This is a genomic window from Rahnella sp. GSA61A, assembly GCF_019969905.1.
Lineage (GTDB): Bacteria > Pseudomonadota > Gammaproteobacteria > Enterobacterales > Enterobacteriaceae > Rahnella > Rahnella aceris.
Genome location: NZ_JAHXYO010000003.1, coordinates 342,670 through 458,012, shown reverse-complemented (window position 1 = coordinate 458,012; position 115,343 = coordinate 342,670). Strand labels below are relative to the sequence as shown.

Genomic DNA, 115,343 nt, shown 5'->3' with positions numbered 1-115,343 from the left:
TTGGGAATGGTGATGAGCCATCGCTTCGAAGAGCGCCTCTTTGGTGGGGAAATACAGATAGATTGTGCCCTTACTGATACCCAGTCGTCTGGCTATATCATCAAGTCTGGCAGCGGCATAGCCCTTAATTGCGAACTCTTCGAAAGCAGCCTCCATAATTTCTTGAGGGCGTTGCGCTTTTTGTTCAGCCCGTGTCATCTTATTTATCATGTTGAGAACTCCATAAATTACCTTGTCCGGGCCTCGATTTTATCCTGGTAGGATCATGTCACAGTTCTGCATCTCCGCAAATACCCTTAGTGTCCTGTCACTGATTTCAAAACCATTCAACCCAGTCTGTCTACTGTCGCACAGGTGATTTTCAGAAGTTAACCATTAAATTGACTGACTGGTCAGTCAGTGATAAATATAGCGTCTATTTTTCGTGGTTTCAATGATGGGGATCCCATGCAACGGGTTTCGATAATCGCATGCAGTTTGGTATGCATAGCTCTGACAGGGTGTGACGGACAAAAACAAGCATCTGCCCCACTACAGGCGGTGCGTGCCATCCAGGTGCAACGGGTTCGATATCATAACGTGGCACATATATCGGGTGAGGTTGCTGCCCGGTTCCAGGCCGATCTGGCGTTCAGGACAGAAGGTCGGGTGATCGCGCGGCTGGTTGATGTGGGGAGCCGGGTGCATAAAGGAGACGTGCTGGCCCGGCTCGACGACGTAGAAAAAAAAGCAGACGTGGAGGTTGCGCAGGCCACACTTAACGGCGCACGCGCAACGCTCAAGTTAAAACTAAGCACCTTCAGTCGCGATCAGAAGTTGCTCGCAACCCATGCGATTTCACAGGCTGAATGGGATCAGGCGCGCGAAGACCTCAGCAGTGCACAGGCGGGGTTGGTCAGCGCGCAGTCATCACTTAATACGGCAAACGATGCGTTAACCTACACCGAACTCAGAGCGGATGCGGATGGGGTGATCGTTTCGCGACAGCTGGAGGTCGGCCAGGTAGTTGCCTCGGCCCAGACCGTTTTCACACTCGCTCATGATGGCTTACGCGATGCCGTGTTTGAGGTACCGGAGGCCCTGTTAGTCAACGAGCAGCCGGGAGATCACATTGAAGTCGGACTGCTTTCAATGGCTTCTTCTCCTTTAACTGCCAGGGTGCGGGAAGTGGCACCGTTGCTGGATGAGTCACGCGGCACCGTCAGAGTGAAAGCTACGCTACCGGCACCGGTACAGTGGTCACTCGGCGCACCGATTGTCGGCGACTTCGAGGCGAAAGAAGAGCAGGGCATTTTACTCCCACCCGGTGCGCTGACCTCAATTCAGGGTAAACCCGCCGTATGGGTGATAGATAAGCAAAAAGACGTCGTTTCGCTGCAGGCTATTAAGGTTTCACGTTACCGCGCCCATGACGTGGTTGTGGCCGCTGGGTTAACGTCAGGGAGCTGGGTAGTCACTGAAGGCGGAAAGTTTCTGATAGCTGGTCAGCGCGTTTCTCCGGAGCAAAAATAGATGAACAGAAATTCATGGTTTTTTTTATGCCCACTGACCCTGCTGCTGGCAACTGTCTCTGGTTGCGATGATAAAACTACAGCACCTCCGGCCCCGCGTTACGTCCTTTCCGCAGCAGCCCTCGCCGAGTCCGCCGCTGGTATGCATCTCGCCGGCACAGTGCAACCCCGCATCACGTCCCCGCTTTCCTTCCAGACTCCGGGGCGGGTGGTGTCACGTCATGTCGTCGTAGGCGATGAAGTCAATGCCGGTGATGTGCTTGCTGAATTGGACCCTCTCTCTCTGGAGTTTTCGGAACAAAGCGCGAGGGCGAGTCTGCAGGATGCGCAGGCCAAACTTCAAAATGCCATGGTCAGTGCCAAACGGCAACGTAGCCTTGCCACAGCACGAGTTACGAGCGTTGAAGAACTGGAAGAGGCCGAACAGAATCTGACTGCCGCTCAGGCAGCGGTAGGAGAGGCCCAGGCGAGGCTGCGTAAAGCCGGCGAACAACTGAGTTATGCCCGGTTGAAATCGAATTATAACGGCGTAATCACATCGGTATCTGTCGAAGCCGGACAAACCGTTGCCGCAGGTCAAACCGTTTTTCAGGTGGCCAGCCTGGAGGGGCGTGACGTCGTGGTTGATGTGCCTGAAGAAGAGTTAAGAAATGTAACGCTTGGGCATAAATTTGAAATGACATTACAAATAGATCCCTCCATCAAATGGACTGGCGTACTAAGAGAAGTTGCGCCGGCAGCGGATGCGGCTACGCGTCTGCGGAGGGTCAAGATCGCCATAAATGATGCCCCGCCGGCATTTCGATTAGGCACTGTGGTCACTGTTTATCCCCTGATATCAAACAACTCAGGTACGTCCGTGATCATTCCTGAAACCGCCGTCTTTGAGCGTCAGCAGACGCACTTTGTCTGGGTGATTAACCCAGCTTCCCTGACCGTCGAACAGAGAAAGGTCCAACTCATACCATTTAATCAGGCAAATTCGGTTCGTGTACTAAGCGGACTGAAAGAAGGGGAGCAGATTGTTACGGCCGGTGTGAACAGCTTACTACCGGGGCAAAAAATTCGCATTGAGAGGACGTCAACGCTGTGAACAAATTTAACCTTTCGGACTGGGCGCTCGAACATCGCTCTCTGGTCTGGTACTTCATTATTATTTCGGCAGTGATTGGCTTCTTCTCTTATCAGGAACTGGGAAGAGAAGAAGACCCGGCTTTTACGATCAAAACGATGGTCATACAGGCGCAGTGGCCTGGGGCGACTGCGGAAGAAATGACAAACCAGGTAACAGATCGTATTGAGAAGAAGCTGCAGGAAATTGATACGTTAGACCACACCCGCAGTCAGACAACGGCGGGGCAAACCATCATTTTTGTGGATTTGAAGGAAGAAACGCCATCTAAGGACGTTCGCGCCGTCTGGCAGCGGATCCGAAATATGATGGCGGACATTCAGGGAGATTTTCCCGCCGGCATACAGGGGCCTTTTTTAAACGATCGTTTCGATGATGTGTTTGGCAATATTTATGCCTTTACCAGCGACGGTATAAGCCAGCGTCAACTGCGTGATTATGTTAATGAGGCACAAAAGAAAGTGCTGACTATTCCCAACGTCGGCAAAGTTGAGATCCTGGGAGCTCAGGATGAAGTCATTTATCTGGAGTTCAATCCACGTAAAAGTGCCGAACTGGGCGTGAGCCGCAGTCAAGTTATCGCCGCGCTGCAGGCGCAGAACGCCGTCACCGCTAGCGGGTTTATCGAAGCCGGTTCGGACCGGATCGCACTGCGGGTCGATGGGGGGTTTGCGTCTGAGCAAAGCCTGCGGCAAATCAACCTGCGTATTAATAACCGGTTCTTCCCTCTCACCGATGTGGTCAATATTACGCGCGGTTATGTTGATCCGCCGACCTCGCTGTTTCGCTACAACGGTAAACCTGCCATCGCACTGGCGGTGGGCATTAAATCAGGCAGCAATTTGCTGGTGTTTGGGCGCGCGCTGGACCAGATGGTTGACAATATTGTGCACGACCTGCCTGCCGGCGTGTTTGTTTCAAAAGTCTCCGACCAGCCTGCCATTGTGGATGAGGCCGTCTCCGGATTTACCCGCGCGTTATTTGAGGCCGTCGTCATAGTACTGGCGATCAGTTTTATCAGCTTGGGTGTCCGGGCCGGTTTGGTGGTCGCCATTTCAATTCCGCTGGTACTGGCCATTACTTTCCTGGTGATGTATTACGCGGGTATTTCGTTGCAACGCATCTCGCTGGGCGCATTGATCATTGCGTTAGGATTGTTAGTCGACGATGCGATGATTGCCACTGAAATGATGGTGGCGCGCCTGGAAATGGGCGACAGCCTCAGAAAGGCGGCCACGCATGTTTATACCTCCACTGCGTTTCCGATGTTGACGGGAACGCTGGTCACCGTAGCCAGTTTTATTCCTGTAGGATTTAACGCCAGCAATGCGGGCGAGTTCCTCTTTACGCTGTTTGTTGTCATTGCCGTATCGCTGATTGTCTCATGGGTCGTGGCAGTATTGATTGCGCCACTGCTGGGCGTGGCACTGCTGCCAAAAACGATTAAAAAGAAAGCGGAACATAAGAGCCGTACCGATAAAACCTTTTCCCGTATGTTGCACTGGTGTCTCCGCCACCGGTGGCTGACGATTGGTAGCGCCTGTGCGGCATTTATTCTCTCTGTTCTGGGCATGTCGCTGGTTCAGCATCAGTTTTTCCCCAGTTCAGACCGCCCTGAACTGATTATTGACTGGAACCTGCCGCAGAACAGTTCTATCGATGAAACCAGCCGGCAAATGGCGCAGTTTGAGCGGGAAGAGCTGCAAAACAGCCCTGACGTGGATCACTGGTCGAGCTATGTGGGCACCGGTGCTCCAAGATTTATCTTATCGTTTGACGTTCAGCCCTCGTCGTTGTCATTTGGCCAGACTGTCATTGTGGCAAAAGACATCAAAACGCGGGACCGTTTGCAGATAAAGTTCCGCACCTACTTAGCCCACACCTTCCCCGGCACCGACGCCTACGTCAAATTGCTGGATATCGGCCCGCCGGTTGGTAAGCCGGTACAGTACAGGGTAGCAGGACCGGATATTCAACAGGTGCGCAGCGAAGCACACAAACTGGCCGCCATTCTGGGACAGGATCCTGCGCTGAACAATCTTGCCTTTGACTGGAATGAGCCTGCCCGGGTGGTCAGGGTCAACGTCCTGCAGGATAAGGCCCGCCAGATGGGAGTCTCATCGCAGGCAATCGCTCAGGCGATGAATGGTCTGGCTGGGGGGGAAGCGATCACACAGGTCCGGGACGATATCTATCTGATAAACGTATTATGGCGTGGTCAGGCAAAAGACCGCGGCTCAGTCGATGCATTGAGAGACCTCCAGCTTGATGGTGCTAATGGTCAGCAGATACCGTTATCTTCTGTCGCCACTTTCAGCTATCAGCTTGAGCAACCGACCATCTGGCGGCGTGACCGTGCGGCCACCATTACGCTCAAAGCGGGCGTGACCGGAGATATTCAACCGGCCACCATTGTGCAACGCCTTGAGCCAAAAGTAGAGGCGTTCCGGCAAAGCCTGCCTCAGGGATATTCTGTCGAGACGGGCGGGGCGGTTGAGGAGAGCGCGAAGTCACAGGCGCCGATCGTGAAAGTAGTGCCCGCCATGCTGTTTGTCATTGCGACCATTTTGATGATCCAGTTGCAAAGTTTCCATCGTCTTTTTTTGGTCTTTTCCGTCGCACCGCTCGCGTTAATAGGCGTGGTAGCCGCGCTGCTGCTCAGTAACGCACCGCTGGGTTTTGTGGCCATACTGGGCGTGTTAGCGCTGGTCGGCATACTGATCCGCAACTCGGTTATCCTGGTGGTACATATCGACACGTTGCGGGCTGAGGGCGTAGCGCCCTGGCATGCAGTCGTGCAGGCAACCGAACATCGTATGCGTCCTATCATGTTAACGGCCGCAGCCGCAACGCTTGCACTTATCCCTATTGCGCGGGAAATATTCTGGGGGCCTATGGCGTACGCCATGATGGGCGGCATCATTATCGGGACAGTCCTGACGCTGTTATTCCTTCCCGCGCTCTACGTCACGTGGTTCAAAATCCCACAAGAGGAGAAAGCAGAATGATTCGTTTGCTGATGTGTACCGGCTCGAACAAAAGACCCTCTTTTACACTGAATCAGGTAGCAAAGGCATGAGTTATTTTATTGTTTCCCGAATCCTGCGCTTATCCCATCGCGCCCTGACGCCGGTCGCTGCAATGGTGTTCGCCACCTTGTTCACAGGTTGCACGTTAGCGCCCGATTATCATCGTCCCACTGCCCCCATTCCACCTGTGTGGCCAGTAAAGACTAAAACGAGCGTGTCAGACACGTCCGTTGCATCGATAACCTGGCAAACGTTATTCATAGATCCTAAGCTACGGGGGGTCGTTCAGCTAGCCTTGGACAATAATCATGATTTGAGAATCGCGATTCTGAATATAGAGAAGGCCCAGGCGCAGTACCGGATACAGCGCTCAGCGCTGATGCCTCAGGTTGGAATAACGGGAGCAGAACAAGCCCAGCGCACACCTGCGTCGGTATCTTACACGGGGATTGGGGGGGTAAGCCGAGGGTACAGTCTCGATGTCGGTATAAGCGCTTATGAGCTCGATCTTTTCGGGCGCATCCGTAGCCTGAAGGAAGAGGCTCAGCAGGATTACCTGTCGACAGCCTGGTCTCGACAGGCTACGCAGATAAGTCTGATCGCTGAAGTTGCGGGAAGCTATCTATCGCTGGCTGCAGACCAGGACCTGCAGCGTCTGGCACGGGATACATTGCGCAGCCGCCAGGCAGCATATGATTTGCAGCAGAGCCTGACCAGCGTCGGTAAATCCTCCCAACTGCCGTTGCATCAGGCTGAAAGTGAGCTCGAGAGCGCCCGATTCCAGTCCCTTCTTGCCGATAAGCAAGTGATGTCAGATAGTAATGCGCTAGCTTTACTGGTAGGCACACCTTTACCCGCAAACCTGTTGCCTTCAACAGACTCATTAGCGCACATGATCAGTGATAAGACTTTATCTGCGGGCCTCCCCTCTGATTTGCTGCAACAACGCCCTGATATCGTTTCAACAGAACATAATTTATTGGCTGCTAATGCTGACATCGGTGCAGCCCGTGCAGCGTTCTTCCCAAGCATTAGCCTGACAACTTCTGCTGGGCGTGCGAGTAACGCCCTAGGGGAACTTTTTGACGCGGGTGGGCAAAGCTGGAGTTTTGCGCCTCAGGTTAATCTGCCCATTTTCAGTGGCGGACGGCTGATGGCTCAATTAGAGACCTCCAAAGTTGAACGTGACATTGCGGTGGCAGAGTATGAGAAATCTGTTCAAACCGCTTTTCGTGAGGTTTCGGATGCGCTGGCAGAACGCAGCGTGGTTGATGATGAAACCCAGGCGCAGCAAAAGAATGTCCAGGCTGCTCAGGCAGCATTTGACTTCGTTCAGATTCAGTATGCTAACGGTGCGACGGACTACCTGAATGTGCTGGATGCGCAGCGGACATTATTCTCTGCGCAACAGTCTCTGATTCAGAGCAGACTTTCGCAGCAAAACAGTCTAATTACCCTTTACAAGGCCTTGGGAGGAGGGTGGGAGCGTGGAGCTGTAGACTAGCGGACCCTGCCATGTACGGCTGTTTACGTGCAGGCTAAGTATATTGCGCACTTCGCCTGCATGTTCATAAGTTCGGATTAAACGGATTAAACGGATTAAACGGATTAAACGGATTTAATTGATTCTAATCCATTGAAATCTTGTAAAAATTTTTTCAATAATCTTTCCAATTCTATGCGGTCTTCATTTGGCCAGCTATTGAAGACGTCGTTATAAATGAGAGCTCGCGTATGATCGATTTTATCTGTCATCATTTTTCCTTCAGGCGTGACTACTGCTTCGTTAATTCGCTTATCTTTAACATTTTTCTGTCGGTAGGTTAGACCTATTTGCTCGAGTTTAGTTATCTGACGGCTCACCGTCGTGTAATCCCGGCCCACCCGGTCAGCGAGTTCTCCTACGCCTACAGGCCCAAAGCGGCCGATCAGGACCAGCAATGGAAACAATGCTCGATCAATATTAATACCGGAGTTTTTTATCATTGTTTCATCACGTTGCGGCCGATTAAAAGTACCGACAATAGCCAGCAACGTATCATGTAAGTCATCAAAATTATCGTTTTTATGTGTACTTTGCACTCTTTTCATTGACGGCATCTTGGAACGTGGATAATATGTGTATTATACACATCTATTTCTTTAACTAAAGGTTAACTCAATGAAAGCAGCACTTGTTAATGGCAAAGGCGAAACCCCGATTTACGGTGATTTTATGGATCCACAGGAAGATGAGCAGCATTTTGTGGTCAATGTTAAAGCCGCCGCAATCAGTCAACTGGCTAAGGCGCGGGCCGCCGGAATACACTACAGCTCAGTAACTGAATATCCGTTTATACCCGGAATTGATGGTGCAGGTTATCTGACTAACGGTGAGCCGGTCTATTTTTTCTCATTGAGCTCCCCTTTTGGCAGTATGGCTGAGCTGAGCCTGGCAACGCCTAAAAGTATTGTGCCGCTCCCGGCAACACTTGATCTCTCAATGGCAGCCGCTATTGGTAATCCAGGAATGTCATCTTGGGCGGCATTAACGCGCAAAGCACAGTTGCGCGCAGGAGAAACTGTTCTTATAAATGGTGCGACAGGCACCTCAGGAGGGCTGGCTGTGCGTATCGCTCGTCACCTGGGTGCAGGGAAAATCATTGCGACTGGGCGTAATACTGAAGAACTGGCGAAACTTCGTACTCAGGGGGCTGATATCACGCTTACGTTGGATGAGTTACCGCATGAACTCCCGACCCTCATGAAACAGGGTGTTGATGTCGTGTTGGATTATCTCTGGGGGGACAGTGCTCTTGGCATTATGAAATCCGCCTCTGACGGAGGTGCTAGGTTGGTGCGTTTTGTGCAGATCGGCTCATTAAGTGGGCAAGAAATATCATTACATAGCAAATTATTACGCTCATCAGGACTGACCCTGATGGGGAGCGGGCTTGGCAGCGTATCTAATACTGAACTGGTCGCTTCGGTTGGAGAACTATTACAAGCCGCTGCTTTGAGTGATTTCTCAGTCCCGTTTAGTATTCGGCCGTTAAGCGAAGTAAACGACGCCTGGAACAAGGATGACAGTCGTTGTCGTACTGTTTTCAATATCTGATATTAAAAATACGATCTGGTACTTAACAATTCCTAGTAATTTCCACTTCGCTCGTGAATAAATGGAAATTTCTGCTGAGATACTTATTGGCTCATAACAGTTTTTGAGAAGGTGGACCATTATCGTAATAGGCGGATGAGAAATCAGGTAATCAGTTGAAATACCCTTATAAGGAAAAATATGAATATAAAAATCATCACGGGTAGTGTTCGCAAAGGACGCATCGGTCCACAGATTTCTGAGTGGATATGTAAGGCCGTGGGGGAATCACAACTGCCATTACATCCTGAGACTATTGATCTCACTGAATGGAATCTGCCCATGGACGATGAGGCATATTTACCTGCTACGGGTAACTACGAGCAGCCTCATACTCTGTTATGGAGTAAAAAAATCGCTGAAGGTGATATGTTCGTTTTTGTTTTTCCTCAGTATAACTGGGGATATCCTGCAGCACTGAAAAACGCAATTGATCACCTCTACAATGAGTGGAAAGAAAAACCTGCTCTGATTGTCACCTATGCAAACCGTGGAGGCGGGAAAGCGGCTGCTCAGTTGAGGCAGGTAATTGACGGGATCCATATGATTAATCTGAGCTCCGGTTTGGAAATAAAGCTATCTGAAATCACACTGGATCTAGAAGGTCAGATTGAACATCCCGATATGCAACTCAGTAAGTATTTACCCGATCTGATGGCTCTTCTTAATGAAGGGTACAATGAAAAGGAAAAGCTACAACAGAAATATCAAGAATGATAGTCAGGGTGGTACATGTTCACAGCTGACTGGGTCAGACATAAATATTTGATAAAAACCCCGGGCTTTTCCTGCTGGACAGTTGGCGTTCTGGCGCTCCAGTTCCAGCACTATCATTTCCTGGGTAGCTTCGCCAATCGCAGGCTGAAAAAATACGATTTCCTAAGGCCGGCGGTCGCGGATAAGCTCCTGAGCACAGGTCACTAGCAATACCTCCCGAATGTGCATTGGGCAGGCGTAAACTAGTCAACGTTTTTATATCTTGTTTAATGCCACTAAAGTCAAGCCATACCCATGAAAAGTAATAAGTAAAACCTCTTTGAGTAAGCATCCACCTTAACATTATAAAACCACAAATAATCAGTCCTAATCCTGAAATAATGTGCATCCAGGTTATAAATCCTTCAAGACTATGTTCACCAATTGCTTCAGTCTCTGTCAGATTAAAGTTAATAATTTGTGATAATATTAGAAATGCCAAAATGATATGAAGAATACAAAAAAATGAGCATAATCATGTGGTAACAGATTCAAGAGTCGCAATTTCATTAATGAGCCCTTAGTGAATTTATCGATGACCTTAATCATACAAAAGAATCATTAGGATAACCTTAATTCTTAAAATTGCAGCAGGCATTAGTTTACCTTATTATACGGCTACTCGAGGAATGGGAATGGTAACTATTATTACTATGTTTTTACTTGCTGTTCTTATTATGCAGAAAAGTCCCTGCGCACATTAATTTTAAATATAATTTCCTGCGGGGGTTGATATGTTTTTTCTATAGTGCGGTAATCTATTTTTACACCAACCCATGAACTAAATAAGAATCATAAATTAAATGAGGGGTTTAATTAGCTCCCTTAACGCGATGATATTAAATGAAAATTTAAATTTTTATAATTTATTAAACGGTTAGAATGAGACATGGCTAATACGATTTCTTTAGATAATTCTGATAGCACTTTTTCTACTGGGCAGTCTGCAATGTCCGCTGCTCGCTCATAACAGACCTAATCCGTTTCCGTGGATAGTTCTGTATGAGAAGCGGATCTCACACTTTGGATTCACTCAGGACATTTTACCTGAAGATGCTAATAAACGGTTTAGCAATTAGTCCGAATTGAAGCCAGAAAAATGCCGTAACAGTACAGACTGATACGGCTATTTTTGTGGTTTATTTTATCAGAGGGGTTATAACATTGTGCAACTGATTTCCTTCCCACAAATATAAGGCGGCACATACTGTTTCGGGCACATATCCAGATAATCCGACCACCACTGCATCATCGCTTTACGGGCATCGAGATATTCCGCTTTATGGATGTAAGCCGCTCGAACGCTATTGCGTTCCTGATGACTCATCTGCCGTTCAACCGCATCCTGTGCCCATAGGCCAGACTCCATCAGAGCACTACAGGCCATTGCCCGAAACCCGTGGCCGCAGATTTCATCTTTTGTGTCATATCTCATCAGGCGCAACGCCTTGTTGACGGTGTTTTCACACATTGGCTTATACGGATTATGGTCACCGGGGAATATCAGCACGCGATGCCCGGATATTTCCCGTATCTGTTTCAGAATAGCGATGGACTGACGGGAGAGTGGAACGATATGTGGAGTGCGCATTTTTGCACCACGCTCAGAGTAGCGGACACCGGGGATGGCCTCGCGAGTGGCAGGAATGGTCCAGATTCTATTTTTGAAATCGATCTCAGACCAACAGGCGAAACGCAGCTCGCTGGAACGGATGAATAGGTGAAGGGTGAGTAATACGGCCAGGCGGGTTAACTCTCGTCCTTGCTGGTAGTCCTCAATGCGAGCCAACAGTTCCGGTAGTCGTTCCAGCGGAAGGGCGGGGTAGTGACGTTTAACGGGCGGGGCAATAATACCCTCCAGATTTGCTGCCGGATTGTTCTTTATCAAATCCTGATGTATGGCATGACGCATGATGTTGCACATATGCTGCCGGGTACGTGCTGCGACTTCCAGCAGACCTTTTTGCTCAATGCCTTTCAGCAGGTCGATAAAGTGACGAGGTTTCAGTTCAGCTACCGGCAAGTGTCCAATCACAGGGAATATATGATTGTTCATGCTGGCAAGCAGACGGGAGGCGTGGTTCTCTGACCATGTTCGGTTGCTTTTATGCCAGTCCAGTGCCACATACTTGAAAGTTTTTTCTGGCGATGAAGTGGCTCTTTCAGCAGAGCGCTGTTGTGCTGGATTGATATTCTGCGCCAGCAATTTACGGATACCATCACGCTGTTGACGAGCATCAGCCAAAGACACGTCCGGGTAGGCGCCTAAGCCAAGGCGGGATTCTTTGCCATCGATACGATATTTGAGATACCAGAGACGTGAACCGCCTGGATTAACCAACAGGTACAGACCATGGGAATCGGAAATTTTGAAGGGTTTTACGGATGGTTTTAAGTTGCGGATTTTTGAGTCGTTAAGAGACATTTGGGGGTCACTCCGTCATCGAACCAACATGACCCCAAATCTGACCACCAAATTCTCCCGATGCGGAGGGAAAACTAAAAATGCATCGGGAAGATTTTTCGCGCTAACTTATTGAATCTAAATCACATAAGGATTCGCAAAGAGGCATGAAAACAAGAATTTGGCTCCTCTGACTGGACTCGAACCAGTGACATACGGATTAACAGTCCGCCGTTCTACCGACTGAACTACAGAGGAATCGTTGGAACGGGGCGAATAATAGCGACTGCCCCGTGGCATGTCAAAGGGGAAACTGAATAAATGTGTGCGTTTGCTGATACTTTAGCCAAGTTGTTGAGAATAGAGTCAAAAAGGCCCGTTTTCATATTGAAGCAGGCCTTTTTCGGTCTTAACGCAATTCACGACAAGCGCGGGTGATTCGCTCGCAGGCTTCCTGCAACCGGTTGTCATCGATGGCATAAGCAATACGCAAATAACCCGGCGCACCAAAAGCAGAACCCTGAAGCGTGGCGACATGGCCTGATTTCAGCAGATAAGCTGCAAAATCTTCATCTGTTCTGAGAATATCGCCTGAAGGTGTCGTTTTACCTGACATCCCCTGACAATTAGCGAAAACGTAAAATGCGCCCGGCGGCGTTTCGGCACTCAGGCCGTCAATGGCATTCACGCAGTTCATGATCAGGGTGCGACGGTGCGTCAGGATGTCGATCCAGTCCGCGATGAATGCATTGCCCTGTTCCAGAGCGGCAACAGTCGCGGCCTGAGAAATGGAGCTGGGGTTGGAAGTGCTTTGCGACTGCAAAATTTGCATGGCAGAAATCAGCCACGCGGGGCCGCCCGCATAACCCAAACGCCAGCCGGTCATTGAATAGCCTTTAGAAACACCGTTTACGGTCAGGATACGCTCTTTCAGACGAGGTTCGACTTCGGCGAGTGTGGCGAAAATACCGGGCACAAAACAAATTTGTTCGTAGATGTCGTCTGCCATCACCAGCACCTGCGGATGCTCCAGCAGAACGGCGGCCAGTGCGTGGAGTTCGTCAGCTGAATAGACTGCCCCGGTCGGATTGTTCGGGGAGTTGAGGATGACCCAACGTGTTTTCGGGGTGATTGCGGCGGCTAAAACTTCCGGCTGCAATTTCCAGCCATCACTTTCCAGGCAATGAACAATCCGCGGTTCACCTTCCGCCAGTGCCACCATATCCGGATAAGACACCCAGTAAGGGGCCGGGATAATCACCTGATCGCCAGACGAAACGGTGGCCAAAAGTGCGTTGAAAATGAGTTGCTTGGCGCCACTGCCCGCGATGACTTCATCCGGGCGGTAGCTGATCCTATTTTCACGATTAAACTTAGTCATGATGGCGTGTTTAAGCGCGGCGGTACCGGCAACGGCAGTGTATTTTGTGTCACCTTGTACAATCGCGTCGATGCCGGCCTGCTTAATATGTGCGGGAGTATCGAAATCCAGCTCACCTTCGCCCAGGTTGATGACATCAGTACCTGCCGCGCTGAGCGCACGAACCTGGTCGGAGATCGCCGCTGTCGGCGAAGGGCGCACGCGACGCAAACGAGGTGCAAGAAATTCAGCAGACATTGTTTCCCCTGTATGAACAATAACAAAATTGTATTATGTGAATCATTAAAACCAATTTAAACTTACCATTCTTCTTTTTGCTTTGCTCATAATTTCTTCGTGCTGAGCGGTATTTTACTGACGGAAACGGCAGGGCAGCGGGTATGGCTGGCGGTGAGCCTGCGGGCTGTCTGAACTTTTCATTTATAATTCAAGGTTGTCTTATGGCTTTTATTTTTGTTGCACATGACACACCTGAGCCGTCGCTGTACGGTGCGATGGCGGCAATACTGGCGGCACAAAAGGATTTACCGCTGGCGCATCTGCCGGTGAGCTGGGATACCGCACGCTACCCTGATGCCTGCCAGCACGTCGTTGGTGAAGGGCAACGGGTAACCAGCGGGTTGCTTTGGGCAGAACGGCTGATTTTGCAAAGTGCCGGTAAAGTGATGAAGCTGGAAGAATTGCTGAAGACGTATGGCATCGGGGATGTGGTGATCCCCCTCGGGCCAATACAGATCATTCAGTTCACTCAAATTGCACGGCAGGTTCGCGAAAACGCGTTTGACTATGAATTGATTACGGTTGAGCGCGAAAATCAGGGGTATATGTTCAGGCGGCACGGACTGACGGATGAAGCCGCCGGATGCTGGTGGCGTGATCGTTATGGGCGCTGGATAAATCACGATACGCCGCCACAAACCACCACTTCGCTGCGTATCGCGCTGGTCGGTGCGCAGTCCGAGCAGTGCACGACCTATCCGGCCACGCTCGCTGCGCTGGGTGATGCCGCGGATGCTTTATCAGTGTCGCTTGATATGGTGTATGCCGCGCCCCAGGTGCTGGAAGATCATCTGCATGAAGTGATGGAAAACGTCGATGGTATTTTACTGCCGGGCGGATCCGCGATGTGTAATGTTACCGGACAGATTTGTGCCGCACATTACGCCCTGAATCGCCATATTCCCATTCTCGGGTTGTGCCTGGGCATGCAAACCATGACTACGGCCATCGTGCAGAACATGATAGGTTCTGCGAAAGCCAATCTGGCGGAAGCGGATCCTGATGCTGATATTAAAACTTTTGTGCCGCTGACGAATACGCCCACATTTCCGGTTCACCGCCTCGGGGATCATCGGATGCATTCCCGCCCCGGCAGCCGGTTGCATGAGATTCTTGGCGATGAATTTATCGTGCGCTACAACCACCGTTTTCACCTTGCACCTGAACTGAAACCGGATCTGGAAAATCACGGATTGCTGATCAGCGGGACCGATGCCACCGGCAAGATTGCTGACGGAATCGAATTCATACGCCATCCGTTTTACCTCGGCGTGCAGGGCCACCCGGAGTTGTCATCACTGCCCGTGAAACCTCACCCGTTGCTGATAGCTTTTCTGAAAGCGGCGTCAGCTCAGCACGGATAAATTGACGGCACCATGAAAAATCCCCGCCTGCAAAGACGGGGATTTTTGCTTAAAGCGGGTTACTTCAGGGTGACGCCGGAGCGCGGATCGGCGGCCAGACGGCGCAGTTCCTGCTCCACCAGCCCGATCACATCAGCTTGCAGATCAATCAGCGGGGCGCGGACATGGTGGCCGTCAAAACCGCGCAGGTTCATGGCCGCTTTTACCAGTTGCGGCTGACCGAAACGGCGGGCCAGCGCCCGGTACGGATACCACAGACGGTGCAGTTCGCGTGCGGTGCTGGCATCGCCGCTTTCCAGCGCACGATAGGTTGCCAGAATAATTTCCGGCAGAGCGCCGCTGTTGGTGGTGCTGATGCCGTCAAAACCACACATCATCGGCCCTAAAAATGCCAGATCGGAGGCGCAGAACAGACGCAGACGCCCGCCAAGACGGTTGGCAATCTGGTCGATGGCGGTCGGGTTCAGATCACCTTGTTTGATACCCACCACGCCGTCGATGTCGGCCAGTTGCTCCAGCACTACCGGCGGCAACGTAATGCCGATACCCGGTGCGTTATACACCAAAATACCGGTGCGTGATAACGGTGCCATCTGTTTGAAGAAGCTGATAATTTGCGCGTCGGTCACTTCAGAAACAAACGGCGGCGTGACCATCGGCAGGCCACCCAGATCGCCCGCCAGTTGCGTTAAATCACGCACGACACGGACATCTGAACCTGCGCTGCACAACATCACCGGCACGCGGTCACCCACCACTTCCATCACATGGCGGAACAGCGTGGCGCGTTCGTCGGCGGTCATCGCCGGGAATTCACCGTACGTGCCGCCAATCAAAATGCCGTCATAACCGAGGCCGATGACCCGCTCAATGTTGCGGGATAACCCGGCAAAATCAAACTCGCCGCCCGCCGTAAAAGGCGTCACGGTAATATTAAAAATACCTTTCAGGCGCGCCTGACTTTCACTGATGTCTTTCATTTATTCAATTCCCATCATCTGGTTAAAAGCAAAATCAAAGTAAGGTCAGCGGACGATCCACTGTGCCGAGGGCGCGATAGCCGGTTTCGGTCACCACAATGGTTTCACTGACACCGACGGTGAATTCGCCGTAAATGCGCAATGCAGGCGGAATGTGGAAGGTCATTCCCGGCTGTAATTCGGTGGTGATGCCGCTGTAAAGGCTGAGGATCGCGCCTTCGCCCCAGTCCGGTGCGAACGAAATACCAATCGAATAACCGGTGCGTTTTTTGAAGTTATCGGTATAGCCAGCGCGGTCGATAACGGCCTGACAGGCCAGATGCGGCGCTTCGCATGTCGCGCCCGGACGGATGGCATCGAGTGCAGCCTGCAACGCTTCCTGACAGACTTTTTCCATTTCCAGCGCCACGGCTGGCGGTTTGCCGAGCCAGGCGGAGCGCATCAGGGCCGCGTGATAACGGTCGTGAGTGGCGGCCATTTCAAGGAAAATCGGGTCGCCCCCGAGAATTTTACGGCGTCGCCATGTACCGTGCGGCACACCGGTGCGCGGGCCGCTGGAGACCAGCGGTTCCATGCCCATATATTCGGAACCGGCGGCAATCGCTGCCCCCATCATGGCGGAAACCAGATCGTTTTCTGTCGCACCTGCGGCAATCGCCGCGCGGCCTGCCAGCATGCCAGCGTCAACGTAACGGGCGGCGTGCGCCATTTTTTCCAGTTCTGCGGCTGATTTCACGGCGCGCAGTTGCTCGATAACACCAGCCGCATCGTGGATCGTGCCGATTTCAGCCTGTAAGGCTTCGTATATTGCGATCGGCAGAAACCAGCCGCGTTTATCGATACCGATCCGGCTCTTCATCCAGCCACGCGTTTTCAGCACATCGAGCAGGAAATTCACCGGATTATCGCCATCGGTATAAATCGCCGCATCGCGGATAAAGGTGTTGGAGATGAAGTTGAAATACTCAAGCTGGCGGATAACAAACACCGGATCGCCTTCCACCGGCAGTACCAGCGTCTGGAAAGTGTAATAGCCCGGTGTTTGCTGACCTGTCAGGTAAAAGATGTTTTCCGGCCCGGTAATCACCATCACGTCCAGACCGGCTTTCACCAGTAACTGACGCGCCTTCGCCATGCGCTGCCGATATTCTTCTTCGTGAAATGCAGATTCTGCGCCTGGCACGACGCGGCCCGTATCGGGTAATGATGTTGCTGTCATTGTTCAAACTCCTGAATAAATTCTGCCTGGGAAGGGGTGAAGCGGATACCCAGCCCCGCGCCCGGCGGGCTGCTGAGTAACCCCTGATGATAGGAAAGGCCGTGAACCGGGTCGTTACCCAGCCCGTCGGCACCGTAAAGTTCGGCGTAAGCGGGCTGGCAGGCGCGGGCGACGTGCAGGGCGGCGGCGGTAGCGGCACCGCCTTCGTTCATCTGACCAATCATGAAGGGCACGCCCGCGGCCGTAAGACGTCGTGCGGCAGCCATTGTCGGCGCAATGCCGCCCATTTTGACCAGTTTGAGATGCGCCATAATCTTGCCGTTCAGCGCCAAAATGCGTTCTAAATCCGCCTCGCTGCTCATGCTTTCATCGAGCATCAGCGGCACCGGACTGGCTTCGGCCAGCGTCGGATAATAGTGCGCATTAGCGTCAGAAACCGGCTGTTCGAGATAACTCATGTCAAACTTCGCCAGCGAGATTAAATGGCTGCGCGCGGCTTCCGGCTGCCATTGGCCGTTGGCATCTGCGGACAAACTGATTTCGTGCCCGAAACGTCGGCGCAGCGCACTGAGCCGTGCTTCATCTTCTTCGAACGAAGCCACGCCGACGCGCAGTTTAAGCTGTGTAAAACCGCGATCCACATACGCCGTCGCCTGTTGCAGCATCTGCGCCATCGGCGTCCAGAACAGCGTCTGGTTGGTGTGATAACTCACCGTTTCGCTATTATCTGCGCCCGCCAGTTGCGCCACGCTGATGCCTTCCTGACGCGCGATCAGATCATGCAGCGCGATATCCAGCAGCATGCGTGTCGGTGCCAGAAAATCCGCCAGCCGTTGCGGCAGATTGAGCAAAATTGTGCTGGCAGGCTGACTGAGATCCAGTTGCTGCAACGCACGGATCACATCACTCAACACCCGTTCGGCGCTGTAACCATTGAGATACGCCATGTTGATGCGCACTTCGCCCAGCCCGTTGAAGTTTTTGTCTTCAAGCAGCAGATACAAGGTGTCCAGCCCCGGCACACTGCCCGACGAGGCGGTATAAAGTTGCAGATGCGGATACCGCAGGTCGGCGCGATATAATGTCGCTTTCACCGTTTTCCCCTCAGCGTTTGAGCATTTTTAAGGCAACATCGCAGTAAATTTTGCTGCCTGCCACGAATTCATCGATGGGGATAAATTCATCAGGTTTATGCGCGACGGCCAGCGAACCGGGGCCGATGATGATGCCTTTAGTGCCCAGACTGCGAAAATGCACCAGATCGCATCCCCCCTGAAAACCGAACGGGCCGGGTTCTGGATTGCCCTGGGCGGCGCAGGCTTCAACGCCCGCCCGCACAATCGGATCGTCAGAATCGGTTTCGGTCGCACCGCCGGTGGTGGGTTTGTAGGTGATGATTTCGCTGCGCACACCGAATTTTTCCTGCGCCAGTTGCAGTAAATCCTGAATTTCCTGTTTCACGGCGTTTTCGTCTTCGCCCGGCACCATACGCCGGTCGAGCAATAATTCGCAGGCGCCCGGCAGCACGTTATCGGCATGTCCGCCGCTAATGCGCGTGACCGTCAGGCTGGCGTTACCGACCAGCGGATGGCAGCGACAACGCACGGTATGTTCATGCGTTTCTTCCACCAGACCGAGCAGTTGCGCGGCACGGAAAATAGCGTTCTCGCCCAGCTCCGGTGTGCCGGAATGCGCGGTGACGCCATGAACGCGAACCAGCGGACGTAAACTGCCTTTGTGCGCCGAGTATGTGGTGTTGGACGTCGGTTCGCCGATCACCACGTAATCGATATGCGCCGGGGCTTCGCGCACATAAAACTTCGCGCCTTCGCTGGCGACTTCTTCGTCGGCGACAAAAATCGCCATCAGCGTGCCGCGCCAGTCATTGCGGTTGGCCGCGAGCCAGCGCATGGCTTCGATCATGGCGATCAGCGGGCCTTTAGCGTCGCAGGCTCCGCGGCCATACAACCGCCCGTCGCGTTCGGTGAGGGTGAATGGATCCTGCTGCCAGCCTTCACCGGCCGGTACGACGTCGATGTGGGTATTAAAGGCAAAGCACGGGCCGCTGCCGTTTTCCAGCCTGCCAATCACGTTGGTGCGTCCCGGTGCGTACTCGCTGAGCGTCAGGTCGAAGCCGATGTCGCTGAGCATGGCGCTGATAAGCTCTGCGGCCTCGCGTTCACGTCCCGGCGGGTTTTCGGTATTGATCGCCACCAGTGCGGCAAGATCGCGTTTCATTCTGCTGATATCGGGCGATGAAAGACTCATCGGTGTCTCCTGAAAAACAGTTTTGTGGCAAAAGTCAGGCCCCTGGTGAGGGCGCAATAGGTGTTTTGAGAGTGCTGAAAAGGATCAATGTAAGATTTGATCTAAGAAACGTTGCGCCCGCAGGCTGACATCGCCGCCAAAGAATTTTTCGCCGGTCGCGTTTTCGATGATTTCGCCGTTTTCCATAAAGACGATGTGATTGGCTGCACGTTTCGCGAAGCCCATTTCATGCGTGACCACAATGCTGGTCATGCCTTCGGCGCTGAGATCGGCCATCACGTCGAGCACTTCGCGGATCATTTCCGGGTCGAGCGCCGAAGTCGGCTCGTCAAACAGCATCAGTTTGGGTTTCATCGCCAGTGCACGGGCAATGGCGACACGTTGCTGCTGGCCGCCGGAAAGCTCATCCGGGAACGAATCGGCTTTATCAGGAATTCGTACTTTGCCGAGCAGTTCCAGTGCCTGCGCCTCGGCTTCACTGCGGCTGACGCCCAGCACGGTCATCGGCGCGAGCATGATGTTTTCGGCCGCCGTCAGATGGGAAAACAGTTCGTAGTTCTGGAACACCATGCCGATGTCACGGCGTAATTTATGCGGCTCGATACTGGCGTGGGTGATGTCCTGATTGCGAAAGAAGATCGACCCCCCCTGGATCGGCTCCAGCAAATTGATGCAGCGCAGCAGGGTAGATTTGCCTGAACCTGACGGACCAATCAGCACCACGGTTTCGCCCTGAACCACATTCAGTGAACAGTTTTTAAGCACGTGTTGTGCGCCAAAATGTTTATCGACGCCGATGATTTCCAGAACCGGTTTGGATTGACTCACGGACTTCTCCTCAGTTTGGCGTGCTGCTGCGCAGCAGGCGTTCAGTCAGTGACAGCGCGGGTTTCTTGCGCTTTTTCGGATCAAGCGAACGTTCCAGCCAGGCCTGTCCGACCATGAATACGGAAGTCAGCACCAGGTAGTAAATACCTGCGGCGCACAGTGCTTCGAAATATCGGAAGCTGGCGCTGGCGGTCTGATTGGCGATAAGCAGCAGTTCCTGCACGGCAATCACCGACACCAGTGCGCTCGACTTCAGCATGCTGATCATCTGATTGCCCATCGGCGGCAACACGATGCGCGCGGCCTGTGGCAACACAATCTTGCGCATGATCTGGCTCTGAGTCATGCCGAGCGCCATCCCCGCCGTTCGCTGCCCGCTGCGTACGGCCTGTAAGCCGGAGCGTAAAATCTCCGCCATATACGCCCCTTCATTTAAGGACAGCGCCATCACCGCACAGGTGAAAGCGGAGAAGCGCAGGCCGAAGGTTGGCAGGACGTTGTAAACGAAAATAATCTGGAACAGCACCGGTGTGCCGCGAAATAACCAGAGATAGAAGAAGGCCAGAACGGATCCCGCCCGGAAGCGGGATTCCTGCAGCAGGGCCAGCACCAGCCCCGCAATAATGCCAAAGAACAACGAGCACACCGTTAACAACAAGGTCATTAATGCGCCCTGAAAGAACGCCGGTGAGAACAGGTATTGCCAAACAAGATCAAGTGACATGAACTTTCCTCAACGTCAGGGCAACGCTTTACTTAACATCACGGTTTCAGAAAATGGACACCGAAGCCGGGAACTGCCATTTGCTGATGATTTTTTGATAAGTTCCGTCTTTCACCACGTCCTGAAGGCCTTTTTCCAGCAGCGATTTCATTTCGGTATCGCCTTTACGCACGGCAAAACCGATGTGCGTGTCTGCTTCAAACTCAGCGCCGACGGCTTCGAAGGTATCGCCTTTTTCACTCAGCAGCGCCACAGCACCCGGCGTTGACAGGAATTCTGCATCAGCACGTTTTTGTGCCACTGCGACGGCGGAATCCGTGGCAGCCGGGAAGGTCAGCACGGTCAGCGCCGGTTTTTTCGCATCCAGACATTTTTGGTTGTCTGCACGCGCCTGACTTTCTTCAATGCCGCCCAGCGTCACGGCGATGTTTTTGCCGCACAGGGACAAATCTCGACCGGTGATTTTTTCCGGATTGCCTTTCGCCACAATGACGCGGCTGCCGATTTTCAGGTACGGCACAAAATCCACCTGCTCAGAACGGGTCGGGTTGATGTACATCGCTGAGTTGATGATATCGAGACGTTTGCCCTGCAACGCGGGGATCAGTCCTTTGAACTCCATCGACATCGGTTCCGGTGTCAGCGCCAGTTTTTTCGACAGGGCGGTGATGAGATCGATATCGAAACCGGTCAGCTTGCCATCTTTAGTAAATTCAAACGGCATGAACGTGGCGGCGGTGCCATACGTCAGATGACCTTTACTGACCAGAACTGGCGCAGCAGCCTGGCTGAACAACGGGGCACTCAGGCAAATAGCGGCCAGAGAGACGGCGGCATATCGACGCAAAAAAGCTTTTTTTGACATGACAGACTCCAGTTTCCCATGAGCAGGATTGCTCTTTGTGTCTCATTAAATACAATTAAATTTGTGAGTCAAGGCTCTTTTTTGGTGCATTAATTGCACGATTTGGGGGCTTTGTAACCAGACTTCACCATCCTCAAGGCTTGTGATATTGTACAAACCTAAACAACAAATACTTTCAGGTGCTGCTATTCCATGACCCAAACTACGACAGCCAGCGGAAGGCGTCTGGCAAACCAAATCCTTGACCTGATACGTGAAGCAAAATTTGAGCCAGGTCATCATCTCAGGGAGCAACAACTGGCTGATATGCTCGGTGTGTCGCGTACGCCGGTGCGTACTGCCCTGAAATTACTGTGTGAATTAGGCATTATCGAAGCGCGGCGCAATCAGGGTTTTTTCCTGCTGAAAGCCTTCGATGAACTTCAGCGCATCAGCATTGATATCCCCGCCAGTAATGATCAGGATTTATACGAGCAACTGGTGAAAGACCGTATCGCCGGAAAGTTGCCGGATTCCCTGACGCAGACGGAAATCGCCCAGCGCTATGACGTCGATCGTGGCGTGCTGGCGCGCACGTTGCTGCGTCTGGCGGAAGACGGGTTGATCGCCCGCAACAAGGGGCATGGCTGGTCATTCTTACCGACCCTGAATACCGATGTAGCGCTGAGTAACGGCTACGGATTCCGTCTGATGATTGAGCCGGGCGCGCTCATGGCGGCAGGTTTTCACGCCGATAAAAGCGCGCTGCGCCGCCTGCGGATGCAGCATATTTATCTGATTACGCATCCGGATATTCTGGCCGTTGATGGCCGTCAGATTTTCGAAACGGACGCCACCTTTCATGAAATGCTGGCGGAGTTCAGCGGCAATATTTTTGTATTACAGGCAATTCAGCAGCAAAACCGGCTGCGCCGCCTGCTGGAGTTCGGCAGTTACACCAATAAACAGCGTGTGCGCGAATGGTGCGAGGAACATGTCGCCATCATCGACGCCGTGCTGGAAGGGCGGATGGAAGCGGCGGCGGACATGATGCGCAGCCACCTGCAATCGGCTTATCAGATGGTGCTTAACAAAGTCAGCAAAGTGGGGTGATCCGCTGTTTTTGTCTTACATAAACCAGAGGAAAAAGTGATGGATTTTGGTATTCAGGGCCGCGTGGCGCTGGTCAGTGGCGCAGGCGGCGGTTTAGGCCGTGCGATGGCCATTGCCCTGGCAGGCGAAGGCGTTCAGGTGGCGGTTTGCGGGCGAACGCTGAGTGCGTTGCAGGAAACTGTCAGCATGATTGAAAAACAGGGCGGTACCGCGCAGGCGTGGGTGCTGGATCTGACAGCACCGGAAAGCTTTGATGATGTGCTGATGCAAATCCGCCGCACATTCGGACCGGTGGGTATTCTGATAAACAACTCAGGCGGGCCACCGCCGACGAAGGCCGCTGGCGTCGCGCCGGATGCGTGGCAATCTCAGTTCTCCACGATGGTGAGTTCGCTTATTCAACTGACCGATAAAGTGCTGCCGGATATGCACAATGCGGGCTGGGGGCGGATTATTACCAGCACGTCGTCGGGCGTGATCGCGCCAATTGCCAACCTCGGCATGTCGAATACTTTACGCATGGCGCTGGTCGGCTGGTCGAAAACGCTGGCCTCCGAAGTGGCGGGTGACGGCATCACGGTTAACGTGATGGTGCCGGGGCGTATTTCCACGCAGCGTCTGGGTCAGCTCGATGCCGCACGCGCCGGGCGGGAAGGGACATCGGTCGAAGAGGTCGCGGCAAAAAGTGCCGCCAGCATTCCGGCAAAACGCTACGGTAAAACGGAAGAGTATGGCGCTGTGGCGGCGTTTCTTGCCAGCCAGCAGGCGTCATATGTAACCGGTTCGGTGATCCGCGTCGATGGCGGCATGATCCCGTCAATATAAACGCGACGTCAGGACGTGATGCTGCGAATCTGTTTCGTGGCATCGCTGTTATTAACCCTGCTAATTTATAAGGGTGACCTATAAGAATGCATGATATTGGTGCATCCTTCTTTATCAGCGCAGTGAATTCCCTCTGAGATTCCCCGCGCCCTCCGTTTCCCACACGTCACGCGTAATAGTTTTCTCTTATATTTTGCGGTATTAGCCTCTGAAGCAGGCGTTTTTAATCTGCATGCCGGAGATTGGCGTAAATCTTGCTTTTATCAGTCACGCTAATCGTTTGCGTAGATAACTTACCTTCATAACAACAGTCCAGGGTTATCCCTTTTCGCGCAAAATGGAGACAGAGATGAATCTCAGACGTCTGAAATACTTTGTGAAAATCGTCGATATTGGCAGCCTGACACAGGCCGCTGATGTTCTGCATATCGCCCAACCGGCATTAAGCCAGCAACTGGCGACACTGGAAGGGGAATTGCAGCAACAATTGCTGATTCGCACCAAGCGCGGCGTCACTCCTACCGAAGCAGGTAATATTCTTTATTCCCACGCCCAGGCCATTTTGCGCCAGTGCGACCAAATCCACAGTGCCGTGAATAACGCCGGACAATCGCTCAGCGGACAGGTTTCTGTCGGCCTTGCGCCGGGCACTGCCGCCTCCGGGCTGGCGCTGCCGTTGCTACAGGCTGTCCGCAAGCAGCACCCGGGCATTCTGCTGTATCTCAACGAGAATTTCGGCACTGCGCTGGGCGATTTAGTGCTCAACGGGCGTATGGACATGGCGGTCTTTTATGGCACCAGCGTGGCCTCAGGGTTGAGCAGTCAGCCGCTGATGAAAGAAGATTTGTATCTGGTCGGCGCGCATTCTGTGCCGAATCCGGGTAAATATGTCGAACTGGCTGAGGTGGCAAAACTAAACCTGTTCATGCCGCGTTCCCACAATGTCACCCGCCGTCTGGTGGATGATGCGATGGCGTTGCGCCGTTTAAGTGCCAATATCATTGGTGAAATTGAATCTTCCGCCACGCTGACTGCCGCCGTTGCCAGCGGTCTGGGGGCGACTATTTTGCCTGAATCCGCTGCCCGCACCATGACGGGTCCGGCTAAAGCCTGGATGTCATGCATCAGCAGTCCGGCGATTCAGGTTCCGCTTTCGCTGTGTGTTTGTGAAACGCTGGCGTTATCGCAGGAAGCCATGGCGGTGAAGAAGATCCTGCTGTCTCTGGTTTTCGAACAGACGGCTCCGGTGGCAGAGCCGATGTTAGTGGCGAGTTAAGCGGGGCGTTAACGTTCAGCCAACCAGGGCAAGGTAAAAAAATCCCCGGCGTATAGATTTTGCCGGGGAAGAGGTGAATGCGCTTATTTAGACGCCGGACTGTAGTTGTCAACAAAGCCAGCGATTCTCTTACCGATAAGGGTGAGAAGTGGCCCGGCAAATACCCCGCCCAAACCGGCAATGACCAGTAACCGGTCATCGTTGGCATTGCGTGACAGAACGAAAATACTCAACAGCATTCCGCTGAAGCAGGAAACAACAATCTGCAACAGGCATGCCCTGATTTCATCCAGGATGGGTTTCTGCTGCCTGAGCATGATATAGCGAACAATCCCGCCCCACGCCGCCATTCCAATGACGCAAAGTACAATACGGTGATCCATCAGGAGGATGTCCCGGATATGTGTTGCCTCGATCATAGTGATGCCCTCAGAAGTAAAAATGAATTCTCAATAAAACTAATGCGGCTAAATTATCACCAGATACGAGGGGGCTAAAATCACAAGACAACACATTTCAGTGTGAGGTTTTCAGGCTGACATCACCGGGCAATTAAAAAATATAAAAGGCTTTGCATTTCAGGTGGTGTGACGACACCTTCCCCTGTGTGAAGAGGAAGGTGTAAAACACGACATCGTGACTGAGCCGGAGGGGTCACTCTGATGTCAGCACGGACATTTTCCCATTTTCCCGCCTTCGCTCGGGAACCTCGCTTCAAGGCATCGCCGGTGGAATTCGCGTTCGGTCATCGGCGTCATTTCCGGGTGTCTGACCTTCATGTGCCGGACATAATTCTGATAATCCTGCACGCCGACCATCAGGCGAAAACTCTGAGCAGTGCGTTTTATCGCCAGTTTCAGCCAGCCGGTCACATTGTGTGGTTTGGGCTGCACGGTGAACAACGGCTGACAGCGGATGACGTGTAACGCCGCAGGGCGCGCGGTTTTAAATAATGCTCTTGAATCAGACATGGCGGGCCTCGCGACGTTGTACAACAGCCGTTTCATGCACTGTCGGTGTGCTCGATTGCAGCGCGCGACGGATAACGAAGAACGCTGAAATCAGCATGGTGACCGCCACCAGCATAAAGAATCCACACAGGATGGCGTTGATCTGATTGTTCAGCACGATGGTTTGCATGTCCGCCAGCGTTTTGGCCGGTTTAATGATTTCGCCGCTGTCGATCCCGGCAGAGAATTTCTTCGCCTGCGCCAGGAATCCAATCGACGGTTTTTCGTGGAAAATCTTCTGCCAGCCCGCAGTCATCGAGGTGATAAACAGCCAGATAGTCGGCAAAATCGTGACCCATGCGTAGCGCTGTTTCTTCATTTTGAACAGCACCACGGTGCCCAGAATCAACGCCATCGAGGCCAGCATCTGATTACCAATACCAAACAGTGGCCACAGAGTATTAATGCCGCCCAGCGGATCGACGACACCCTGATAAACGAAGAAGCCCCAGCCCGCAACCGCGACGGTGGTACCGGCGAAAGTGCCGATCCACGAACGGTTATTCGCCAGCGAAGGGACGGCGACCCCCACCAGATCCTGCACCATAAAGCGGCAGGCGCGGGTACCGGCATCCACTGCGGTCAGAATAAATAAGGCTTCGAACAGGATAGCGAAGTGATACCAGAAGGCCATCATCGCGCGGCTGTTGAACACATCGGTGATGATGTGTGCCATCCCGACAGCGAAGGTTGGTGCGCCACCGGCGCGGGAAAGGATTGACTGTTCGCCGACATCTTTGGCTATTTGCGTAAGAATGTCTGGCGTGATGACAAAGCCCCAGCCGTTAATCACCTGTGAAGCGCTCTCTGCCGTGGTGCCGATCAGCGCCGCCGGAGAGTTCATCGCAAAATACACCCCCGGGTCGATAACCGACGCACAAATCAGCGCCATGATTGCCACGAACGACTCCATCAGCATCGCGCCGTAGCCGATAAAGCGGATATGGCTTTCGCGCTCAATCAGCTTCGGCGTTGTGCCGCTCGAGACCAGCGCATGGAAACCGGAAATCGACCCGCAGGCGATAGTGATAAACAGGAACGGGAACAGGCTGCCGGAGAATACCGGGCCGCTGCCGTCAATAAAGCGCGAAACCGCTGGCATTTTCATCTCTGGCATAGCAAAGACGATACCGACCGCCAGCCCGACAATGACGCCTATTTTCAGGAACGTTGAGAGATAATCGCGCGGTGCCAGCAGCAGCCAGACCGGCAATACCGAGGCAATAAACCCATAGATCACCAGCACCCAGGTCAGCGTGGTGCCGTGCAGGGTAAAGAACGGTCCCCAGTAAGGATCCGCCGCGACGTTGCCGCCGTAAACGATGGCGAGCATCATCAGCACGAAGCCAATCACCGACACTTCTGCAATTTTCCCCGGACGCAGAAAACGCATATAGATGCCCATAAACAGGGCAATGGGAATGGTCGCGGCAATGGTGAACAGACCCCACGGGCTATCGGCCAGCGCTTTGACGACCACTAACGCCAGCGCGGAAAGAATGATAATCATCACGCCCAGCGCGCCGAGCATGGTGATCACGCCCGCGAAACTGCCCAGTTCCTGCTTTGCCATTTCGCCCAGTGAACGGCCGTCACGACGGGTGGAGATGAACAGGATCAGGAAGTCTTGCACCGCACCGGCGAGCATCACGCCGACCAGGATCCAGATCGTGCCCGGCAGGAAACCCATTTGCGCAGCCAGTATCGGGCCGACCAGCGGACCCGCGCCTGCGATGGCGGCAAAGTGGTGGCCGAACAAAACCCATTTATTGGTCGGCACATAATCCAGCCCGTCGTTACGACGCTCGGCAGGTGTCATGCGTTTGTCATCGAGTTCGAAGACTTTTTCTGCGATAAACAGGCTGTAGAAACGGTAGGCAATGCTGTAACAGGCAACGGCAGCGACCACCAGCCACAGGGCGTTAACATGTTCGCCCCGGCTCAGGGCCAGCATTCCAAAGGCAAAAGCCCCGATTAACGCCACCACCAGCCAGGTTATCCCGGACTTGACGCTTTTCATGATGTACAACTCCTTATGAGTGGTCCGGTGATAGCCAGCCACTTTTTATGTAGAGAGTGTGATGTAGAGAGGTAAAGGTCGCATGGCCGAATGCGGTTGCGACTTTGTTGAATTACTGTTTAAAAATAATGTGTTTATACAGAAAAGTATGAAGTTAAAGATGAATTTGTGATGGGGCTGACGCTTTGCGCAGAGAAGACTGGTCGGATGACAATAAAGTTGTGGCGGGTAAGTAAAAAAGCAAAAAAAACCGGCCACGGGGGCCGGTTCTCCTGTCTGGTCAGTCAATTATTCAGCGGTTACTGGTTTTTCCTGACCCGGTTTGTGGTCACGCATCTGTTCCATTTTGGCCGCGCGGTTCTGGTAGTTCTCATTGAACTGTTTTTTCTGCTCTGGTGTCAGCAGGTTATACATTTTGTTCTCTGCGCGGGCACGGTCGAGCATACGATCAGACTGTGCTTTGGTAATGGTATCAATCTGCGATTTCACCTTGGCTTCATCGAAGCTGTCGGAAGCCACCAGGTTGTGCATCTGATCCATCTGGGCTTTCATCGCTGCGCGGTCAGGGCGCGCGCCGCTGTCTTTCATGATTTCTTTCATCTGCGTTTTCTGCTGCTCAGTCAGGTTCAGCGCCGCAAACGGGTTCATATGTTGCGGTCCTTTATGATGCAGCATTTTGCCGTGCGTCGCGGTCGCGGCGTCAGTGGCCGGCGTGGCTGCGGTTTCAGCAGCAAATGCGAAAGAAGCAGAGCTCAAAGCCAGAGTTGAAGCCACAATCATTGCGGTAAGTTTACGCATAATTAAATTCCTCATTGGAGATTCAGGCAATTCGCCCGTTTTGTTTCGACGAAAACAAGTCTACGCAATCCAATGAATAGTAATGCGGTGTGGATGTAAAAGAGTGAAAGGCGTGATGTTACTTTTCCAGCGATCGTGGAGAAAGTGTTTAGAAAGCGTAAGGTTGCGCGAACAGGTGTGAAGGGAAGCTCAGATAAATCTGAGTAATGCGATGAATTAACACATTACCATGGCGAATGTTTCGCCGCCATACCTCCCGGGTAAACATTGATTGCTGTTGATGAACAGTTTACTCCGGGGAAAAGCGCAAAATCAGGCATAATAGTTATCATTTGATTAACACTTCCTATAACAGTGCTGATGAATTATGACTCAATCCCGTTATGAAACGCTGGCGCGTACGTTGCGCAGACAAATTGATACGCAGGTCTGGTTGCCGGGCGACCGGCTGCCTTCCTTACGTGATACCTGCAAACAGTCTGGCCTGAGTCTGATGACGGTTTTGCAGGCCTATCAGTTGCTGGAAAGTCAGGGGGTGATTGTCGCGCGTCCGCAGTCCGGTTATTACGTGGCAGCGGGTATACAGCGGCCGGTGCGCCCATCTCCCGACGGGTATTTGCATGCTGCAGAGCAGGTGGACGTCAATGACGCCATTTTCGACATTCTCAAAGCCGGGCAAGATCCCGCCGTGGTGCCACTCGGTTCTGCGTTTCCTGATCCGACACTTTTTCCGCAGCCACGTCTGGCGCGTTCCCTGGCCAGCGCGGTGCGCCGGATGTCCCCGCACAGCGCCATTGCGAATCTGCCACCGGGTAATGAAGAACTGCGCCGCAGCATTGCACAGCGCTATGCACAAAATGGTATTGAAGTCGCGCCCGATGAAATCGTCATTACGTCGGGTGCGATGGAGTCGCTCGGGTTAAGTTTGCAGGTGGTGACAGAGCCGGGTGACTGGGTTGCTATCGAATCGCCAGCTTTTTACGGCGTATTGCAGGCGATTGAACGGCGCAAATTAAAAGCCATCGCCATTCCGACTGACGTGCGTTACGGCATGGATCCCGATGCGCTGGAACAGGCGCTGAAACTTTATCCGATCAAAGCCTGCTGGCTGATGTCGAGTTTTCAGAACCCGCTCGGATGCAGTTTGCCGCCGGAGAAAAAGGCACGGCTGGTGAGTATTTTGCAGGCACATAAAGTGGCTCTGATCGAGGACGACGTATACAGCGAACTGTATTTTGGCAGCGAACGAACGGTGCCGCTGAAGGCGTCAGATTATCGCAGCGACATTCTGCATTGCTCATCGTTTTCGAAATCCCTCGCGCCGGGCTTTCGCGTGGGCTGGGTGGCGGCGGGGGCTTATGCTGAACGTATTCAGCGCCTGCAACTGATGAGCACGTTATCGGCCAGCGTGCCGGTTCAGCTGGCGTTAGCCGATTATCTGCAAAAGGGGGCGCAGCAGGGAGGTTACGATACCCATCTGCGACGCTTACGGCGCGTACTCGAACAACGGCAGATGGCGATGCGTCATGCGATTCTGGCGGAGTTTCCGGCGCAGGTGTCGGTGACGCAACCTGCAGGCGGCTATTTTCTGTGGCTGGATCTGGGTGACAATGTGGATGCGGCGCGGGTCTATCAGCGCGCGCTGACAAAAGGCGTCAGCGTCGCGCCCGGCACCATGTTTTCTGCCGACAAGCGCTTCAGCCATTGCATCCGTATCAATACCTCTTTCGAATGGGGGCCGCACACCGCGCGCGCCATCTCCATTCTGGCGGCGCTGGTGGCGGAAGAGATTAAAGGTTGAGAATGTTGTTCACAGATCCTGCTCTCGCAGCGTCTTGCCCACATTTCCGCCCGGATGCACTTTCAGCAGGCTTTGCTGATCGAAACCGTTGCGCAGCATGATATTGCCGCACAATGCATCGAACACCGCCAGCACCAGCACGACAGACGTGGTGGCCAGCATATTGAGCGGGTCGATTTCCCGCCGGATATGCGTTTTCACCACCAGCGTGGCGGCGCGGGCAATCGCCGAATCCAGATTCTCCGTCACACTGATGATTGCCACACCTTTGGCTTTCAGCGTCGGTAACAGGCGCGTCAGCTCTTCAGAATTGCCGCCGCGGGAAATCAGGATCATCAGGTCGTTGCTGCGCATAAATCCCAGGTCACCGTGGGCGGCATCGGTGGCGCTCAGATACACCGCCGGTTGCTCGACGCACGCCAGCATGTGGGCTATTTTCCGCGCGGCAATGCCCGACGTGCCGACGCCGGTGACGGCAATTTTGCCCGTACAGCCGGTGACCAGCGTCAGTAACTGCTGCCATATATCAGCATCGAGATGATGCTGTAACGCCAGTAATTCCTGACTGTAGGTCTGCCAGCCCTGACACGCCAGGGTAAATTCTTCATCCGCATTCATTGGGTTTCCCCCTGCATCAGGCGGCGGTATTTCATGCTGTCGTGGTACATCTCATGAAATACGCGGTATTTACGGTCGTAATACTCTTTAATTTTGTTGGTTTGCGGTGTCACGGTTTTGCCGATGCGGCTCATGGCGGCCATCGCTTCTGGCAAAGAGTCGTAGGCGCCCGCCGCGACGGTGCCCATCATGGCACTGCCGAGCAGCATCGCTTCGCTTTCTTCCGGCAATAACATCGCGCAGCCTGTGGCGTTGGAATGCTCCTGAACAAACACCGGATTTTTGGTGCCGCCGCCGCTTGCCATCATGGTATCAATGCGATATCCGCTCTGATTCATGGTCTCGATAATGTGGCGGGTGCCCAGCGCCAGCGCCTGAATGGTGGCCAGATAATGCAGCGCCATGTCTTCCGGCGTACGCGAGAGTTTCAGGCCGGTCAGCGTACCGGTCAGCGTCGGGTTAGCGCGCGGTGAACGGTTGCCGTGGAAATAGGGCAGCATATGAATGTCTTTGGTCAGGAAGGCAATATTCTCCGGTTCACCGGCCATTTTTCGCAAAATGCCGTTGAGCACTTCATAGATGGTTTTGCCGCTGTCTTTGCCCTGTTTCAGTAAATCCTGATAACACGGATGCGACTGAATCACATGGTCAATCAGCGCCCCGGTAGTGGATTGTCCACCTTCGTTCAGCCAGTAATCAGGCAGAATGGCCGAATAGTATGGCCCCCAGATACCGCCGATATAGCGTGCGCTGCGGGACATCGCCATATGTGCCGTGGACGTGCCACCAATCAGCGCAATGCGGTTGTCGAAATCGGCCGATTCACCGGAGGCGCCGCTGGCACCGAGAATACCGAGGCTGCCTGCGTGGGCATCGATAATGGAAACGCTGACGGCGGTACCGGCCATCAGCCCCATTTCTGCAGCGGCACGCTGGGTCAGACCGTGTCCGAGCGGTTCACCCATGGTTTTCACTTCGCTGCCGATTTTCGCCGCGTTGTTTTCCAGTAAATCTTCCAGTCCGATCTGACGGAAATAGCTGGGATCCCAGCGGTCTTCATGGCCGATATACGTCCATTTACAGACGGTAGAACACAGCGAACGGGTGGTGTCCTGCGTGGCGCGCCAGGTCAGAAAATCCGGCAGGTCGAACAGGTGGCCGACGTTGTTCCAGGTGGTGGGCATATGCTGTTTCAGCCACAGCAATTTTGGCGTCTGCATTTCCGGCGAAATAATCCCGCCGACGAATTCCAGCACGCGGTGACCTGTGGCGTTGATGCGCTCGGCCTGAGTAATGGCGCGGTGATCCATCCAGACAATAATGTTTTGCTCGCTGCGCCCGGACGGGCTGACGGTCAGCGGCTTGCCTTCTTTATCCAGCACTACCAGCGAACAGGTGGCGTCGAAACCGATACCTTTCACCTGAATCGGGTTGATGTCCGCCTGATTGACCGCGTCTTTCACGGCATTGCAAACGGACTGCCAGATCTCATCAGAAGATTGCTCAACGAAATCGGCTTTCGGGCGGTACAACGTAATCTCACGGCTGGCCTGGCCGACCATGCGGCCGGTCATGTCGAAGACGCCCGCGCGGGCGCTGCCGGTTCCTACGTCTACTCCAATAAAATAACTCGCCATGTTCTTTCCCTTCGGTAAAAAGCTTTCGCTTAAGATTTTCTGTTTTGCAGAGCGATAAACAGGATCAGGACGCCGCCCCACAGAGCCATTGTCAGGTAACTGCTGACGCCCATCAGGTTCAGGCCGCTTTCCAGCATTTGCAGGACGATCAGCGCCAGTACCAGTCCGATGACCCGCCCGAAGCCGCCGTCGGGGTTAATTCCGCCGAGCACGGAGGCCAGAATGGTTACCAGCAAATACGAGTCACCGTAGCCTGCTTTTGCCGAGTTAAATTTGGACATCATCAGCAGTGCCGCGCCCCAGCCGAGCAGGGCGGAAAGCACATACACTGCGATGGTCACTTTGTGCGTATTGACGCCACTGAAGCGCGTGGCCTGTTCGTTGGAACCCATCAGATACAAACTGCGGCCAAGCGTGGTGTGTTCGAGTAAAACCCACAACAACAGCGCCACCAGCAGGAAAAGCAGCAGGGCGACGGGAATGCCCAGCAGACTGCCATTGCTCAGATACTGTATCGCCGCCGGGAAGCCGGAAATCACCGCGCCGTTGGTCAGCAGAATATTCAGCCCGGCGATAAGTGTCATGGTGCCGAGCGTTGCCAGAATCGGTGAGACACCGATATACGCAATCAGCGCGCCGTTAAGTACGCCAATGACAACCGCAACAGCCAGACCGGCGAGCATCGCCAGCACGAAATATTGCGGCTGATCCGGATGTGCCACCAGAATGGCCGCCATGACCAGCGAACAGGCATTGGCACCGGCAATGACCGAAAGGTTGATACCGCCGGTGAGCATGGTGATGCCCATCCCCAGCGCCAGCATGCCCAGAATCGGCAACTGCGAAGAGATCGACTGGAAATTACCGACGCTGTAGAAACTGCCGCCCAGCGTGAATGAGAACAACACGGCAACGGCGACGATGATCAGCAACTGCAAACGGATGATGCGGTCGCCGGGGAAGAATCGGTTTAAGGTTGTCATGTCACATCCCCTTTGCCAGTTTGCGTTTTTCATTCCACGCGGTGCTGCTGATGCTGACCAGAATGATCACGCCGCTGAAAACCTGATGCCAGTAAGACGAAATGCTCAGCAAGGTCAGGCCGTTTTGCAGGAAGGCCAGCAGCATCACACCGAGAATGGTGCCGGTGAGCGAGCCGCGTCCGCCGGTCATGCTGGTGCCGCCTAAGACCACCGCCGCCAGTACCGTCAGCTCATAACCGAGCAGTGAGTTAGGTGCCACCGACTGCGTAATTTGTGCCTGCACCACGGCGGCGATACCCGCCAGCAATCCCATAAAACCGTAGACGTAAAAATGTAGCCGCAGGATGTTCAGACCGAGACGCGACGCGGCGTCACGGTTGCTGCCCATCGCGTAAATCTGACGTCCCACGCGGGTGCGGTTCATCAGCACGCCGGTGGCGATAATCACGCCCAGCAGGCTGAGCAGCGGCAGCGTCAGGCCATAGTCATAGCCATCGGCAGCGGTAAAAGAGAACCAGTTAATGCCGTTCATAAACCAGTCAGGGAAACCGTACAGCCAGGTGCCGTTGGTCAGATACACCAGCAAACCGTAGAACAGGTTCAGCGTGGCAATGGTGATAATAATGGCCGGAACGCGCAGCCAGTAAACCAGAAAACCGTTCACCAGCCCGAGTAACAAACCGGTACCCATCGACATGGCAAACGCCAGCGGAAAGCTGCCGCCATGATGAATGATGTAACTCGCCATCACGTACTGACCGATGGAGGTGACGGCCGGGAAGGAGATGTCGATGCCACCGGCGATCAGCACCACAAACAGGCCACAGGCCAGAATACCGAGAATGGCGTAACTGGTGGCGACATCGGTCAGGTTGCCGAGCGTCATAAATTCACTGGTGCTGACACTCAGGCCAATCACCAGCAGCAGAACCAGTAATCCCAGCCAGAATTCGTGCTGAGAAAACAGTTTCGAGAGAGATTTATTATCCATTGATCGCCTCCGCAATTTGCGCTTCGCTGCTCTGGTGTGGGGCGAATTCCGCCACCAGTTCGCCTTTGCGCATCACCAGCACGCGGTGACTGTTGTAATAAGCTTCCGGGATTTCATCGCAAATCATCAGCACCGCCATGCCGGACTCCGCCAGATCACGTGCGATGCGATAAATCCCTTCTTTGTTGGCGATATCGACACCCACCGTGGGGGAGTCGAGGATCAGGATATGTGGTTGCGTCGCCACCCATTTGGCGATAGCGATACGCTGCGCATTGCCGCCGGACAGGGTTTTCACTGGCAGGCCGCTGTCCGACACTTTAATGTTCAGATCACGGATCAGGTCTTTCACCACTGACGCCGCTTTGCGGTGATCCATCAGCCCTGCGCGGGTGTGCAACTTGTCGAAAATCGACACCAGCGTGTTGTCGTAAATGGATTGCTCCATGATCAACCCTTGTGTCAGACGGTCTTCCGACACATAAGCAATACCGTGGCGGATAGCATCGCGGTTGCTGCGGAATTTTACCGCATTGCCGTTAACGCGGATTTCCCCGCTGTCCGGCTGGCTCATGCCAAACAGGCTCAGACACAGCTCCGTTCGCCCTGAACCGAGCAGACCGATAATCGAGGTGATCTCGCCCTGACGCAGCGACAGCGAAATATCCTGATACTGACCTTTGCGGCTCAGGCGGCGGACTTCCAGCAGCGGCGTCACGTCTGCGGGCGCACGGTGCGGCAGATGACTGTAGGTAAAACGCTGTCCGGTCATCAGGAAGGCCAGCTCATTGCTGTCGAGTTCGCTGGCCGGATAGGTGCCGACCAGTTTGCCGTCACGCATCACGCTGATACGGTCAGCGACTTCCATCACTTCATCAAGACGGTGGCTGACAAATACCACGCAAATACCGGCGGCTTTCAGCTCATTCACCACCCGCAGCAGACCGTTTACTTCGGTGCGGGTCAGTGAGGCGGTTGGTTCATCCATGATAACCAGACTGGCGTCAGCGGCGATTGCGCGGCATATTGCCACTAACTGACGGTCTGCGATCGACAGCTTTTCGACTTTACGATCCGGATCCAGAGAGACGCCGACGCGTTGCATCGCCGCGACCGCTTTTTTGCGCATTGCCTCGCGATGTACCCAGAAATCGCCGCCCGGTAAATAACGGTGAATAGCGATATTTTCAGCCACCGATAAATTCGGGAATAAAGATAAATCCTGATAAATAACCTGAATGCCGTAATAAGAAGAAAGTTGTGGCGTCAGGGTATGAAATAATTTCCCGTCGAGGGTAATCGCCGCCCCTTTTTCCGGCTGATAGACCCCGGAAATGACTTTAATAATGGTGCTCTTGCCGCAGCCATTCTGACCCGCGAGGCAATGCACTTCGCCTTTATTCAGCGTCAGGCTGACATTATCCAGCGCTAATACGCCGGGGAATTTTTTACTGATTTTTTCGAGGCTGATAAAGGCCTCAGCAGGGGCAGGGGACGTGCGCGAACTGGACGACGGAGTGAGAGTATTCATCACATTATCCTTACAACATACCCTTCATACTTCGCGCTGTGGATGCGTTGACTGCACTCGCTCACCCGAATCACTTACTTATGTAAGCTCATCGGGATTCACTCATTTGCCGCCTTCCCACAACTCGAATTATTTAGGGTATAAGTTTTCAATGTCTGATTAGAAATTCAGATACGGCACAGCAAACATCGCCGTATCTGTTTCTATTTGCCTGGTGTGGCGCTGGAGATAAATTTATCTCCGGTAAATATCCGGTAAATAAAAGCATTAAAAAGTTAAATCAGAAGCCAAGTGATTTCGCATTCTCTGGTGTGACTTCCAGAATTTTATTAAAGCGGATCACATGCTTATCCATATCCACATCAGCTTTGCCCAGCCCGTCAATGCTCAGATCTTTAGTCACTTCTTTACCCTGCAACATCTGGTCAGCAACGGTGACTAAGGCGTAACCGGCATCTTTCGGATCCCACAACAGCACTTTCTTAATATCGCCACGCATCAGATAGGGCGCGGCCTGAGCTGGCATAGCGATACCGACAACGGCAATTTTATTTTTCGCACGTTTCTGCTGAACGGCCTGACCGGCACCGATCGGGCCGAGCGAACCGAAACCGATAATCCCTTTCAGGTCAGGGTAGGTTTTCATTAAATCGAGCGTCGTGGAGTAAGACTTATCGATGTTTTCTGCGACCGGCAGGCGTGAAGTGACTTCATGCATGTCCGGGTATTTTTCTTTCTGATATTTAATGGCGGCATCAGCCCATGCGTTATGCAATGGCACGGTCAGGGAACCGACATAAATCGCATAACCGCCTTTGCCGCCCATATCTTTCGCCAGCTCGTCCATATTGGCTTCGGCATATTTCTGGCTGTCGATGGTTTCGATATCCCACTGACCAATCTGCTGATCGGGAGATTCATGCGTTAACACCACGATGCCCTGATCACGGGCTTTTTTCAGCACCGGCTCCAGCACTTTGGCGTCGTTCGGTACCACGATAATGGCGTCGACTTTTTTGGCGATCAAATCTTCAATCACTTTGACCTGCTGTGCCGGATCCGGCGTGGATGCGCCTACCTGATAGGCGTTGACATCCAGCTTCTGCGCGGCTTCTTTTACGCCGACTTCCATGCGGGTGAACCAGGGAATACCGGTGACTTTAGCGACGACGGCAATGTCATAGGGTTTGGCGGCGAACGACGGTGTTGTGAATAACATGCATGCTGAAACCACACATGCACTGACTAATGCGAGGTTAAATTTCATGTCTGTACCTTTCTTATGAGGTTCTGTTTTGGTGTAGGGAACGGGTGGTGGTTATTTATTCCACATTCAGAGATTAACTTAAGGGGAAAGCTGTTTTCGCGTGGTCGTGAACGGAATGTGATCAAAGCCCTAAAATGTTAAATTAAGTGGTTTTATATGTAAAAATTAAGTTAATTAAAAATATAAAAACCATCATAGCCTGGGATTTGATAAATGTTACCGATAACAATTAAACAAAAAAATACCTAATATTTAACAATTAAGAAACATTAGAAAGTAATAACGGTCTTTTTCCTGAAAGAAAGACCGCGTGGTTTTTTTTATTTGCACAGACTGTGAGCAGCGTCACGGGACGCGGGTGCGCCAAAATCGTGCGCTGTTGCACCTTTATCTGGCATTGCTCTGCATTGAAGCGCGGGTGATCCGCGCCGGATCACAATCCTGCATAAAACATTCCACCCGAAATCAAAATATTTCCCTGCATACTCATTCTTGTGCCCTCGTTGCTGCAAAAGGGGATTTTTTCTTTTATTCATTTTTTATGCAATTAAAGTGAATAACAGGCGATATTAAGTGGTTGTTTTTTCTCGATGTCATTTTTTTTATTCACTTTTTTCCTTTGCTGGCATGAAGACTGCAATCTATGATGAGACTGAGTGAAATTATTTGTTAACTTTTAAATAACAAATTAGTAACTGCCATTTCTCGCCAGCGCGATTGCCCGCTAAATGTGCAAAAACATCGGAACCCGGTGCACTTCCTGTCTGTATGGGGGACGGGGGTGTGCACCCTGAAATCAGCGAAAAAGAGGTTTATATGGAACACCAACAGCAACCACAAAACGTCAGCCGCCAGAACTTTGATGACTGGATGGTGCCGGTTTATGCCCCGGCGGCGTTTATTCCTGTGCGTGGCGAAGGATCCTGGCTGTGGGATCAGACGGGTAAAGATTATGTCGATTTCGCAGGCGGAATTGCCGTGAATGCCCTGGGACATGCGCATGCGGAAATTCGTAAAACCCTGCATGAACAGGCGGATAAAGTCTGGCATCTGGGCAACGGTTACACCAACGAACCGGTGCTGCGTCTGGCGAAGCAACTGATCGACGCCACCTTTGCGGACAAAGTGTTTTTCTGTAACTCCGGCGCGGAAGCCAACGAAGCGGCGCTGAAACTGGCCAGGTTGTACGGTAATAAATCCGGCGGCGAAAAGAATGAAATCATCGCCTTCAAAAACGCGTTTCATGGCCGCACGCTGTTTACGGTGACGACCGGCGGTCAGCCGAAATATTCAGAAGATTTTGCGCCTTTACCGCAGGCGATTACCCATCTGCCGTTTAACGATCTGGCCGCCGTTGCCAGCCAGATTTCTTCCCGCACCTGTGCCGTGATTGTCGAACCGATCCAGGGCGAAGGCGGTGTGGTACCGGCAGAGGCCGGTTTCCTGCAAGGTCTGCGTGAGCTGTGTGACAAACATCAGGCTGTGCTGATTTTCGATGAAGTACAGACCGGCGTCGGGCGTACCGGCGAGCTGTATGCGTATCAGCATTACGGCGTGGTGCCGGACATTCTGACCAGCGCCAAAGCGCTGGGCGGCGGTTTCCCGATTGGCGCGATGCTGACCACTGACCGCTATGCTGCGTTATTCCAGCCGGGCACGCACGGCACCACTTACGGCGGTAACCCGCTGGCGACGGCGGTGGCGGGCAAAGTCTTTGAGCTGATTAACACGCCGGAGGTGTTGTCCGGTGTGCAAAAGCGTCATCAGTGGTTTGCCGATGGTCTGAAACGCATCAATGACCGTTATAAGGTGTTCAGCGAAGTGCGCGGGCAGGGGCTGCTGATCGGCGCTGTGATGAGTGAACGGTATAAAGATCAGGCCAAACAGCTGAACACGCTGGCGGCAGAAGAAGGACTGATCGCCCTGATTGCCGGGCCAAATGTACTGCGCTTTGCGCCATCACTGATTATTCCGGGCGCGGATATTGAAGAAGGGCTGAACCGCCTTGAGCGGGCTGTCGCGCGCCTGTGCGTGTGATTCTTTGGGTTAAATGAGGTAGCGCATCATGATGTTGATTCGACCTGTGCGGCCCGGCGATCTCGCCGATATCCTGCAGTTGTCAGGCAAAACCGGCATCGGTTTAACGTCTTTGCCCAAGGATGAAGCGCATTTACGCGGGCGCATTGAGCGCTCAGTGGCGACCTGGGAAGGTCGCCTGGAAAAAGGCGAACAGGGCTATCTGTTCGTGCTCGAAGACACCGAACAGCAGAAAGTGGTGGGCGTCAGCGCCATTGAAGTGGCGGTCGGGCTGAGTGAGCCGTGGTACAACTTCCGCCTCGGCACGCTGGTGCACGCCTCCAAAAGCCTGAATATTTATAAGCCGGTGCCGACGCTGTTTCTGAGTAACGATCACACCGGTTATACCGAACTTTGCACGCTGTTCCTCGATCCGGACTGCCGTCACGGCAAAAACGGGCAGCTGTTGTCGAAGGTCCGTTTCCTGTTTCTGGCGGCATTTCGTGAGTATTTCTCCCGCAAGGTAATTGCGGAGATGCGCGGCATGTCTGACGACAGCGGCCATTCCCCGTTCTGGGACAGTGTCGGGCGTCATTTTTTTGGTATGGAATTCGCCGAAGCTGACCGTCTGACCGGCATGGGACAGAAATCCTTTATTGCCGAACTGATGCCAAAGCATCCTTTATATACCGAATTGCTCAGCCATGAGGCCCGTGAAGTGATCGGCGAAGTGCATCCGCAAACCGCCCCGGCGCGTGCCGTACTTGAAGGTGAAGGGCTGCGTTACGAAGGTTATGTGGATATCTTCGATGCCGGTCCGACGCTCGAAGGTGAAATCGATCAGTTACGCGCCGTCAAAGAAAGCCGTCTGTTGCCGGTGCGGCTGGCGGAACACCGCAGCGGTCGTGATGAGCCGCTGTACCTGGTGGCCAACGAGCAATATCAGCATTTCCGCGCCCTGCTGGTGCCGGGTGGAGATTCAGCAGATTCGCTGACGCTTAATTCCCGCGAGGCTGACATGCTTGGCCTGCGCGAGGGCGATACCCTGCGCGCCGTGGCGCTTTTCCCCGGCGATAAACCGGCTCCTGCAACCCCTATTCTCAAAAAGGAAAGTCTCGCATGATGCAACCTGCACTTTTTATTCAGGGCCAGTGGCGCAGCGGACAAGGCGCGCAACTGAACAAAACCAATCCGGCAGATAATACGTTGTTGTGGTCGGCACTGAGCGCCAATGCGGAAGATGTCGATGCTGCCTGTACAGCCGCCCGCACGGCATTTCCCGCCTGGGCACGTAAAACCGTGGCCGAACGCGCCGAAGTGATTCAACGTTTTGCGGATTTACTGACGGAACATAAAGCACGGCTGGCGGAAATTATCAGTCTGGAAACCAGCAAACCACGCTGGGAGACGCTGACCGAGATTCAGGCGATGATCGGCAAGGTGTCGATTTCACTGGAAGCCAACCAGCAACGCACTGGCGAGAAACACACCGCCATGCCCGACGGTGAAGCCGTGCTGCGCCACCGGCCGCATGGCGTGCTGGCGGTTTTTGGTCCGTATAATTTCCCCGGACATCTGCCGAACGGCCATATCGTTCCGGCCTTGCTGGCGGGCAACACGCTGGTCTTCAAACCGAGCGAACTGACGCCCAAAACTGCCGAGGAAACGGTGAAATTGTGGCAACAGGCCGGGCTGCCGGAAGGTGTGCTGAATCTGGTACAAGGCGGTCGTTCGACCGGTGAGGCGCTGGCGGCCTGCGGCAATATCGACGGTCTGCTATTTACCGGCAGCGCGGGCACCGGCTATCAGTTGCACCGCCAGCTCGCCGGTCAGCCTGAAAAAATTCTGGCGCTGGAAATGGGCGGCAACAACGCGCTGATTGTCGAGCCGGTAGAAGATATTGATGCAGCGGTTAATCTGACTATTCAGTCGGCGTTTATTTCTGCCGGACAGCGTTGTACCTGTGCACGCCGTCTGCTGGTGAAAGAGGGCGCGGCAGGTGATGCATTTATCGCGCGTTTGCTCGATGTCACCATGCAACTGCGCGTGGGCGGCTGGAACGATGATCCGCAGCCGTTTATGGGCGGTGTGATTTCTGACGTGGCGGCACGCAATATGCTCAAAGCACAGGACGAACTGCTGGCGCTGGGCGGTAAACCTCTGCTGTTGCTGACGCGCCCGGATCCGCTCAATACCCTGCTGACGCCGGGGATTATCGATCTGACCGGTGTGGCGGGCATTCCCGATGAAGAATACTTCGGCCCGTTGCTGAGCATTTACCGTTACAGCGATTTCGACAATGCCGTCGCCCTCGCCAATCAGACCCGTTTCGGGCTGGCCACCGGGCTTATCTCTGCTGAGCGCTCTCAGTTTGAGCAGCTATTATTGGAAGCAAGGGCGGGCATTGTGAACTGGAACAAACCGCTGACTGGCGCATCGAGCAACGCGCCTTTTGGTGGCATCGGTGCTTCAGGCAATCACCGTCCAAGTGCTTATTATGCGGCGGATTATTGTGCCTGGCCGATGGCCTCGCTGGAAACAGACAAGCTGGAACTCCCTGCGACGCTGTCGCCTGGTATTGATTTCCGTACAACCTGAGGAGACAGCAATGTCTGGATGTGAAGCAAATTTTGACGGCTTAGTCGGGCCGACGCACCATTACGCGGGGCTGTCGTTTGGCAATGAAGCTTCGACTAAAAACCAGAATGCGGTGGCGAACCCGCGTCTGGCGGCAAAACAGGGCTTGCTGAAAATGAAATCGCTGGCCGATCTCGGTTTTGCACAGGGGATTTTGCCGCCGCATGAACGTCCGCATCTGAGCACATTGCGCAAAATGGGTTTTGGTGGCAGCGATCGCGAAGTGCTGACTAAGGCGCAGGCTTATTCGCCGCGTTTGCTGTCGTCACTGAGTTCGGCGTCTTCCATGTGGGTGGCGAATGCGGCCACGGTGTCGCCTTCGGCAGACAGTGCAGACGGGCGTGTGCATTTCACGGTTGCCAACCTGAATAATAAATTTCACCGGGCCATTGAGGCAGAAACCACATCTGCCATTTTACGCGCGACCTTCCATGCCGATAAATATTTTGCCCATCACGATGCGCTGCCGCAGGTGGCAGCGCTGGGGGATGAGGGCGCGGCGAATCATAACCGGTTATGCGGTGAGTACGATAAACCCGGTGTACAGGTGTTTGTTTACGGACGCGACGGGCTGGCGACCGGCGACAACGAACCGGTGCGTTATCCGGCACGTCAGACCCGTTTAGCCAGTGATGCCGTAGCGCGTTTGCATCAGCTTGATGAAAAGCGCACGGTGTTTATTCAGCAAAATCCGCAAGCCATCGACAGCGGCGTTTTTCATAACGACGTCATTTCTGTCAGCAACGGCAACGTGCTTTTCCATCACGAGCAGGCGTTTGTGAATTCAGGCAAAGCGCTGGAGGAAATTCGTCGCAAAATGGCGGCGCTTGAGCTGGATTTCCACCCGATTGAAGTGCCGCAGTCAAAAGTGTCTCTCGACGATGCGGTCGCGACGTATCTGTTTAACAGCCAGCTTCTGACCAAATCCGACGGCAAAATGATGCTGGTGGTGCCGGAAGAGTCCCGCCAGCACACCGGCGTCTGGACGTATCTTTCAGCACTGAAAGACAGCGGTGGCCCGGTTGATCAGATTGAAGTGTTTGATCTGCGTGAAAGCATGCGCAACGGCGGTGGCCCGGCGTGTTTGCGCCTGCGTGTCGCGCTCAACCGCAACGAACTTAATGCAATCAATGTGGCTTCGCTGATGAGTGACAGCCAGTTCACGCGGCTCAATACCTGGGTGGACACGCATTATCGTGACCGGATGCAGGCCAAAGATCTGGCCGATCCACAGCTTCTGACCGAAGTGCGTACTGCGCTCGACGAACTGACCAATATTCTCGGGCTGGGTGCGATTTATCCGTTCCAGCGCTGAGCCATCACAGGAGTGAATGTATGTTTGATTTACTGGCGACGACGCTTGCCGGTGATGCGGTGAAAGAACCTGCCGGACAAACCGAAACGCTGGACTGGCAATGGCGTGGTGAAGGCATTCTCGAGCTTTCACCGCGTCAGTCCTGTGAGGCGGCGGTGGTGATTTCCGCCGGTATTCACGGTAATGAAACTGCGCCGGTTGAACTGCTCAATCAACTGGTCAGCGAGTTGCTGTCAGGCGAAAGGCTGTTGCGGGTCCGGCTGCTGGTGTTACTGGGCAATCCGCCGTCAATGCGTGTCAATAAGCGGTTTGTGGAGGCTGACATGAACCGCATGTTCGGCGGGCGTCATGCGCGTTATACACCGAATGATGAAACCCGCCGGGCGCAGGAACTCGAACAGGTGATGGCGTTGTTTTACCGCAGTGCCACGGCGGCGGGAACCACGCAGCGATTCCACTATGATTTGCACACGGCGATCCGCGGATCAAAACACGTGCGCTTCGGGCTGCTGCCTTTACAAAGTCGTCCGAAAAGCGAAGCGATGCTCGCCTGGCTCAACGCCGCCGGGCTGGATGCGCTGGTGCATCACCGTTCGCCGGGCGGTACTTTTACGCATTTCAGCAGCGATGTTTTTCAGGCCGACAGTTGCACGCTGGAACTGGGCAAAGCGCTGCCGTTCGGCAGTAACGATCACGCGCAGTTCACCGGTATCCGCCGCGCGCTGCAAACGCTGGTGAGTGGCGAACCGATGCCTGCCCGTGACGCCGCCGCGCCGCTGGTGCATTACCGTGTGGTGCAGGATGTGATCCGGTCACAGGAAGATTTCGAGTTATTTGTCCCGGCAGATGCCCTGAATTTTACAGCGTTCAGGCAGGGGTTTGTCATTGCTAAAGAAAGCGGTAAAACCTACAAGGTTGAAGCAGAGGAAGAAGTCGTGTTATTCCCGAATCCGAATGTGGCGCTGGGGTTAAGGGCAGGGCTGATGCTGATGAAAATCTGATGAGTAAAAGCACCGCAGTAGCTGCAAAACCCCCTCCCAACCTCCCCCTTCGCAGGGGGAGGAGCAGGGCAAAAACCCGCTTACGGTGCGCGCAGAGTAGAACGCGATCAGCTCCCTCCCCTGCGAAGGGGAGGGTCGGGGTGGGGTATTAATGGCATCTCAGCCGCAACTCATTCCCTTTATCGGGATGCGTTGCACCAAAAGAAAAAGGGTCCTGATTTTCATCAGGACCCTTTTTCTTTAATTTGGCGGTGAGAGAGGGGTTCGAACCCTCGATACGATTTCTCGTATACACACTTTCCAGGCGTGCTCCTTCAGCCACTCAGACACCTCACCGTGTTCGTTACAGCGCGCACGTTGCAACGGGGCGCTACTATAGGGAGACCGCCGCGAAGGGTCAAGAAAATTTTCAGCGTTTTGTGTCAGGCGCTCAGAGTCTGTTCGCCGGGAGAATGCCGTGGCTGGCGGATTTTGAAAGCGCCCAAAAACAAAAAAGGCTCTGATTTTCATCAGAACCTTTTTTGTTTAATGTGGTGGAGAGAGAGGGGTTCGAACCCTCGATACGATTGCTCATATACACACTTTCCAGGCGTGCTCCTTCAGCCACTCAGACACCTCTCCAGTCGTCGGCTGCACCGCAGTGCTGCTGACCGGCGCTAATGTAGGGAAAAGTCGCCTCACCGTCAACACTCTTTTGCAGGTTCCATGCCGTTTAGACAAACTTAGAGCAATCTGATTATTTAAAGAGCAAAAAATGCGTTAAGGATGAACAGCCGGTATCTGGTTGCAGGGCGTGATTAAAATTGCTTATCAGAATGCATAAATAAGTAGAATTTTTGCATGAAAGCACAATTATCCCGCAAACACTTTTTGTTACGGCTAAATAGCAAGATATGTTGTGGTAATCATTCAGGGTAGCGGTATAACAATGCACTCTGAAAAAATGCTTCGCATAAGAACTGTACAAGTCATCCTTTGAAGCAGGGTTATTTATCACATAAGGGCAGGGGTTATTCTTGAGTCAGTCAAATAACGCGACCGCGTCGCAACACCGGACGGCAATTCCTGCCGGAGCGGGCACATTATTCTTCGTTCAGACATTCGCAACGCTCGGCTTTGCGGTGCTGTATTCCACGCTGGTCCTGTACGCCACCAAAAAACTCGGTTTCAGTGAAGATAACGCCAACGCCATCATGGGCGTGTTCGGCGCATTCAACTACGGGCTGCATATGTTCGGCGGCTACCTTGGCGGGCGTTATCTCAGCAACCGTAATCTGTTCGTGCTCGGCATGGTGTTGCAGGTCTTTGGCTGTGCGCTGATTGCGCTGGAAGGTGTGACCGGGTTGTACTGGGGATTAGCCATGTTCCTGACCGGCAGCGGACTGAATGTGACCTGTCTGAATATGATGCTGACCCAGCGTTTTGCTCCGGACGATGACCGCCGTGAATCGGCCTTCCTGTGGAATTATGCCGGGATGAACCTGGGCTTCTTTATAGGTTTTGCGGTCGCCGGTTATTTCCAGCTCAGTGAAAACTACCGCGCGCTGTTCCTGTTCGCCACGTTAGGGAATGTCGCGGCGATTGTGGTGACACTTTCCCGCTGGTCGATTCTGGCCGATATCAGCACGCCGCTGAAAGAGGCCAGCCGCAGCCAGTTACTGCGCCGGATGGCGGTCGGTATTGCCATCCTGATTGTACTGGTGCCGGTTATCCGCATGTTGCTGACCCACGCAGAATTCAGCAGTTATTTTGTGGTCGCGCTGGGCATTGTGATTTTCGCATTAATGGCGCTGGTCACTTTTCGCCATCGGGATGCGGATGAACGCCGCCGCATGAAGGCGTATCTGCTGCTGGCGCTGGGTTCGTTAGTTTTCTGGACACTGTATCAGCTGGCACCCATGGGGCTGATGCTGTTCTCTGAAAACAACATCAACCTGAATGTATATGGTATCCGCGTGGCACCGCAGTGGATCCAGAACATTAATACCGTGGTTATCGTGATCGGGGGGCCGCTGATGGCACTGTGGTTCAACCGCCTGCGTCAGCGCGGCTGGAACATCGATATTCCGGCGCAGTTCTCCGCATCCCTGTTCTGTATGGGGCTGGGCATGCTGGTGCTGCCGTTGGGGATTCATCTGGCGGGCGGCGACGGCCTGGTGGCGTTTAAATGGATTGCCCTCAGCTATCTGCTGCAAAGCATCGGCGAACTGCTGATTTCACCGATCGGTTACGCGATGATCGGCAAGCTGGCACCGCCGCGTTATCAGGGTGTGATGATGGGCTGCTGGATGATGGTCACCGGCGTGGCGTCGGTGCTGGCCAGTTACATTTCCGGGCTGATGCCGCAGAACGCGGGCAGTACGCCAGCGCTGACCAATCCGGGCTACAGTCAGGTGTTTAATGCGCTGGGCTGGGGTTCCGTTATCACGGGTGTGGTGCTGTTGGTGCTTATCCCGCTGCTGCGCCGGATGATCCACCGTGAGCCGGTTGCCGCCTGATTTATTCGCAGTCTCCGTCACTCACTTCACAAGCCCCGAATTCCGGGGCTTGTTCTTTTTTACGCCACAGGGTTGCATCCCGATGATATTCAGGGAAATCTATCTGTTCACAGGAGGCTTCCCCGATGAACATTATTTTTTACCACCCTACATCTGATGCAAAACCCTGGATTGACGGAATAACAAAAAGATTACCGCAGGCCAACGTGCGTGCGTGGAAGGCGAATGATCAGGACCCGGCGGATTACGCGCTGGTCTGGCGGCCACCGCATGCCATGCTCGCGCCGCGCACGATGCTGAAAGGTATTTTCGCGCTGGGGGCGGGAGTGGATGCCATCCTGACACAGGAACAGCGTCAGCCGGGCACATTGCCCGCCGGCGTACCGTTGCTGCGCCTGGAAGATACCGGCATGGCGTTGCAGATGCAGGAATATGCGCTGGCGACGGTATTACGTTATTTCCGCCGGATGGATGAATATCAGCTCTTCCAGCAACAAAAACAATGGCGCCCGCTTGTTCCGCATTCACGCAGTGAATTCATTATCGGTATTCTTGGTGCCGGTGTGCTCGGCAGCAGCGTGGCGAAAGCACTGGTGGATATGCAATTCACCGTGCGTAGCTGGAGCCGCAGCGCCAAGTCGCAGGAAGGCGTAGAGAGTTTCTATGGTGACGATCGGTTGGCGGCGTTTGCCAGCGGCTGCAAAGTGCTGATCAATCTGTTACCCAACACGCCGCACACCGCCGGTGTTCTCAATCATAAACTGTTCACAAATCTTTCGCATAATGCGTACCTGATTAACCTTGGTCGTGGCGGACATCTGGTGGAAGGCGATTTGCTGCGTGCGCTCGACAGCGGGCAGATTGCCGCTGCCACGCTCGACGTTTTCGTTGAAGAACCGTTGCCGGGCATGCACCCGTTCTGGTCGCATCCGCGGGTCAGCATCACGCCACACGTCGGTGCGGATACGTTGCCGGAGCAGGCGATGGACAGCATCGTGAGTAACATTCTGGCGATAGAGGCAGGGCGCGAGCCGACGGGACGTGTCGATCCCGGCCGGGGTTACTGATATTCATCTGCTAACATTATAAATGCTGCGGTTATGTTGCCGCAGCGGAATACTTTCAAGGAGAGTACATGCCTTACCCGGTTGATTTACATATGCATACCGTTGCCAGCACCCACGCCTACAGCACGTTACATGATTACATTGATGAAGCCGCCGAAAAGGGCATTAAGCTGTTTGCCATCACTGATCATGGTCCTGATATGGCTGATGCGCCGCACTACTGGCATTTTATGAATATGCGGGTCTGGCCGCGTCTGGTGAATGGCATCGGTATCCTGCGTGGCATCGAGTCGAATATTAAAAACATTCATGGTGATATCGACTGTACCGGCCCGATGCTCAAAGAAATCGACGTGATTATTGCCGGTTTCCATGAGCCGGTGATGCAGCCCGTCGATAAAGAAACCCATACCGCTGCGATGATTGCAGCGATGGCCGGGGGTGAAGTGCATATTATTTCGCACCCGGGCAACCCGAAATACCCGATTGATATTCCTGCTGTGGCGGCGGCTGCCGCGAAATATAACGTCGCGCTGGAGCTGAATAACTCATCGTTTATTCATTCACGTGCGGGCAGCGAGCCAAATTGCCGTGCGATTGCGCTGGCAGTAAAAGAAGCCGGTGGCTGGCTGGCGCTGGGGTCAGATTCGCACATCGCTTATTCACTCGGGGGCTTTGAACATTGCGAACGTATCCTGCGTGAAATTGATTTTCCGCAAGACCGTATTCTTAATGTCAGCCCGCGTCGTTTCCTCGATTTTCTCGAGGCCCGGGGTCGCGCGCCCATTGCTGAATTAAGCGAACTGTGACATTGTCGCGACCAAATTGCGGGGGATTAACCCTTTTCATTGTCTGAGCAGGTTACTGTTATGAATGAATTTTCGATTGTCTGCCGCGTGCTGGGCACGTTGTTTTACCGTCAGCCGCAGGATCCGTTGCTGGTTCCGTTGTTTGGTCTGATTCAGGACGGAAAGCTGCGTGAGCACTGGCCGCTGGAGCAGGATGCGTTGCTGATCCGCTTGCAGGAAAGTGCCAATCCGCAAGCGCTGGCCGCTGAATTTAACCGTCTGTTTGTCGGTTCAGAATGTGCGGTATCGCCGTTCCGCAGTGATTATGTTGACGGCGCAAATGAAATGGATGTGCGCACATTCCTGCAACAGCGCGGTATGCCGCTGGGCGAAACGCCTGCTGATCATTTCGGTGCCATGTTACTGGCCGCCTCCTGGCTGGAAGATCAGTCGCAGGAAGATGAAGTCAGCGCGCAAATTACGCTGTTTGATGACTACCTGTTCCCGTGGTGCGGTAAATTCCTCGGTAAAGTGGAAGCCCATGCCACCAGCGGTTTCTACCGCACGCTGTCTGAAATCAGCCGCGAAGCCTTGCAGGCGATGCGCGACGAACTCGAAGAGCAACTGCCGCCGGATCTGGATGACGCGGAAGAAGACGACCAGTAATCCTGAACACAGCATGTAAAAAGCCCGGCGGTGAGTCATCACGCCGGGCTTTCTTATTATCGGTTTACTCAGACTAATCAGTAAAAGGTATCACCAACTGACCCGGTTTCACTTCAATTCCTTTCGCCAGTTTCTTCGCCATCGCTTCACCTTTGCTGTGATCGCCATTGAGCACATAAGCCGGACGCTGGTTGAAATAGGTGTTCAGCGAATTGTTCAGATAAGGCATCAGGCCTTTCATCACGTTGTCCATTTTCTCAGGCTTGATGGTGTAATCCACCACCTGCATATCCCGCAGGAAAATGGCGCCTTTCTCGCGATCATAAGTTGGATGCGCTTTCAGGGTCAGGCGCATATCGGCTTTCTGCGGGCCGAACAGTGAGGATACATCGACATGGGCGTCGCCGGTCAGCGTCACGATACCGGGTTCAGCCCGGCCAATCTGGCTGCTGAGATTGGTCAGCACCAGTTTGGCATCCACCAGTCCCGGAACGCCCAACTGTTTTTCAAAGTTGTTGTTCTTTTGCAGGTAATCATTCACCTGCTGCTCACTGATGGTGTACTGCGTCAGTTGATTACAGCCTGCCAGTAAGCTGGCACACATCAGTACTGCGGCACCCAGAAATCGCTTTGTCATTCTTCCCTCATTACGTAAAAACTATTTCGTCAGCATGACCGTAAAGCATCATGGCTCCAATCAGACAACGCTGATTAGCCTAAGTGCTGAAGGGAGGGAATAAAAGGGAAAATTGCCGGAAGCGGACTTCCGGCAAAAAGTATAACGGGCTTAGCTTGCGAGACGGGAGAGAAGATTTACCTGAGTCTGTTTCGCCATATTATCGCGGTAGGCCTGAACCCGTGAAGGCCAGTCGATGCCTTGCACAATCGACAGCGAACGCAGCAACGGCCAGAGATTAATGTCATCTTCGGAAAGCTCGCCGTTCACCGCATTCGGCTCGACGATCAGTTTGTCGAGTGCGCGCAAATCCTGACTGATTTTCTTCACCAGACCTTCGGAATGTTGCAGATGCTCCTGAAAACTGCCGCTGGCAGCCTGCTTTTTATCGGCGAAGTATTTACGGGCTTCCGGCGTGGAGAATTCTTCCAGTGGTGCGGTGGCAAAACGCGGCAACAACAGACGTCCGGTATATTCAGAAACCTGACGCAACCACGCGGCAACAGACGCGTTCAGCGGGCCGGTCAGCAGCGGTTTACCGTCACTTTTGTCGATGTAATGCACGATATCCATACTTTCCGGCATGAAGCCGCCATCCTCTTTTTGCAGGACAGGCACCATCTTTTTACCCACCATTGAAATGGGTGTTTTTTCATCGTCGTTGAGCAGCACCTTGATCTCAACCGGGATGTTCTTCAAACCGAAAATCATGCGGGCTTTCACGCAGAAAGGGCAATGTTCGTAAACGTAAAGTCTCATAGTACGTAGCTCCTGTTATCGCCGGCGGTGACCTGTAGGGTGCATGAAAACTGCCGGATGTAGGTTCGGATTTTGTCTAACGCTATGATTCAGTATGGGTATAGATGGATGTGAGATCAAACCGCATTCTCTGGAACGCGGTTTCCATCAGGGTACTGCATAAGAAATTACGGAAGATCAACTGCCGCTGAGCATGGCCGGTTCGATGCGGCGCAGGTTGAACTGCCAGTACAAACCGGTGAGGGTGATGAAGCCAACGACGCCGAGTAATAACCACGGCAATTCAGGCAGTTCGAGCGCACGGCCGGTGTCGTACATCCAGCCGCCACCGGTATAACCGATGACGCCGCCCAGAGCCAGTCCCAGACGGCTGAAGCCCATGTAGCTGCCGCGTGCGCGGGCGTCGGCCAGAGATGCACCCAGGGTTTCACGCGCCGGTTCGGCGATGATCGAACCAATGTAGAAAAAGCCAATCAGCAATAATAACGGATTGATTGAGGTAACCAGCCCGACCGGCAGCAGGCTCAATGTCATGATCAGCAGACCGAACATCAGGCGCTGTTCAAGACGGAAACGTTTTTCGCTCCAGCGGGCAATCGGATACAACAGCGTCAGCGACAGTACGGCTTCAATGGCGTACATCCATTTCACCGCCGACGGGCTGCCCGCGACATCATTGACCGCAATCGGCAACATTAGCATCACCTGCACGGTCAGCATGTAATAGCCAGTCAGCGTCAGCACGTAGGCCAGAAAACGACGGTCGCGCAGCACGCGCATCATGCCTTCGCGCATAGGGGTGCGCAGGGTGGAAATGCGGTAAGCCGGTAACAGCCAGGCGTTGCAGGCCGCGGCCAGACAAAAGATTGCGGCTCCGGTCCAGCAGACGTAATGGAAATCATATTGCAGCAGCCAGCTACCGATCAGTGCGCCAATGACGGCACCCGCGCTGTCTTGCATCATCATCAGGGAGAAGAAGCGGCTGCGCTCGTGCGGACGGGTCAGTTTTATGACCAGCGCGGTACGCGGCGGATCAAACAACGTGCCGCCAAGACCGGAGAGAATACACGAACAGACCAGAATCCACGGTTGATCGGCCATCGCCATCGTGGCAAAGCCCGCCGCGCGCAATAACATGCCGGTGATAATCATGGGTTTCGCCCCAAACCGGTCAGCAATCGCCCCGCCAAAAATGCCCAGTCCCTGTTGCGTAAGCTGACGAACGCCGAGTGCCAGGCCGACGGCCATTGCCGCCCAGCCAAGCTGATCGACAAATCGGATCGAGATCAACGGAAAAACCACGAAAAAGCCTAAAATAACCAGCGCGTTGTCTAATAACAGAAAATACTTACCCAAGCTCCGAGCTTGTGATACCAGAGACATGCTTCACCATGAGCGATTATATGTATCCTGTCCGGCAGATACAGAAAGGAGAAAAGACCGTTCCAGTCTGAACCGGAAACAGGCATTTAGATAGGGCGCTATTGATAATATTTTTTTATCGTCAAGCCGCGCTCTGACTGGCAGAATTAGCGGTGATCTGTCGTTTCCTATAAATTCTATTTATCGACCCATGCGGGATGTGGAGGGAAGGGATGTTTGGCTACAAATCTGCCGTGCCAAAGGTGCGGCTTACCACTGATCGGATGGTCCTGCGCCTGGTTCATGACCGTGATGCGCACCGGCTGGCTGAATACTACGCTGAGAACCGCGCGTTTCTGAAACCGTGGGAGCCGGTCAGGGATGAAAGCCATTGTTATCCCTCAGGATGGCAGGCGCGTCTGGGGCTGATTACCGAGATGCAAAAACAAGGCAGTGCGTATTACTTCATCCTGCTCGACCCCGATGAAAATCGCGTGATGGGCGTGGCGAATTTCAGCAATGTGCTGCGCGGTTCTTTCCATGCCTGTTTCCTCGGGTATTCGCTCGGCCAGGAATGGCAGGGTAAAGGTCTGATGCAGGAAGCGTTGCAGACGCTTATCCGCTATATGCAACGCCAGCAAAAAATGCACCGCATCATGGCCAATTACATGCCGCACAATAAACGCAGCGGCCAGCTTCTCGAACGTCTCGGCTTTGAACGCGAAGGTTACGCCAAAGATTACCTGCTGATTGACGGCAAATGGCAGGATCACGTGCTGACGGCATTAACCTGGCAAGAATGGACACCCCCGTCCCGATAAGGAGAGCAACATGAAACACGAACTCAGCGCCCGGGAGGCCCGTGTTGTGGGCTGTTTACTGGAAAAACAACTCACCACGCCAGAACAGTATCCGATGACCCTTAACGGCCTGACCACGGCCTGCAATCAGAAGACGAACCGCGAGCCGGTGATGGAACTGAGCGAAAGTGACGTTCAGCAAACGCTGGATTTGCTGCTGCGCAAACACATTATCCGCACCCTGAGCGGCTCACGTACCATGAAGTATGAGCACCGTTTCTGTAATTCTGAATTCGGCAATCTCAAATTTTCCCCGCAGGAAGTGGCGGTGGTGACCACGCTGTTGTTGCGCGGCGCACAAACGCCGGGCGAGTTGCGTACCCGCACTAACCGTCTGCATGATTTCTCGGACGTTGCCGAAGTTGAACAAACGCTGACTGAACTGACAAACCGCGAAGACGGCCCGTTCTGCGTGCGTCTGGCCCGTGAACCGGGGAAACGTGAAAGCCGCTATATGCATCTTTTCAGCGGCGAAGTCAGTAATGTGGCCAGTACCCATGAAGAACCGCTGTTCAGCGCCGAGGCACAAAGCGCTGATCTGACTCTGATCGCGCGCGTGGAAACACTGGAAGCTGAAGTGGCGGAGCTGAAACAGCGTCTGGAAAATTTGTTGCAACATCTGGCTGATTAACAGGAGCGGGTTGTGAGTAAATTACGTATTGGTGTTATCGGGCTGGGTGGGATTGCGCAAAAAGCCTATCTGCCGGTGCTGAGTCACGCTGAAAACTGGACGCTGGTCGGCGGGTTTTCCCCGAATCAGCAAAAGGCGCAGGCCATTTGCGACAGTTATCGTATGGCGTGTTTTTCCCGCATGGATGAACTGGCAGGGCAGTGTGACGCGGTTTTTGTGCACAGCAGCACCGCCAGCCATTTTGAAGTGGTCGGGCAATTGCTGGCGCAGGGCTTGCATGTGTATGTCGATAAACCGCTGGCTGCTGAGCTTGAGCAGGCTGAGCAGTTGGTTGAACAGGCGCGCAAGACAGGCAAAACGCTGATGGTCGGCTTCAACCGTCGCTTTGCACCGTTGTATCGTCAGCTCAAAGATAACATGCAGAGCGCTGCATCTTTGCGCATGGACAAACACCGGACCGATAGCGTGGGGCCAAACGATCTGCGATTCACCTTGCTGGACGATTATCTGCACGTGGTCGATACCGCGCTGTGGCTGGCAGGCGGTAATGCCAGTCTGGAAAGCGGTCTGATTCAGATTAACGAAGCGAATCAGATGTTGTACGGCGAACATCATTTCCTCTGTGGCGAAACGCTGGTGACGACATCGATGCATCGCCGGGCAGGGACTTTCCGCGAGAGCGTGCAGGCGGTGACTGAAGGCGCGGTGTATCAGCTGGACAATATGCAAATCTGGCGCGAGGAACAGCAGGATATTCTCACACAACTGCCGGTACCGGGCTGGCAAAGTACCCTGACACAGCGCGGATTTGTCGGTGCCATTGAACACTTTGTGGCCTGCGTGAGTAATCAGACGGCGCCGGAAACCAGCGGCGAGCAGGCGATTTATGCGCAGGCAATGATCGAGAAGATTCTGAATTCTTAACAAAAAAGCCGCGCGGGATGGCGTGGTTAACACTCTATAACAACATAAAACAACTGCCGGTGGCTATTGTATTGCGGATGCGTAGACTAAGCGCATCTTTGAGCCATGCGGCTTCATCTCTCACGCCTGCTGATGCAGGCGTGATGGTTTAACTATTTGATATACATGTAAACCGGTAAACAAGAAAAGTGACATGAATCTACTTAAATCTCTGGCAGCCGTCAGTTCCATGACGATGTTTTCACGTGTATTAGGTTTTGCCCGCGATGCCATTGTGGCACGTGTATTTGGCGCCGGAATGGTCACCGACGCCTTTTTTGTGGCGTTCAAATTGCCCAATTTGTTGCGACGTATTTTTGCCGAAGGTGCATTTTCACAGGCGTTCGTGCCAATTCTTGCCGAGTACAAAACTCAGCAGGGCGAAGAAGCTACGCGCACCTTTATTGCGTATGTCTCCGGGTTGCTGACGCTGGTTCTGGCGATTGTCACCGTGCTGGGCATGCTCGCGGCGCCGTGGGTGATTTATATCACTGCGCCGGGTTTTGTGGATTCACCGGACAAATTTGCGCTCACCAGTTCTCTGCTGCGGATCACCTTCCCGTATATCCTGCTTATTTCTCTGGCCTCGCTGGTCGGAGCGATACTCAACACCTGGAACCGCTTCTCGATACCGGCGTTTGCGCCGACCTTCCTGAACGTCAGCATGATCGGTTTTGCGTTATTTGCCGCGCCGTATTTTCACCCGCCGGTGCTGGCGCTGGCCTGGGCCGTGGTGGCCGGTGGCTTGCTGCAACTCGGTTATCAGCTGCCACACCTGAAGAAAATCGGCATGCTGGTGCTGCCGCGCCTGAACCTGAAAGATGCCGGTGTATGGCGCGTAATGCGCCAGATGGGACCGGCGATTTTGGGTGTTTCCGTCAGCCAGATTTCACTGATCATCAACACGATTTTTGCCTCGTTTCTGGTCTCCGGCTCAGTTTCATGGATGTATTACGCTGACCGCCTGATGGAGTTTCCTTCCGGTGTGCTGGGCGTGGCGCTGGGCACGATTTTGCTGCCTTCGCTGGCGCGAAGCTTTTCCAGCGGAAATCACGGTGAATACAATCGCCTGATGGACTGGGGCTTGCGTCTGTGTTTCCTGCTGGCGTTGCCAAGTTCCGTCGCCCTGGGGATTCTGGCCAAACCGCTTACGGTGGCATTATTCCAGTACGGCAAGTTCAGCGCGTTTGATGCTTCGATGACGCAACGTGCACTGGTGGCCTATTCCGTCGGGCTGATGGGGCTGATCGTGGTGAAAGTGCTGGCTCCGGGCTTTTATTCACGTCAGAACATCAAAACACCGGTGAAAATCGCCATCATTACCTTGCTGATGACGCAGGTGATGAACCTGGCCTTTATCGGCCCACTCAAACACGCGGGGCTTTCCCTGTCGATTGGTCTGGCCGCCTGTCTGAATGCTTCGCTGCTTTACTGGCAACTGCGTAAGCAGGATATCTTCCAGCCTTTGCCGGGCTGGAGAGTGTTCCTGATCAAGCTGATTGTCGCGGTGGTTGCCATGTCAGCAGCATTGCTCGGCATGATGTGGCTGATGCCTGCATGGGATGTGGGGGGAATGGCGTATCGTCTGGCGCGTCTGGCGGCAGTGGTTGCTGTCGGCGTAGTCGCTTACTTTGCCGTGCTTGGCCTGCTGGGCTTCAGGGTGAAAGAATTTGCCCGTAAGCTGGACTGACGCAGATTACAGAAACACAAAAGGGCGCATGAGCGCCCTTTTTTAATATCCACAACCGTGCGTTACATGCGTTCTACGGTTTCGATACCCAGCGTATCCAGACCGGTTTTCAGCGTGCGTTGTGTCAGCAGTGCCAGTTTCAGGCGGCTGTTACGGCTGGTTTCATCTTCTGCATTAAGGATCGGGCAATGCTCGTAGAAGCTGGAGAACAGGCCAGCCACGTCGTACAGATACGCACACATGGTGTGTGGCGTGCCTTCGCGGGCGACAACGGTCAGTACTTCTTCGAACTGCAACAGACGGGTCGCCAGCGCAGCTTCACGTTCCTCGCTCAGTACAACCGGTTGAGTCAGACTGTTCACGTCGATATCTGCACGTTTAAAGATAGAGGCTACGCGGGTATAGGCGTATTGCATATACGGCGCGGTGTTACCTTCAAACGCCAGCATGTTGTCCCAGTCGAAGATGTAATCGGTAGTACGGCTTTTTGACAGATCAGCATACTTGATTGCGCCGATACCCACCGCGTTAACCAGTTTTTCCAGCTCCCCGGCGTCTTTCATTTCCGGATTCTTTTCGGTGATCAGCTTACGTGCGCGATCAATTGCTTCATCCAGCAGATCAGACAGTTTCACTGTGCCACCTGAGCGGGTTTTGAACGGCTTACCGTCTTTGCCCAGCATCATGCCGAACATATGGTGTTCCAGCGCCACAGAATCCGGCACGTAACCGGCTTTACGCGCTATGGTCCATGCCTGCATCAGGTGCTGGTGCTGACGGGAGTCGATATAATACAGCACGCGGTCGGCCCCGAGTGTTTCGTAGCGGTATTTCGCGCAGGCGATATCGGTGGTGGTGTACAGGTAGCCGCCATCTTTTTTACGGATGATGACGCCCATCGGATCGCCTTCTTTATTTTTGTATTCATCAAGATAGACAACAACTGCGCCTTCGCTGTCGACGGCCAGACCTTTGGCCTGCAGGTCGGAAACGATGCCCGGCAGCATGCTGTTGTACAGGCTTTCACCCATCACATCGTCTTCGGTCAGGGTGACGTTCAGACGATTGTAGGTTAGCTGGTTTTGCTTCATGGTCACGTCAACCAGCTTGCGCCACATCTGCAGGCAGTATTCATCGCCGCCTTGCAGTTTCACCACGTAGCCACGCGCCCGCTCGGCGAAGGCTTCGTCTTCGTCGTAGTTTTTCTTCGCCGCGCGGTAGAATTCTTCCAGATCAGCCAGATTCATGTCACCGGCGTTTTCGTTCTGTACTTTTTCCAGATAGGCAATCAGCATGCCGAACTGTGTACCCCAGTCGCCAACGTGGTTAGCGCGGATCACTTTATGGCCGAGGAATTCATTGGTGCGCACAGCCGCGTCGCCGATAATGGTGGAGCGGATGTGGCCAACGTGCATTTCTTTCGCCACGTTTGGCGCAGAATAATCGATGACGATAGTTTGGGGTTCAACCGGTGTGATACCCAGTTTTTCATCGTTAAGGGCGCTGTCTACATGCGCAGCAACAAAAGCAGGATCCAGGAAGATATTGATGAAACCCGGCCCGGCGATTTCGACTTTATTCGCGATGCCGCTCAGGTCTAACAGTTCAACGACTTTCTCTGCCAGTTGTCGCGGTGGCATACCGAGTTTTTTTGCCACGGACATAACACCATTAGCCTGATAGTCGCCAAACTGAGCTTTAGCGGACTGACGGACTTGCGCTTCGCTGTCGGCTGAGGCGCCTGCAGCGATCAGCGCCTGGCTGACTTTTTCTGAAAGAAGTGACTGAATATTCACCGAAGTACCTTTATTTAGGAATGTGGTTGTTTGCTGTTCATCCCATGGTGGACGAACCTAAAATGATGCGTGTTTATATCATATTAGCCTTGCGGCGTCAGTATCACCGCACGTCCGGGCTAAGGAAAACGCGATTGTGCGGCATGTCTCTGGCAACCGGATGAAAGGCTGTGTAAATTACCCGACCCTGAAGATCTGCAAACGAAAACAAGATAGGATGACCGCCATGAATCACGTGCCGGAGTTACAGGATTTAGCTGATGATTTACCGCGCTTTGTCGACGTACTGACGGCGTTCGCTGCAAAATTGCACATTAATCTGGGTGGGTTTCACGCAGATCATATTTCAGTGCGTTGTCATCAGAACACGACGGCGGATCGCTGGAAAACCGGCCTGGAAAAGTGCGGCAGCCTGTTGAATGAGACCCTGATTAACGGCCGGCCAATTTGTCTGTTTTCGCTCAACGAACCTTTGCAGGTCGGGCCGCTGAGTATTGATCTGGTCGAGTTACCATATCCCGGCGATAAACGTTACCCGCACGAAGGCTGGGAACATATTGAGATTGTCCTGCCCGGTGCTGAAGACGAATTATATACACGGGCGCTGGCGCTGATTGCTGATGAAGCGCTAATGACGCCCGGTATTAAGCTGAAACAAAGTGCGCCCAAAGGGGAGAACGAGCGTTTGCCTAACCCGACGCTGGCGATCACTGACGGCTCTGTGACCATCAAATTTCACCCGCACAGCCTGCGGGCGATTGTCGCCAGCGAAAGGGAAGACGGTTAACGTTGCAGCGTCAGTAACGCCGCTTCCATGCGATCCAGCGCTTTTTCCAGTAACGCGCGCTGGCAACCCAGATTGATACGCACATAAGCCGGTGCGCCAAAATCAGCGCCACCTGAGAAACCGACCCCGGCGTCCACGAAGAAATGGTAAGGGTCCTGCACCGGCAGTGCGCTGGCATCAATCCAGCCAAGGTATGTGCCTTCCGGCGCCAGCATGCGCAATCCTGGCATAGCGTTGATTCTGGCTGTCACCCGTTCGCGGTTACCTCGCAGGTATTCGAGCTGTGCGTTAAGCCATTCCTCGCCATCGCGGTAAGCGGCGGTCGCGGCGACATACGCCAAAATATTGACGTGCGGCACAATGCCGTGACTGGCCTCAAGGAATTTCCGGCGTAGTTCCGGGTCAGGAATAATCGCCATCGACGCGCCCAGACCGGCAAGGTTGAAGGTTTTGGACGGTGACATCAGCGTGATCGAACGCTGTTCGGCATCGGCATTGAGTGAGGCGAACGGGATGTGTTTCAGGCCCGGTTCGAGGATCAGGTCACAGTGGATTTCATCCGAACACACCACAAGATCGTGACGTTGCGCGAAGGCCTGCTGTTCGAGTAATTCCTCGCGACGATACACCGTGCCACCGGGGTTATACGGGTTGCAGAGCATCAGCAGCTTTTCGCTGCCATCCAGTAGATTGTCGGCCGTGGAAAAATCGGCCACCCAGCGCTGTTGCTGCTCAGTTACATTAATGGATTTAAACTGACGCCCTTCAGCCTGAGCCGCCTGCATAAACGGCGGATAAATGGGCATGGGCATCAGACTGGAGTTTTGTGGTGCAACAGTGGCGCGAACGGCGACGTTTAATCCGCACACCAGGCCTGGTAACCAGACGATCCATTCGGGCTTAATAGCCCATTCGTAACGATCCGCCAGACGTTTTACCACTAAATCAATGAGTTCCGGCGGTGTGAAACCATACCCAAATACGCCTTCTGCGACACGTTGCTGCAACTCTTTGATAACCTGAGGCGGAGAAGTGAAGTCGGTATCGGCAACCCAAAGCGGTATCACATCCTGATTATTGTATTTATTCCACTTAACGCTATCACTGTGACTGCGGTCTACCCATAAATCAAAATTGAGTGTCATAGTTAGCTTTCCTAAGCAAACAGATTGGGTGGGGATGCTCATCTCAAAGCCTACGCGACATGGCCGGCTGCAGACAAGTGTTGTAGCATAATGCCGTAATCAGGAGAGATCACATGACTAAATTAGAAGTGTGTTGTTACAGCGTGGACTGTGCATTGACAGCAGAACAAGCCGGGGCCGATCGTGTTGAATTGTGCGCCAGTCAGGCTGACGGGGGCATTACGCCGAGTTACGGTACCCTCAAACTGGCAAGGGAAAAAGTGACCATCCCTGTACATCCGATTGTCCGTCCAAGGGGGGGTGACTTTTGCTACAGCCAGAGTGAATTTGAGGTGTTGAAAAGCGACATCGCTTGTATTCGCGATCTCGGCTATCCGGGTCTGGTGGTCGGCATGCTGGATGCGGAAGGGCATATTGATATGGCGAGAATGTGGGAGGTGATGGCGCTGTGCGGCGATATGGCCGTAACATTCCATCGCGCATTCGACATGTGCCTTAACCCGAAGATTGCACTGGAGCAGTTGACTCAGTTAGGGGTGGCGCGCATTCTGACCTCCGGGCAACAACAAAATGCTGAAGTCGGTTTACCGATGCTTCGGGAACTCAATCAGCTGACGCGTGGTCCAATTATTATGGCTGGCGCGGGTGTGCGTCTGACGAATTTGCAGAAGTTTGTGGATATCGGGCTGACGGAGTTACACAGTTCAGCAGGGCGTCAGGTGAAATCCGCCATGCGCTACCGGAAAGCCGGTGTCACTATGAGTTCTGATACTGACTTTGATGAATTCAGTCGTTATTGCGTGGATGGCGATATTGTTGCCGCAATGAAAAGCACATTGCAGTTTGACGATGAAATATCCCGCACGGCGTAATAACTCAAAGATTTAACCGGGTCACACGACCCTTATTGCGTCGCCCTGCGCAAGTACCAGGCCCCGTCATGTTGGCGGGGCTTTTTTTGTGCTCCTGATTCTGCTGTCGTTGCGTAATTGATTCGGATAATCTGTCTGCTCATCAAATTGTTACCGCCGGACAGGGACATGAAAAAGTTAGTGATTACTCTCGCGCTGTTGGGATTTACGCACTCATTATTTGCCGCTGATAAACAACCCAGCAGTGTTCTGGATAATGGTGCTGAGACATTTGCCATTGACTGTGCAGGCAACCCTCAGCAAACGACGCTGGATATGAACGATTGTTATGCGGAAAAAATCGACAAGCTGAATTGGGTGAAACAGACGTACCTTGTGGCGGCCAGAAAACGTATTGAGCAAACGGCTACAGGTCCGAACCCGGATCCTGACGCAGCAGCTGTGCTGAAAGCGTTTGATGAGGAAACTCAGGCGTGGGATGCGTTTGAAGAGAAAGCCACTTTTGCGACGTACACCGACTATCAGGGCGGGACGATCAGAGGCGTGATGTCGCTGTCGCGGAAAATGGAACTCATCGAGTTGCGTGTTAAAGATATCTGGAGCAACTGGCTGCAATATCAGGATTCAACGCCAGCGGTATTACCCGAACCAAAATTTAAAGATGACCATTAATCCGGTTTTCTTGGCCTGAAAAAGCGCCCGGGCGGCGCTTTTTATGACGGGCAACACTTCAGCCCCAGGTCAGCAGCGCCACACCGAACATTCCTGCTTTCACCACCAGGCACATCACGAAAAGGCCTAAAACAATAACAGCCCGATCCATGAGGAATCGAATTCTTCTGCGCATTGATTTCTCCACGAAATACTCGCGTACGGATAAATTGGTTGGCCGAATTTATACACGAAATGCTATGAATCAATCCAATGATATAGCGTCAAAACGTGGAGCTTTACAAAGGGCTGTGGCTGACGCGGAAATTATTACTTCTCGTAAAAGTTTTTTATTCTGATAGCGACGTCAATATTTGCCCAGTGCAATTCGTTTTCCTTGTGCAGACTGCTGCTGCCATCTTCCCAGGAAACGTAATACGACACGATGTCGTGCTCTGATTCAAAAGTATTCATCACGGTACCTTTGATATCGCCAGATCTGTGTTTAACGATGCTGCCTTTAGGGAACTTCATACTTCCTCCCGTAATGCGAACGACGATCTCCGTCATAACAAACCGATAGCCTTCTGAAAGGTTAGACCTTTTTACAGCGTGATGTACAGAGTGACGTGACTGAAAGTGAGGATAAAGTGTGAGCAATGACTTCCGCCAGACAGGAAGATGTCTGGCGGAGGAGGAAGGTCGTTATGGCTTGCGGGCGATGAGCAAGGCGCGGCGAGGAGCCGGATAACCTTCGATAGTTTTGGTCGGATCATTCGGGTCGAGGAATTCAGCCAGTGATTCGCTGGTCATCCAGTCGGTACGGCGCTGTTCTTCAAGTGTCGTGACGCTGACATCCGCAATACGCACATCCACAAAGCCGCATTTGATCAGCCAGTTTTTCAGGGCTTCGGCAGAAGGGATGAAATAAATATTCCCCATCTGCGCGTAACGGTCACCCGGCACCAGGACCTGCTCGCTGTTACCTTCGACAACCAACGTTTCGAGCACCAGTTCCCCTTCGCTGACCAGCTGATTTTTCAGTTGCAGAAGATGATCTAATGGCGAACGGCGGTGATACAGCACGCCCATGGAAAAAACGGTGTCGAAAGCGTTCAGCTCGGGTAATTGTTCGATGCCCAGCGGCAGCAAATGTGCGCGCTGATCGCCCCCCAGTAATTTACGCACGGCCTCGAACTGACACAGGAACAACTGCATCGGATCGATACCCACCGCCAGATGTGCGCCTGCACCAATCATGCGCCACATGTGATAACCGCTGCCGCAGCCGACATCTAAAATCGTGCGGCCAGCAAGGGAAGAAATGTGCGGCAAAACGCGATCCCATTTCCAGTCAGAGCGCCATTCAGTATTGATTTCAACGTCGTACAGCGAGAATGGTCCTTTGCGCCATGGCATCATATTACGCAGCAGGTTTTCAATCCCTTCGCGCTGACCGGCAGGCAAAGGGACTTCCATATTGGCGCTGACGCTGTGCAACAAATCCAGACGTTCCGGCTGCAACAGCGGCAAACGATCCACTGAGTTAAACCACAGTTTGAATTTGCCGTGCAGAGATTCTTTCTGCCACGCGGTCAGTTGCGAAGGCAAAGTATTGAGCCACGGACTTAACGGCCCTTTGGCGATAACGCGATAAAAATCACCGAAATCAATCATTGTGCTTCTCCGGCTTTCAGCGCAATCAGTGAGCCGAAGTTAAAACACTGGAACCAGACTTCCGTGTGCTGGAAACCGGCCTGATGCAGGCGGGCTTTATGCGTTTCGACGGAATCGGTCAGCATAACGTTTTCGAGCATGCTGCGTTTCTGGCTGATTTCCAGCTCGCTGTAGCCGTTCGCACGTTTGAAGTCGTGATGCATATTGAACAACAGTTCGCCGACGTCTTTGTCTTCGAAGCTGAATTTTTCTGACAGCACCAGCGCCGCGCCCGGACGCATGCCCTGATACACCTGATTCAGCAAACGCTGGCGGTCAGCCGGTTCGAGGAATTGCAGGGTAAAGTTGAGCACTACCATCGAGGCATTTTTCAGCTCGATATCGAGAATATCGGATTCGATCACGCTGACCGGTGTATCCGCGCGGAAAGCATCAATGTGACGACGGCAGCGTTCCACCATGGCGGGAGAGTTATCGACAGCAATAATTTCGCAGCCCGGCACCTTAATGTTACGACGCATCGACAGCGTGGCAGCACCCAGCGAACAGCCCAGATCATAGACGTTGGAGTCGGGCTGAACGAAGCGCTCGGCGAGCATGCCAATCATCGAAATAATGTTGGAATAGCCCGGAACAGAGCGTTGGATCATGTCAGGGAAAACTTCCGCGACGCGTTCATCGAACGTCCAGTCGCCAAGCTTATCTATAGGTGCAGAAAACAGCGTATCGTGGTTTGCCATAGCGGTGAGTCAGGCCAAAAAGAATGTGGGTAAAAAGTTGAGGGCAGATTTTAGCAGATACTGGCGCAGGCAGATACCTGCGCGCCTGGGAGTTGTTTCAAAAGGGCATCAAATCTGTCTGGCAAATGTTCCGTGCTCAGTCAAAGTTGAGGAATTGCGACCACGGCAGATAGATAATATTGATCACGACCATCAGCACCAGAGAAATATAGGTGGCAGCCATGCCATTACGGCGCCAGGCAAATTCGCGGTTTTTCAGCCCGTAATAATGGAATAACCGGCCGAGGATCAGTAACAGGCCGCAGGCGTGTACAGTCCATATCGCCGCGCCGTTCATTTCCATATACAACAATAATAAACAGCCAATCGGCAGATATTCTACAGCGTTGCCGTGTACACGTATGGCGGTTTGTAATTCGTAGGATCCGCCGTCGCCGGTGGCGATACGGTATTGCATCCGCAGACGGACAACATCGAAAGAGAGTTTGATCAAAAGTATGGCGGCAAGCACGACATATAACGCGCTAATCATGATGACTTCCTTGGTTATTCCCTGTATCCCGGCGGAACAGCACTGATTTTCCGCTGCGTAGCCATGATAACGGGAAGGCATAAAACTGTCGTCAGAAAAACCTGAATATTCTTAGAACAACGCATCCTGCTCCGGCCAGTCCGGCGCGGGCTGGACCGAAGGAATGTGCTGACGCAGATCCTGCCACAGGTAGCGTGCCTGCTGGGGCGCGTCGGAACAATCGGGCGTATGAATAAACAGATACGGTGACAATCCCTGTGATTGCCAGTCGCTGAGTTTTGCAATCCACTGGCCGAAAAGTGGACGGTTTGCCTCAAGACTGTCGCCGCCGATAAAGCGGACAATCGGGCGGGAGGATGTCGCCAGCGCGTGCAGCGGCAGTATCGGTTTTTTGCGTTTGGCTTCGAGCACCGCTTCGGTGGTGGAGGTTGAGCTGTGAACCGGGCGACTGTCAAGGATCGCACGATTAATGCCGCGCAGATGTAATCCCTGATTCAGCGCCCGTTCTTCCTCACCTTTATTGAAGAAATCCGCATGGCGCACTTCAACGCCGTAATCGAAACCGGCGGGCAGGGCATCAAGAAATTGCCACAGGCGATCAAGATGTACGGGCGCAAATGCGGCAGGAAGTTGCAGCCAGAGCTGGCCGATGCGTTCACCGAGCGGTTCGAGCGTGCGGTAAAACATATCGACGTCTTCCTGACAATTCGCCAGTGCGGCTTTATGGCTGATGATGGAAGGAAATTTAAAACAAAAACGGAAAGACTCAGGCGTCATATCACGCCAGCGCATCACCACTTCCTGTTTGGGCAGGGCGTAAAACGTGGTATTGCCTTCGACGCAATTGAAGTACCGCGCGTAATCGGCCAGATCACGCAAACCCACCTGTGTCCAGGCGCTGTGATGCCATTGCGGTAAACCAATATACATATCGATGCTCCCTTTTCCGGGCCAAATCCCAAATAAAACGCCGCCTCAGCGGGCGGCGTTCAGGCATGAAAATCAGGGTAACGTTACTCTGGCAACGCGGCAAGCACTTCGGCAGTGGAACGGACACGGCTGATACGCGGGAAAATAAACTGCATGCTGGACTGATGATGGTCATTGTTGTGTGCGCTGCACGCATCTTCTGCGATCACCAGTTCATAGCCATGTTCCCAGGCATTACGGGCCGTAGATTCCACGCCGATGTTGGTGGAAATACCGGCAAGCACGATGCTTTTAATGCCGCGGCGGCGCAGTTGTAAATCCAGATCGGTGCCGTAAAACGCGCCCCACTGACGTTTGATCACCAGCAGATCGCTGTCGGTTACGCCCAGTTGTTCCGGGAATTCCCACCAGCTTGCCGGTAAACCGCCTTCCGGCGCAGCCGCAGGGACATCAACCGGTTGTTTCAGCGCTTCGTCAAAAGAGTCAGACCAGCCCACGCGCACCATGACGACCGGCGCACCCAGTTTACGGAAACGGGTTGCCAGTTCAGTGGCATTATCCAGCACCTGCTGTGCGGTGTGCGGGCCGCCTGCGAACGGTAAAATTCCTTTCTGTAAGTCAATCAGTACCAGCGCGGTGTTTTTTGGATCAAGTTTCATGTTTAGCTCCCGGTTTTCAAAATGGGTAATGAGAGAAAGGAATCATTTAGTGCGTGTACAAAGGGGATTGCGTGAGTCTATGCTAGCGCGGGGAGCAAAAAGATATAATTTTGTTAAATTATGTGTAGCCAGCAACACGAGTGAATTTCCGCGCCAGCGTTGACGTGTTCGCACTTATCCTTCGCCGGAAATTCCTTTATAATAGCCGCCTTTTTTCGACCTGAATAAAACCCATTCCGTGCGCTGCTGAGTTTTGCGGCGGGCGACCAGAGTCAATAACCGTTTCTGTGCCTGTGAGCCATGAGGCCGGGTAGTGGGATCAAAAGGATACCGTTATGCGTACTGTATATTGTGGAAAACTGAATGCGTCCAATGTGGGCCAGGAAGTAACATTGTGTGGCTGGGTTAACCGTCGCCGCGATTTGGGTGGTTTGATTTTCATCGATATGCGTGACCGCGAAGGCATCGTTCAGGTTTTCTTCGACCCCGATCAGGCAGAAGCCTACAAGCTGGCGTCTGAACTGCGTAACGAGTTCTGCATCCAGTTAACCGGCACCGTGCGCGCACGCCCGGAAAGCCAGTTCAATAAAGACATGGCGACCGGTGAAGTGGAAGTGTTCGCCAGTAATCTGAACATTATCAACCGTTCAGAATCGCTGCCGCTGGACTCCAACCACGTCAACACTGAAGAAGCGCGTCTGAAATACCGCTATCTGGATTTGCGTCGCCCTGAAATGGCTAACCGCCTGAAAGCGCGTGCAAAAATCACCAGCTTCGTACGCCGTTTCATGGACAGCCATGACTTCCTCGACATCGAAACTCCGATGCTGACCAAAGCTACACCGGAAGGCGCGCGTGACTATCTGGTGCCAAGCCGTGTGCACAAAGGTAAGTTCTACGCCTTGCCGCAGTCTCCTCAGCTGTTCAAACAACTGCTGATGATGTCTGGTTTTGATCGTTATTATCAGATCGTAAAATGCTTCCGTGACGAAGATTTACGTGCTGACCGTCAGCCTGAATTCACCCAGATCGATGTGGAAACCTCTTTCATGAGCGCCGAACAAGTGCGCGAAGTGATGGAGAAACTGGCCCGTGAACTGTGGCAGGAAGTGAAAGGCGTGGATCTGGGCGACTTCCCGATCATGACCTTCGCAGAGGCCATGCGTCGCTACGGTTCTGATAAACCGGACCTGCGCAACCCGATGGAAATGGTGGATGTTGCGGACCTGATGAAAAACATCGAGTTCAAAGTGTTTGCTGATCCGGCCAACGATCCGAAAGGCCGCGTGGCTGCATTGCGCGTTCCGGGCGGTGCCTCCCTGAGCCGTAAACAAATTGACGAATACGCCAAATTCATCGAAATCTACGGTGCGAAAGGCCTGGCTTATATCAAAGTGAATGAAGTGGCGAAAGGCCTGGAAGGTATCCAGAGCCCGGTGGCTAAATTCCTGAATGAAGAACTGCTGGCTGCCTTGATCGCACGCACTGGTGCACAGGATGGCGACATGATCTTCTTCGGCGCAGCCAGCGCGAAGATTGTGACTGACGCGATTGGCGCACTGCGCCTTAAAGTCGGCCGTGACCTGAAAATCACTAAAGAAGACATGTGGGCTCCGCTGTGGGTGATCGACTTCCCGATGTTTGAAGACACTGACGAAGGCGGCCTGAGCGCTATGCACCACCCGTTCACTGCACCAAAAGACATGAGCGCAGAAGAACTGGCAGCGAACCCGGTTTCTGCTATCGCTAACGCCTACGACATGGTGATCAACGGCTACGAAGTGGGCGGCGGTTCTGTGCGTATTCACCGCAGCGAAATGCAGCAGACCGTGTTCAGCATTCTGGGTATTAACGAGCACGAACAGCGCGAGAAATTCGGCTTCCTGCTCGACGCCCTGAAATACGGTACGCCTCCGCACGCCGGTCTGGCATTTGGTCTCGATCGTCTGGTGATGTTGCTGACCGGCACGGATAACATCCGTGACGTGATCGCTTTCCCGAAAACTACCGCTGCGGCGTGTCTGATGACCGAAGCGCCAAGTTTTGCCAACCCTGCGTCGCTGCTGGAACTGGGCATTGCGGTTGTGGCGAAAAAAGAAGTGACACCAGACACAAATACAGAGAATAACTAATGAGCTATAAGCGTCCTGAGTCGATACTGTGCGTCATCTACGCCAGAAACACCGGCAGGGTGCTGATGCTTCAACGAAAGGATGACCCGAATTTCTGGCAGTCGGTGACCGGCAGTCTGGAAGACGGGGAATCCCCAAATCAAACCACGCAGCGTGAAGTCATGGAAGAGGTCGGTATCGACATTGCAGGTGAAAACCTGACTCTGCAGGACTGCCATCGCTGCGAGGACTTTGAAATATTTGCGCATTTGCGCCATCGCTATGCTCCCGGTGTGACCCGCAATAAAGAACATTGGTTCTGTCTGGCGTTACCCGACGAGCGTGATGTGGTTCTCACCGAACATCATGCGTACCGGTGGCTCGATAAACTGGCAGCGGCAGCGCTGACAGTCTCCCCGAGCAACCAGCAGGCGATTGAAGAATTTGTAAACTATTCGGTCTGTTAAGACTTTAGACTTTTTGGAGATATTTATGGCAGGTCACAGTAAGTGGGCCAATACCAAGCACCGCAAAGCGGCGCAAGATTCTAAACGCGGCAAAATTTTTACCAAAATCATTCGTGAGCTGGTTACCGCTGCGCGTCTGGGTGGCGGCGATGCGGGTTCAAACCCACGTCTGCGTGCGGCTATCGATAAAGCGCTGTCCAACAACATGACCCGCGATACCCTCAACCGGGCTATCGCACGTGGCGTGGGCGGTGACGAAGACACCAACATGGAAACCATCATTTATGAAGGTTACGGTCCTGGCGGTTCAGCCATCATGGTTGAATGTCTGAGTGATAACCGCAACCGTACCGTGGCAGAAGTGCGTCATGCCTTCACCAAAACCGGTGGCAATCTGGGTACCGACGGTTCCGTGGCTTATCTGTTCTCCAAAAAAGGCGTGATCACTTTCGCTCCTGGTCTGGATGAAGACGTGCTGATGGAAGCCGCGCTGGAAGCGGGTGCTGAAGACATCATTTCTTACGATGATGGCGCTATCGATGTGTTCACTGCCTGGGAAAATCTGGGCGAAGTGAAAGACGCGCTGGAAGCCGCCGGTTACAAAGCTGATTCCGCTGAAGTCACGATGATCCCATCGACCAAAGCCGACATGGATGCAGAAACTGCACCTAAACTGTTGCGCCTGATCGACATGCTGGAAGATTGTGACGATGTGCAGGAGGTTTACCACAACGGTGAAATCTCCGACGAGATCGCAGAAACCCTGTAATCTCAGTGCCGCCGGTGGCTACCACCGGCTGGCTATCCTGTTGTCCCTCAGCAGTTTATACTCTCCCCAACTTTCCAAAAAAACGACAACACAAGGCGTTGACTGGCTATGGCTATTATTCTGGGGATCGACCCCGGTTCGCGTATTACCGGCTATGGCATTATCCGCCAGACAGGGCGTCAGCTCAGCTATCTCGGCAGCGGCTGTATCCGCACCGTGGTGGACGATATGCCGGGACGTCTGAAACTGATTTACGCCGGTGTGTCGGAAATCATTACGCAATTTCAGCCTGATTTTTTTGCCATCGAATCCGTGTTTATGGCGAAGAACGCCGACTCCGCGTTAAAGCTCGGGCAGGCACGCGGTGCGGCAATTGTCGCTGCTGTCAATCAGGATCTGCCGGTGTTTGAGTATGCGGCGAGGCAGGTCAAACAGACCGTGGTCGGTACCGGTGCGGCAGAAAAAGCGCAGGTTCAGCATATGGTGCGGTCAATCCTGAAATTACCGGCTAACCCGCAGGCCGATGCCGCCGATGCGCTGGCAATTGCCATAACGCATTGTCATATGAGTCAGAATGCTATCCGGCTCAGCAGTGACAAATTACAGATGGCGCGCGGACGGATGCGATAGACGCCGCAAGTCCATTAGGCTGGATATCCATCCAGCCTTTTTTATGATATAAACATCGCTGCTTTTGACCTGATAAGGAAAATGAACGTGATAGGCAGACTACGAGGCATTATTCTGGAAAAACAGCCCCCTTTGGTGCTGCTTGAAACCAACGGCGTGGGCTATGAAGTGCATATGCCGATGACCTGTTTTTATGAATTGCCGGAACTGGGTCAGGAAGCTATCATCTTCACGCAATTTATCGTCCGTGAAGATGCCCAGTTGCTCTACGGATTTAACGATAAACAAGAGCGCGCGCTGTTTCGCGAGCTGATTAAAGTCAACGGCGTTGGGCCGAAGCTGGCGCTGGCGATTCTGTCAGGCATGTCGGCGCAGCAGTTTGTCAGTGCGGTAGAAAAGGAAGAAATCACCGCATTAATTAAGTTACCTGGCGTCGGTAAGAAAACCGCAGAACGCCTGGTCGTCGAAATGAAAGACCGGTTTAAAGGATTAAACGGTGATCTATTTAACAATCATACTGATATCACGCTACCTGCATCGGCGTCGAAAGCTAAAGAATCTGACGCCGAAGGCGAAGCCGTTGCAGCCCTGATATCCCTCGGATATAAACCACCGGAAGCCAGCCGCATGATCAGCAAGGTGGCCAAACCGGGCGCAGAATCTGAAACGTTGATTAGAGAAGCGCTGCGCGCAGCGCTGTGAGGTAAACGATGATTGAAGCTGACCGCCTGATTTCTTCCGAAGTTTTCAGTGAAGAAGAGGTCATTGACCGTGCGATCCGCCCGAAGTTGCTCAGCGAATACGTTGGACAGCCGCATGTGCGTTCGCAAATGGAAATCTTTATTCAGGCGGCTAAGCAACGCAAAGATGCGCTCGATCACCTGTTGATTTTCGGACCGCCGGGACTGGGTAAAACCACGCTGGCTAACATCGTGGCGAACGAAATGGGCGTGAATTTACGTACCACGTCGGGGCCGGTGCTGGAAAAAGCCGGTGATCTGGCCGCGATGCTGACCAACCTCGAGCCGCATGATGTGCTTTTTATTGATGAAATCCACCGTCTCTCACCGGTCGTTGAAGAAATTCTCTATCCGGCGATGGAAGACTATCAGCTGGATATCATGATTGGGGAAGGTCCTGCGGCACGCTCCATCAAACTCGATTTACCGCCGTTTACCCTGATTGGTGCGACGACCCGCGCCGGTTCCCTGACGTCACCGTTACGTGACCGTTTCGGTATCGTACAGCGTCTGGAGTTCTATCAGGTGGCTGATTTGCAGCACATCGTCGGACGTAGCGCCTCATGCCTTGGGCTGGAGTTGTCGGAAGAGGGCGCGCATCAGATAGCCCGCCGTTCACGCGGAACGCCGCGTATCGCTAACCGCTTATTACGCCGTGTGCGTGACTTCGCGGAAGTGAAAGGCGACGGTACCATTAATGGTGATGTGGCTAACGGCGCGCTGGATATGCTGGATGTTGATGCCGAAGGTTTCGATTACATGGACCGCAAACTGTTGCTGGCCATTATCGATAAGTTCAGCGGCGGGCCGGTCGGGCTGGATAACTTAGCCGCGGCGATTGGCGAAGAGCGCGAGACGATTGAAGACGTCATCGAACCCTTCCTGATCCAGCAGGGGTTTATTCAGCGCACACCGCGCGGGCGTATGGCGACCAATCATGCGTATAAGCATTTCGGTATTGCCAGAGAATCTGAGTAACAGATCTCCTGAGCATAAAAAAACGGACGCCCTGAGCGTCCGTTTTGCTTTCCGTCATCAGGTATTAACGACTGACTTCACAGCGGCTGACCATCCGCCAGTTACGTGGCAACTCGCGTACTTCACCCGCCAGAATCACCTTTCCTGTTGCATGAATATCGGCGCTTGAAGAGCCCACCTGAATTTCAACAGAACCCGGTTCGACGATGCGCTTACCGGCGTGACTGGTGAAATTCAGCATGTCGGTCGGGATACTGAAACTCAGCGTTGCGGTTTGTCCGGCGTCCAGCGCTACGCGCTCAAAAGCCTTGAGTTCCTGCATCGGGCGCACCAGTGATGCCACACAGTCACGCAGATAAACCTGCACCACCTCGCTGCCCGCCTGATTTCCGGTATTGGTGACTTTGATTTGTACTGCAATATCGCCATTTTCGATGGCGACCGGTTGCTGATTGAGTTGCAGGTCGTGATAGCGGAACGTGGTGCCGCTCAGCCCGAAGCCAAACGGGTATTTTGCGCCAAAGTGGAAGGCGATCGGCGTGCCGCCACTTTTCAGTTTGTGATTGTAGTAATACGGCATCGCACCGGCGCTTTTCGGTACGGAAACCACCAGCCGCCCGGACGGAGCCTGTTTGCCACTGATAATGTCGCTGATGGCGCGTCCCCCTTCCTGTCCGGGGGCAAATGCCATCAGGTATCCGGCGACTTTTTCTTCCAGCCCGCCAAGGGAATACGGACGACCGCCGGTCATTATCACAATGGTCGGTTTGCCGGTTGCGATCACGGCTTCCAGCAACTGCTGCTGAACGCCCGGCAGTTGCAGGCTGTCTGTATCAGAGCCTTCGCCGACAGTACCGCTCTGGAATAAACCGGCCAGATCGCCGACAAACACCAGTGCGACGTCACTTTCCTGCGCCAGTTTTACGGCCTGCGGGATCAGCGCGGTACTTCGTGATACCGGCGAGTTTTGCATGGGTGTTGCGGCATCGCCGGGGAAGACCGGCGCGCCCGCTGTGCGTTTTTCGAGAATATGGCAACCTTTGGTATAACGGATATTTTGCTCACCATAGGCCTCGCGTAATGCCTGTAATGGCGTGGTGATCTGTTCTGTCTGCGCCTGCATTTCGCTGATGATCAGATGCACCGGAAAACTGTAACCGCTGAGCAACGCCAGAGGATCATCTGCCGTCGGGCCGATCACCGCGATTTTTTGGCCGGATGTGGGTTTCAGCGGCAGGATGCCATTATTTTCCAGCAGAGTGATTGAGCGGACCGCGGCTTTCCAGGCCAGTTCCCGCGTGGCAGGTTGCTGAAGCTGCGGCTCAGGCTCAATGGCGTAAGGCTGTTCAAACAGGCCAAGGCGAAATTTTTCAGTCAGCACGCGTGCGACAATTTCGTCAATTTTCGCCATATCAATCAGGCCACGCGAAACGGCATCCGCCAGATGTTGTGCGCAGTCACCTTTCGGTAATTCAATATCCAGACCCGCATTGAACGACAGCGCGGCGGATTCGGCATCGTCATGGCTGACACCGTGATGCTGATGCAGCAGGCTGACACCACCGTAATCGGCAACAATCAGACCGTCGAACCCCCATTGTTCACGCAAGATTTCGGTCAGCAGGAAGTGATCGCTGTGGCAAGGCTGACCATCAATGTCGTGATATGCCGGCATCACAGAACCGGCATTCGCCAGCTTCACCGCCATCTCAAACGGCAGCAGGAAAGTGTCATTCAGCTCGCGAAAACCAAGATGAACCGGCGCATGGTTGCGCGCCCCTTCGCTGAAAGAGTGCCCGACATAATGTTTCAGCGTGGCCAGCAGGTCCCGCGCTTCGCCCTGTAATCCGCGCACGTAAGCGGTCGCCATCACGCCGACCAGATACGGGTCTTCACCAAAGGTTTCCTCGGTACGTCCCCAGCGCACATCGCGCGACACATCCAGAACCGGTGCCAGCCCCTGATGACAACCAACGCTTTGTGCTTCCTGACGGATAGCACCTGCAATTTGCTCCATCAGTTGCGGATCCCACGTTGAGGCGTAGCTCAGGGACGAGGGAAACAGTGTGGCGTCTTTGCACAATAAGCCGACCAGACATTCTTCGTGGAACATCGCCGGAATACCCAGCCGGGTGTCTTCTACCAGCGTTTTTTGCAGCCGGTTCAGCGCCTGTACGCCTTCTGCCGGGCTGACCACGTGCGTGCCGAGCGGACGGGTGATTTGCCCGGCGCCAAGTGCCAGTTGCTGTTCCAGCGCCTGACTCTGTTTGTGACCGGAAAAATCATCGCTCAGATCGGTACGTTCTTTGTGATTGCCGTTGCTGTCGAGGATCAGCCAGAACGCATGCATCTGCGCGAATTTTTCCTCCGGCGTCATGCGTGCCAGAAGATCGGCGACGCGGCGGGCAACGGGCTGTGAAGCATCCTGATAAAGATAAGTCATCTTACATCTCCTTGATTAATCAAAGGGCGTGAACCGCTGAGCACGGGGTCATCGTCGCCCCCGAAAGAACGTCGCGTTGCGAGGGATGAGGCGATAGTTTGCATGGTGCGGCTGTTGAGTTTGTAGGTAAAAAGCAGCGCGGCCATCAGCAGGAATAACGCACAGGGCACCAGTGTGAACAGTGAATTGATGGTCAGCATCACCGAAGCACTTTGCGTGGCGCCGTTCGGCAGGTAACCGACCATACCAAGCACCCAGCCGACGATGGCACCGCCCAGTGCCAGCCCGAATTTGATGGCAAACAGCGCAGTGGAGAATACCAGCCCGTCAAGCCGGCGGCCGGTGCGGGATTCTTCGTGATCCACAACGTCGGAGAACATCGTCCATTGCAGCGGCGTGGTCAGGTTTTGGATAAAACTGAACACAAGATTGAGGGCAAAAATAAGACTGACGGAAGGGGAGGGAATAAAGAAAATCGCTGCATTACACACCACAAAAGTCAGAATTGTCCATTGATAGGATTTAATCCGGTCGAATTTACCCAGTATTTTCTCAGACAATAGTGCGCCAAATAACGAGGCGATCATGCCAAAAACAATAAAATTAAAAATCAGATCCGGGCGGCCTAGCACATATTTCACATAATACATGGTGGCGGAACCACGGATAACGACGGCACATAATAGTAAGATATTAAAAATAAAAACAATGCGCCATTGTGAGTTATTCCACAGTAATTTCAGGTCGCTCAGCATTGAACCGGAGGTGTCATTGCGCGGTTGATAACGCTCACGCGTCAGTGCGAAACAACAGAAAAATAATACGATACCGAGTAATCCCATCAGGCTCATGGCATAGAAATAGCCTTTCTGCGGGTTACCTGCGCCGAGTTTTGCCACCAGCGGCAGGGCGATCACTGTTACCACCAGCCCCCCGACAAATGACAGTCCGAAGCGCCACGACTGCAGCGAATGGCGTTCGCGCGGGTCGAGTGTTAACGCCCCCGGCATGGCACAATACGGCACATTGATAGCGGAATACACCAGGCTGAGTAATGTATAAGTGACTGCTGCATAAATAATTTTACCGGTCGGTGATATGTCTGGTACATAAAATGTGATCAGGCAACAGACCCCAAACGGTATTGCAAACCACAGCAGCCACGGACGGAATTTTCCATAGCGTGTTGTGGTGCGATCAACCAGCGCACCGATGCAGGGATCTACGCAGGCATCCACGGCGCGTACCACTAAAAATAGTGTGCCCATGATCGCGGCGGGTAAACCAAAAACATCCGTGTAGAAATAAGCGAGAAATAAAGTCGCAGTTTGCCAGACCAGCGCACTGGCCATATCGCCGAGTCCGTAGCCAATCTTATCTTTTACTGAAAGAACCGGAGTGATCACCATTATTTGTTACCTGCTTTCTGTAAGGAGAGATAACCGACGGAAAATAATTCATGTCTTTAACGGAAAAAAAGATAAACAGCCTGGGAAGTAAAATGGTGCCAAAAGTATTGTGAATAGAACTCAGGTAAACAATTGAGGAAATGAATATGCAATTTACGTTTTTTGATTTTGTTTTTTATTTGTGAACGGGATCAAACTGACGGCGGTGTTTGCTTCATCGGCGCGTGGATCCGGACTGGCAAAGGCCCGCGTTGAGCGGGATGCCATCTCCGGTGAATGGGCTGAGACAGGGTTTTTATCACTCTTCCCGCCAGCGGAAATAACCGGTCACCGCTTTTAATGCGGCGGGTAACTGGCGGTGGCCGGGGTAATAGAGAAAGAATCCGGGAAAGGTGACCGACCAGTCTTCAAGCACCCGGATCAGCTTACCTTCCGCCACCAGCGCATCATGTTCAGCACTCTGCGCGCTGTACACCAGCCCGATTCCATCGAGCGCAATGCGGGTCATCATGCTGACGCTGTCGACCACCAGCGGCCCGCTGACGGGCACGGTAATCTGTCGCCCATTTTTTTCGAACTCCCAGCGGTACAGCGAACCGCTGGCAATTTCCCGACGCCCAATGCAGGCATGGTTTTTCAAATCGGCAGGCGTTTGTGGTTGCGGGCAGCGGGCGAAATAATCCGGCGAACCGTACACCGCAGAGTGAAAATCGGCGGTCAGGCGTACCGCACTCATGTCCTGCTGAACATCGCCCCGGATGCGTACGCCTGCATCAAACCCCTCACTGATGATGTCCACGAAACCGTCATTGGTGGCAAGTTCCAGCGTGATATCCGGGAACGTCTGACAAAATTTGGGCAACTGCGGCAGGAAAACCATGTCAGCAGCGATGCGTGGCGTATTAATACGCACCGTGCCTTTGGGTATCCCCCTCAAAGCGTTCACTTTCTCCATCGCATCAGAGATGACTGATAATGCCGGCACCACTTCCGCCAGCAATGCGTAACCCGCTTCGGTGGGCGATACCTGCCGCGTTGTGCGGTTCAGCAATCTGACGCCCAGACGCTCTTCCAGCGAACGTAAGGAATGGCTCAGCGTTGAAGCGGTTAAATTTAGCCGCGCCGCGGCTTTGCGGAAACTCTTCTCTTCCGCTACGGCGACAAATGCTCTCAGTTCTCCGAATTCGTGGGTGCGCATCAGTTTCCTATTGATGAATAAAAGCCAGTAAAGCATGCGATATAACATGGCTTATTCACAATAATCAATGCGCTTATAGTCAGGCCTCGGTTTGGAAAATTCATCAACGGAGAAAAATATGTCGCAAACATTACGGTTACAGGGGCGGGTTGCGCTGGTCACGGGCGGTGGCTCAGGCATCGGGCGGGCAGCCGCACTGGCGTTTTCACGCGATGGTGCGAAAGTCGTGGTGGCAGGAAGACGGGAAACGGCGCTCCAGGAAACGGTGATGATGATCCGTGAACGGGGCGGTGATGCCCTGGCGGTGCCGACCGATGTGTCAGACAGCGCACAGGTCCGGCATCTTATTGCCGCGACGCTGGCGCATTACGGGCGACTGGACGCCGCGTTTAATAATGCGGGTGTGGAAGGTTTTGCGCCAGTCAGTGACATGACAGAAGCGGAATTTGACCGGGTGATTGCCACCAATCTGAAAGGCGTCTGGCTGTCAGTGAAATATCAGCTGGAAGCCATGACCGCCGCAGGGCGTGGCGGTGCGATTGTGAATACCTCTTCCTGGCTGGCGCACGGAGCCAGTATTGGCTCTGCTGCGTATTCCGCCAGCAAAGGCGGGCTTGACGCGATGATCCGCGCTATAGCGCTGGAAACCGGTGCGCAGAATATCCGCATCAATAACGTTAATCCCGGCATTATCGATACCCCGATGGCGCGGCGGATGGGCGCAAATGAAGAAACGCTGATCCCTTTTGTGCGCCTGACACCCGCAGGGCGTGTGGGCGAACCGGCAGATGTCGCGGATGTTGTGGCGTGGTTGTGCAGTGATGAAGCGCGATTTGTGACCGGTCAGAATCTGCTGGTCGATGGCGGATTTACGGTGGCGGGGCTGCGTTAGTCAGGACAAAAAAGACCGAGGCTCAGGGACGGGCGTCAGTCTGCACAAAGTCTGAAGCCGATCACAGTTTCATCATCCGGCGAATATTACGACTTGTTTCTGTTTCCGATTCGCCCGAGAATCCGTTTCAGAAAGCAGGATTGTTACTGTCTGACAGGCAAAACCTAAACTTCTCGTTTCTTCGTGTATGACGAAGAGACCGGACGTTTAGGTTTTTTTTTGGCCTGAATTCAGGGGCCGGCCGCCCCTTTGCAACGCAACGGCAATGTCGTGCACGACGCCCTTACTCTGATGAGATGACACTATGGAATACAGAACATTAGCCGACGAAATTCTCCGCGGAGTGGGCGGAAAGGAAAACGTCAACAGTGTGGTGCATTGTGCCACCCGTTTACGCTTCAAGCTAAAAGATACAAGCAAAGCCGATGCTGCCGGGCTGAAAGAAAATCCGGGCGTGATCATGGTGGTCGAGAGCGGTGGTCAGTTTCAGGTAGTGATTGGCAATCACGTCGGTGCCGTCTATGAAGCGCTGGTGAAAGGCAGCGCGCTTTCAGACGGCAGCGATGACGACAGGGGTGATAACGGCAGTGTGTTTGCCCGTGCCATTGATGTCATTTCCGGCATATTCACGCCGTTTATCGGCATTATGGCGGCATCGGGGATCCTCAAAGGTTTTCTGGCACTGGCGCTGGCCTGTGGCTGGATGGTGCCGGAAAGCGGTACCTATAAAGTCTGGTTCGCCGCCAGCGACGCTATGTTTTATTTCTTCCCGCTGGTGATCGGTTATACCGCCGGTAAAAAATTCGGCGGTAATCCGTTTGTGACCATGATGATTGGCGGCGCGATGGTGCACCCGCTGATGATCGCCGCATTTGATGTGCAGCAGTCCGGCGCGCACAGCGAGCATTTCTTAGGCATCCCGCTGGTCTTTATCAATTATACCTCTTCGGTCATTCCGGTGATTCTGGCCGCGTGGGCATCAAGCTGGCTGGAAAAGCAGTCGATGAAAATTTTACCCGGCGCGCTGCGTAACTTCATCACACCGCTGATCTGCCTGATGGTGATTGTGCCGCTGACATTCCTGGTTATCGGGCCGGTCGCGACCTGGGCCAGTCAGCAACTGGCCCATGGCTACCAGTTTGTTTATCACGTCAGCCCGATGGTCGCCGGTGCCTTTATGGGCGCACTGTGGCAGGTCTGTGTGATCTTCGGTCTGCACTGGGGGCTGGTGCCGTTGATGATCAACAACTTCAGCGTGCTCGGCCATGACACCATGCTGCCGCTGTTACTGCCTGCGGTGATGGGACAGGTTGGTGCGGTCGCGGGTGTGATGCTGCGGACCAAAGATGTCCGTACCCGAGCATTGTCAGGGTCGGCGATCAGCGCCGGGATTTTCGGTATCACGGAACCGGCGGTGTATGGCATCACCCTGCCGCATCGGCGTCCTTTTATTTTCGGCTGCGTCGGCGGTGCGCTCGGCGCTGCGGTGCTCGGTTACTTCCAGACCACGGCGTATTCCTTCGGTTTCCCCAGTGTCTTCACGTTTACCCAGATTATTCCGCCCACTGGTTTTGATAAAACGGTGACCGCCGGGATTGCAGGCACCCTGATTGCGCTGTTGTTTGCCGCACTGGCGACTTATTTCTTCGGTGTAAAACAAGAAGCGGTCGCGCCGGAAGTCAGCGAAAAGGCCCAGGCCGATGCGTTACAGGCGCCGCGCGGCAAAACGCTGATCGCCAGCCCGATGAGCGGACCGTGTATCGCACTCGACACAGTGAAAGATCCGACATTCGCCAGCGGCCTGCTGGGTAAAGGTGTGGCCATTGTGCCTGTCGCCGGAAGGGTGGTCTCACCGGTAGACGGCACGGTGGTTTCACTGTTCAAAACCCATCACGCCATCGGAATTGAATCGGCAGACGGCGCAGAAATTCTGATCCACGTCGGCATCGATACGGTGAAGCTCGACGGCAAATTCTTTACGCCACACGTTGACGTCGATGCGGTGGTGAAGCAGGGCGATTTGTTGCTGGAATTCGACGTGCAGGGGATCACTGATGCCGGTTACGACCTGACAACGCCGGTGCTGGTCACCAACAGCGACGATTATCTCGACGTCATTCCGGCCTGTGTCGGACAGGACGCCAGCGAACAAACCCTTTTACTGACTTTATTACGCTAACTAACAGAGCCAGGAGGTTCATATGAACAAGCCATTTCCAAACGGATTTTTATGGGGCGGAGCCGTTGCCGCTAATCAGGTTGAAGGGGCTTACCTGACCGACGGTAAAGGCTTATCCACATCGGATCTGCAACCGCAGGGTGTTTTCGGCCCGGTGCAGGAACGCACGGAAGGGGATTTCGGCGTGAAAGATGTCGCCATCGATTTCTACCACCGTTATCCGCAAGATATGAAATTGTTCGCTGAAATGGGTTTTACCGTATTGCGTACCTCAATCGCCTGGACGCGTATCTTCCCTCAGGGGGATGAATCGCAGCCGAACGAAGCGGGGCTGGCATTCTACGACCGACTGTTTGATGAGATGGCAAAATACGGTATTACACCGCTGGTGACGCTTTCCCATTACGAAATGCCGTACGGCATCGTAAAAAAACACGGTGGCTGGGGCAGCCGCGATACCATCGGTTTCTTTGAAAATTACGCCCGCACGGTGTTCACCCGTTATAAAGATAAAGTCAAACACTGGCTGACCTTTAACGAAATCAATATGTCGCTGCATGCGCCGTTTACCGGCGTCGGATTGCCGGAAGACAGCAGCAAACAGGACATCTATCAGGCCATTCACCATCAGCTGGTTGCCAGTGCCAAAGCGGTAAAAGCCTGTCACGAGATCATTCCTGACGGCAAAATCGGCAATATGCTGCTTGGCGGAATGCTGTATCCGCTGACCTGCAAACCGGCCGATATGATGGAAACCTTGCAGCAGAACCGCGACTGGTTATTCTTCGGCGATGTTCAGGTGCGTGGCGCGTATCCGGCTTATATGCCGCGTTTCTTTAAAGACCGCGGCATGGAAATTAATATTACTTCTGAAGATAAAGCCGCGTTGAAAGAAACCGTCGACTTTATCTCATTCAGTTATTACATGACCGGTTGTGTCACCACGGATGAAGAACAAAATATTAAAGCGCGTGCCAATATATTAAATATGGTGCCGAACCCGCATCTGCAAAGTTCCGAATGGGGATGGCAGATTGACCCGGAAGGGTTGCGCTTCTTAATGAATGAGCTTTATGACCGTTATCAGAAACCGCTATTTATTGTGGAAAACGGTTTGGGTGCGCGGGATAAAGTCGAAGCTGACGGCAGCATTAATGATGATTACCGTATTCAGTACATCAATGACCATCTGGTTCAGGTGCGTGAAGCCATTGAAGACGGCGTGGAAGTGATGGGTTACACCAGCTGGGGACCGATTGATCTGGTCAGCGCCTCGAAAGCGGAATTCTCCAAGCGTTATGGTTATATCTATGTAGACCGCGACGATCAGGGCAATGGCACGCTGGAGCGCCGCCGTAAGAAAAGTTTCTTCTGGTATCAGGAAGTGATTAATTCAAACGGTGCGTCATTAACATCCTGATCTGATCCGGTCTGAAGGGACTTAAGGCCATCGTCACGTTTTGAGGGCAAAATTTACGTCTGACTGAGGATCGGATCTGGTAAAATCATCAGGCAGATCCCAAGACTGCGGCAGACAAAACCTGATCATCCATACGGACGATCAGGTTTTTCTTTTCAGGGAGTTACAATGAAAATCGCCAAAATACTCAATAATAATGTGGTGGTTGTCGTCAGCGGGCAGCAACGCGAACAGGTGGTGATGGGGCGCGGGCTGGCATTTATGAAGAAAGCCGGGGATGAGCTGGATGAAAGCAAAATCGAGAAAATTTTTGCCCTGCAGAATGACGAACTGGTCGCGCATCTGACGGAGTTGCTGTCGCATATTCCGATGGAAGTGATGACCACCTGTGATCAGATTATTTCGCTGGCGCGGGGACGGCTGGGGAAATTACAGGAAAACCTGTATATCGCACTCACCGATCACTGCAATTTTGCCATTGAACGGCAGAAGAAGGGCGTACCGGTCAGTAATGCCTTGCTGTGGGAAACCCGCCGTCTGTACCCGAAGGAATATGCCCTCGGGCTGGAAGCGCTGGAGATCATCGATTCGCGCCTCGGCGTGCGATTGCCGGTGGATGAAGCCGGTTTTATTGCCCTGCATCTGGTCAATGCGCAGCTTAACGGCGAAATGCCGGAAGTGGCGCAGATTACCCGCGTGATGCAGGAAATCCTCAATCTGGTGAAATACCAGCTGCGTATTGAATACGACGAGGAGTCGCTGAGCTACCAGCGCTTCGTCACCCATCTTAAATTCTTCGCCCAGCGGATGCTCAGCCGCACGGTGGTGGCCGACGATGACATGACCCTGCACGTGGCGGTAAAAGAAAATTACCCACAGGCGTGGCTGTGCGCGGAAAAAATCGGCGATTATCTGGCCGCGCAATATCAGCGCGAACTGACCACGGAAGAAATTATGTATCTCTCCATTAATATCGAACGGGTGAGAAAAGAGTGTCTGCCGAAAGAATCGTCCTGAGCGCACGCAAGCGCAAAATTTGCTGCGCGAAATATGACTGTTCACAATTTTTAATGACGGTTTTTTTTGCCACGGTTAGTGAGAACAGGTAGCATCCTTCGCCGTTATTGCACCAAAACAGTTCCGGCTAAAAAAACTACAGTGGGTAAACCCCATAAACGGCGAGGCTTGCAATCGTTTGCTTGCAGCACCCGGCGTCAGGTGAAGGTTATTTTGGAGAACAACTCATAATGAAGTCTCATAAAAAAACGGCAGAGGCGAAGCACGCGGCTAAACGGCGCTGGCTGGACTCTCACGATCATGGTTATCACAAGAGTATGGGCAACCGTCAGGTTCAGATGATTGCCATTGGTGGTTCTATCGGTACCGGTCTGTTTCTCGGCGCGGGTGCGCGTTTACAGATGGCGGGTCCGGCGCTGGCTATCGTGTATGCGGTGTGTGGTATTTTCTCATTCTTTATCCTGCGTGCACTGGGCGAACTGGTTTTACACCGTCCGACCAGTGGCAGCTTCGTATCCTATGCCCGTGAATTCCTGGGTGAAAAAGCGTCTTACGTAGCAGGCTGGATGTACTTCCTGAACTGGGCGATGACCGGCATTGTCGATATCACCGCAGTGGCTCTGTACATGCACTACTGGGGAACCTTCGGTGATGTTCCGCAATGGATGTTTGCGTTGGGCGCACTGGCGATAGTGGCAACCATGAACATGATCGGCGTGAAGTGGTTCGCTGAGATGGAATTCTGGTTTGCGCTGATCAAAGTGGCGGCGATTGCTATCTTCCTGGTGGTTGGCGTGGTGTTCCTCGGCACCGGCAAACAACTGGACGGTAACACCACAGGTCTGCATCTGATCACCGACAACGGCGGTATTTTCCCGCACGGTTTGTTACCGGCGCTGGTTCTGGTGCAGGGCGTGGTCTTTGCCTTTGCGGCCATTGAGCTGGTCGGTACGGCGGCGGGCGAAACCAAAGATCCTGAGAAAGTGCTGCCGAAAGCCATTAACAGCGTGATCTGGCGTATCGCTTTGTTCTACGTCGGCTCCGTGGTGTTACTGGTGCTGTTGCTGCCGTGGAATGCCTATCAGGCGGGCCAAAGTCCGTTTGTCACCTTCTTCAGCAAGCTGGGCGTGCCTTACATCGGTACCATCATGAATATCGTGGTTCTGACTGCAGCGCTGTCGAGCCTCAACTCCGGCTTGTATTCCACTGGTCGTATTCTGCGTTCCCTGTCGATGGGCGGTTCAGCACCGAAATTCATGTCGAAGATGAGTGCGCAGCAGGTGCCGTACGCCGGTATTCTGGTCACTGTCGGCATTTATGTGATCGGTGTAGTGCTCAACTATTACGTGCCTTCGCAGGTGTTTGAGATTGTCCTGAACGTCGCCTCACTCGGCATCCTCAGTTCATGGGCTTTCATCATCGTCTGTCAGATGAAACTGCGTACTGCGATCAAAGAAGGTCGTGCGAAAGACGTTTCCTTCAAAATGCCGTGGGCACCGGTGACCTCGTGGCTGACGCTGGCCTTCCTGGCGGGCGTTCTGATCCTGATGGCGTTTGACTACCCGAACGGCACCTACACGGTGGCGACCATTCCGGTGCTGATCATTCTGCTGGTACTGGGCTGGATAGGTCTGCGCAAACGTGCTGCTGAAGTGCATGCCGAACAGGCTGCGCAGGAAGAAGCACATCAGGAAAGTATTGAAGCGAAGTAATTCGTTTCGCAGATTCCAGCAAAGGGCTGCCGTCATGGCGGCCCTTTTTCATTCCTGCCCGTAAAAAATCTGAAACAGCCACAATGTCTCTTTCCTTTGACTAGGCTTATTCTTTTATGAGGAGAGGCAAACCTATGTTGAAGATTGTTTTACAAATATTTTCCAGCCCGGAAAAATTTCTCGGACTGTTCAGTGCCGCAGACATGGAAAATACGCTGGAAGAGGGCGAGCGTATTCTGATTGATGAAAACGGTACGGCATCAGTCAATCCGGCTAATCAGGAGATGCAGCAAGACTTTGCCCGCCACGTCAAACGCATGAGCGTGCTGTAATGGCGACAGCCGTTTTCATGGTGTTAATGGTCTGTGGCTACTGGTATACCACCCGCGACATTTCATCGCGTTTCAAACTTAAACGCACCTTTGGCTGGGACGTCTATTTTCTGGTGGCGCTGTATGGCTGTATTTTTGTCCTGCAGGGCGTACTGGTCATAGCACTGCTATATCTGGTGCTGTGGGGGATTTCCGGTGTCATCAACTGGCTGCCCGCCTTGCCGCATTTACATCAGGATGTGCACTACCAGCGTGATTTCATCAACTGGAGTTTCTTAGGCATTCAGGCACCGGTGGTGATTATGCTTGCCGTCTCCGTGATGCTGTGTCTGGTCCGCACTACCTGGTCACCGGGCTTGCGCCTTAATACTGCCGGACGCAGAGAGTTGTACAAACAACTTACCCGCGCCAACGGCGTGGAAGGGCTGTTATATCAGTGTATGGAAGAGGGCGATATGGTATTCATCACCCTGCAGTCGCGGCGTGTTTATATCGGCATGGTGCATACCGCAAGGTGTGAAACAAGTTCGTCGGACAATGTGGTCGTGATCCCGATGGTCAGCGGTTATCGCGATAAAGACACACTGGAGCTGCGCGTTGAGCATAATTATGCCCGCTATTATCAGGAACATGGCATCACGCCGGTGTCAGATCCGGTGAGCGCGCTGAAGTTTCGTAAGGTGATTTTACTGAGCCAGATAGAAACGCTGTCGCTGTTTGACCCGTCAAGTGCCTGTGCGTTTGAGAAGCTTATTCCGCTGGTTGAAGAAGAAATGGCCCGGAAAATTGGTGAGAAGGACGCCTGAAATAAGGCGTCCTGCATGCATTACACGATAGTGAAGCTGAAATCACTCAGACCTTCGATGCCGCCGGTGATCACATCACCGCGCACTACCGGACCCACACCTGCTGGCGTACCGGTATAGATCAGATCACCGGGCTTGAGTTCAACCGCCTGAGAGAGATAGCTGATGACGTCCGCTACCTGCCAGATCTGGTCGCTCAAATCACCGCGCTGACGTTTTTCACCGTTCACATCGAGCCAGATTTTACCGGCAGCCGGATGACCTGTCTGACTCACGGGTTGCAGCGGATTCGCCGGTGCGGAATCATCAAACCCTTTGGCGAAATCCCACGGACGTCCCAGTTTCTTGGCCTGCGCCTGAATATCACGACGGGTTAAATCTACGCCCACGGTATAACCCCAGACGTGTGACAGTGCGTCTTCAGCGGCAATATCTTTACCGCCTCTGGCAATCGCAACGACCAGTTCTACTTCATAATGCAGATCGTCGGTCAGCGTCGGGTACGGCACATTGCCGCTGGCGGGAACCACGGCATCAGCCGGTTTGCCAAAAAAGAAAGGCGGTTCGCGGTCAGGATCATGACCCATCTCACGGGCGTGCTCGGAATAGTTACGGCCAACACAATACACGCGGCGCAACGGAAAGCGGGCGCTCTGGCCTTCGACGGCGAGAGACGGAACTTCGGGTGCAGCAATTACATATTCAGTCATCGTATTCACTTCACAAAGTTATCGAATTAACATATTTGCAAAGCGAATCAACATTGACCAGTAAATTTATGTTACTGGTCAATGTGTCACTGTCAGGCCTTGTAACGCGGTGCGGCGTGAGCCTGCAGGAAGTTCGGTACCATTGCACTGCGCAGGGCATCAAATTCATCCCACTGTTTTTCGTCCTGCAATGGCGGAATGGTGATTTTTTCTTTGCGGTCAAAGCCCAGCAAGGCGGCATCCACCAGTTCACCCACTTCCATTACACCCGGCACTTCATCGATATTTTTGCCCGAACGTTCCCAGATTTCTGTACGCGTTGCGGCAGGTAATACGGCCTGAACGTACAGACCGCGCTCGGCCATTTCAAATTGCAGCGTCTGGCTGAAAGTCAGCACAAAGGCTTTGGTGGCGGAATACACCGCAGATTGCAACTCTGGCGTCAGCGCCATCACGGACGCGATATTAATAATCGCCCCGTCTTTATGCTTGATCAGACCGTCGAAAGCGACGCGTGAAAGACGCGCCACCGAGGTGACGTTCAGGGTGATCAGATTCCCGATGGCGTCGGCATCGCTGTTTTCAAAACCGGCTTTCAGCGAAGCCCCGGCGTTATTGATCAGCAGGGAAATCTGCGGTGTTGCACGGATAAAATCCTCAACGCGTGCCAGATCTTCGCTGCGGGTTAAGTCTGCGGGTAACACGGTGATTTTTACGCCGGTTTCATCCTGCAGGCGTTCAGCCAGTGCTTTCAGGCGCGTTGCATCACGGGCAACCAGCACTAAATCATAACCGCGTTTCGCCAGACGGTCGGCGTAAGTGGCCCCGATGCCGCTTGATGCGCCGGTGATTAAGGCCACGGACTGAGTGCGAATTGTATCTGACATAGTAGAACCTCGGTGTTGGATAGGGTGGTTTAATAATAAAACCAGGTGATTTTTAGCACTGGTGGTTTTATAATGCAACCAGATTTTTTAAACCGCATTGAGCAGGAAGTGCCATGAAACGAACCCGTCTGGAAAACACGCCTTGTCCGGCTGGCCGCGCGCTGGATCTCATCGGTGACTGGTGGACGTTGCTGATTGTCCGCGATGCGATGTACGGCCTCTCACGATTCAGTGAATTTCAGCGCAGTCTGGGGGCGGCGAAGAACATTCTCAGCTCCCGCCTGAAAGCGCTGGTTGCCGAAGGCATTATGAAGATTGAACCGGCGGCAGATGGTTCGGCGTATCAGGATTACGTGCTGACGGAAAAAGGGCTGGCGCTGCAACCGGTGCTGGTTGCGCTGGGGCAGTGGGGAAGTGAATATCTGTTTGAAGCCGGCGAAGCCTGCACGCAACTGGTAGATATCGAAAATCGCCAGCCGCTGCGTAAGCTGGAAATCCATGCGCAGGACGGGCGGGTGCTGGAAAGCCGGGATATAAAGGCGATTATTCCTGAATCTTGATCGAGAATTCGGTCGACTCCCTCCCCTGCGAAGGGGGGGTTGGGGTGGGGTATTAAAGTTAAATCAATAAGTTGAAGTTTACTTAAACGAGGTGTCAGCCCTTAAAACCCCCTCCCGGCCTCCCCCTTCGCAGGGGGAGGAGCAAGGCAAAATCACGGCTTATGGGAGCAAAAAAACATTACCGCGCAATCCTCTCGTGCCAGTATTTCGTGAATTCCTCTTCGCCGTTCAGGCTGACCACCATATCGCCGCTGACGATAAAGTGCGTCAGGTCGCTGCGTAGTTCGAGGGTGATTTCTGCTTCCATCCACCAGCCTTCACGTCCCATCTTCATAGTCTGCGTCAGCAGATAGCGCGCGGATAACGGATCACTGTTACTGACCGTCAGCTCGCGCCGCAGATTGTGATCGACCGTCGTGTCGATATCATCGAAGCGGTAAACGCCTTCACCGAAAACGCCACCCACGCCGTTGGTCACGCTGGTCCAGCTGTCGGTGAGGAAATCGTAAGTGATGTTGCGATCCACGCGCCCCGGCGATAGCACAGTTTGCGGTGTCAGAGGCGCGCTTTGTGGCTCAGCAATCGGGCCGTCGATGGATACCGGCTGTTCGCACACCGGCAGGCTGAGCTGCGCACTGTGCAAATCCAGCGTCAACGTGGCGACCTCCGCCATCGGCCAGATCATCGGCCAGAAGGTGGTCGCCAGCGAGAGTCGCATCCGGTGACCGGTGGCAAAGCGGTGCGCGATACCATCCAGTTGTACCGGAACTTTGACTTTCTGACCGGGGATAAGCGGCACAGATTGATCATGGCCGTGCAGATGCGACAGATTCAGCCAGCCGTGCGTGACACGGTTTACCGAACCGTCCGGTGCAACGTCAGAAAGCCGGACGTACAACATCGCAGCCGGTTTATCGCTGCTCAGTTCGACGCTAAATTCCGGGAAGCCAAAAATGGTCAGCGGCTCGGCCAGCGGTTCGCCATCAAAGATTTCTGCCATGCCGTCATCGACACGCTGATCCGGCGGCATTTCGCCGGGCACACCGGCCCCCATCCATTCACCGGCCATCAGACCGTGATTCTGCGGTGAACAGATATTGATAACGCCTGCGTCAACATCCGGCTGAGTATTGAGCTGGCCTCGCGTGAGCCAGCGCGGGATGTGATTGATATTGCTGGCGGTGCCGCGATCAAATCCCACCCATTCACCACGGCTGACCGGACGCATCGCCGAGGGCGGCTGGCTGTCCTGCAACCAGGTCTGGATCATCGGGCCTGCCATCGCGCCGTTGTCTTCGCCTTTCAGCCAGTGATCCCACCAGCGCACGGCTTCCTGCAGGAAACCGATCGCCGGTTCCGGCGTGCCGTCCTGCGGATAGATATGCGCCCACGGGCCGAGAATGGCGCGGCGTGGCACTTTCAGATTGTCCATCAGGCGGAACACTGCATTGCTGTAGGCATCCGCCCAGCCGCCGATGGCCATCACCGGACACTGAATGGCGGACCAGTCTTCGCACACCGAACCATGCTGCCAGTATGCGTCGCGCAGCGGATGTTCCATCCACAATGCCGGGAAGAATGGCATGTTTTCCAGACGGTTCAGCCAGTCTTTGTACCACCTTTCACCGACCAGTGCGGGGTCGGAAGGTCGGCTCTGGTACGCCAGCATGATGCCGCCCCACCAGAGATTGTCATTAAGCAGGCAGCCGCCTTTGTAGTGAATATCGTCGCGGTAACGGTCGTCAGTTGAACACACGGTGATGATGGCTTTCAGGGCGGCAGGGCGGCGGGCGGCGACCTGCAGGCTGTTAAAGCCGCCCCAGGATTTCCCCATCATGCCGACGTTGCCGCTGCACCAGCGTTGTTCGGTGATCCACTCAATGACTTCCAGCGCATCGTCCTGTTCCTGCAACAGATATTCATCCGCCAGCAGTCCGTCGGATTCGCCGCTGCCGCGCATATCCACACGTACGACTGCGTAGCCGTTTCCGGCGAAAAAGCCGTGCATCGGTTCGTCGCGGGTGCGGGTGCCGTCGCGTTTGCGGTAAGGAATGTATTCGAGAATGGCCGGAACCGGCTGGTGTTCAGCGTCATCCGGCAGCCACAGGCGGGCAGCGAGACGTGTGCCGTCACTCAGCGGGATCCACAGATGTTCAGTCACGGTGACGGCGTGAGGGAATTCAGTCACGATGCGTTTGGTGCTCATAAGACTCCTGTCGAAGAAATGGCTGCCGCAGGAAGCGCCGTGCCGCGCAGGGCGAGAACCTCGTCCAGCCAGCTGGTGCGCATTTCCGGTACGGAGGTCAGCAGTTTTTCAGTGTAGCTGTGCATTGGCGCGCTGAAGACCACGTCGGTATCGCCGCTGGCGACCACCTGACCCTGATACATCACCGCCACCTGATGGGCGATCCGTTTTACCGTGCCCAGATCATGCGTGATAAACAGATACGACAGCCCGAGCTGTTGCTGTAAGCGGCGCAGCAGATTCAACACTTCTTCCGCTACCAGCGGATCGAGCGCCGACGTGGCTTCATCGCAGATAATCAGTTCCGGCTGTGCGGCCAGTGCGCGGGCGATACAGACGCGCTGCTTCTGCCCGCCGGAAAGCTCGCCGGGACGACGGTCGATCAGTTTAAGCGGCAGTTCAGTCAGGCGGAGTAACTCTTCCACGCGCTCGCGCACCTGTTTTTTGTTCATCCCAAAGTAGAAGGTCAGAGGACGGCCAATGATATCCAGCAGCGTCTGACGCGGATTCAGCGCCACGTCAGGCAACTGATAAATCATCTGCATACGGCGCAGCGTTTCTTTATTGCGCTGGTGAAAATTATGCGAAAGCGCAATGCCGTCGAAATCCACCGTACCTTCGGTGTCGGGTAGCAATCCGACCAGCGCCCGCGCCAGCGTACTTTTGCCGCTGCCGGATTCGCCGATAATCGCCAGCGTTTTGCCACGCGGCAGTTGCAGGCTGACGTCGTGTACCACCCGTTTACCATTGTAGCCGGTGCTCAGTTTTCGCAGGGTCAGCAGCGGCTGACCGGCAGATTCATGACCATCGGCCAGCGGTGTTAGTGCGTGTTCACGCTCTGCCACCAGACGCCGCGTATATTCCTGCTGCGGGTTTTCCAGAATGGTTTGCGTACTGCCGGTTTCCACCTCTTTGCCGTGGCGCAGCACCATAATGCGGTCGGCAAGTTGTGCGACAACGGCCAGATCGTGGGTGATATACAGCGCGGCGGTGTTGAATTCACGCACCAGTTTGCGCAGCATCACCAGCACTTCAATTTGCGTGGTGACGTCCAGCGCGGTGGTCGGTTCATCCATGATCAGCAAATCAGGTTTACAGGACATCGCCATCGCGGCCATTGCGCGCTGAAGCTGGCCGCCGGAAAACTGATGCGGATAGCGTTTGCCGATGTTTTCCGGATCCGGCAAATCCAGTGAGCGGAACAGTGAAATTGCCCACTGGCGGCTTTCTTCTTTGTTCATCAGACCGTGGCGGATCGGGCCTTCGCAGACCTGTTTTTCGATGGTCAGCGCCGGATTAAATGACGCCGCCGCGCTTTGCGCCACATACGCCACGCGCCTGCCGCGCCATTCGCGCTTTACGCTGGAAGGCTGAGAAACGATATCGGTGCCATCCAGGAAAACTTCGCCACCGGCAATGCGGCAGCCCTGACGCGCATAGCCTAACGCTGCCAGACCAATAGTGGATTTCCCCGCCCCGGATTCACCAATCAGACCGAGCACTTCACCCGCCGCCAGTTTCAGGGAAATATCCTGCACCAGCGGCGAACCGTCGAGGGTTTCGATGCGCAGCCCGCGCATTTCTAAAATTGTGCGTGTCATGCTTCATCTCCATGCGGCAGACTATTCCGCGCCAGCAGCCAGTCGACCACCAGATTGACGCCAATCGTCAGCAGGGCAATCGCTGCTGCCGGATATAACGGCGCGAACTGACCAAAGTTAATCGCCTGCGCATTGTCGCGCACCATGCTGCCCCAGTCGGCATATGGCGGCTGAATGCCGAGACCTAAGAAACTTAAGCCCGCAATAAACAGGAAGGTAAAGCAGAAGCGCATGCCAAACTCAGCCAGCAGCGGTGGCAGGGCGTTGGGCAGAATTTCTTTGAACAGCACCCAGCGTAACCCTTCACCTCGCAGACGCGCTGCTTCCACGTATTCCTGACAAACAATCGCCTGCGCCACCAGCCGTGCCAGACGGAACACGCGGGTGGCGTCGAGCAGGGCGATGGTCAGCACCAGTACGGGAATGGACGTGCCCATCACCGACAATACGATCAGCGCGAAAATCAGCACCGGAATCGACATCACGGTATCGACGATACGTGACAGCACCACATCCACCCATTTGCCGTAAATTGCCGCCGTAAAGCCGGTGATAATGCCGATGATAAAAGAACTGAAAGTGATGGTCAGCGCGATGGCAATGGTGGTGCGTGCGCCAAACAGAATGCGGGAAAGCATGTCGCGCCCGAGACTGTCAGTACCAAACGGCGTGGCGGCGGAAGGCAGCAGCCAGATGTCGCCGACCTGTTCGGTTTCGCTGTGCGGGGCGAGCCATGGCGCAAAAATAGCTGCCAGCAGGTTCACCGCAATAATCACAATCCCTATCCAGGCCGACAGCGGGATGTTAATGAAATATCGGTTCATGTGTCCCCCTTTTAGCGCGCATGGCGCAGGCGTGGATTGCACCAGATCGCCAGTAAGTCGGCGGTGGTGTTGAGGAAAATGTAAGTGCCGCCAAACAGCAGGCCACAGGCCTGAACCACCGGCAGGTCGCGCTTGGTTACCGCATCCACCATGTATTGCCCGATACCCGGATAGACAAACACCACTTCCACCAGGATCACACCGACCACCAGATAGGCCAGATTGAATGCCACCACGTTGATGATCGGTGCAAGGGCGTTTGGCAGCGCGTGCGCGACCACGATGCGCCAGCGCGGAATGCCTTTAAGCACCGCGCTTTCAATATATGGGCTGGCCATCACCGCAGTGACTGAGGCGCGCGTCATGCGCAGCATGTGTGCCAGCACCACCAGCGTCAGGGTGAGCATCGGCAGGGTGCAGACGTAAAGGCGGTCGATGAACGACGAACTGCTGTCGACCATTGCCAGACTCGGGAACCAGGTCAGACGAATGGCGAAGGCGATCACCAGAATGTAGCCGACAAAAAACTCCGGCACCGAAATGCTGATGAGCGTCAGGGTATTTGCCAGCCGGTCAAAAACGGAACCGCGCCAGATGGCTGATGCGATCCCCAAACCGACAGCCAGCGGAATAGCGATCACCGCGGCATACCCGGCGAGGAACAACGTGTTCGCCAGACGCGGCAGCAGTTCGTCGCTGATGGCGCGACCGTTCGCCAGCGAATGCCCTAAGTCGCCGTGCATAATACCCGCCAGCCAGTGCAGATAGCGCAGCACAGACGGTTCATCCAGCCCGAGTTGCAGGCGCAACGCGGCAACGGTTTCAGGCGTGGCGCTCTGGCCTAAAATGGCCGTCGCGACGTCGCCGGGCAGCATTTCCGTGCCGATAAAAATCAGCACAGAAACCAGCCACAGCGTGATAATGCCTAACAGGATCCGCTGTAAAATCCGTTTTTTCATCATGCCTCCAGCCAGACGCGCTCGGCCAGACGACCACCCATGAAGTTGAACATCGGATGTGGCCTGATACCGCCGACTTTTTTGCTGGCTGCATCAAGATAATCGCCAAACAGCGGGATCATTGCACCGCCGTCGTCGCGCACGATACTTTGCAGTTCACCATAGATTTCAGCGCGTTTGCCTTCATCAAGCAGGGAACGGGCCTGCAACAGCAGGGCATCAAACTTCTCATCTTTCCAGTGGGTGTCGTTCCATTTGGCAGTCGACTGATACGCGGTGGAGAACATCTGGTCAGCCGTCGGACGTCCGCCCCAGTAACCCATGCTGAACGGGGCTTTCATCCATACATCGTCCCAGTAGCTGTCGGCGGGCTGGCGTTTGATGTTGACCTGAATGCCGCCTTTTTGTGCTTGCCCCTGGAACAGGGCGGCGGCGTCGAGCGCACCGGCAAAAGCGGCGTCAGAGGAGGACAGTTCGATGTTGAGATCCGTCAGACCGGCTTTTTTCAGGTAGAACTTCGATTTGTCCGGATCGTAAACGCGCTGTTCCAGGCTGTGATTGAAGAAGCGGTCTGTCTTCGGGATCGGATGGTCGTTGCCCAGCGAACCGTAGCCGCGCAGGACGGTATCGAGGATTTTCTGACGGTCGATGCCGTGTTTAATTGCCATGCGCACATCGTTGTTGTTGTACGGTGCGACGCTGCAATCCATCAGGAAGGTGAAATGCTGACCGCCGGATGAACGCACAATGTTCAGTGCCGGGCTGCGTTTAAGGAAATCGACGGTTTTGAAATCGACACGGTTAATCGCGTGAACCTGGCCGGAAATCAGGGCATTGGTGCGGGCGGTCGGGTCGTTGATGACCAGCACTTCCACGGCATCAACAAAGGCGCGATCCGGCTTCCAGTAGTTCGGGTTGCGTTTGAACAGCGATCGCACGCCCGGTTCGTACTGATCAAAGATAAAACCGCCGGTACCGATCGGATGCGACCAGTCGGTAAAGCCGTTGGGTACCACCACCAGATGGTAATCCGCCAGCAGATACGGCAGGTCGGCGTTGCCACTTTCAAGCGTGATCAGGATCTGGTTGTCGCCCTGTTTGGTCAGACCGGTAATCGGGGCCAGTTGAGTTTTGATGGCGCTTTTGGATTTGTCGCCGCGATGCAGGTTGATGGAGTAGAGAATGTCATCTGCATCCAGTTTTTTACCATTATGGAAGGTGACGCCATCACGAACGGTAAACACCCACTCGGTGGCACCGGGTTTGGCTTCCCAGGCGGAGAACAATTCAGGTGTGGCTTTGTTATTTTCATCAATTTCAATCAGGCCGTTCATCAGCATATATGCCTGATTTAATGGCACCCAGTCGCTGAATAATGTCGGGTCCAGCGTATCACTGGTATTTCCCCCTGACATACCCAGTTTTAATATGCCGCCTTTTTTCGGCTCAGCAGCAAAAGCAGAGAACGGTGAAAAGCCCATAGCACTGGTAATACCCACAGCGGAAACGCTGGTAATAAAGCCGCGACGGCTAATTTGTGCATCCTGCATTAATTTCGTCAAAGGGGAATTATTATCTTTCATTAATTATCTCCATAGTACGTGCTGGAATTTTATAGGTGCAGGCGAAATACCCCGGGTGTTTCTAAATTGGCGCAATGGATTGCCTTGATGATTTATATCAAAACCCCCTGTTGAACTTGCATGAGAATTTATCATGAGGGTATGCGAAAAATGCGCGGCAGAACACCCTGAAAAGCTTTATTTTTCTCAGCTATCAACGTCTGGAAAGGGAAGTGACCGGTGGAACTGCATACGGTTGTCGGTTTAATTGGCGTGTTTTGCTATCTTCTGGCTTATGCGCTGGTTCAAATGCGCAGGCTAGCGGTTGATGCTAACAGTTACGCCTATCTTAATATAATCGGCGGCGTGTTTGGCCTGTATTCGTTAAGTCATGATTTCAACCTTGCATCCTGTATTTCGCAGTCATGCTGGCTGTTATTCACATTAATTGGTATGAATTCTGCGAGAAAACGCAGATATCTGGAGAAAAACAAAATACCGCCAGCCGATGTCAATTCATAATATTTTATTATGACGTCGGATTATTATTATTTTTCATAAATCACTGTGAACATGATCTCGTCAATCCTGCTGAATATTCATTGCCAGACCGGATATCCGGCCTGGCAAATTCATTCACTTTACGGCTGTTTTAACCAGTTAATGACTTTATGCACCACAGGTTTGAGGAACCGGTCCTGCGGCGTCAGCATGTAGCATTTTCCGGCGGCAGCCAGTTTGCCGGGATGTGCGGCGACCAGTTGGCCGTTATTGATGTAATCCTGCACCAGTCCTTCCCAGCCCAGCAAAATCCCATCTCCCAGCACCGCCGACTGCACCAGAAACGGATAGTTGTTGGCCCGCCATGTTCTGCGCGGCGTGACGAAGCTGACGTCCTGCGACGCAAACCAGTCGCGCCAGCCGGTCCATTCGCGTTGCGGGTCATCCTGAATAAGCAATGTCTGTTCAAGTAAATCGGCGGCGCTGGCGTCAGGTGGCATACGGCTGAGGAATGCCGGCGAGCACATCGGATAACAGACTTCGTCAAACAGCGCCTGTACGTGATAACCGGGCGGTGGCTCGCGCAGATAGAAGATAGCCAGATCAAATTCTGATGACTTGAGATCTGAAAAGCTGTCGGAAATCTTCATGCGGATTTGCAGGTCGGGCAGCAACTGGCGCAACGAGGAAAGACGCGACGAAAGCCACAGGCCGCTCATGGCGCTGGTGCAGGCCAGCGTGACCTGCGGCAAACCGTTCCAGCCCATGACTTCCGCCGTGGATTGCGAAATATCGCCCAGTAATTTACGCACTTGTTGCGCATAGGTTTCACCGCGCGGCGTCAGGGTCGTTTTACGCTGGGCGCGCTGGAAAAGCTTACAACCGAGCATTTCCTCCAGTTGAATGATCTGGCGGCTGATGGCGCTTTGGGTAAGATTCAGCTCGTCGGCTGCCCGGGAAAAACTGCAATAACGCGCCACGCATTCAAAAGCCACCAGCGTGTTCAGTGGCGGTAACGGTTCTATCTGCACGGTAAAAGTGTCTCCGGATGGACGTTTAGCAGTTTTCCAGCATCTGAGAAATCGTCAGGCCCACCTGCTGGATGGCGCGTTCAGTTTTTGCTGTCAGGGGCTGTGCATAATTGATGCGCAGGCAATTGCGGTATTTGCCAGAAGCAGAGAATATCGAACCGATGGCAATTTGCACTAAATGCTCTTCGAGCAGCCGGTTCAGCCGCTGCGTATCCACGCGTTCATCAAGTTCGATCCACAGCAAAAAACCGCCCTGAGGGCGGCTAACCCGGGAGCCGCACGGAAAATATTTCATCACCCAGTCAGTCATGGTGCACAGATTGCGCTGGTACTGGTTACGTATCCGGCGCATGTGCTGCAGATAATGCCCCTGTTTGATGAAATCCGCGATAGCGATTTGTGGCAGCGTAGCCGAGGCGCCGGTGGTGATGTATTTCATGTGCAGCGCACGGTCGTGATAGCGACCCGGCGCGATCCAGCCGACACGTAAACCGGGCGCCAGTGTTTTGGAAAACGAACTGCACAGCAATACGCGGCCATCTTCATCGAAAGAGGTAATGGTGGCAGGGCGCGGATACTGATACGCCAGTTCACCATAAACATCGTCTTCGATAATGGCGATATCGTAGCGTTGCGCCAGACGCAGCAGGCTTTTCTTACGGTCATCAGGCATGTTGTAACCGAGCGGATTATTGCAGTTGGGCGTCAGCTGTATGGCTTTGACCGGCCACTGTTCCAGTGCCATTTCCAGCGCTTCGAGGCTGATCCCGGTCACCGGATCGGTCGGGATTTCCAGCGCTTTCATGCCAAAACCTTTCAGGGTTTGCATCGCCCCGTGAAAACTCGGCGAATCCACCGCCACGATATCGCCGTGTTCGCAGACCGAACGGATGGCGATAGACAGCGCTTCATGACAACCGGTGGTGATCAGAATATTGCTGGCATCCATATGGCTGCCGCTGTCAATCATCAGACGGGCGATCTGTTCGCGTAATTCTTCTGAGCCGTAAATGCTGTCGTAATGAAACGCGTTGAGATTCTGATGCTGGCCGGCGCGCCCCATCAGGCGGCTGAGGGGCCTGAGCGTGGCAGCCGTAACATCCGGCGAGCCACGCCCGAGCTGCACCACGCCGGGACGGTGCGGGGACGTAATCAGTTCGAGTACCTGATCCCACTGGGAAATATCCACCGGACGTTGCGTCGGGCGGCAAACTGCCGGAAGCGCTGCCTGCAAGCGTGCATCTTTGACAAAGTAGCCTGATTTTGGTCGTGCCTCCACCAGCTGTTTTTCTTCCAGCACGCGGTAGGCCTGCTGAACCGTGCTGACGCTGACGCCATGTTCACTGCTTAACACCCGCACCGAAGGCAGCCGGATACCCGCCGGATACAGCCCCTGCTCAATACGATCACTCAAGACATTTGCCAGATTTTCGTAACGATTCATTATCTTTTCCTCAACGCCTGCGCAAAGAAAGCAGTACAGATGGACACAATCTAACGCTGAATCTGTCATCAGATCCAGATCTGTATGGTCGAAATATAAAAAAACTGAATCTGTAATGTTTTTACTGTTTGTAAGATCCTGATGTCAGGTCGTCAACGGGAGCAGAATATGAAAAATATCATTGAAGAACGGCAGTTTGCCGGATGTGAGACACGCGCTTGTGCTGATATCTTGGGGGCGGATAGGGCAGTACAGATGCCGCAAAAAAAGAGCGGATGGATAAAACAGTTGTTTGCTATCGTGCATGGCTGGAATGAGCGCCGCGTCAGCCGCAAGATTTTGCATTCGCTGAGTGCTGATCAATTGAAAGATATCGGGCTGGCGAAATCGGATATCGACAGAGAGTATCCGAAAGCCATTTGGCCGAACTGGCCTAAATGAAATACCCGTCATCTTTCGTGCGCCAGATGCGTTGGCTGCGCTCATGCGCCCCGGTCACTTACTGATGTAAGTGACCGGGGACTTTCTCACTTGCCGCCTTCCTGGCACCCGAAAGCTATAGGGTATTGGCTTTATTCAGGTATAAAAAAAAGCCCGATCAAATTATCGGGCTTTTTCGTCACTCAAAGCTTTCTTACTTCACCTGCATACCCGGCTGTGCGCCGGAATCCGGGCTGAGCAGGAAGATGTCTTTTCCGCCTGGGCCCGCCGCCATCACCATCCCTTCAGAGATGCCGAAGCGCATTTTACGCGGTGCGAGGTTAGCGACCATGATGGTCAGACGGCCTTCCAGTGCTTTCGGATCAGGATACGCAGAGCGGATACCGGAGAAAATCTGACGGGTTTCACCGCCCAGATCCAGTTGCAAACGAAGCAGTTTGTCTGAACCTTCCACAAAATCAGCGCTCTTGATCAGGGCAATACGCATATCCACTTTGGCGAAATCATCAAACGTGATGGTTTCCTGAATCGGGTCATCGGCCAGCGGACCGGTTGCCGGTACTTTGGCGGCTGCGATGTCTTCTTTCGAGGCATCAACCATCGCGGTGACTTTATCCAGTTCGATACGGTTAAACAGCGCTTTGAACGGATTTACCTGATGCGACAACAATGGTTGGGCAATCGCGTCCCAGTCCAGTGTGGTATTCAGGAAGGCTTCTGTGCGCTCTGACAGTGAAGGCAGAACCGGCTTCAGATAGGTCATCAGTACGCGGAACAGGTTGATGCCCATTGAGCAGATGGCCTGCAGGTCGGCATCACGGCCTTCCTGTTTTGCGACAACCCACGGCGCCTGTTCATCGACATAACGGTTTGCCAGGTCAGCCAGCGCCATGATTTCGCGGATTGCACGGCCTGATTCACGGCTGTCATACGCCTGAGCAATGCTTTCAGCGGCATCGGTGAAGGTTTTGTACAGCGTTTCATCGGCCAGCGTGTCAGCCAGTTTGCCGTCAAAACGTTTGGCGATGAAACCGGCATTACGTGAGGCCAGGTTAACCACTTTGTTCACGATATCAGCGTTAACGCGCTGCACGAAATCTTCCAGATTCAGGTCGATATCGTCGATGCGTGAAGACAGTTTCGCGGTGTAGTAATAACGCAGGCAGTCCGCATCCAGATGGTTCAGATAAGTGCTGGCTTTGATAAACGTGCCACGCGACTTGGACATTTTTGCGCCGTTGACGGTGACATAACCGTGCACAAACAGGTTGGTCGGCTTGCGGAAACCGCTGCCTTCCAGCATGGCAGGCCAGAACAGGCTGTGGAAATAAACGATGTCTTTACCGATAAAGTGATACAGCTCGGTGGTGGAATCTTTTTTCCAGAACTCGTCAAAATTCAGGTCACTGCGGCGGTCGCACAGGTTTTTGAATGAACCCATGTAGCCGATTGGCGCGTCCAGCCAGACGTAGAAATATTTGCCCGGCGCATCAGGAATTTCAAAGCCGAAGTATGGCGCATCGCGTGAGATATCCCACTGTTGCAGACCATGCTCGAACCACTCCTGCATTTTGTTTGCCACTTGTTCCTGCAACGCGCCCGAACGGGTCCACGCCTGCAACATCGCGCTGAATTCAGGTAAGTCAAAGAAGTAGTGCTCGGAATCACGCAACACCGGCGTCGCACCGGAGACTACAGATTTCGGGTCAATCAGTTCCGTCGGGCTGTAGGTTGCGCCACACACTTCACAGTTATCGCCGTACTGATCCGGTGATTTACATTTCGGGCAGGTGCCTTTAACGAAACGGTCTGGCAGGAACATGCCTTTCTCAGGATCGTACAACTGCGAAATGGTGCGGTTTTTGATAAAACCGTTTTCTTTCAGACGACCATAAATCAGCGCAGACAGCTCACGGTTTTCGTCGCTGTGCGTGGAGTGATAGTTGTCGTAGCTGATGCCGAAGCCGGCGAAATCTTTCTGATGCTCCTGGCTCATTTCGGCAATCATCTCTTCCGGCCTGATACCGAGCTGCTGCGCTTTCAGCATGATCGGGGTGCCGTGTGCATCGTCCGCACAGATGAAATGCACTTCATTGCCGCGCATTCGCTGGTAACGGACCCAGACGTCAGCCTGGATGTGCTCGAGCATGTGACCGAGATGGATGGATCCGTTGGCGTACGGAAGTGCACAGGTTACCAAAATTTTTTTCGCGACTTGAGCCATAGTAAGAGCTTGCTTTCTGTAGTTGAAATCAGGGGCATTGATGTTAACCGAAAGCGCCGCCCCGCGTAAACAAACGGGGGATCTCCTTACGTGTGTTCTGTTATGCTTATGGATAGATAAATAGTCTGATAACCCCCTTTCAAGGAGCCGGGATGACATCTCAATCCCCACAGCAGACCACACCCGCAGGGCTGCGCGCACTCGTGACCGGCGTACTGGCCACCTTCCGCCATTCCACACTGCAAAAAGATTTGCCCGCGATGAAAGCGTTGCATCACTGCGTGTTAATGGATGACGTTTTACATATTGATCTGACCCTGCCGTTCGCCTGGAACAGTGGTTTTGATGTATTAAAAGAACAAACCAGCAGCGAATTGTTGCGGGTGACCGGTGCTTCGGCCATTCAGTGGAATCTGCGCCACGATATTGCCACCATCAAACGGGCAAACGATCAGCCGGGTATCAAAGGTGTGCGCAATATTCTGGCGGTCAGTTCGGGTAAAGGCGGGGTAGGGAAATCGACCACGGCGGTGAACCTGGCGCTGGCGCTGGCAGCAGAAGGTGCCAAAGTCGGTATTCTGGACGCCGATATTTACGGCCCGTCAGTACCGAATATGCTGGGCACTGAGGAAGAACGCCCGACCTCGCCGGACGGCGTGCACATGTCGCCGATTATGGCACACGGCCTGGCGACCAACTCGATTGGCTATCTGGTGACGGATGAAAATGCCATGGTGTGGCGCGGGCCGATGGCCAGTAAAGCGCTGATGCAGATGCTTCAGGATACGCTTTGGCCGGATCTGGATTATCTGGTCATCGATCTGCCGCCGGGTACGGGTGATATTCAGCTGACGTTGTCGCAAAACATCCCGGTTACCGCCGCCTTAGTGGTCACAACGCCGCAGGATATTGCGCTGCTCGATGCAATGAAAGGCATCGTGATGTTTGAAAAAGTGCATGTGCCGGTTCTGGGGATTGTAGAGAACATGAGTATGCATGTGTGCAGCAACTGCGGGCATCACGAACCGATTTTCGGTACCGGTGGCGCACAACGCCTGGCTGAGAAATACCGCTGTGATTTACTGGCGCAATTGCCGCTGCATATTTCGTTGCGTGAAGATTTAGATCGTGGTGAGCCAACAGTTGTTTCCAATCCTGAAAGTGAATTCACGGCAATTTACCGTGAGCTGGCGGCAAAAATTGCGTCACAACTGTTCTGGAAAGGCGATGCCATCCCGACAGAAATTGCCTTCAGAGCCGTTTAATCCCCCAACTCTGTGAATTATTACCTGATGTCAGCGATTACACAGCCTTAACGCTGGCATCGGGCAGTGTGTTGTACTTATAATTGGCGCGTTCAAAGCATATATCTGTGCTTGCCTTCCAACTTCCAAATCAGGTCTTTAATTTTATGTCTGACAAATTCCATCAGTGTGTCATCGTGGGTATCGCTGGCGCATCTGCTTCGGGAAAAAGCCTCATCGCCAGTACGTTATACCGTGAACTTCGTGATCAGGTCGGTGATGAGCATATCGGGGTGATCCCGGAAGATTGCTACTATAAAGACCAAAGTCACATGACCATGGAAGAGCGGGTCAAAACCAACTACGACCATCCCAGTGCGATGGACCACAATTTGCTGTTCCAGCATTTACAGGCAATGAAGTCAGGTCAGGCGATTGAATTGCCAAGCTACAGCTTTATTGAGCATACCCGTCTGCCTGAAACGGTGACCCTTAAACCGAAGAAAGTGATTATCCTGGAAGGGATCCTGCTCCTGACCGATGCACGTTTGCGTGACGAAATGAATTTCTCCATTTTCGTCGATACTCCGCTGGATATCTGTCTGATGCGCCGTATGAAGCGTGACGTCAATGAACGTGGTCGTTCGATGGATTCTGTGATGGCGCAGTATCAGAAAACGGTTCGTCCAATGTTCCTGCAATTTATCGAGCCTTCAAAACAATACGCAGACATCATTGTGCCGCGCGGCGGCAAAAACCGGATTGCGATTGATATCCTCAAGGCTAAAATCAGCCAGTTCTTCAATTAATCGCGGAACAATCCGTTAAAACCATACCGGAGATACGATGAGACTTTGCGACCGAGATATAGAGGCCTGGCTGGACAGCGGCAAATTAGGTATTTCACCCCGTCCTCCGGTCGAACGGATTAATGGTGCAACGGTAGATGTGCGTCTGGGTAACGGATTTCGCGTTTTCCTCGGGCACAATGCGGGTTATATCGATCTGAGTGGCCCTAAAGACGAAGTCAGCGCTGCACTCGATAAAGTGATGAGTGATGAGATTGTGTTGCCGGAAGGCGAGGCGTTCTTCCTGCATCCGGGCGAACTGGCACTGGCGGTGACCTTTGAGTCTGTCACCATTCCTGACGATCTGGTGGGCTGGCTGGACGGACGCTCTTCACTGGCGCGTCTCGGGCTGATGGTGCACGTGACCGCACACCGCATTGATCCGGGCTGGCAGGGGCGTATTGTTCTCGAGTTTTATAATTCAGGTAAGCTCCCGCTGGCGCTTCGCCCGGGAATGTTGATTGGCGCGCTGAGTTTTGAACCGTTATCCGGTTCTGCTGCACGGCCATACAATAGCCGTCAGGACGCGAAATACCGCGACCAGCAAAGCGCTATTGCCAGTCGTATTGATAAAGACTGATTCTGTTTTTTATCCGTTTTCCGGATAAAAACGTGAGGAAGGCATGAGAAGACTCCTGACAACACTGGTGATTTTACTGGTGGTTATCATTGCCGGTATGACTTCGCTGGTATTCCTGATTAACCCGAACGATTTCCGCCAGTACATGGTAGAGAGGGTCGAGGTGAAAAGCGGCTATCAACTGGCTATCAACGGTTCCCTGCGCTGGCATGTCTGGCCGCAGCTCAGCATCATTGCCGGACAGACTTCTCTGACCGCGCCTGGGGCTAAGGCACCGGTTGTCAGCGCTGAGAACATGCGGCTGGATGTCAAACTCTGGCCTCTTATTTCTCATCAGCTCGCGGTCAAGCAGGTTCTGCTGAAAAACGCCGTCATTCGTTTAACGCCGGAAACGGAAGAGAATCAGCCCAATGCGCCGGTCGCACCTTCTACGCCAACGCCTGTTGCGCCCGGCGCATCCGAACTTGAAGCGGGCTGGAAATTTGATATTGATAAAATCAGCGTGGCTGACAGTTTACTCATCTGGCAGCGCGGTGATGACGAGCAGATCAACGTGCGTGATATCAATCTGGAAATGGAAAAGAATGACAACCGTCAGGCTAGTATCCAGCTTTCAAGTCGCATAAACCGCGACCAGCGCGATCTGTCGTTCACCATGAAAGCCGACCTGGATATGCAGCACTATCCGCAGGCTGTCTCTGCCAGCATCAGCAAGTTCACTTATCAACTGAACGGTGCCGATATCCCGGTGAAAGGCCTTCAGGGGAATGGTTCCATGCAGGTGAGCTATCAGCGTGATAACAATATGCTGACGCTGAACCAGCTGGCGCTGTCGGCCAATGATAATCAGATCTCCGGCACGGCCTCTGCGAAGCTGGGAGAACTGGCGGATTATCAGCTCAATTTAACCGCTGATAAGCTTGATCTTGATGCGCTTTCCGGCTGGCAGCCTGATACGCAGGAACAATCGTCGCAAACCGCGCAGTCTGTGACGTCAGCACCCGTTATCGCCCGTGATGTGGATGAACAGCCAAACGGGCTGAATGATTTGCAAACCTTCAATGCCACCCTGGCGCTGAAAGTTGCTGATCTCACTTATCGCGGTATGAAAATCCAGAACCTTGCCCTGAATGCGGTCAATCATCAGGGCCAGGTTTCCTTGCCGGCATTTAGCGGCAACCTGGGAACAGGGCGCTTTTCTCTGCCAGGCACCCTGGATGTCACGGGGAATAAAATTCAGGTCCATCTGACACCGGATGTGGACAGCATTGAACTGGGTGATTTACTGACAGCTTACGGGTTACCGAAAGTCCTTACCGGGAGCTTCTCTATGCAAGGGAATGTTAACGGAGAAGGGTTGTCGGCCGTTGATTTTGCACGGCGATGGCAAGGCGAGGGGCAGCTTTCAATGGATAACGCGCGTCTGAATGGCCTTAATATTCAGCAACTCATTCAGCAGGCGGTCAGCCGTAATACCAGTAATGTTCAGGGACTTGAAAAGTATGAGCACTATAGCCAGATCGATACGCTGAAAGCGCAGGGACATCTGGCCGAAGGTACACTGACGCTGAATAATCTTGAAGGTCAGTCGCCAATGGTGTCTGCGAAAGGTGACGGAACAATCGATATGTCGAATCAAAAGGTGGATATGAACCTGCTGATCCGCGTTACCGGTGGCTGGAAAGGTGACAATAATCTGATCAATACCCTGAAAACGACAGACATCCCGTTGCGGGTTTACGGACCCTGGGCTCAGATGGGATATCAGCTGCAGGTGGACCAGATACTGAGGCGTACGTTTGAACAAAGCGCTCGAAGCGCCCTTCAGAACTGGGTCGACAAGCGTAAGGACAGTAAAGAAAAAAGCGATGTTGAGAAATTACTCAACAAATAATCTCTTTTCTAAGCCAATTCTGAGCATAAACAAAACGGGGTGCCATCGCAGGCACCCCGTTTTGTTTACAGGAGTGAGTCAGACTTCGTAATCGTCTTCAGAGGCGGTATCAGGTGGCGTAATCTTCACTTTTAAAATACGGTGACTGCTGACTTCTAAAGGCTCAAACAGATAGTCATTAATGTGTATCTGTGCGCCCACCTGCGGGATACTTTGGGTATATTCCATCAGCAGACCGGCCAGCGTGTGATATTCCCTTTTTTCATCCACCGGCAGGGAAATATACATCACCAGATCGTCAAGCGGCATGTAGCCGTTGGCTATCCAGCTTCCATCCTCCTGCTGCTGGATATCATGCCGTGCATCAGGCGTTTCGTCAGACTCTGGCAGGTTACCGGCAATGGTTTCCATCACATCCGTCAGGGTCACGATCCCTTCGACAGAACCAAATTCATCGACCACGAAAGCAAAATGCGTTTTTGCCTGGCGGAATTGTTCGAGGGCCATTAGCAGAGAAAGCTGTTCCGGGAAAATCAGGGGCTGGCGGATCAGCGCCTTAAGATCCAGTTCATTTTGCAGCAGTTGTTGTTTGAGCAGGTCGACAACGTGCACAACGCCCAGCGGTTCGTCGGTGGAGCTGTCTTCGGTGACCAGCATACGGGTATGTTGGTTATCAGCGATTTGCTGCGTCAGCACGTCGACAGGGTCATTAAGTTCAAGATGGTCTACATCATGGCGGGAGGTCATGACGCTGCTGACAGTGCGTTGCCCGAGTCCCAGCACGCGTTCAATCATGTGACGCTCCTGCTGGTTGAAAATCGCATCTTCTTCGTCAGCGCTGTCTGCAATCATGTTTGAAGAGTGAGCATCAAGTTCGGCTTCTTCATGTTTGCCACGCAAGACGCGCAATACGGTTTCTGCAGTGCGCTCGCGCAGAGAGCGCCGCGAGGATAAAAAGCGTTTGCGGTTAAACTGTGCCAGTTGGTTCAGCCCTTCAATGATCACCGAGAAACCGATCGCGGCATACAAATACCCTTTCGGGATAACATAGCCAAAACCTTCGGCAACCAGGCTAAAGCCGATCATCAGCAGGAAACTGAGACATAAGATGACGATAGTCGGATGCGCATTCACGAAACGTGTCAGTGGTTTACTGGCTAACAGCATCAGGCCGATAGCAATACACACCGCCACCATCATGACGGCCAGATGCTCAACCATCCCGACTGCAGTAATCACCGAGTCGAGTGAAAAGACCGCATCCAGCACGACAATCTGAGCAACGACCGGCCAGAATTTAGCACCGCGCTGCTGATGGCTTTGTTCTTCATCTTTGCCTTCGAGTCGTTCATTAAGCTCCATCGTCGCTTTGAACAACAGGAATATCCCCCCCGCAAGCATAATCATATCGCGCGCGCTGAACGGATGCCCGAGCACGGCAATAAGAGGGCGGGTCAGTGTCGAAAGCCAGGAAATGCAGGCCAGCAGAAGTAAGCGCATGACGAGGGCCAGTAAAAGCCCGGTGACGCGAGCCTTGTCACGCTGCTGACGCGGAAGTTTTTCCGCCAGGATGGCAATGAAAATGAGATTGTCTATCCCCAGGACAATTTCGAGAACTACCAGGGTCGCAAGCCCGGCCCAAATCGAGGGATCGGCGATCCATTCCATATTGCGTTTTTCACCTTTGGTTACACGACAGCTGTCGCATGGTGAATAATGGGCGCCAGCGCTACAAATTTCAAATCTAAAACAGCGGTCTAGGCAAACTGGCAAGGGGGCCCAGGGGAAGAAGGATGAGATGTGATAAAAAGCCGTCAGGACTGATTTGGAAAGCAGCAAGTTACGATTATTAAATCACCGAACAGGTATAACATTCCTAAAAATAAGCCTTTAGCTTACTGTTTGGTGCGGCTTACTGGTATCGTAACTGAATTAACATAATCGTGTTTGAGTCCTAAAGTCATGAGTATGGTCTCCCTAAACCAAATCACAGAGACTATACTCATGGAAGAACTATCGGATTGGGAATTTAAATCAATTTTACAATTTCAGTTCAGAGAAATCCCTGACGCGTTTGGATGGTAACTGACTGAATTTACACACCATAGGTTTCAAGGAGTATCCTTTACAATGTTAAAAGCTGTTATCCCTGTTGCCGGTCTGGGCACACGTATGTTGCCAGCGACGAAAGCCATTCCAAAAGAAATGCTGCCTATCGTCGATAAGCCTTTGATCCAGTACATCGTTAATGAATGTGCTGCGGCGGGCATCAAAGAAATCATTCTGGTCACACACTCTTCGAAAAACGCGATCGAAAACCACTTCGATACCTCTTTCGAGCTGGAAAGTATGCTTGAATCCCGTGTGAAACGTCAGCTGCTGGAAGAAGTGCAGTCTATCTGCCCGAAAGGCGTGACCATCATGAACGTACGTCAGGGGCAATCAAAAGGCCTTGGGCATGCGGTTCTGTGTGCAAAACCTCTGATTGGTAATTCTCCTTTCGCGGTTATTCTGCCAGACGTTTTGATGGATGATTCCACCAGCGATCTGCGTAAAGATAACCTTGCTGCCATGCTTCGTCGCTTCCAGGAAACTGGCAACAGCCAGGTCATGGTTGAAGAAGTGCCGGAGAAAGACGTTTCCAAGTACGGTATTGTTAACTGCAACGGCGTAGAAGTTGAGCCGGGCGAAAGCGCGCCAATGACGGCTATCGTTGAAAAGCCGGAACTGAAGGACGCGCCATCAAACCTTGCGGTTGTCGGCCGTTATGTTCTGTCCGAAGCTATCTGGCCACTGCTGGCAGTGACACCGTACGGTGCAGGTAATGAAATTCAGCTGACTGATGCCATTGCCATGCTGATGAAAAAACATACTGTTGAAGCCTTCTCCATGACTGGCCGTTCACATGACTGTGGTGATAAGCTCGGTTATATGAAGGCGTTTGTTGAGTATGGTATTCGCCATAACACGCAGGGCGAAGCGTTCAAGGCATGGTTGAAAGAGTTTGCCGAAGAGTAAAAATTGATTGACTTCGAGCAATAAAAAGCACCGAATTTTCGGTGCTTTTTTTTATCTGAAGTGATATTTAGAAAATAATTCAGGCCGGACTAGCCCATCAGCCTGAATTTATAATCAGTTATGTTCGTTAAGTAGTTGGGTCAGATACGCGCCATAAGCAGTTTTGCTCATTAATGCAGCTTGTTCAGCAACACGCTCTTTGCTCAACCATCCTTTACGAAACGCAATCTCTTCCAGACAAGCTACTTTAAAACCTTGTCGTTTTTCAATGGTGTGGACGAATTGTGAAGCCTCAATCAGGCTATCATGTGTTCCTGTATCGAGCCACGCAAAACCTCGGCCCAGAAGCTCCACCTGCAATTGACCTTTCTCAAGATACATTTCGTTTAATGTCGTTATCTCAAGCTCACCACGATGAGATGGCTTAACTTGTTTAGCCATTTCAACGATATTTTTGTCATAGAAATAGAGTCCGGTCACTGCCCACTGAGATTTTGGTTTTAATGGTTTTTCCTCAATGGAAAGTGCTTTAAAGTCCTTATCAAATTCAACCACGCCAAAACGCTCGGGGTCTTGAACCTGATAGCCGAAGACTGTTGCGCCCGTTTCTCGTTTAGCAACGGCTTCAAGCTGTTTGCCAAAGCTTTGACCAAAATAGATATTGTCGCCAAGAACAAGTGCACAACGTTCGCCGTTTATAAACTCTTCACCGATGATGAATGCCTGGGCAAGGCCGTCTGGAGATGGCTGTACTGCATACTCGAGTTTAATGCCGAATTGAGAACCATCACCCAGTAAGCGTTGAAAGGATGGCATATCTTCAGGGGTAGAAATCACCAATATTTCATTAATACCTGCCAGCATAAGCACAGATATTGGGTAATAAATCATCGGTTTATCATAAATCGGTAACAGCTGTTTCGATACACCGCGGGTTAGGGGGTACAAGCGTGTGCCTGAACCGCCAGCTAAAACGATACCTTTCACTAGATTCTTCTCCTTAAAATTAGTTAGTCAAGCCAAGACGTTCACCGGCATAAGAACCATCCTGAACCCGGCGCCACCAATTTTCATTGTTCAGATACCATTCAACCGTTTTACGAATTCCGCTTTCGAAAGTTTCTTGTGGTTTCCAGCCTAACTCTTGCTCGATCTTACTGGCATCAATGGCGTAACGCATATCGTGACCAGGACGATCTTTCACAAATGTAATCAGTTCGGAGAACTTGGCGATCCCATTTGGTTTTGCGGAAATCAGTTCATCGAGCAACTCACAAATGGTTTTAACGACGTCAATATTTTTGCGCTCATTGTGACCACCAATGTTATAGGTTTCGCCTACGACACCCTCGGTAACCACTTTATAAAGTGCACGGGCATGATCTTCAACATACAGCCAGTCGCGTACCTGTGCGCCATCACCGTATACCGGTAATGCTTTACCTGAAAGTGCGTTCAGAATGATGAGTGGAATGAGTTTTTCCGGGAAATGATAAGGACCGTAATTATTCGAACAATTTGTCACAATAGTAGGGAAGCCGTAAGTGCGCTGCCAGGCTCGCACTAAATGATCGCTGGAGGCCTTTGATGCAGAGTAGGGACTGCTTGGCGCATATGGCGTCGTTTCAGTGAAAAGATCCGTTGTGCCGTGCAAATCGCCATACACCTCATCCGTTGAAATATGATGGAAGCGGAAAGCCGATTTTTTCTCTTCAGGCAGAGAAAGCCAAAAATGTCGGGCTGCTTCCAGAAGCACATAAGTGCCAACAATGTTGGTTTCGATGAAGGCAGCCGGGCCATCAATTGAGCGATCAACATGGCTTTCAGCAGCAAGATGCATAACAGCATCCGGTTGGAAGTCAGTAAAAAGAGTATCCAGTTCTGTGCGATCACAAATATTTGCCTGCGCAAACTGATAGCGGGGATCAGATGATACGGGAAGGAGTGACTCAAGATTGCCCGCGTATGTGAGGCTATCGACAACCAGGACACTATCCTTTGTATTATCAATAATGTGACGAACAACTGCTGAACCGATGAAACCGGCACCACCGGTGATCAAAATTTTCATATATACGTACTCATTTATTAAGTGTTAGCTTTTTCACATGCCCAAAAAATCAGCTATTTCGCTTTTGTCGCGAATAAGAACATAGCGTAGCGCAGAGTTAGTGTAAGCGCAGCTATAATCAGGTGATTCCTGCATTTTCATGCTAAATATTTCTGCAAGCTATGTTTAACTAAAATATATCAACGGTCTGTTTAAAAAGTACCCTGCTGTTGTGGGGGGCACACACACAAAATCTTCTGCCAGAACTGGACACGTATCATATTACTTGTGACTCAGGGTTCTTGTAGGAATTGTCCAATTTGCAGCAAAAACTTGGTTTCAGAGAGGGGGATGGCTGTCTCATTATCGGTCACGGTGCTCTGCTGGTCAGTGTATTGCAAATTGCGGATGAGTTTGTAAGCAACGAACCGTATAGTAAAGATACAGTTAGCCGAGAAATGAACTTTTAGCCAGATTCTGAGTGAGCCACAATAGGCATTTGTGGTACGATTTTTTAGAAAATGGGAATGGCTGAATGCTTCATAAATGGAATTTGTAAGAACGGCATCAACAACCGTTTATACAGCAAAGGTAACGTGTCGTTGGATAATTGCATAACGAGTGAGCTATAAAAATGAATGTTATTGACACAGAAGTTATTGGCGTAAAATTAGTGGAACCTAAAGTTTTCGGTGATGATCGCGGATTCTTTTTGGAAACATTTCAGCAAAATCGCTACAAGGAAATGTTAGAAATCGATCTGGATTTTGTTCAGGATAACCACTCCCGTTCATCGAAAAACGTTCTTCGTGGCTTACATTTTCAAACGTCTAAACCGCAGGGCAAGTTGGTTCGTGTTGTCCGTGGTGAAGTATTTGATGTTGTGGTTGATATCCGTCCAGAGTCCGCAACTTTCGGTAAGTGGGTAGGTGTATATCTTTCGGAAGACAATAAGAATCAGCTGTGGGTACCACCCGGTCTTGCCCATGGCTTTGTGGTGATTTCAGACTTCGCCGATTTTGAGTATAAATGCACTGATTACTATGATCCGAAAAATGAAGGTTGCTTGATCTGGAACGATCCTGAAGTCGGGGTAAAATGGCCTGTTAGTGAACCGTTGCTCTCTGCAAAAGATGCATTGGGTCAAGGTTTTTCAGAACTTTTTAAAATTTGATGTGCTGTCAAAGGCCTCGGGTTTTGGCTTGAGGCATCAATACAAGAACACTGTAAAATTCTATAGGTACTTTAACCAAATGAAATTGTTGATCGTAGGATGCGCGGGCCAGGTTGGTAGAGAATTGGTGCGACGAGCTCCGGCTGATTGGGAGGTAAAAGCTGTTGACAGGCAAGAGCTTGACATTACCGATCACCGGAAAGTAATGAGTGTTGTCAGCGAGTTCCGCCCTAACTCGATTATTAATGCTGCTGCCTATACCGCTGTCGATCGTGCAGAATCTGAACGTGAATTTGCCTATTTAATCAATAGCACAGGCGCTGAAAATTTGGCTATTGCAGCGCAACAGGTTGATGCTTCTTTTCTCCATATATCGACTGACTATGTTTTTTCTGGGGACCATGAGGGATGCTATGTGGAAACAGATACCACAGGGCCTACCGGTGTTTATGGTGCAAGCAAATTGGCAGGTGAACAAGCTGTTGCCATGGCTTGTAAAAAACACATTATTTTGCGTACTGCCTGGGTATTCGGTGAGTATGGCAACAATTTTGTAAAAACAATGCTGCGACTGGCGAAAGACAGAGAGCAATTATCTATTGTTGGGGATCAATTCGGAAGTCCAACTTATGCCGGGGATATCGCGGAAACTCTGCTTGCAATAGCTGGTCAACTTAAGCCTGAAGACGAACGTTGGGGCGTGTATCACTATTCAGGTTATCCTTATACATCATGGGCAGGTTTTGCGGCAGAAATCTTCACCTCAGCTACAAAACATTCAGTTCTCGCTAAATCGCCTTCAATACTGGATATTAAAACTGTTGAATACCCGACGCCTGCCAAACGTCCCTCCAACTCCAAACTTGATTGTGGCAAGTTATTGAAAAAATTCAATATTGCACCAAGTGACTGGCAGAAAGCACTTGAAAATATCGGTGCGTACCACGGGTGAAATTAGAAAATTGATTCAGGCAACTTTCAAGGTGTCAATTAATTTGAGTTGAGTTTTAAAAAACCTCAACTCAAAGAAACTGTTAACTTTCAAATGTGAAGCAAAAAGAGAAGTCTATGAATCCTCATTTAGGAAAACCCACTTCACTGCTTTCGCTATTTAATAGCGCGTGGAATAATAAAAATTTAATATTACAGATGGCTAAGCGTGAAATTATTGGCCGATATCGTGGTTCAGTGATGGGGGTCTTCTGGTCATTCATCAACCCAATTTTTATGCTGGTTGTATATACGTTGGTGTTCTCGGTTGTTTTTAAAGCCCGCTGGGGCACTCAGGCTGCTGGAAATGAATCTAAAGCCGATTTTGCGATAATTCTCTTCGTCGGTTTGATCATCCACACACTGTTAGCTGAAATGCTCAGTCGTGCCCCTTCCATGATTTTAAATAATGTAAATTATGTTAAAAAAGTAGTTTTTCCTCTTGAAATATTGCCGCTGGTCGCGCTGGGTAATGTGCTTTTCCATAGTTTTGTTAGCACATTTGTTTTGTCTGCGGCTTTTGTCATATTTAATGGTTACCTTCATTGGACTATAGTTTTCTTTCCATTAGTCCTGTTCCCTTTGATTTTACTGACGCTGGGTTTAACTTGGTTTCTTGCCTCGTTAGGGGTGTTTATCCGTGATGTTAGTCAAACCATTTCGATTGTAGTCACTGTATTAATGTTTCTTTCCCCTGTGTTTTATCCTATTACAGCTGTGCCTGTTGCAATGAGAAAAGTAATTTTACTTAACCCATTGACATTTATTATCGAGCAAGGAAGGGCTGTCATTATTTGGGGGGAATTACCTGATTTTACGGGGCTGGCAATATATTCCTTGATTGCAATTTTCATTATGTGGTTAGGCTATGCTTGGTTCCAAAAGACTAGAAAAGGATTCGCAGATGTCCTCTGATGATTTTGCCATTAGAATTGAAAATGTTGATAAATGTTTCCAGGTCTATGAAAGTCCTGCACGCAGGCTTAAGCAATTCGTTATGCCTAAAATTGACCGTAAATTAGGGAAAGAGGCACGCATCTATCATCAGGACTTCTGGGCGTTAAAAGATGTGTCTTTTAATTTACCACGTGGCCAGACGATGGGGATTGTTGGCCAAAATGGTTCTGGCAAGTCCACACTCTTGCAAATAATTGCTGGGACTTTAACGCCGACAGCGGGAAATGTAGCCGTCAATGGTCGTGTTGCAGCCTTACTGGAACTGGGGGCAGGTTTTAATTCTGATTTCACAGGTCTGGAAAATGTTTATTTAAATGCTTCTCTTTTGGGGTTATCTAAAGAGGAAACTGAGAATAAATTAGATGACATATTATCTTTTGCCGACATTGGCGGTTTTATCAACTCTCCGGTCCGTTCGTATTCGAGTGGGATGTTGGTCCGCCTGGCATTTGCAGTTCAGGCGCAAATAGACCCAGAGATTCTTATTGTTGATGAGGCCCTGGCAGTTGGGGATGCAAAATTTCAGGCGAAATGTTTTTCACGACTGAAAAGGCTTAAACAGGACGGTACTTCAATTCTTTTTGTATCACATGCCACAGAGCAAATTGTGACACATTGTGATAGTGCACTGTTGTTAGACCATGGAGTGGTACAAGTTCAGGGTAGCCCTAACGATGTGGTTAACAGGTATTTGGATGTTCTTTTTGGTAAGAAAAACGGCTCATCCATTAGAAAAGATCAAGACGATAAACTTGAGAAGGCTGTTTCCCGTGAAGTTCAGATTCGGGACCGGGAATCGAAATCTAACCTCTCACCTGGTAGCTTCAGCTCATTATTGACGGGAGAATACTCAGAACGCCCTAACTATAATCCGTCAGAGTACCGATGGGGAGACCGTGCAGCGGAACTGATAGATTTTTACATCTGTCAGGATGGTGAAGATTATCCAAGCACAGTTACACCTGGAAAAGAATTAACCCTGGCTATTAAAGTAAGATTTCGCGACGTTGTCGTGAGGCCAATATTTGGTTTCGCTATTAAAACTAAAGAAGGCGTGACAATCTATAACACGAATAGTGAATGGCAATCTGTAGACTTGGTTGATGTGGCGGAAATTGATACTGAAATGGTGGTTTCTGTTACATTGCCGATGATGGTATATGAAGGTGATTTCTTTATCTCTGTCGGTATTGCCAGTAGTTCTCTTGATGGTGAGATTATACCGCACGATCGCCGGTATGATTCAATACACTTGGCTGTCGGGCCTGTAAAATCTTTCACTGGCTTAGCCAATTTGAATGCGAGAATAAATTTTGAAACAGAATAACATACATGAAATTTTATTAAATAATGACTTCTTTATTGATAAAACGACCAATGTTTGGCGTCCTGTTGAATTGCCAGCTTTTGCATATAATGACGGTGATGAGGCTGAGAATTACGTATTGAAGTCTGTTACCGAATCAGCTGATGTAAGCATAAATTCAAAAGAGCTGTCAGATAAGATGAAGGATTGGCCATCCACTTATCATCTTTCCTCCAGACGCTCGAATTTATTGCGTCCTTTTGAGCAGTGGTTAAAAGGTAAAAAGGTTCTCGAAATAGGTTGCGGTTGCGGCGCAATAACGCGTTTTTTGGGAGAAAGTGGCGCTGATGTTGTATCGGTAGAAGGAAGCCTTCGACGTGCTCAAATTGCAAGAGCACGAACCCGGGATTTGTCTAATGTAGACGTCATTTGTGCACCGAGTGATATTATACCTGACATTGGTCATTTTGATGCAGTTATACTTGTAGGCGTATTGGAGTATGCGCGAGTATTTCTTGGACACGATGGTCAAAAAACTCTTTTAGATTCATGTCGGGACAGAATGACTGAGACCGGCAAGCTTTTCGTCGCAATCGAAAATAAATTAGGTATAAAGTATTTTTCAGGAGTCAATGAAGATCATGTAAATATGCCAATGTTTGGTATCAACAACTCTTACACTGAAAAAAGCGTCGTTACTTTTGGCCGTAGTGAACTTAAAGCTGTGCTAGCTAATTCAGGTTTTTT

At 52.7% G+C, this 115,343-nt stretch carries 104 protein-coding genes and 3 tRNA genes (2 of these 107 only partly in view); 54 read left to right on the top strand and 53 right to left on the bottom strand.

The window, feature by feature from the left end:
* Positions 1–210: the 5' end (the start) of a TetR/AcrR family transcriptional regulator gene (locus LC431_RS06440; RefSeq protein ID WP_015696817.1), read on the bottom strand. It extends 408 nt beyond the left edge of the window; the window shows 210 of its 618 coding nt (coding positions 1–210); its start codon is at positions 208–210; the stop codon falls past the left edge of the window.
* A gap of 237 nt (positions 211–447) precedes the next feature.
* On the opposite strand from LC431_RS06440, the gene LC431_RS06435 reads away from it, so the two are divergent.
* The 4 genes from LC431_RS06435 (at position 448) to LC431_RS06420 (ending at position 7,176) form a co-directional block, all read left to right on the top strand.
* Positions 448–1,512, top strand: a complete 1,065-nt coding sequence (locus LC431_RS06435; protein WP_223509493.1) for an efflux RND transporter periplasmic adaptor subunit — start codon at positions 448–450, stop codon at positions 1,510–1,512.
* Positions 1,513–2,604 (top strand): efflux RND transporter periplasmic adaptor subunit, encoded by a 1,092-nt coding sequence (locus tag LC431_RS06430; protein WP_223509492.1) that lies wholly within the window; start codon positions 1,513–1,515, stop codon positions 2,602–2,604.
* On the top strand, positions 2,601–5,651 hold the full coding sequence (locus tag LC431_RS06425; RefSeq protein WP_223509491.1) for an efflux RND transporter permease subunit: 3,051 nt from the start codon (positions 2,601–2,603) through the stop codon (positions 5,649–5,651). The genes LC431_RS06430 and LC431_RS06425 overlap by 4 nt, the downstream gene beginning before the upstream one ends.
* A gap of 67 nt (positions 5,652–5,718) precedes the next feature.
* Positions 5,719–7,176, top strand: coding sequence for an efflux transporter outer membrane subunit (locus LC431_RS06420; protein ID WP_153376563.1), 1,458 nt, complete (start codon positions 5,719–5,721; stop codon positions 7,174–7,176).
* Between the two features lie 104 nt (positions 7,177–7,280).
* Here LC431_RS06420 and LC431_RS06415 read toward each other — a convergent pair whose 3' ends face one another.
* Positions 7,281–7,763 carry a MarR family winged helix-turn-helix transcriptional regulator gene (locus LC431_RS06415; RefSeq protein ID WP_223509490.1) on the bottom strand — a complete coding sequence of 161 codons (483 nt, stop codon included), beginning with the start codon at positions 7,761–7,763 and terminating at the stop codon, positions 7,281–7,283.
* 70 nt (positions 7,764–7,833) lie between these two features.
* On the opposite strand from LC431_RS06415, the gene LC431_RS06410 reads away from it, so the two are divergent.
* Together LC431_RS06410 and LC431_RS06405 are read left to right on the top strand one after the other, a co-directional pair.
* A complete protein-coding gene (locus LC431_RS06410) occupies positions 7,834–8,769 on the top strand; it encodes a zinc-binding alcohol dehydrogenase family protein (RefSeq protein ID WP_223509488.1) in 936 nt (311 codons plus the stop codon).
* 180 nt (positions 8,770–8,949) lie between these two features.
* Positions 8,950–9,525 (top strand): NADPH-dependent FMN reductase, encoded by a 576-nt coding sequence (locus tag LC431_RS06405; RefSeq protein ID WP_223509486.1) that lies wholly within the window; start codon positions 8,950–8,952, stop codon positions 9,523–9,525.
* A gap of 34 nt (positions 9,526–9,559) precedes the next feature.
* Here LC431_RS06405 and LC431_RS06400 read toward each other — a convergent pair whose 3' ends face one another.
* The 4 genes from LC431_RS06400 to LC431_RS06385 form a co-directional block, all read right to left on the bottom strand.
* A complete protein-coding gene (locus LC431_RS06400; RefSeq protein ID WP_223509485.1) occupies positions 9,560–9,913 on the bottom strand; it encodes a hypothetical protein in 354 nt (117 codons plus the stop codon).
* An 807-nt stretch (positions 9,914–10,720) separates the two neighbouring features.
* Entirely contained in the window at positions 10,721–11,989 is a 1,269-nt protein-coding gene (locus tag LC431_RS06395; protein WP_223509483.1) for an integrase arm-type DNA-binding domain-containing protein, read from the bottom strand.
* Between the two features lie 161 nt (positions 11,990–12,150).
* Positions 12,151–12,226: transfer RNA gene (locus tag LC431_RS06390), tRNA-Asn, on the bottom strand.
* A gap of 151 nt (positions 12,227–12,377) precedes the next feature.
* Positions 12,378–13,586 (bottom strand): pyridoxal phosphate-dependent aminotransferase, encoded by a 1,209-nt coding sequence (locus LC431_RS06385; RefSeq protein WP_013574982.1) that lies wholly within the window; start codon positions 13,584–13,586, stop codon positions 12,378–12,380.
* 203 nt (positions 13,587–13,789) lie between these two features.
* Between LC431_RS06385 and LC431_RS06380 the strand changes: the two genes are divergently transcribed.
* Positions 13,790–14,992, top strand: coding sequence for a gamma-glutamyl-gamma-aminobutyrate hydrolase family protein (locus LC431_RS06380; RefSeq protein ID WP_223509482.1), 1,203 nt, complete (start codon positions 13,790–13,792; stop codon positions 14,990–14,992).
* Positions 14,993–15,051: 59 nt separating this feature from the next.
* Here LC431_RS06380 and LC431_RS06375 read toward each other — a convergent pair whose 3' ends face one another.
* The 7 genes from LC431_RS06375 to LC431_RS06345 form a co-directional block, all read right to left on the bottom strand.
* Positions 15,052–15,972, bottom strand: coding sequence for a dihydrodipicolinate synthase family protein (locus LC431_RS06375; RefSeq protein ID WP_013574984.1), 921 nt, complete (start codon positions 15,970–15,972; stop codon positions 15,052–15,054).
* A 34-nt stretch (positions 15,973–16,006) separates the two neighbouring features.
* Positions 16,007–17,191 carry a Xaa-Pro peptidase family protein gene (locus LC431_RS06370; RefSeq protein ID WP_013574985.1) on the bottom strand — a complete coding sequence of 395 codons (1,185 nt, stop codon included), beginning with the start codon at positions 17,189–17,191 and terminating at the stop codon, positions 16,007–16,009.
* Complete coding sequence (locus LC431_RS06365) at positions 17,188–18,285, bottom strand: mandelate racemase/muconate lactonizing enzyme family protein (RefSeq protein ID WP_013574986.1); 1,098 nt, start codon at positions 18,283–18,285, stop codon at positions 17,188–17,190. The genes LC431_RS06370 and LC431_RS06365 overlap by 4 nt, the downstream gene beginning before the upstream one ends.
* A 10-nt stretch (positions 18,286–18,295) precedes the next feature.
* On the bottom strand, positions 18,296–19,459 hold the full coding sequence (locus LC431_RS06360; RefSeq protein WP_112151789.1) for a M20 family metallopeptidase: 1,164 nt from the start codon (positions 19,457–19,459) through the stop codon (positions 18,296–18,298).
* 84 nt (positions 19,460–19,543) lie between these two features.
* On the bottom strand, positions 19,544–20,287 hold the full coding sequence (locus LC431_RS06355; protein ID WP_013574988.1) for an amino acid ABC transporter ATP-binding protein: 744 nt from the start codon (positions 20,285–20,287) through the stop codon (positions 19,544–19,546).
* A 10-nt stretch (positions 20,288–20,297) separates the two neighbouring features.
* Positions 20,298–21,011, bottom strand: coding sequence for an amino acid ABC transporter permease (locus LC431_RS06350; protein ID WP_013574989.1), 714 nt, complete (start codon positions 21,009–21,011; stop codon positions 20,298–20,300).
* Positions 21,012–21,057: 46 nt separating this feature from the next.
* Positions 21,058–21,876, bottom strand: coding sequence for an ABC transporter substrate-binding protein (locus LC431_RS06345; RefSeq protein ID WP_013574990.1), 819 nt, complete (start codon positions 21,874–21,876; stop codon positions 21,058–21,060).
* A gap of 192 nt (positions 21,877–22,068) precedes the next feature.
* Here LC431_RS06345 and LC431_RS06340 point away from each other — a divergent pair, with 192 nt between their 5' ends.
* The 3 genes from LC431_RS06340 to nac all read left to right on the top strand — a co-directional run bounded on the left by LC431_RS06340 (position 22,069) and on the right by nac (position 25,069).
* Entirely contained in the window at positions 22,069–22,968 is a 900-nt protein-coding gene (locus tag LC431_RS06340) for a GntR family transcriptional regulator (RefSeq protein ID WP_013574991.1), read from the top strand.
* A 39-nt stretch (positions 22,969–23,007) separates the two neighbouring features.
* On the top strand, positions 23,008–23,793 hold the full coding sequence (locus LC431_RS06335; RefSeq protein ID WP_223509481.1) for an SDR family oxidoreductase: 786 nt from the start codon (positions 23,008–23,010) through the stop codon (positions 23,791–23,793).
* Between the two features lie 349 nt (positions 23,794–24,142).
* Positions 24,143–25,069: a nitrogen assimilation transcriptional regulator NAC gene (gene nac / locus LC431_RS06330; RefSeq protein ID WP_013574993.1), complete on the top strand. Its 927-nt coding sequence runs from the start codon at positions 24,143–24,145 to the stop codon at positions 25,067–25,069.
* A gap of 83 nt (positions 25,070–25,152) precedes the next feature.
* Here nac and LC431_RS06325 read toward each other — a convergent pair whose 3' ends face one another.
* The 4 genes from LC431_RS06325 to spy form a co-directional block, all read right to left on the bottom strand.
* Positions 25,153–25,488: a phage holin family protein gene (locus tag LC431_RS06325; RefSeq protein ID WP_015689658.1), complete on the bottom strand. Its 336-nt coding sequence runs from the start codon at positions 25,486–25,488 to the stop codon at positions 25,153–25,155.
* A 246-nt stretch (positions 25,489–25,734) separates the two neighbouring features.
* Positions 25,735–26,040 (bottom strand): YbdD/YjiX family protein, encoded by a 306-nt coding sequence (locus tag LC431_RS06320; protein ID WP_013574995.1) that lies wholly within the window; start codon positions 26,038–26,040, stop codon positions 25,735–25,737.
* A complete protein-coding gene (locus LC431_RS06315; protein ID WP_013574996.1) occupies positions 26,033–28,099 on the bottom strand; it encodes a carbon starvation CstA family protein in 2,067 nt (688 codons plus the stop codon). The genes LC431_RS06320 and LC431_RS06315 overlap by 8 nt, the downstream gene beginning before the upstream one ends.
* A gap of 288 nt (positions 28,100–28,387) precedes the next feature.
* Positions 28,388–28,897: an ATP-independent periplasmic protein-refolding chaperone Spy gene (spy, locus tag LC431_RS06310; protein ID WP_013574997.1), complete on the bottom strand. Its 510-nt coding sequence runs from the start codon at positions 28,895–28,897 to the stop codon at positions 28,388–28,390.
* Between the two features lie 367 nt (positions 28,898–29,264).
* Here spy and LC431_RS06305 point away from each other — a divergent pair, with 367 nt between their 5' ends.
* Positions 29,265–30,698, top strand: a complete 1,434-nt coding sequence (locus LC431_RS06305; RefSeq protein WP_153375015.1) for a PLP-dependent aminotransferase family protein — start codon at positions 29,265–29,267, stop codon at positions 30,696–30,698.
* A 9-nt stretch (positions 30,699–30,707) separates the two neighbouring features.
* Here LC431_RS06305 and LC431_RS06300 read toward each other — a convergent pair whose 3' ends face one another.
* The 6 genes from LC431_RS06300 to LC431_RS06275 form a co-directional block, all read right to left on the bottom strand.
* Complete coding sequence (locus LC431_RS06300; RefSeq protein WP_013574999.1) at positions 30,708–31,316, bottom strand: SIS domain-containing protein; 609 nt, start codon at positions 31,314–31,316, stop codon at positions 30,708–30,710.
* Positions 31,313–32,953, bottom strand: coding sequence for an FGGY-family carbohydrate kinase (locus LC431_RS06295; protein ID WP_013575000.1), 1,641 nt, complete (start codon positions 32,951–32,953; stop codon positions 31,313–31,315). Before LC431_RS06295 ends, LC431_RS06300 begins: the two co-directional genes overlap by 4 nt.
* 29 nt (positions 32,954–32,982) lie before the next feature.
* Positions 32,983–33,936, bottom strand: coding sequence for an ABC transporter permease (locus LC431_RS06290; protein WP_013575001.1), 954 nt, complete (start codon positions 33,934–33,936; stop codon positions 32,983–32,985).
* A 1-nt stretch (position 33,937) separates the two neighbouring features.
* On the bottom strand, positions 33,938–34,927 hold the full coding sequence (locus LC431_RS06285; RefSeq protein ID WP_013575002.1) for an ABC transporter permease: 990 nt from the start codon (positions 34,925–34,927) through the stop codon (positions 33,938–33,940).
* Positions 34,920–36,458, bottom strand: coding sequence for a sugar ABC transporter ATP-binding protein (locus LC431_RS06280; protein WP_013575003.1), 1,539 nt, complete (start codon positions 36,456–36,458; stop codon positions 34,920–34,922). Before LC431_RS06280 ends, LC431_RS06285 begins: the two co-directional genes overlap by 8 nt.
* Positions 36,459–36,738: 280 nt before the next feature.
* Positions 36,739–37,725, bottom strand: coding sequence for an autoinducer 2 ABC transporter substrate-binding protein (locus LC431_RS06275; protein WP_013575004.1), 987 nt, complete (start codon positions 37,723–37,725; stop codon positions 36,739–36,741).
* Between the two features lie 358 nt (positions 37,726–38,083).
* Between LC431_RS06275 and LC431_RS06270 the strand changes: the two genes are divergently transcribed.
* From LC431_RS06270 to astE, 6 genes are all read left to right on the top strand, one after another.
* Positions 38,084–38,281 (top strand): hypothetical protein, encoded by a 198-nt coding sequence (locus LC431_RS06270; RefSeq protein ID WP_126124174.1) that lies wholly within the window; start codon positions 38,084–38,086, stop codon positions 38,279–38,281.
* A 260-nt stretch (positions 38,282–38,541) separates the two neighbouring features.
* Positions 38,542–39,762 (top strand): aspartate aminotransferase family protein, encoded by a 1,221-nt coding sequence (locus LC431_RS06265; RefSeq protein ID WP_119262228.1) that lies wholly within the window; start codon positions 38,542–38,544, stop codon positions 39,760–39,762.
* A 28-nt stretch (positions 39,763–39,790) separates the two neighbouring features.
* The gene (gene astA / locus LC431_RS06260; protein ID WP_013575006.1) at positions 39,791–40,864 is read left to right on the top strand and encodes an arginine N-succinyltransferase; all 1,074 of its coding nucleotides are present in this window, start codon (positions 39,791–39,793) and stop codon (positions 40,862–40,864) included.
* On the top strand, positions 40,861–42,339 hold the full coding sequence (gene astD, locus LC431_RS06255; RefSeq protein ID WP_013575007.1) for a succinylglutamate-semialdehyde dehydrogenase: 1,479 nt from the start codon (positions 40,861–40,863) through the stop codon (positions 42,337–42,339). The genes astA and astD overlap by 4 nt, the downstream gene beginning before the upstream one ends.
* 10 nt (positions 42,340–42,349) lie before the next feature.
* A complete protein-coding gene (gene astB / locus LC431_RS06250) occupies positions 42,350–43,693 on the top strand; it encodes an N-succinylarginine dihydrolase (protein WP_013575008.1) in 1,344 nt (447 codons plus the stop codon).
* A 20-nt stretch (positions 43,694–43,713) separates the two neighbouring features.
* On the top strand, positions 43,714–44,694 hold the full coding sequence (gene astE / locus LC431_RS06245; protein WP_153375013.1) for a succinylglutamate desuccinylase: 981 nt from the start codon (positions 43,714–43,716) through the stop codon (positions 44,692–44,694).
* A gap of 246 nt (positions 44,695–44,940) precedes the next feature.
* Here the strand turns inward: astE and LC431_RS06240 are convergent.
* From LC431_RS06240 to LC431_RS06230, 3 genes are all read right to left on the bottom strand, one after another.
* Positions 44,941–45,030: transfer RNA gene (locus tag LC431_RS06240), tRNA-Ser, on the bottom strand.
* 94 nt (positions 45,031–45,124) lie between these two features.
* The gene (locus LC431_RS06235; protein ID WP_153375011.1) at positions 45,125–45,268 is read right to left on the bottom strand and encodes a hypothetical protein; all 144 of its coding nucleotides are present in this window, start codon (positions 45,266–45,268) and stop codon (positions 45,125–45,127) included.
* A tRNA-Ser gene (locus LC431_RS06230) sits at positions 45,226–45,315 on the bottom strand. Before LC431_RS06230 ends, LC431_RS06235 begins: the two co-directional genes overlap by 43 nt.
* A 395-nt stretch (positions 45,316–45,710) precedes the next feature.
* On the opposite strand from LC431_RS06230, the gene LC431_RS06225 reads away from it, so the two are divergent.
* The 4 genes from LC431_RS06225 (at position 45,711) to LC431_RS06210 (ending at position 49,713) form a co-directional block, all read left to right on the top strand.
* The gene (locus tag LC431_RS06225) at positions 45,711–47,192 is read left to right on the top strand and encodes a peptide MFS transporter (RefSeq protein ID WP_013575010.1); all 1,482 of its coding nucleotides are present in this window, start codon (positions 45,711–45,713) and stop codon (positions 47,190–47,192) included.
* Between the two features lie 125 nt (positions 47,193–47,317).
* Complete coding sequence (gene ghrA / locus LC431_RS06220) at positions 47,318–48,259, top strand: glyoxylate/hydroxypyruvate reductase GhrA (protein ID WP_013575011.1); 942 nt, start codon at positions 47,318–47,320, stop codon at positions 48,257–48,259.
* 68 nt (positions 48,260–48,327) lie between these two features.
* Entirely contained in the window at positions 48,328–49,068 is a 741-nt protein-coding gene (locus tag LC431_RS06215) for a phosphatase (RefSeq protein WP_013575012.1), read from the top strand.
* Between the two features lie 60 nt (positions 49,069–49,128).
* Positions 49,129–49,713: a molecular chaperone gene (locus LC431_RS06210; RefSeq protein WP_013575013.1), complete on the top strand. Its 585-nt coding sequence runs from the start codon at positions 49,129–49,131 to the stop codon at positions 49,711–49,713.
* A gap of 73 nt (positions 49,714–49,786) precedes the next feature.
* On the opposite strand, the gene LC431_RS06205 is transcribed toward LC431_RS06210, so the two are convergent.
* The 3 genes from LC431_RS06205 to mdtH form a co-directional block, all read right to left on the bottom strand.
* Positions 49,787–50,350 carry a lipoprotein gene (locus LC431_RS06205; protein WP_013575014.1) on the bottom strand — a complete coding sequence of 188 codons (564 nt, stop codon included), beginning with the start codon at positions 50,348–50,350 and terminating at the stop codon, positions 49,787–49,789.
* Between the two features lie 150 nt (positions 50,351–50,500).
* On the bottom strand, positions 50,501–51,148 hold the full coding sequence (gene grxB / locus LC431_RS06200) for a glutaredoxin 2 (RefSeq protein ID WP_013575015.1): 648 nt from the start codon (positions 51,146–51,148) through the stop codon (positions 50,501–50,503).
* A 177-nt stretch (positions 51,149–51,325) separates the two neighbouring features.
* Positions 51,326–52,531 carry a multidrug efflux MFS transporter MdtH gene (gene mdtH, locus LC431_RS06195; protein ID WP_013575016.1) on the bottom strand — a complete coding sequence of 402 codons (1,206 nt, stop codon included), beginning with the start codon at positions 52,529–52,531 and terminating at the stop codon, positions 51,326–51,328.
* A gap of 212 nt (positions 52,532–52,743) precedes the next feature.
* On the opposite strand from mdtH, the gene rimJ reads away from it, so the two are divergent.
* The 4 genes from rimJ to murJ all read left to right on the top strand — a co-directional run bounded on the left by rimJ (position 52,744) and on the right by murJ (position 56,654).
* Positions 52,744–53,331, top strand: coding sequence for a ribosomal protein S5-alanine N-acetyltransferase (gene rimJ / locus LC431_RS06190; protein ID WP_013575017.1), 588 nt, complete (start codon positions 52,744–52,746; stop codon positions 53,329–53,331).
* A gap of 10 nt (positions 53,332–53,341) precedes the next feature.
* Positions 53,342–54,001 (top strand): DUF480 domain-containing protein, encoded by a 660-nt coding sequence (locus tag LC431_RS06185; protein WP_013575018.1) that lies wholly within the window; start codon positions 53,342–53,344, stop codon positions 53,999–54,001.
* Between the two features lie 12 nt (positions 54,002–54,013).
* Entirely contained in the window at positions 54,014–54,925 is a 912-nt protein-coding gene (locus LC431_RS06180; protein ID WP_223509480.1) for a Gfo/Idh/MocA family protein, read from the top strand.
* 193 nt (positions 54,926–55,118) lie between these two features.
* On the top strand, positions 55,119–56,654 hold the full coding sequence (gene murJ / locus LC431_RS06175) for a murein biosynthesis integral membrane protein MurJ (RefSeq protein WP_013575020.1): 1,536 nt from the start codon (positions 55,119–55,121) through the stop codon (positions 56,652–56,654).
* A gap of 62 nt (positions 56,655–56,716) precedes the next feature.
* Here murJ and argS read toward each other — a convergent pair whose 3' ends face one another.
* A complete protein-coding gene (gene argS, locus LC431_RS06170) occupies positions 56,717–58,450 on the bottom strand; it encodes an arginine--tRNA ligase (RefSeq protein ID WP_112198648.1) in 1,734 nt (577 codons plus the stop codon).
* A 217-nt stretch (positions 58,451–58,667) separates the two neighbouring features.
* Between argS and LC431_RS06165 the strand changes: the two genes are divergently transcribed.
* On the top strand, positions 58,668–59,237 hold the full coding sequence (locus LC431_RS06165) for a VOC family protein (protein ID WP_037036566.1): 570 nt from the start codon (positions 58,668–58,670) through the stop codon (positions 59,235–59,237).
* Here LC431_RS06165 and LC431_RS06160 read toward each other — a convergent pair.
* On the bottom strand, positions 59,234–60,382 hold the full coding sequence (locus tag LC431_RS06160; protein ID WP_013575023.1) for a MalY/PatB family protein: 1,149 nt from the start codon (positions 60,380–60,382) through the stop codon (positions 59,234–59,236). The two genes, LC431_RS06165 and LC431_RS06160, sit on opposite strands and share 4 nt — an antisense overlap.
* A gap of 113 nt (positions 60,383–60,495) precedes the next feature.
* Between LC431_RS06160 and cutC the strand changes: the two genes are divergently transcribed.
* Together cutC and LC431_RS06150 are read left to right on the top strand one after the other, a co-directional pair.
* Positions 60,496–61,254, top strand: coding sequence for a copper homeostasis protein CutC (gene cutC, locus LC431_RS06155; protein ID WP_013575024.1), 759 nt, complete (start codon positions 60,496–60,498; stop codon positions 61,252–61,254).
* Between the two features lie 168 nt (positions 61,255–61,422).
* Positions 61,423–61,926, top strand: coding sequence for a lysozyme inhibitor LprI family protein (locus LC431_RS06150; protein WP_013575025.1), 504 nt, complete (start codon positions 61,423–61,425; stop codon positions 61,924–61,926).
* Between the two features lie 309 nt (positions 61,927–62,235).
* Here LC431_RS06150 and LC431_RS06145 read toward each other — a convergent pair whose 3' ends face one another.
* From LC431_RS06145 to LC431_RS06120, 6 genes are all read right to left on the bottom strand, one after another.
* Positions 62,236–62,439 carry a hypothetical protein gene (locus LC431_RS06145; protein WP_013575027.1) on the bottom strand — a complete coding sequence of 68 codons (204 nt, stop codon included), beginning with the start codon at positions 62,437–62,439 and terminating at the stop codon, positions 62,236–62,238.
* A 171-nt stretch (positions 62,440–62,610) separates the two neighbouring features.
* The gene (gene cmoB / locus LC431_RS06140) at positions 62,611–63,582 is read right to left on the bottom strand and encodes a tRNA 5-methoxyuridine(34)/uridine 5-oxyacetic acid(34) synthase CmoB (protein ID WP_013575028.1); all 972 of its coding nucleotides are present in this window, start codon (positions 63,580–63,582) and stop codon (positions 62,611–62,613) included.
* Positions 63,579–64,322 carry a carboxy-S-adenosyl-L-methionine synthase CmoA gene (gene cmoA, locus LC431_RS06135; RefSeq protein WP_013575029.1) on the bottom strand — a complete coding sequence of 248 codons (744 nt, stop codon included), beginning with the start codon at positions 64,320–64,322 and terminating at the stop codon, positions 63,579–63,581. The genes cmoB and cmoA overlap by 4 nt, the downstream gene beginning before the upstream one ends.
* A 136-nt stretch (positions 64,323–64,458) precedes the next feature.
* Positions 64,459–64,854 carry an MAPEG family protein gene (locus LC431_RS06130; RefSeq protein WP_013575030.1) on the bottom strand — a complete coding sequence of 132 codons (396 nt, stop codon included), beginning with the start codon at positions 64,852–64,854 and terminating at the stop codon, positions 64,459–64,461.
* Positions 64,855–64,965: 111 nt separating this feature from the next.
* A complete protein-coding gene (locus tag LC431_RS06125; protein ID WP_223509479.1) occupies positions 64,966–65,784 on the bottom strand; it encodes a DUF72 domain-containing protein in 819 nt (272 codons plus the stop codon).
* A gap of 83 nt (positions 65,785–65,867) precedes the next feature.
* Entirely contained in the window at positions 65,868–66,443 is a 576-nt protein-coding gene (locus LC431_RS06120) for a hydrolase (RefSeq protein ID WP_112198650.1), read from the bottom strand.
* 335 nt (positions 66,444–66,778) lie between these two features.
* On the opposite strand from LC431_RS06120, the gene aspS reads away from it, so the two are divergent.
* The 6 genes from aspS (at position 66,779) to ruvB (ending at position 72,138) form a co-directional block, all read left to right on the top strand.
* The gene (gene aspS / locus LC431_RS06115; RefSeq protein WP_112151804.1) at positions 66,779–68,575 is read left to right on the top strand and encodes an aspartate--tRNA ligase; all 1,797 of its coding nucleotides are present in this window, start codon (positions 66,779–66,781) and stop codon (positions 68,573–68,575) included.
* Positions 68,575–69,021, top strand: a complete 447-nt coding sequence (gene nudB / locus LC431_RS06110; RefSeq protein WP_013575034.1) for a dihydroneopterin triphosphate diphosphatase — start codon at positions 68,575–68,577, stop codon at positions 69,019–69,021. The genes aspS and nudB overlap by 1 nt, the downstream gene beginning before the upstream one ends.
* Before the next feature lie 25 nt (positions 69,022–69,046).
* A complete protein-coding gene (locus LC431_RS06105; RefSeq protein ID WP_013575035.1) occupies positions 69,047–69,790 on the top strand; it encodes a YebC/PmpR family DNA-binding transcriptional regulator in 744 nt (247 codons plus the stop codon).
* Between the two features lie 108 nt (positions 69,791–69,898).
* The gene (gene ruvC / locus LC431_RS06100) at positions 69,899–70,420 is read left to right on the top strand and encodes a crossover junction endodeoxyribonuclease RuvC (protein ID WP_013575036.1); all 522 of its coding nucleotides are present in this window, start codon (positions 69,899–69,901) and stop codon (positions 70,418–70,420) included.
* 87 nt (positions 70,421–70,507) lie between these two features.
* Positions 70,508–71,122, top strand: a complete 615-nt coding sequence (ruvA, locus tag LC431_RS06095; RefSeq protein ID WP_013575037.1) for a Holliday junction branch migration protein RuvA — start codon at positions 70,508–70,510, stop codon at positions 71,120–71,122.
* A gap of 8 nt (positions 71,123–71,130) precedes the next feature.
* Positions 71,131–72,138 (top strand): Holliday junction branch migration DNA helicase RuvB, encoded by a 1,008-nt coding sequence (gene ruvB, locus LC431_RS06090; RefSeq protein WP_037034899.1) that lies wholly within the window; start codon positions 71,131–71,133, stop codon positions 72,136–72,138.
* Between the two features lie 64 nt (positions 72,139–72,202).
* On the opposite strand, the gene LC431_RS06085 is transcribed toward ruvB, so the two are convergent.
* From LC431_RS06085 to LC431_RS06075, 3 genes are all read right to left on the bottom strand, one after another.
* A complete protein-coding gene (locus LC431_RS06085) occupies positions 72,203–74,581 on the bottom strand; it encodes a glycoside hydrolase family 3 N-terminal domain-containing protein (protein WP_223509478.1) in 2,379 nt (792 codons plus the stop codon).
* Positions 74,578–75,990 (bottom strand): MFS transporter, encoded by a 1,413-nt coding sequence (locus tag LC431_RS06080; RefSeq protein ID WP_121019436.1) that lies wholly within the window; start codon positions 75,988–75,990, stop codon positions 74,578–74,580. Before LC431_RS06080 ends, LC431_RS06085 begins: the two co-directional genes overlap by 4 nt.
* 298 nt (positions 75,991–76,288) lie before the next feature.
* Positions 76,289–77,188 (bottom strand): LysR family transcriptional regulator, encoded by a 900-nt coding sequence (locus tag LC431_RS06075; RefSeq protein WP_223509477.1) that lies wholly within the window; start codon positions 77,186–77,188, stop codon positions 76,289–76,291.
* Positions 77,189–77,306: 118 nt separating this feature from the next.
* Between LC431_RS06075 and LC431_RS06070 the strand changes: the two genes are divergently transcribed.
* The 7 genes from LC431_RS06070 (at position 77,307) to LC431_RS06040 (ending at position 85,546) form a co-directional block, all read left to right on the top strand.
* Positions 77,307–78,080, top strand: a complete 774-nt coding sequence (locus LC431_RS06070) for an SDR family NAD(P)-dependent oxidoreductase (protein WP_013575043.1) — start codon at positions 77,307–77,309, stop codon at positions 78,078–78,080.
* Between the two features lie 304 nt (positions 78,081–78,384).
* Positions 78,385–80,259, top strand: a complete 1,875-nt coding sequence (bglF, locus tag LC431_RS06065; RefSeq protein ID WP_223509476.1) for a PTS beta-glucoside transporter subunit IIABC — start codon at positions 78,385–78,387, stop codon at positions 80,257–80,259.
* Positions 80,260–80,281: 22 nt separating this feature from the next.
* On the top strand, positions 80,282–81,679 hold the full coding sequence (locus LC431_RS06060; protein ID WP_015689682.1) for a glycoside hydrolase family 1 protein: 1,398 nt from the start codon (positions 80,282–80,284) through the stop codon (positions 81,677–81,679).
* A gap of 168 nt (positions 81,680–81,847) precedes the next feature.
* Positions 81,848–82,696: a transcriptional antiterminator BglG gene (bglG, locus tag LC431_RS06055; protein ID WP_015689683.1), complete on the top strand. Its 849-nt coding sequence runs from the start codon at positions 81,848–81,850 to the stop codon at positions 82,694–82,696.
* Between the two features lie 230 nt (positions 82,697–82,926).
* On the top strand, positions 82,927–84,408 hold the full coding sequence (gene ansP, locus LC431_RS06050; RefSeq protein ID WP_013575047.1) for an L-asparagine permease: 1,482 nt from the start codon (positions 82,927–82,929) through the stop codon (positions 84,406–84,408).
* A gap of 134 nt (positions 84,409–84,542) precedes the next feature.
* Complete coding sequence (locus LC431_RS06045) at positions 84,543–84,740, top strand: hypothetical protein (RefSeq protein WP_013575048.1); 198 nt, start codon at positions 84,543–84,545, stop codon at positions 84,738–84,740.
* On the top strand, positions 84,740–85,546 hold the full coding sequence (locus LC431_RS06040) for a hypothetical protein (protein WP_037034885.1): 807 nt from the start codon (positions 84,740–84,742) through the stop codon (positions 85,544–85,546). Before LC431_RS06045 ends, LC431_RS06040 begins: the two co-directional genes overlap by 1 nt.
* A 20-nt stretch (positions 85,547–85,566) precedes the next feature.
* On the opposite strand, the gene LC431_RS06035 is transcribed toward LC431_RS06040, so the two are convergent.
* Positions 85,567–86,256, bottom strand: a complete 690-nt coding sequence (locus tag LC431_RS06035) for a fumarylacetoacetate hydrolase family protein (RefSeq protein ID WP_013575050.1) — start codon at positions 86,254–86,256, stop codon at positions 85,567–85,569.
* A gap of 92 nt (positions 86,257–86,348) precedes the next feature.
* Positions 86,349–87,143, bottom strand: a complete 795-nt coding sequence (locus LC431_RS06030) for an SDR family oxidoreductase (protein ID WP_015689686.1) — start codon at positions 87,141–87,143, stop codon at positions 86,349–86,351.
* A gap of 113 nt (positions 87,144–87,256) precedes the next feature.
* Here LC431_RS06030 and LC431_RS06025 point away from each other — a divergent pair, with 113 nt between their 5' ends.
* Positions 87,257–87,703, top strand: coding sequence for a helix-turn-helix domain-containing protein (locus LC431_RS06025; RefSeq protein ID WP_013575052.1), 447 nt, complete (start codon positions 87,257–87,259; stop codon positions 87,701–87,703).
* Positions 87,704–87,881: 178 nt separating this feature from the next.
* Here LC431_RS06025 and LC431_RS06020 read toward each other — a convergent pair whose 3' ends face one another.
* Genes LC431_RS06020 through LC431_RS06000 form a run of 5 tightly spaced genes read right to left on the bottom strand, consistent with a single transcriptional unit; the run spans position 87,882 to position 94,915 of the window.
* Positions 87,882–89,909 carry a CocE/NonD family hydrolase gene (locus LC431_RS06020; RefSeq protein ID WP_112198091.1) on the bottom strand — a complete coding sequence of 676 codons (2,028 nt, stop codon included), beginning with the start codon at positions 89,907–89,909 and terminating at the stop codon, positions 87,882–87,884.
* The gene (locus LC431_RS06015; protein ID WP_223509474.1) at positions 89,906–91,549 is read right to left on the bottom strand and encodes an ABC transporter ATP-binding protein; all 1,644 of its coding nucleotides are present in this window, start codon (positions 91,547–91,549) and stop codon (positions 89,906–89,908) included. The genes LC431_RS06020 and LC431_RS06015 overlap by 4 nt, the downstream gene beginning before the upstream one ends.
* Positions 91,546–92,373 (bottom strand): ABC transporter permease, encoded by an 828-nt coding sequence (locus tag LC431_RS06010; protein WP_013575055.1) that lies wholly within the window; start codon positions 92,371–92,373, stop codon positions 91,546–91,548. The genes LC431_RS06015 and LC431_RS06010 overlap by 4 nt, the downstream gene beginning before the upstream one ends.
* An 11-nt stretch (positions 92,374–92,384) precedes the next feature.
* Positions 92,385–93,332: an ABC transporter permease gene (locus tag LC431_RS06005; RefSeq protein ID WP_013575056.1), complete on the bottom strand. Its 948-nt coding sequence runs from the start codon at positions 93,330–93,332 to the stop codon at positions 92,385–92,387.
* A complete protein-coding gene (locus LC431_RS06000) occupies positions 93,332–94,915 on the bottom strand; it encodes an ABC transporter substrate-binding protein (RefSeq protein WP_112151814.1) in 1,584 nt (527 codons plus the stop codon). Before LC431_RS06000 ends, LC431_RS06005 begins: the two co-directional genes overlap by 1 nt.
* Before the next feature lie 219 nt (positions 94,916–95,134).
* Between LC431_RS06000 and LC431_RS05995 the strand changes: the two genes are divergently transcribed.
* Positions 95,135–95,416: a hypothetical protein gene (locus LC431_RS05995; protein WP_013575058.1), complete on the top strand. Its 282-nt coding sequence runs from the start codon at positions 95,135–95,137 to the stop codon at positions 95,414–95,416.
* Between the two features lie 119 nt (positions 95,417–95,535).
* On the opposite strand, the gene LC431_RS05990 is transcribed toward LC431_RS05995, so the two are convergent.
* Positions 95,536–96,426, bottom strand: a complete 891-nt coding sequence (locus LC431_RS05990; RefSeq protein ID WP_015689689.1) for a LysR substrate-binding domain-containing protein — start codon at positions 96,424–96,426, stop codon at positions 95,536–95,538.
* A gap of 25 nt (positions 96,427–96,451) precedes the next feature.
* A complete protein-coding gene (locus LC431_RS05985) occupies positions 96,452–97,870 on the bottom strand; it encodes a PLP-dependent aminotransferase family protein (RefSeq protein ID WP_013575060.1) in 1,419 nt (472 codons plus the stop codon).
* 168 nt (positions 97,871–98,038) lie between these two features.
* On the opposite strand from LC431_RS05985, the gene LC431_RS05980 reads away from it, so the two are divergent.
* The gene (locus LC431_RS05980) at positions 98,039–98,311 is read left to right on the top strand and encodes a DUF1127 domain-containing protein (RefSeq protein ID WP_013575061.1); all 273 of its coding nucleotides are present in this window, start codon (positions 98,039–98,041) and stop codon (positions 98,309–98,311) included.
* Positions 98,312–98,504: 193 nt separating this feature from the next.
* Here the strand turns inward: LC431_RS05980 and metG are convergent, their stop codons facing one another.
* Positions 98,505–100,694 carry a methionine--tRNA ligase gene (gene metG / locus LC431_RS05975; RefSeq protein ID WP_255611161.1) on the bottom strand — a complete coding sequence of 730 codons (2,190 nt, stop codon included), beginning with the start codon at positions 100,692–100,694 and terminating at the stop codon, positions 98,505–98,507.
* Between metG and apbC the strand changes: the two genes are divergently transcribed.
* The 4 genes from apbC to asmA all read left to right on the top strand — a co-directional run bounded on the left by apbC (position 100,688) and on the right by asmA (position 105,101).
* Positions 100,688–101,800 carry an iron-sulfur cluster carrier protein ApbC gene (gene apbC / locus LC431_RS05970; RefSeq protein WP_013575063.1) on the top strand — a complete coding sequence of 371 codons (1,113 nt, stop codon included), beginning with the start codon at positions 100,688–100,690 and terminating at the stop codon, positions 101,798–101,800. The two genes, metG and apbC, sit on opposite strands and share 7 nt — an antisense overlap.
* Before the next feature lie 146 nt (positions 101,801–101,946).
* Complete coding sequence (gene udk / locus LC431_RS05965) at positions 101,947–102,588, top strand: uridine kinase (protein ID WP_013575064.1); 642 nt, start codon at positions 101,947–101,949, stop codon at positions 102,586–102,588.
* A 37-nt stretch (positions 102,589–102,625) separates the two neighbouring features.
* Positions 102,626–103,207, top strand: a complete 582-nt coding sequence (gene dcd / locus LC431_RS05960; RefSeq protein WP_013575065.1) for a dCTP deaminase — start codon at positions 102,626–102,628, stop codon at positions 103,205–103,207.
* Positions 103,208–103,250: 43 nt separating this feature from the next.
* Positions 103,251–105,101, top strand: coding sequence for an outer membrane assembly protein AsmA (gene asmA, locus LC431_RS05955; protein ID WP_013575066.1), 1,851 nt, complete (start codon positions 103,251–103,253; stop codon positions 105,099–105,101).
* A 78-nt stretch (positions 105,102–105,179) separates the two neighbouring features.
* On the opposite strand, the gene LC431_RS05950 is transcribed toward asmA, so the two are convergent.
* Entirely contained in the window at positions 105,180–106,769 is a 1,590-nt protein-coding gene (locus tag LC431_RS05950; protein WP_013575067.1) for a TerC family protein, read from the bottom strand.
* Between the two features lie 462 nt (positions 106,770–107,231).
* On the opposite strand from LC431_RS05950, the gene galU reads away from it, so the two are divergent.
* A complete protein-coding gene (gene galU / locus LC431_RS05945) occupies positions 107,232–108,119 on the top strand; it encodes a UTP--glucose-1-phosphate uridylyltransferase GalU (RefSeq protein WP_013575068.1) in 888 nt (295 codons plus the stop codon).
* A gap of 114 nt (positions 108,120–108,233) precedes the next feature.
* Here the strand turns inward: galU and rfbA are convergent, their stop codons facing one another.
* Together rfbA and rfbB are read right to left on the bottom strand one after the other, a co-directional pair.
* The gene (gene rfbA / locus LC431_RS05940; RefSeq protein WP_037034876.1) at positions 108,234–109,106 is read right to left on the bottom strand and encodes a glucose-1-phosphate thymidylyltransferase RfbA; all 873 of its coding nucleotides are present in this window, start codon (positions 109,104–109,106) and stop codon (positions 108,234–108,236) included.
* A gap of 19 nt (positions 109,107–109,125) precedes the next feature.
* Positions 109,126–110,190, bottom strand: coding sequence for a dTDP-glucose 4,6-dehydratase (gene rfbB / locus LC431_RS05935; protein WP_121019431.1), 1,065 nt, complete (start codon positions 110,188–110,190; stop codon positions 109,126–109,128).
* 613 nt (positions 110,191–110,803) lie between these two features.
* On the opposite strand from rfbB, the gene rfbC reads away from it, so the two are divergent.
* The 5 genes from rfbC to LC431_RS05910 all read left to right on the top strand — a co-directional run.
* The gene (gene rfbC, locus LC431_RS05930) at positions 110,804–111,343 is read left to right on the top strand and encodes a dTDP-4-dehydrorhamnose 3,5-epimerase (RefSeq protein WP_112198264.1); all 540 of its coding nucleotides are present in this window, start codon (positions 110,804–110,806) and stop codon (positions 111,341–111,343) included.
* 79 nt (positions 111,344–111,422) lie between these two features.
* Positions 111,423–112,295, top strand: a complete 873-nt coding sequence (gene rfbD / locus LC431_RS05925) for a dTDP-4-dehydrorhamnose reductase (protein WP_134706174.1) — start codon at positions 111,423–111,425, stop codon at positions 112,293–112,295.
* Positions 112,296–112,411: 116 nt separating this feature from the next.
* The gene (locus LC431_RS05920; RefSeq protein WP_153375908.1) at positions 112,412–113,248 is read left to right on the top strand and encodes an ABC transporter permease; all 837 of its coding nucleotides are present in this window, start codon (positions 112,412–112,414) and stop codon (positions 113,246–113,248) included.
* Positions 113,238–114,617: an ABC transporter ATP-binding protein gene (locus LC431_RS05915; protein ID WP_112151819.1), complete on the top strand. Its 1,380-nt coding sequence runs from the start codon at positions 113,238–113,240 to the stop codon at positions 114,615–114,617. The genes LC431_RS05920 and LC431_RS05915 overlap by 11 nt, the downstream gene beginning before the upstream one ends.
* A protein-coding gene (locus LC431_RS05910) for a rhamnan synthesis F family protein (protein ID WP_153375906.1) crosses the window boundary here: on the top strand, positions 114,604–115,343 show its 5' portion. Its footprint extends 4,297 nt past the window's final position; 740 of the gene's 5,037 nt are visible here — the first part of the coding sequence; the start codon lies at positions 114,604–114,606; its stop codon lies off the right edge, out of view. The genes LC431_RS05915 and LC431_RS05910 overlap by 14 nt, the downstream gene beginning before the upstream one ends.

Excerpts from the sequence above, each read along its gene's own strand:
- LC431_RS06435 (WP_223509493.1), top strand. The coding sequence starts at position 448 with ATGCAACGGGTTTCGATAATCGCATGCAGTTTGGTATGCATAGCTCTG.
- LC431_RS06430 (WP_223509492.1), top strand. The coding sequence starts at position 1,513 with ATGAACAGAAATTCATGGTTTTTTTTATGCCCACTGACCCTGCTGCTG.
- LC431_RS06420 (WP_153376563.1), top strand. The coding sequence starts at position 5,719 with ATGAGTTATTTTATTGTTTCCCGAATCCTGCGCTTATCCCATCGCGCC.
- LC431_RS06415 (WP_223509490.1), bottom strand. The coding sequence starts at position 7,763 with ATGAAAAGAGTGCAAAGTACACATAAAAACGATAATTTTGATGACTTA.
- LC431_RS06410 (WP_223509488.1), top strand. The coding sequence starts at position 7,834 with ATGAAAGCAGCACTTGTTAATGGCAAAGGCGAAACCCCGATTTACGGT.
- LC431_RS06405 (WP_223509486.1), top strand. The coding sequence starts at position 8,950 with ATGAATATAAAAATCATCACGGGTAGTGTTCGCAAAGGACGCATCGGT.
- LC431_RS06400 (WP_223509485.1), bottom strand. The coding sequence starts at position 9,913 with ATGCACATTATTTCAGGATTAGGACTGATTATTTGTGGTTTTATAATG.
- LC431_RS06395 (WP_223509483.1), bottom strand. The coding sequence starts at position 11,989 with ATGTCTCTTAACGACTCAAAAATCCGCAACTTAAAACCATCCGTAAAA.
- LC431_RS06385 (WP_013574982.1), bottom strand. The coding sequence starts at position 13,586 with ATGTCTGCTGAATTTCTTGCACCTCGTTTGCGTCGCGTGCGCCCTTCG.
- LC431_RS06380 (WP_223509482.1), top strand. The coding sequence starts at position 13,790 with ATGGCTTTTATTTTTGTTGCACATGACACACCTGAGCCGTCGCTGTAC.
- LC431_RS06375 (WP_013574984.1), bottom strand. The coding sequence starts at position 15,972 with ATGAAAGACATCAGTGAAAGTCAGGCGCGCCTGAAAGGTATTTTTAAT.
- LC431_RS06370 (WP_013574985.1), bottom strand. The coding sequence starts at position 17,191 with ATGACAGCAACATCATTACCCGATACGGGCCGCGTCGTGCCAGGCGCA.
- LC431_RS06360 (WP_112151789.1), bottom strand. The coding sequence starts at position 19,459 with ATGAGTCTTTCATCGCCCGATATCAGCAGAATGAAACGCGATCTTGCC.
- LC431_RS06350 (WP_013574989.1), bottom strand. The coding sequence starts at position 21,011 with ATGTCACTTGATCTTGTTTGGCAATACCTGTTCTCACCGGCGTTCTTT.
- LC431_RS06345 (WP_013574990.1), bottom strand. The coding sequence starts at position 21,876 with ATGTCAAAAAAAGCTTTTTTGCGTCGATATGCCGCCGTCTCTCTGGCC.
- LC431_RS06340 (WP_013574991.1), top strand. The coding sequence starts at position 22,069 with ATGACCCAAACTACGACAGCCAGCGGAAGGCGTCTGGCAAACCAAATC.
- LC431_RS06335 (WP_223509481.1), top strand. The coding sequence starts at position 23,008 with ATGGATTTTGGTATTCAGGGCCGCGTGGCGCTGGTCAGTGGCGCAGGC.
- nac (WP_013574993.1), top strand. The coding sequence starts at position 24,143 with ATGAATCTCAGACGTCTGAAATACTTTGTGAAAATCGTCGATATTGGC.
- LC431_RS06325 (WP_015689658.1), bottom strand. The coding sequence starts at position 25,488 with ATGATCGAGGCAACACATATCCGGGACATCCTCCTGATGGATCACCGT.
- LC431_RS06320 (WP_013574995.1), bottom strand. The coding sequence starts at position 26,040 with ATGTCTGATTCAAGAGCATTATTTAAAACCGCGCGCCCTGCGGCGTTA.
- LC431_RS06315 (WP_013574996.1), bottom strand. The coding sequence starts at position 28,099 with ATGAAAAGCGTCAAGTCCGGGATAACCTGGCTGGTGGTGGCGTTAATC.
- spy (WP_013574997.1), bottom strand. The coding sequence starts at position 28,897 with ATGCGTAAACTTACCGCAATGATTGTGGCTTCAACTCTGGCTTTGAGC.
- LC431_RS06305 (WP_153375015.1), top strand. The coding sequence starts at position 29,265 with ATGACTCAATCCCGTTATGAAACGCTGGCGCGTACGTTGCGCAGACAA.
- LC431_RS06300 (WP_013574999.1), bottom strand. The coding sequence starts at position 31,316 with ATGAATGCGGATGAAGAATTTACCCTGGCGTGTCAGGGCTGGCAGACC.
- LC431_RS06295 (WP_013575000.1), bottom strand. The coding sequence starts at position 32,953 with ATGGCGAGTTATTTTATTGGAGTAGACGTAGGAACCGGCAGCGCCCGC.
- LC431_RS06290 (WP_013575001.1), bottom strand. The coding sequence starts at position 33,936 with ATGACAACCTTAAACCGATTCTTCCCCGGCGACCGCATCATCCGTTTG.
- LC431_RS06285 (WP_013575002.1), bottom strand. The coding sequence starts at position 34,927 with ATGGATAATAAATCTCTCTCGAAACTGTTTTCTCAGCACGAATTCTGG.
- LC431_RS06280 (WP_013575003.1), bottom strand. The coding sequence starts at position 36,458 with ATGAATACTCTCACTCCGTCGTCCAGTTCGCGCACGTCCCCTGCCCCT.
- LC431_RS06275 (WP_013575004.1), bottom strand. The coding sequence starts at position 37,725 with ATGAAATTTAACCTCGCATTAGTCAGTGCATGTGTGGTTTCAGCATGC.
- LC431_RS06265 (WP_119262228.1), top strand. The coding sequence starts at position 38,542 with ATGGAACACCAACAGCAACCACAAAACGTCAGCCGCCAGAACTTTGAT.
- astA (WP_013575006.1), top strand. The coding sequence starts at position 39,791 with ATGATGTTGATTCGACCTGTGCGGCCCGGCGATCTCGCCGATATCCTG.
- astD (WP_013575007.1), top strand. The coding sequence starts at position 40,861 with ATGATGCAACCTGCACTTTTTATTCAGGGCCAGTGGCGCAGCGGACAA.
- astB (WP_013575008.1), top strand. The coding sequence starts at position 42,350 with ATGTCTGGATGTGAAGCAAATTTTGACGGCTTAGTCGGGCCGACGCAC.
- astE (WP_153375013.1), top strand. The coding sequence starts at position 43,714 with ATGTTTGATTTACTGGCGACGACGCTTGCCGGTGATGCGGTGAAAGAA.
- LC431_RS06235 (WP_153375011.1), bottom strand. The coding sequence starts at position 45,268 with ATGAGCAATCGTATCGAGGGTTCGAACCCCTCTCTCTCCACCACATTA.
- ghrA (WP_013575011.1), top strand. The coding sequence starts at position 47,318 with ATGAACATTATTTTTTACCACCCTACATCTGATGCAAAACCCTGGATT.
- LC431_RS06215 (WP_013575012.1), top strand. The coding sequence starts at position 48,328 with ATGCCTTACCCGGTTGATTTACATATGCATACCGTTGCCAGCACCCAC.
- LC431_RS06210 (WP_013575013.1), top strand. The coding sequence starts at position 49,129 with ATGAATGAATTTTCGATTGTCTGCCGCGTGCTGGGCACGTTGTTTTAC.
- LC431_RS06205 (WP_013575014.1), bottom strand. The coding sequence starts at position 50,350 with ATGACAAAGCGATTTCTGGGTGCCGCAGTACTGATGTGTGCCAGCTTA.
- grxB (WP_013575015.1), bottom strand. The coding sequence starts at position 51,148 with ATGAGACTTTACGTTTACGAACATTGCCCTTTCTGCGTGAAAGCCCGC.
- mdtH (WP_013575016.1), bottom strand. The coding sequence starts at position 52,531 with ATGTCTCTGGTATCACAAGCTCGGAGCTTGGGTAAGTATTTTCTGTTA.
- rimJ (WP_013575017.1), top strand. The coding sequence starts at position 52,744 with ATGTTTGGCTACAAATCTGCCGTGCCAAAGGTGCGGCTTACCACTGAT.
- LC431_RS06185 (WP_013575018.1), top strand. The coding sequence starts at position 53,342 with ATGAAACACGAACTCAGCGCCCGGGAGGCCCGTGTTGTGGGCTGTTTA.
- murJ (WP_013575020.1), top strand. The coding sequence starts at position 55,119 with ATGAATCTACTTAAATCTCTGGCAGCCGTCAGTTCCATGACGATGTTT.
- LC431_RS06165 (WP_037036566.1), top strand. The coding sequence starts at position 58,668 with ATGACCGCCATGAATCACGTGCCGGAGTTACAGGATTTAGCTGATGAT.
- LC431_RS06160 (WP_013575023.1), bottom strand. The coding sequence starts at position 60,382 with ATGACACTCAATTTTGATTTATGGGTAGACCGCAGTCACAGTGATAGC.
- cutC (WP_013575024.1), top strand. The coding sequence starts at position 60,496 with ATGACTAAATTAGAAGTGTGTTGTTACAGCGTGGACTGTGCATTGACA.
- LC431_RS06150 (WP_013575025.1), top strand. The coding sequence starts at position 61,423 with ATGAAAAAGTTAGTGATTACTCTCGCGCTGTTGGGATTTACGCACTCA.
- LC431_RS06145 (WP_013575027.1), bottom strand. The coding sequence starts at position 62,439 with ATGAAGTTCCCTAAAGGCAGCATCGTTAAACACAGATCTGGCGATATC.
- cmoB (WP_013575028.1), bottom strand. The coding sequence starts at position 63,582 with ATGATTGATTTCGGTGATTTTTATCGCGTTATCGCCAAAGGGCCGTTA.
- cmoA (WP_013575029.1), bottom strand. The coding sequence starts at position 64,322 with ATGGCAAACCACGATACGCTGTTTTCTGCACCTATAGATAAGCTTGGC.
- LC431_RS06130 (WP_013575030.1), bottom strand. The coding sequence starts at position 64,854 with ATGATTAGCGCGTTATATGTCGTGCTTGCCGCCATACTTTTGATCAAA.
- LC431_RS06125 (WP_223509479.1), bottom strand. The coding sequence starts at position 65,784 with ATGTATATTGGTTTACCGCAATGGCATCACAGCGCCTGGACACAGGTG.
- LC431_RS06120 (WP_112198650.1), bottom strand. The coding sequence starts at position 66,443 with ATGAAACTTGATCCAAAAAACACCGCGCTGGTACTGATTGACTTACAG.
- aspS (WP_112151804.1), top strand. The coding sequence starts at position 66,779 with ATGCGTACTGTATATTGTGGAAAACTGAATGCGTCCAATGTGGGCCAG.
- nudB (WP_013575034.1), top strand. The coding sequence starts at position 68,575 with ATGAGCTATAAGCGTCCTGAGTCGATACTGTGCGTCATCTACGCCAGA.
- LC431_RS06105 (WP_013575035.1), top strand. The coding sequence starts at position 69,047 with ATGGCAGGTCACAGTAAGTGGGCCAATACCAAGCACCGCAAAGCGGCG.
- ruvC (WP_013575036.1), top strand. The coding sequence starts at position 69,899 with ATGGCTATTATTCTGGGGATCGACCCCGGTTCGCGTATTACCGGCTAT.
- ruvB (WP_037034899.1), top strand. The coding sequence starts at position 71,131 with ATGATTGAAGCTGACCGCCTGATTTCTTCCGAAGTTTTCAGTGAAGAA.
- LC431_RS06085 (WP_223509478.1), bottom strand. The coding sequence starts at position 74,581 with ATGACTTATCTTTATCAGGATGCTTCACAGCCCGTTGCCCGCCGCGTC.
- LC431_RS06080 (WP_121019436.1), bottom strand. The coding sequence starts at position 75,990 with ATGGTGATCACTCCGGTTCTTTCAGTAAAAGATAAGATTGGCTACGGA.
- LC431_RS06075 (WP_223509477.1), bottom strand. The coding sequence starts at position 77,188 with ATGCGCACCCACGAATTCGGAGAACTGAGAGCATTTGTCGCCGTAGCG.
- LC431_RS06070 (WP_013575043.1), top strand. The coding sequence starts at position 77,307 with ATGTCGCAAACATTACGGTTACAGGGGCGGGTTGCGCTGGTCACGGGC.
- bglF (WP_223509476.1), top strand. The coding sequence starts at position 78,385 with ATGGAATACAGAACATTAGCCGACGAAATTCTCCGCGGAGTGGGCGGA.
- LC431_RS06060 (WP_015689682.1), top strand. The coding sequence starts at position 80,282 with ATGAACAAGCCATTTCCAAACGGATTTTTATGGGGCGGAGCCGTTGCC.
- bglG (WP_015689683.1), top strand. The coding sequence starts at position 81,848 with ATGAAAATCGCCAAAATACTCAATAATAATGTGGTGGTTGTCGTCAGC.
- ansP (WP_013575047.1), top strand. The coding sequence starts at position 82,927 with ATGAAGTCTCATAAAAAAACGGCAGAGGCGAAGCACGCGGCTAAACGG.
- LC431_RS06045 (WP_013575048.1), top strand. The coding sequence starts at position 84,543 with ATGTTGAAGATTGTTTTACAAATATTTTCCAGCCCGGAAAAATTTCTC.
- LC431_RS06040 (WP_037034885.1), top strand. The coding sequence starts at position 84,740 with ATGGCGACAGCCGTTTTCATGGTGTTAATGGTCTGTGGCTACTGGTAT.
- LC431_RS06035 (WP_013575050.1), bottom strand. The coding sequence starts at position 86,256 with ATGACTGAATATGTAATTGCTGCACCCGAAGTTCCGTCTCTCGCCGTC.
- LC431_RS06030 (WP_015689686.1), bottom strand. The coding sequence starts at position 87,143 with ATGTCAGATACAATTCGCACTCAGTCCGTGGCCTTAATCACCGGCGCA.
- LC431_RS06025 (WP_013575052.1), top strand. The coding sequence starts at position 87,257 with ATGAAACGAACCCGTCTGGAAAACACGCCTTGTCCGGCTGGCCGCGCG.
- LC431_RS06020 (WP_112198091.1), bottom strand. The coding sequence starts at position 89,909 with ATGAGCACCAAACGCATCGTGACTGAATTCCCTCACGCCGTCACCGTG.
- LC431_RS06015 (WP_223509474.1), bottom strand. The coding sequence starts at position 91,549 with ATGACACGCACAATTTTAGAAATGCGCGGGCTGCGCATCGAAACCCTC.
- LC431_RS06010 (WP_013575055.1), bottom strand. The coding sequence starts at position 92,373 with ATGAACCGATATTTCATTAACATCCCGCTGTCGGCCTGGATAGGGATT.
- LC431_RS06005 (WP_013575056.1), bottom strand. The coding sequence starts at position 93,332 with ATGAAAAAACGGATTTTACAGCGGATCCTGTTAGGCATTATCACGCTG.
- LC431_RS06000 (WP_112151814.1), bottom strand. The coding sequence starts at position 94,915 with ATGAAAGATAATAATTCCCCTTTGACGAAATTAATGCAGGATGCACAA.
- LC431_RS05985 (WP_013575060.1), bottom strand. The coding sequence starts at position 97,870 with ATGAATCGTTACGAAAATCTGGCAAATGTCTTGAGTGATCGTATTGAG.
- LC431_RS05980 (WP_013575061.1), top strand. The coding sequence starts at position 98,039 with ATGAAAAATATCATTGAAGAACGGCAGTTTGCCGGATGTGAGACACGC.
- apbC (WP_013575063.1), top strand. The coding sequence starts at position 100,688 with ATGACATCTCAATCCCCACAGCAGACCACACCCGCAGGGCTGCGCGCA.
- metG (WP_255611161.1), bottom strand. The coding sequence starts at position 100,694 with ATGTCATCCCGGCTCCTTGAAAGGGGGTTATCAGACTATTTATCTATC.
- udk (WP_013575064.1), top strand. The coding sequence starts at position 101,947 with ATGTCTGACAAATTCCATCAGTGTGTCATCGTGGGTATCGCTGGCGCA.
- dcd (WP_013575065.1), top strand. The coding sequence starts at position 102,626 with ATGAGACTTTGCGACCGAGATATAGAGGCCTGGCTGGACAGCGGCAAA.
- asmA (WP_013575066.1), top strand. The coding sequence starts at position 103,251 with ATGAGAAGACTCCTGACAACACTGGTGATTTTACTGGTGGTTATCATT.
- LC431_RS05950 (WP_013575067.1), bottom strand. The coding sequence starts at position 106,769 with ATGGAATGGATCGCCGATCCCTCGATTTGGGCCGGGCTTGCGACCCTG.
- galU (WP_013575068.1), top strand. The coding sequence starts at position 107,232 with ATGTTAAAAGCTGTTATCCCTGTTGCCGGTCTGGGCACACGTATGTTG.
- rfbB (WP_121019431.1), bottom strand. The coding sequence starts at position 110,190 with ATGAAAATTTTGATCACCGGTGGTGCCGGTTTCATCGGTTCAGCAGTT.
- rfbC (WP_112198264.1), top strand. The coding sequence starts at position 110,804 with ATGAATGTTATTGACACAGAAGTTATTGGCGTAAAATTAGTGGAACCT.
- rfbD (WP_134706174.1), top strand. The coding sequence starts at position 111,423 with ATGAAATTGTTGATCGTAGGATGCGCGGGCCAGGTTGGTAGAGAATTG.
- LC431_RS05920 (WP_153375908.1), top strand. The coding sequence starts at position 112,412 with ATGAATCCTCATTTAGGAAAACCCACTTCACTGCTTTCGCTATTTAAT.
- LC431_RS05915 (WP_112151819.1), top strand. The coding sequence starts at position 113,238 with ATGTCCTCTGATGATTTTGCCATTAGAATTGAAAATGTTGATAAATGT.